110 protein-coding genes, 4 tRNA genes and 1 pseudogene (2 of these 115 only partly in view) are annotated in these 111,229 nt (G+C 59.8%); 79 read left to right on the top strand and 36 right to left on the bottom strand.

What is annotated here, in order from left to right; genetic code table 11:
- Positions 1 to 661 carry the 3' portion of a response regulator gene (locus tag ACSQ87_RS24480; protein ID WP_436274555.1) on the top strand. The gene continues 53 nt to the left of window position 1, outside the view, so the window shows 661 of its 714 coding nt (coding positions 54-714); its start codon lies beyond the left edge, outside the window; the stop codon is at positions 659 to 661.
- On the top strand, positions 658 to 2,268 hold the full coding sequence (locus tag ACSQ87_RS24475; protein ID WP_095132467.1) for an ATP-binding protein: 1,611 nt from the start codon (positions 658 to 660) through the stop codon (positions 2,266 to 2,268). Before ACSQ87_RS24480 ends, ACSQ87_RS24475 begins: the two co-directional genes overlap by 4 nt.
- 125 nt (positions 2,269 to 2,393) lie before the next feature.
- Here ACSQ87_RS24475 and ACSQ87_RS24470 read toward each other — a convergent pair whose 3' ends face one another.
- Positions 2,394 to 3,119 carry a 4'-phosphopantetheinyl transferase family protein gene (locus tag ACSQ87_RS24470; RefSeq protein WP_436274554.1) on the bottom strand — a complete coding sequence of 242 codons (726 nt, stop codon included), beginning with the start codon at positions 3,117 to 3,119 and terminating at the stop codon, positions 2,394 to 2,396.
- A gap of 162 nt (positions 3,120 to 3,281) precedes the next feature.
- Positions 3,282 to 4,073: a dienelactone hydrolase family protein gene (locus ACSQ87_RS24465; protein ID WP_436274553.1), complete on the bottom strand. Its 792-nt coding sequence runs from the start codon at positions 4,071 to 4,073 to the stop codon at positions 3,282 to 3,284.
- A gap of 145 nt (positions 4,074 to 4,218) precedes the next feature.
- Here ACSQ87_RS24465 and ACSQ87_RS24460 point away from each other — a divergent pair, with 145 nt between their 5' ends.
- From ACSQ87_RS24460 to ACSQ87_RS24445, 4 genes are all read left to right on the top strand, one after another.
- Positions 4,219 to 4,821: a porin family protein gene (locus tag ACSQ87_RS24460; protein WP_150657140.1), complete on the top strand. Its 603-nt coding sequence runs from the start codon at positions 4,219 to 4,221 to the stop codon at positions 4,819 to 4,821.
- A 116-nt stretch (positions 4,822 to 4,937) separates the two neighbouring features.
- Positions 4,938 to 5,615 (top strand): response regulator, encoded by a 678-nt coding sequence (locus tag ACSQ87_RS24455; RefSeq protein ID WP_046046505.1) that lies wholly within the window; start codon positions 4,938 to 4,940, stop codon positions 5,613 to 5,615.
- Positions 5,612 to 6,958, top strand: coding sequence for an ATP-binding protein (locus tag ACSQ87_RS24450; protein ID WP_223433648.1), 1,347 nt, complete (start codon positions 5,612 to 5,614; stop codon positions 6,956 to 6,958). Before ACSQ87_RS24455 ends, ACSQ87_RS24450 begins: the two co-directional genes overlap by 4 nt.
- Positions 6,959 to 7,400: 442 nt before the next feature.
- Positions 7,401 to 7,763: a DUF6124 family protein gene (locus ACSQ87_RS24445; RefSeq protein WP_436274552.1), complete on the top strand. Its 363-nt coding sequence runs from the start codon at positions 7,401 to 7,403 to the stop codon at positions 7,761 to 7,763.
- Between the two features lie 173 nt (positions 7,764 to 7,936).
- On the opposite strand, the gene ACSQ87_RS24440 is transcribed toward ACSQ87_RS24445, so the two are convergent.
- Complete coding sequence (locus ACSQ87_RS24440; protein ID WP_436274551.1) at positions 7,937 to 8,944, bottom strand: AraC family transcriptional regulator; 1,008 nt, start codon at positions 8,942 to 8,944, stop codon at positions 7,937 to 7,939.
- Positions 8,945 to 9,283: 339 nt separating this feature from the next.
- On the opposite strand from ACSQ87_RS24440, the gene ACSQ87_RS24435 reads away from it, so the two are divergent.
- Positions 9,284 to 10,618: a dicarboxylate/amino acid:cation symporter gene (locus ACSQ87_RS24435; RefSeq protein WP_436274550.1), complete on the top strand. Its 1,335-nt coding sequence runs from the start codon at positions 9,284 to 9,286 to the stop codon at positions 10,616 to 10,618.
- Positions 10,619 to 10,762: 144 nt separating this feature from the next.
- Complete coding sequence (locus ACSQ87_RS24430) at positions 10,763 to 11,944, top strand: CaiB/BaiF CoA transferase family protein (protein WP_436274549.1); 1,182 nt, start codon at positions 10,763 to 10,765, stop codon at positions 11,942 to 11,944.
- A gap of 135 nt (positions 11,945 to 12,079) precedes the next feature.
- On the opposite strand, the gene ACSQ87_RS24425 is transcribed toward ACSQ87_RS24430, so the two are convergent.
- Positions 12,080 to 12,574, bottom strand: a complete 495-nt coding sequence (locus ACSQ87_RS24425) for a SprT family zinc-dependent metalloprotease (RefSeq protein ID WP_033055255.1) — start codon at positions 12,572 to 12,574, stop codon at positions 12,080 to 12,082.
- Between the two features lie 158 nt (positions 12,575 to 12,732).
- Entirely contained in the window at positions 12,733 to 13,335 is a 603-nt protein-coding gene (locus tag ACSQ87_RS24420; protein ID WP_095132452.1) for a Yip1 family protein, read from the bottom strand.
- Positions 13,336 to 13,728: 393 nt separating this feature from the next.
- Here ACSQ87_RS24420 and ttcA point away from each other — a divergent pair, with 393 nt between their 5' ends.
- Positions 13,729 to 14,553 (top strand): tRNA 2-thiocytidine(32) synthetase TtcA, encoded by an 825-nt coding sequence (ttcA, locus tag ACSQ87_RS24415; RefSeq protein WP_150657134.1) that lies wholly within the window; start codon positions 13,729 to 13,731, stop codon positions 14,551 to 14,553.
- 129 nt (positions 14,554 to 14,682) lie between these two features.
- On the top strand, positions 14,683 to 15,357 hold the full coding sequence (locus ACSQ87_RS24410; protein ID WP_074879137.1) for a DNA-3-methyladenine glycosylase I: 675 nt from the start codon (positions 14,683 to 14,685) through the stop codon (positions 15,355 to 15,357).
- A 107-nt stretch (positions 15,358 to 15,464) separates the two neighbouring features.
- Here ACSQ87_RS24410 and ACSQ87_RS24405 read toward each other — a convergent pair whose 3' ends face one another.
- From ACSQ87_RS24405 to arsC, 3 genes are read right to left on the bottom strand one after another with little or no spacing between them, the layout of a single operon-like run.
- Entirely contained in the window at positions 15,465 to 15,890 is a 426-nt protein-coding gene (locus ACSQ87_RS24405; protein WP_436274548.1) for a DUF2069 domain-containing protein, read from the bottom strand.
- A gap of 1 nt (position 15,891) precedes the next feature.
- Positions 15,892 to 16,488, bottom strand: a complete 597-nt coding sequence (gene wrbA / locus ACSQ87_RS24400; protein ID WP_046046494.1) for an NAD(P)H:quinone oxidoreductase — start codon at positions 16,486 to 16,488, stop codon at positions 15,892 to 15,894.
- The gene (arsC, locus tag ACSQ87_RS24395; RefSeq protein ID WP_223433247.1) at positions 16,485 to 16,838 is read right to left on the bottom strand and encodes an arsenate reductase (glutaredoxin); all 354 of its coding nucleotides are present in this window, start codon (positions 16,836 to 16,838) and stop codon (positions 16,485 to 16,487) included. Before arsC ends, wrbA begins: the two co-directional genes overlap by 4 nt.
- 114 nt (positions 16,839 to 16,952) lie before the next feature.
- Here arsC and ACSQ87_RS24390 point away from each other — a divergent pair, with 114 nt between their 5' ends.
- A complete protein-coding gene (locus tag ACSQ87_RS24390; protein WP_436274547.1) occupies positions 16,953 to 17,420 on the top strand; it encodes a TlpA disulfide reductase family protein in 468 nt (155 codons plus the stop codon).
- Positions 17,421 to 17,552: 132 nt separating this feature from the next.
- On the opposite strand, the gene ACSQ87_RS24385 is transcribed toward ACSQ87_RS24390, so the two are convergent.
- Together ACSQ87_RS24385 and ACSQ87_RS24380 are read right to left on the bottom strand one after the other, a co-directional pair.
- Positions 17,553 to 17,957: an META domain-containing protein gene (locus ACSQ87_RS24385; RefSeq protein WP_046046491.1), complete on the bottom strand. Its 405-nt coding sequence runs from the start codon at positions 17,955 to 17,957 to the stop codon at positions 17,553 to 17,555.
- Positions 17,957 to 18,391, bottom strand: coding sequence for a hypothetical protein (locus ACSQ87_RS24380; RefSeq protein WP_223433249.1), 435 nt, complete (start codon positions 18,389 to 18,391; stop codon positions 17,957 to 17,959). Before ACSQ87_RS24380 ends, ACSQ87_RS24385 begins: the two co-directional genes overlap by 1 nt.
- A gap of 134 nt (positions 18,392 to 18,525) precedes the next feature.
- Between ACSQ87_RS24380 and ACSQ87_RS24375 the strand changes: the two genes are divergently transcribed.
- Positions 18,526 to 18,921: a hypothetical protein gene (locus ACSQ87_RS24375; RefSeq protein ID WP_095132438.1), complete on the top strand. Its 396-nt coding sequence runs from the start codon at positions 18,526 to 18,528 to the stop codon at positions 18,919 to 18,921.
- A gap of 5 nt (positions 18,922 to 18,926) precedes the next feature.
- Here ACSQ87_RS24375 and ACSQ87_RS24370 read toward each other — a convergent pair whose 3' ends face one another.
- Positions 18,927 to 19,916 (bottom strand): 2-hydroxyacid dehydrogenase, encoded by a 990-nt coding sequence (locus tag ACSQ87_RS24370; RefSeq protein ID WP_223433250.1) that lies wholly within the window; start codon positions 19,914 to 19,916, stop codon positions 18,927 to 18,929.
- Between the two features lie 198 nt (positions 19,917 to 20,114).
- Complete coding sequence (locus tag ACSQ87_RS24365) at positions 20,115 to 22,868, bottom strand: response regulator (protein WP_223433251.1); 2,754 nt, start codon at positions 22,866 to 22,868, stop codon at positions 20,115 to 20,117.
- A 214-nt stretch (positions 22,869 to 23,082) separates the two neighbouring features.
- On the opposite strand from ACSQ87_RS24365, the gene ACSQ87_RS24360 reads away from it, so the two are divergent.
- The 8 genes from ACSQ87_RS24360 to ACSQ87_RS24325 all read left to right on the top strand — a co-directional run bounded on the left by ACSQ87_RS24360 (position 23,083) and on the right by ACSQ87_RS24325 (position 32,586).
- Positions 23,083 to 23,805: a response regulator transcription factor gene (locus tag ACSQ87_RS24360; protein WP_436274546.1), complete on the top strand. Its 723-nt coding sequence runs from the start codon at positions 23,083 to 23,085 to the stop codon at positions 23,803 to 23,805.
- Positions 23,792 to 25,228 (top strand): histidine kinase sensor domain-containing protein, encoded by a 1,437-nt coding sequence (locus ACSQ87_RS24355; RefSeq protein ID WP_436274545.1) that lies wholly within the window; start codon positions 23,792 to 23,794, stop codon positions 25,226 to 25,228. Before ACSQ87_RS24360 ends, ACSQ87_RS24355 begins: the two co-directional genes overlap by 14 nt.
- Before the next feature lie 195 nt (positions 25,229 to 25,423).
- The gene (locus ACSQ87_RS24350; RefSeq protein WP_436274544.1) at positions 25,424 to 26,446 is read left to right on the top strand and encodes a PDDEXK nuclease domain-containing protein; all 1,023 of its coding nucleotides are present in this window, start codon (positions 25,424 to 25,426) and stop codon (positions 26,444 to 26,446) included.
- Between the two features lie 108 nt (positions 26,447 to 26,554).
- Positions 26,555 to 27,457, top strand: a complete 903-nt coding sequence (gene cysM, locus ACSQ87_RS24345; protein ID WP_008148007.1) for a cysteine synthase CysM — start codon at positions 26,555 to 26,557, stop codon at positions 27,455 to 27,457.
- Positions 27,457 to 28,809: a 23S rRNA (uracil(1939)-C(5))-methyltransferase RlmD gene (gene rlmD / locus ACSQ87_RS24340; RefSeq protein WP_150657116.1), complete on the top strand. Its 1,353-nt coding sequence runs from the start codon at positions 27,457 to 27,459 to the stop codon at positions 28,807 to 28,809. The genes cysM and rlmD overlap by 1 nt, the downstream gene beginning before the upstream one ends.
- A 123-nt stretch (positions 28,810 to 28,932) precedes the next feature.
- Positions 28,933 to 31,176: a GTP diphosphokinase gene (relA, locus tag ACSQ87_RS24335; RefSeq protein ID WP_150657115.1), complete on the top strand. Its 2,244-nt coding sequence runs from the start codon at positions 28,933 to 28,935 to the stop codon at positions 31,174 to 31,176.
- A 5-nt stretch (positions 31,177 to 31,181) separates the two neighbouring features.
- Positions 31,182 to 32,015, top strand: a complete 834-nt coding sequence (mazG, locus tag ACSQ87_RS24330; protein ID WP_436274543.1) for a nucleoside triphosphate pyrophosphohydrolase — start codon at positions 31,182 to 31,184, stop codon at positions 32,013 to 32,015.
- Between the two features lie 28 nt (positions 32,016 to 32,043).
- Positions 32,044 to 32,586, top strand: coding sequence for a DUF2058 domain-containing protein (locus ACSQ87_RS24325; protein ID WP_111451715.1), 543 nt, complete (start codon positions 32,044 to 32,046; stop codon positions 32,584 to 32,586).
- A gap of 70 nt (positions 32,587 to 32,656) precedes the next feature.
- Here ACSQ87_RS24325 and ACSQ87_RS24320 read toward each other — a convergent pair whose 3' ends face one another.
- The 6 genes from ACSQ87_RS24320 to ACSQ87_RS24295 form a co-directional block, all read right to left on the bottom strand.
- Positions 32,657 to 32,845 (bottom strand): hypothetical protein, encoded by a 189-nt coding sequence (locus tag ACSQ87_RS24320; RefSeq protein ID WP_150657113.1) that lies wholly within the window; start codon positions 32,843 to 32,845, stop codon positions 32,657 to 32,659.
- Positions 32,846 to 33,178: 333 nt separating this feature from the next.
- Positions 33,179 to 34,399 carry a beta-ketoacyl-ACP synthase I gene (gene fabB, locus ACSQ87_RS24315; protein WP_150657112.1) on the bottom strand — a complete coding sequence of 407 codons (1,221 nt, stop codon included), beginning with the start codon at positions 34,397 to 34,399 and terminating at the stop codon, positions 33,179 to 33,181.
- An 11-nt stretch (positions 34,400 to 34,410) separates the two neighbouring features.
- Positions 34,411 to 34,926, bottom strand: coding sequence for a 3-hydroxyacyl-[acyl-carrier-protein] dehydratase FabA (fabA, locus tag ACSQ87_RS24310; protein ID WP_008148022.1), 516 nt, complete (start codon positions 34,924 to 34,926; stop codon positions 34,411 to 34,413).
- A gap of 247 nt (positions 34,927 to 35,173) precedes the next feature.
- Positions 35,174 to 37,075 (bottom strand): ATP-binding protein, encoded by a 1,902-nt coding sequence (locus ACSQ87_RS24305; protein ID WP_436274542.1) that lies wholly within the window; start codon positions 37,073 to 37,075, stop codon positions 35,174 to 35,176.
- A complete protein-coding gene (locus ACSQ87_RS24300) occupies positions 37,072 to 38,004 on the bottom strand; it encodes an ABC transporter substrate-binding protein (protein ID WP_223433258.1) in 933 nt (310 codons plus the stop codon). Before ACSQ87_RS24300 ends, ACSQ87_RS24305 begins: the two co-directional genes overlap by 4 nt.
- A 1-nt stretch (position 38,005) precedes the next feature.
- Positions 38,006 to 40,129 carry a TonB-dependent receptor plug domain-containing protein gene (locus tag ACSQ87_RS24295; RefSeq protein ID WP_436274541.1) on the bottom strand — a complete coding sequence of 708 codons (2,124 nt, stop codon included), beginning with the start codon at positions 40,127 to 40,129 and terminating at the stop codon, positions 38,006 to 38,008.
- A 196-nt stretch (positions 40,130 to 40,325) separates the two neighbouring features.
- Between ACSQ87_RS24295 and ACSQ87_RS24290 the strand changes: the two genes are divergently transcribed.
- The 10 genes from ACSQ87_RS24290 to ACSQ87_RS24245 all read left to right on the top strand — a co-directional run bounded on the left by ACSQ87_RS24290 (position 40,326) and on the right by ACSQ87_RS24245 (position 49,192).
- On the top strand, positions 40,326 to 41,351 hold the full coding sequence (locus tag ACSQ87_RS24290) for an NAD(P)H-dependent glycerol-3-phosphate dehydrogenase (protein ID WP_150657108.1): 1,026 nt from the start codon (positions 40,326 to 40,328) through the stop codon (positions 41,349 to 41,351).
- A 31-nt stretch (positions 41,352 to 41,382) separates the two neighbouring features.
- Entirely contained in the window at positions 41,383 to 41,730 is a 348-nt protein-coding gene (locus ACSQ87_RS24285; protein WP_436274540.1) for a DUF4389 domain-containing protein, read from the top strand.
- The gene (sixA, locus tag ACSQ87_RS24280) at positions 41,727 to 42,179 is read left to right on the top strand and encodes a phosphohistidine phosphatase SixA (RefSeq protein ID WP_436274539.1); all 453 of its coding nucleotides are present in this window, start codon (positions 41,727 to 41,729) and stop codon (positions 42,177 to 42,179) included. The genes ACSQ87_RS24285 and sixA overlap by 4 nt, the downstream gene beginning before the upstream one ends.
- A gap of 246 nt (positions 42,180 to 42,425) precedes the next feature.
- Positions 42,426 to 44,093 carry an AMP-binding protein gene (locus ACSQ87_RS24275; RefSeq protein WP_436274538.1) on the top strand — a complete coding sequence of 556 codons (1,668 nt, stop codon included), beginning with the start codon at positions 42,426 to 42,428 and terminating at the stop codon, positions 44,091 to 44,093.
- A 32-nt stretch (positions 44,094 to 44,125) separates the two neighbouring features.
- On the top strand, positions 44,126 to 44,569 hold the full coding sequence (locus ACSQ87_RS24270) for a hotdog fold thioesterase (protein ID WP_223433261.1): 444 nt from the start codon (positions 44,126 to 44,128) through the stop codon (positions 44,567 to 44,569).
- Between the two features lie 315 nt (positions 44,570 to 44,884).
- The gene (locus ACSQ87_RS24265; RefSeq protein ID WP_436274537.1) at positions 44,885 to 45,691 is read left to right on the top strand and encodes an alpha/beta fold hydrolase; all 807 of its coding nucleotides are present in this window, start codon (positions 44,885 to 44,887) and stop codon (positions 45,689 to 45,691) included.
- The gene (locus ACSQ87_RS24260) at positions 45,688 to 46,542 is read left to right on the top strand and encodes an alpha/beta hydrolase (protein WP_223433262.1); all 855 of its coding nucleotides are present in this window, start codon (positions 45,688 to 45,690) and stop codon (positions 46,540 to 46,542) included. Before ACSQ87_RS24265 ends, ACSQ87_RS24260 begins: the two co-directional genes overlap by 4 nt.
- Before the next feature lie 50 nt (positions 46,543 to 46,592).
- Positions 46,593 to 47,252 (top strand): glutathione S-transferase family protein, encoded by a 660-nt coding sequence (locus tag ACSQ87_RS24255; RefSeq protein WP_150657102.1) that lies wholly within the window; start codon positions 46,593 to 46,595, stop codon positions 47,250 to 47,252.
- A gap of 8 nt (positions 47,253 to 47,260) precedes the next feature.
- The gene (locus tag ACSQ87_RS24250; protein ID WP_436274536.1) at positions 47,261 to 48,067 is read left to right on the top strand and encodes a DUF4892 domain-containing protein; all 807 of its coding nucleotides are present in this window, start codon (positions 47,261 to 47,263) and stop codon (positions 48,065 to 48,067) included.
- A gap of 69 nt (positions 48,068 to 48,136) precedes the next feature.
- Positions 48,137 to 49,192 (top strand): AI-2E family transporter, encoded by a 1,056-nt coding sequence (locus tag ACSQ87_RS24245; RefSeq protein ID WP_056745051.1) that lies wholly within the window; start codon positions 48,137 to 48,139, stop codon positions 49,190 to 49,192.
- Positions 49,193 to 49,333: 141 nt separating this feature from the next.
- Here the strand turns inward: ACSQ87_RS24245 and xopAW are convergent, their stop codons facing one another.
- The 3 genes from xopAW to ACSQ87_RS24230 form a co-directional block, all read right to left on the bottom strand.
- Entirely contained in the window at positions 49,334 to 50,182 is an 849-nt protein-coding gene (gene xopAW, locus ACSQ87_RS24240; protein ID WP_223433264.1) for an EF-hand domain-containing protein, read from the bottom strand.
- Between the two features lie 112 nt (positions 50,183 to 50,294).
- Entirely contained in the window at positions 50,295 to 51,344 is a 1,050-nt protein-coding gene (locus ACSQ87_RS24235) for a sensor histidine kinase (RefSeq protein ID WP_436274535.1), read from the bottom strand.
- Positions 51,344 to 52,102: a response regulator gene (locus ACSQ87_RS24230; protein WP_046046464.1), complete on the bottom strand. Its 759-nt coding sequence runs from the start codon at positions 52,100 to 52,102 to the stop codon at positions 51,344 to 51,346. The genes ACSQ87_RS24235 and ACSQ87_RS24230 overlap by 1 nt, the downstream gene beginning before the upstream one ends.
- 292 nt (positions 52,103 to 52,394) lie before the next feature.
- Here ACSQ87_RS24230 and pyrF point away from each other — a divergent pair, with 292 nt between their 5' ends.
- Complete coding sequence (gene pyrF, locus ACSQ87_RS24225; protein ID WP_161990885.1) at positions 52,395 to 53,093, top strand: orotidine-5'-phosphate decarboxylase; 699 nt, start codon at positions 52,395 to 52,397, stop codon at positions 53,091 to 53,093.
- Positions 53,094 to 53,194: 101 nt separating this feature from the next.
- On the opposite strand, the gene ACSQ87_RS24220 is transcribed toward pyrF, so the two are convergent.
- Positions 53,195 to 54,199 (bottom strand): NADP-dependent oxidoreductase, encoded by a 1,005-nt coding sequence (locus ACSQ87_RS24220; protein WP_223431940.1) that lies wholly within the window; start codon positions 54,197 to 54,199, stop codon positions 53,195 to 53,197.
- Complete coding sequence (locus ACSQ87_RS24215) at positions 54,196 to 54,333, bottom strand: hypothetical protein (RefSeq protein ID WP_191623574.1); 138 nt, start codon at positions 54,331 to 54,333, stop codon at positions 54,196 to 54,198. The genes ACSQ87_RS24220 and ACSQ87_RS24215 overlap by 4 nt, the downstream gene beginning before the upstream one ends.
- A 102-nt stretch (positions 54,334 to 54,435) precedes the next feature.
- On the opposite strand from ACSQ87_RS24215, the gene ACSQ87_RS24210 reads away from it, so the two are divergent.
- The 4 genes and pseudogenes from ACSQ87_RS24210 to ACSQ87_RS24195 all read left to right on the top strand — a co-directional run bounded on the left by ACSQ87_RS24210 (position 54,436) and on the right by ACSQ87_RS24195 (position 58,846).
- Positions 54,436 to 55,197: an SDR family oxidoreductase gene (locus ACSQ87_RS24210; RefSeq protein ID WP_223431939.1), complete on the top strand. Its 762-nt coding sequence runs from the start codon at positions 54,436 to 54,438 to the stop codon at positions 55,195 to 55,197.
- A 184-nt stretch (positions 55,198 to 55,381) separates the two neighbouring features.
- Complete coding sequence (locus tag ACSQ87_RS24205; RefSeq protein WP_436274534.1) at positions 55,382 to 56,773, top strand: PLP-dependent aminotransferase family protein; 1,392 nt, start codon at positions 55,382 to 55,384, stop codon at positions 56,771 to 56,773.
- 108 nt (positions 56,774 to 56,881) lie between these two features.
- A pseudogene (locus tag ACSQ87_RS24200) lies at positions 56,882 to 57,985 on the top strand (HAMP domain-containing protein); the annotation flags it as partial.
- Entirely contained in the window at positions 57,965 to 58,846 is an 882-nt protein-coding gene (locus ACSQ87_RS24195) for a methyl-accepting chemotaxis protein (protein ID WP_371317146.1), read from the top strand. The pseudogene ACSQ87_RS24200 and the gene ACSQ87_RS24195, both read left to right, overlap by 21 nt.
- A 483-nt stretch (positions 58,847 to 59,329) precedes the next feature.
- Here ACSQ87_RS24195 and ACSQ87_RS24190 read toward each other — a convergent pair whose 3' ends face one another.
- The gene (locus tag ACSQ87_RS24190) at positions 59,330 to 60,088 is read right to left on the bottom strand and encodes a hypothetical protein (protein ID WP_436274533.1); all 759 of its coding nucleotides are present in this window, start codon (positions 60,086 to 60,088) and stop codon (positions 59,330 to 59,332) included.
- A 393-nt stretch (positions 60,089 to 60,481) separates the two neighbouring features.
- Between ACSQ87_RS24190 and ACSQ87_RS24185 the strand changes: the two genes are divergently transcribed.
- The 4 genes from ACSQ87_RS24185 (at position 60,482) to ACSQ87_RS24170 (ending at position 60,896) form a co-directional block, all read left to right on the top strand.
- A tRNA-Glu gene (locus tag ACSQ87_RS24185) sits at positions 60,482 to 60,557 on the top strand.
- 3 nt (positions 60,558 to 60,560) lie between these two features.
- Positions 60,561 to 60,636, top strand: a tRNA-Gly gene (locus tag ACSQ87_RS24180).
- A 105-nt stretch (positions 60,637 to 60,741) separates the two neighbouring features.
- Positions 60,742 to 60,817, top strand: a tRNA-Glu gene (locus ACSQ87_RS24175).
- A 3-nt stretch (positions 60,818 to 60,820) separates the two neighbouring features.
- Positions 60,821 to 60,896, top strand: a tRNA-Gly gene (locus tag ACSQ87_RS24170).
- Between the two features lie 58 nt (positions 60,897 to 60,954).
- Here the strand turns inward: ACSQ87_RS24170 and ACSQ87_RS24165 are convergent.
- Entirely contained in the window at positions 60,955 to 61,824 is an 870-nt protein-coding gene (locus ACSQ87_RS24165) for a response regulator transcription factor (RefSeq protein WP_436274532.1), read from the bottom strand.
- 409 nt (positions 61,825 to 62,233) lie between these two features.
- On the opposite strand from ACSQ87_RS24165, the gene ACSQ87_RS24160 reads away from it, so the two are divergent.
- The 12 genes from ACSQ87_RS24160 to ACSQ87_RS24105 all read left to right on the top strand — a co-directional run bounded on the left by ACSQ87_RS24160 (position 62,234) and on the right by ACSQ87_RS24105 (position 72,522).
- A complete protein-coding gene (locus ACSQ87_RS24160) occupies positions 62,234 to 62,428 on the top strand; it encodes a Flp family type IVb pilin (RefSeq protein WP_223431935.1) in 195 nt (64 codons plus the stop codon).
- A gap of 155 nt (positions 62,429 to 62,583) precedes the next feature.
- Positions 62,584 to 62,778: a Flp family type IVb pilin gene (locus ACSQ87_RS24155; RefSeq protein ID WP_223431934.1), complete on the top strand. Its 195-nt coding sequence runs from the start codon at positions 62,584 to 62,586 to the stop codon at positions 62,776 to 62,778.
- A gap of 30 nt (positions 62,779 to 62,808) precedes the next feature.
- A complete protein-coding gene (locus tag ACSQ87_RS24150) occupies positions 62,809 to 63,339 on the top strand; it encodes an A24 family peptidase (protein WP_436274531.1) in 531 nt (176 codons plus the stop codon).
- Between the two features lie 2 nt (positions 63,340 to 63,341).
- Positions 63,342 to 64,670 carry an AAA family ATPase gene (locus ACSQ87_RS24145; protein ID WP_436274530.1) on the top strand — a complete coding sequence of 443 codons (1,329 nt, stop codon included), beginning with the start codon at positions 63,342 to 63,344 and terminating at the stop codon, positions 64,668 to 64,670.
- Positions 64,671 to 64,685: 15 nt separating this feature from the next.
- Entirely contained in the window at positions 64,686 to 65,492 is an 807-nt protein-coding gene (cpaB, locus tag ACSQ87_RS24140) for a Flp pilus assembly protein CpaB (RefSeq protein ID WP_223431931.1), read from the top strand.
- A gap of 75 nt (positions 65,493 to 65,567) precedes the next feature.
- The gene (locus ACSQ87_RS24135; RefSeq protein WP_436274529.1) at positions 65,568 to 66,914 is read left to right on the top strand and encodes a TadE/TadG family type IV pilus assembly protein; all 1,347 of its coding nucleotides are present in this window, start codon (positions 65,568 to 65,570) and stop codon (positions 66,912 to 66,914) included.
- A gap of 8 nt (positions 66,915 to 66,922) precedes the next feature.
- Positions 66,923 to 67,402: a TadE/TadG family type IV pilus assembly protein gene (locus ACSQ87_RS24130; RefSeq protein WP_223431929.1), complete on the top strand. Its 480-nt coding sequence runs from the start codon at positions 66,923 to 66,925 to the stop codon at positions 67,400 to 67,402.
- Positions 67,402 to 67,896 carry a TadE/TadG family type IV pilus assembly protein gene (locus tag ACSQ87_RS24125; RefSeq protein ID WP_223431928.1) on the top strand — a complete coding sequence of 165 codons (495 nt, stop codon included), beginning with the start codon at positions 67,402 to 67,404 and terminating at the stop codon, positions 67,894 to 67,896. Before ACSQ87_RS24130 ends, ACSQ87_RS24125 begins: the two co-directional genes overlap by 1 nt.
- Positions 67,890 to 69,110, top strand: a complete 1,221-nt coding sequence (locus ACSQ87_RS24120; protein WP_223431927.1) for an AAA family ATPase — start codon at positions 67,890 to 67,892, stop codon at positions 69,108 to 69,110. Before ACSQ87_RS24125 ends, ACSQ87_RS24120 begins: the two co-directional genes overlap by 7 nt.
- Before the next feature lie 3 nt (positions 69,111 to 69,113).
- Positions 69,114 to 70,547, top strand: coding sequence for a CpaF family protein (locus ACSQ87_RS24115; protein WP_436274528.1), 1,434 nt, complete (start codon positions 69,114 to 69,116; stop codon positions 70,545 to 70,547).
- Positions 70,544 to 71,530 carry a type II secretion system F family protein gene (locus ACSQ87_RS24110; protein ID WP_223431925.1) on the top strand — a complete coding sequence of 329 codons (987 nt, stop codon included), beginning with the start codon at positions 70,544 to 70,546 and terminating at the stop codon, positions 71,528 to 71,530. The genes ACSQ87_RS24115 and ACSQ87_RS24110 overlap by 4 nt, the downstream gene beginning before the upstream one ends.
- 29 nt (positions 71,531 to 71,559) lie before the next feature.
- Positions 71,560 to 72,522: a type II secretion system F family protein gene (locus tag ACSQ87_RS24105; protein ID WP_223431924.1), complete on the top strand. Its 963-nt coding sequence runs from the start codon at positions 71,560 to 71,562 to the stop codon at positions 72,520 to 72,522.
- Positions 72,523 to 72,827: 305 nt separating this feature from the next.
- On the opposite strand, the gene ACSQ87_RS24100 is transcribed toward ACSQ87_RS24105, so the two are convergent.
- The 6 genes from ACSQ87_RS24100 to ACSQ87_RS24075 all read right to left on the bottom strand — a co-directional run bounded on the left by ACSQ87_RS24100 (position 72,828) and on the right by ACSQ87_RS24075 (position 77,927).
- Entirely contained in the window at positions 72,828 to 73,097 is a 270-nt protein-coding gene (locus tag ACSQ87_RS24100; protein WP_150657081.1) for a DUF3613 domain-containing protein, read from the bottom strand.
- A gap of 18 nt (positions 73,098 to 73,115) precedes the next feature.
- On the bottom strand, positions 73,116 to 73,826 hold the full coding sequence (locus ACSQ87_RS24095) for a hypothetical protein (RefSeq protein WP_008152413.1): 711 nt from the start codon (positions 73,824 to 73,826) through the stop codon (positions 73,116 to 73,118).
- 119 nt (positions 73,827 to 73,945) lie between these two features.
- Positions 73,946 to 75,178: a type II and III secretion system protein family protein gene (locus ACSQ87_RS24090; RefSeq protein WP_223431923.1), complete on the bottom strand. Its 1,233-nt coding sequence runs from the start codon at positions 75,176 to 75,178 to the stop codon at positions 73,946 to 73,948.
- A gap of 622 nt (positions 75,179 to 75,800) precedes the next feature.
- Positions 75,801 to 76,436 (bottom strand): LysE family translocator, encoded by a 636-nt coding sequence (locus ACSQ87_RS24085; protein ID WP_436274527.1) that lies wholly within the window; start codon positions 76,434 to 76,436, stop codon positions 75,801 to 75,803.
- Between the two features lies 1 nt (position 76,437).
- Positions 76,438 to 77,208 carry a 2OG-Fe(II) oxygenase gene (locus ACSQ87_RS24080; protein ID WP_223431922.1) on the bottom strand — a complete coding sequence of 257 codons (771 nt, stop codon included), beginning with the start codon at positions 77,206 to 77,208 and terminating at the stop codon, positions 76,438 to 76,440.
- A gap of 92 nt (positions 77,209 to 77,300) precedes the next feature.
- Positions 77,301 to 77,927: an alanyl-tRNA editing protein gene (locus ACSQ87_RS24075; protein ID WP_223431921.1), complete on the bottom strand. Its 627-nt coding sequence runs from the start codon at positions 77,925 to 77,927 to the stop codon at positions 77,301 to 77,303.
- 91 nt (positions 77,928 to 78,018) lie between these two features.
- Here ACSQ87_RS24075 and ACSQ87_RS24070 point away from each other — a divergent pair, with 91 nt between their 5' ends.
- Positions 78,019 to 79,017 (top strand): LysR family transcriptional regulator, encoded by a 999-nt coding sequence (locus ACSQ87_RS24070; RefSeq protein ID WP_223431920.1) that lies wholly within the window; start codon positions 78,019 to 78,021, stop codon positions 79,015 to 79,017.
- Between the two features lie 63 nt (positions 79,018 to 79,080).
- Here ACSQ87_RS24070 and ACSQ87_RS24065 read toward each other — a convergent pair whose 3' ends face one another.
- The gene (locus ACSQ87_RS24065) at positions 79,081 to 79,488 is read right to left on the bottom strand and encodes a PA2817 family protein (RefSeq protein WP_008152400.1); all 408 of its coding nucleotides are present in this window, start codon (positions 79,486 to 79,488) and stop codon (positions 79,081 to 79,083) included.
- A gap of 83 nt (positions 79,489 to 79,571) precedes the next feature.
- Entirely contained in the window at positions 79,572 to 82,019 is a 2,448-nt protein-coding gene (locus ACSQ87_RS24060) for an acyl-CoA dehydrogenase (protein WP_436274526.1), read from the bottom strand.
- 249 nt (positions 82,020 to 82,268) lie between these two features.
- Between ACSQ87_RS24060 and ACSQ87_RS24055 the strand changes: the two genes are divergently transcribed.
- The 4 genes from ACSQ87_RS24055 to ACSQ87_RS24040 all read left to right on the top strand — a co-directional run bounded on the left by ACSQ87_RS24055 (position 82,269) and on the right by ACSQ87_RS24040 (position 85,437).
- Entirely contained in the window at positions 82,269 to 82,928 is a 660-nt protein-coding gene (locus tag ACSQ87_RS24055; RefSeq protein WP_223431918.1) for a transglutaminase-like domain-containing protein, read from the top strand.
- 43 nt (positions 82,929 to 82,971) lie between these two features.
- Complete coding sequence (locus ACSQ87_RS24050) at positions 82,972 to 83,595, top strand: glutathione S-transferase family protein (RefSeq protein WP_223431917.1); 624 nt, start codon at positions 82,972 to 82,974, stop codon at positions 83,593 to 83,595.
- Between the two features lie 133 nt (positions 83,596 to 83,728).
- Positions 83,729 to 84,661 carry an ABC transporter ATP-binding protein gene (locus ACSQ87_RS24045; protein WP_223431916.1) on the top strand — a complete coding sequence of 311 codons (933 nt, stop codon included), beginning with the start codon at positions 83,729 to 83,731 and terminating at the stop codon, positions 84,659 to 84,661.
- The gene (locus tag ACSQ87_RS24040) at positions 84,658 to 85,437 is read left to right on the top strand and encodes an ABC transporter permease (RefSeq protein WP_149631138.1); all 780 of its coding nucleotides are present in this window, start codon (positions 84,658 to 84,660) and stop codon (positions 85,435 to 85,437) included. The genes ACSQ87_RS24045 and ACSQ87_RS24040 overlap by 4 nt, the downstream gene beginning before the upstream one ends.
- A gap of 172 nt (positions 85,438 to 85,609) precedes the next feature.
- On the opposite strand, the gene ACSQ87_RS24035 is transcribed toward ACSQ87_RS24040, so the two are convergent.
- On the bottom strand, positions 85,610 to 86,128 hold the full coding sequence (locus tag ACSQ87_RS24035) for a DUF2062 domain-containing protein (RefSeq protein ID WP_223431915.1): 519 nt from the start codon (positions 86,126 to 86,128) through the stop codon (positions 85,610 to 85,612).
- Between the two features lie 135 nt (positions 86,129 to 86,263).
- Between ACSQ87_RS24035 and ACSQ87_RS24030 the strand changes: the two genes are divergently transcribed.
- From ACSQ87_RS24030 to ACSQ87_RS23975, 12 genes are all read left to right on the top strand, one after another.
- Positions 86,264 to 88,486, top strand: a complete 2,223-nt coding sequence (locus ACSQ87_RS24030; RefSeq protein ID WP_436274525.1) for a DNA internalization-related competence protein ComEC/Rec2 — start codon at positions 86,264 to 86,266, stop codon at positions 88,484 to 88,486.
- A 98-nt stretch (positions 88,487 to 88,584) separates the two neighbouring features.
- A complete protein-coding gene (locus ACSQ87_RS24025; protein ID WP_176471607.1) occupies positions 88,585 to 89,220 on the top strand; it encodes a MotA/TolQ/ExbB proton channel family protein in 636 nt (211 codons plus the stop codon).
- A complete protein-coding gene (locus tag ACSQ87_RS24020; protein WP_223431913.1) occupies positions 89,217 to 89,648 on the top strand; it encodes an ExbD/TolR family protein in 432 nt (143 codons plus the stop codon). The genes ACSQ87_RS24025 and ACSQ87_RS24020 overlap by 4 nt, the downstream gene beginning before the upstream one ends.
- The gene (lpxK, locus tag ACSQ87_RS24015; RefSeq protein ID WP_436274524.1) at positions 89,648 to 90,658 is read left to right on the top strand and encodes a tetraacyldisaccharide 4'-kinase; all 1,011 of its coding nucleotides are present in this window, start codon (positions 89,648 to 89,650) and stop codon (positions 90,656 to 90,658) included. Before ACSQ87_RS24020 ends, lpxK begins: the two co-directional genes overlap by 1 nt.
- Before the next feature lie 23 nt (positions 90,659 to 90,681).
- The gene (locus ACSQ87_RS24010) at positions 90,682 to 90,867 is read left to right on the top strand and encodes a Trm112 family protein (RefSeq protein ID WP_007945752.1); all 186 of its coding nucleotides are present in this window, start codon (positions 90,682 to 90,684) and stop codon (positions 90,865 to 90,867) included.
- Positions 90,864 to 91,628 carry a 3-deoxy-manno-octulosonate cytidylyltransferase gene (gene kdsB / locus ACSQ87_RS24005; protein WP_436274523.1) on the top strand — a complete coding sequence of 255 codons (765 nt, stop codon included), beginning with the start codon at positions 90,864 to 90,866 and terminating at the stop codon, positions 91,626 to 91,628. Before ACSQ87_RS24010 ends, kdsB begins: the two co-directional genes overlap by 4 nt.
- Entirely contained in the window at positions 91,628 to 92,092 is a 465-nt protein-coding gene (locus ACSQ87_RS24000) for a low molecular weight protein-tyrosine-phosphatase (protein WP_223431910.1), read from the top strand. The genes kdsB and ACSQ87_RS24000 overlap by 1 nt, the downstream gene beginning before the upstream one ends.
- Positions 92,089 to 93,108: a UDP-N-acetylmuramate dehydrogenase gene (gene murB / locus ACSQ87_RS23995; protein WP_436274522.1), complete on the top strand. Its 1,020-nt coding sequence runs from the start codon at positions 92,089 to 92,091 to the stop codon at positions 93,106 to 93,108. The genes ACSQ87_RS24000 and murB overlap by 4 nt, the downstream gene beginning before the upstream one ends.
- A 244-nt stretch (positions 93,109 to 93,352) precedes the next feature.
- On the top strand, positions 93,353 to 93,823 hold the full coding sequence (locus ACSQ87_RS23990) for a (2Fe-2S)-binding protein (RefSeq protein ID WP_223431908.1): 471 nt from the start codon (positions 93,353 to 93,355) through the stop codon (positions 93,821 to 93,823).
- On the top strand, positions 93,820 to 96,141 hold the full coding sequence (locus tag ACSQ87_RS23985) for a xanthine dehydrogenase family protein molybdopterin-binding subunit (protein WP_223431907.1): 2,322 nt from the start codon (positions 93,820 to 93,822) through the stop codon (positions 96,139 to 96,141). The genes ACSQ87_RS23990 and ACSQ87_RS23985 overlap by 4 nt, the downstream gene beginning before the upstream one ends.
- Positions 96,141 to 97,124, top strand: coding sequence for an XdhC family protein (locus ACSQ87_RS23980; RefSeq protein WP_436274521.1), 984 nt, complete (start codon positions 96,141 to 96,143; stop codon positions 97,122 to 97,124). Before ACSQ87_RS23985 ends, ACSQ87_RS23980 begins: the two co-directional genes overlap by 1 nt.
- A complete protein-coding gene (locus ACSQ87_RS23975) occupies positions 97,121 to 97,711 on the top strand; it encodes a nucleotidyltransferase family protein (RefSeq protein ID WP_436274520.1) in 591 nt (196 codons plus the stop codon). The genes ACSQ87_RS23980 and ACSQ87_RS23975 overlap by 4 nt, the downstream gene beginning before the upstream one ends.
- A 114-nt stretch (positions 97,712 to 97,825) precedes the next feature.
- On the opposite strand, the gene rne is transcribed toward ACSQ87_RS23975, so the two are convergent.
- Entirely contained in the window at positions 97,826 to 101,023 is a 3,198-nt protein-coding gene (rne, locus tag ACSQ87_RS23970) for a ribonuclease E (protein ID WP_436274519.1), read from the bottom strand.
- Between the two features lie 700 nt (positions 101,024 to 101,723).
- Here rne and rluC point away from each other — a divergent pair.
- The 3 genes from rluC to sppA are packed head-to-tail and all read left to right on the top strand — an operon-like array spanning position 101,724 to position 104,349.
- Complete coding sequence (gene rluC / locus ACSQ87_RS23965) at positions 101,724 to 102,686, top strand: 23S rRNA pseudouridine(955/2504/2580) synthase RluC (RefSeq protein ID WP_436274518.1); 963 nt, start codon at positions 101,724 to 101,726, stop codon at positions 102,684 to 102,686.
- Entirely contained in the window at positions 102,673 to 103,335 is a 663-nt protein-coding gene (locus tag ACSQ87_RS23960) for an HAD-IA family hydrolase (protein WP_150657058.1), read from the top strand. Before rluC ends, ACSQ87_RS23960 begins: the two co-directional genes overlap by 14 nt.
- 24 nt (positions 103,336 to 103,359) lie before the next feature.
- Entirely contained in the window at positions 103,360 to 104,349 is a 990-nt protein-coding gene (gene sppA, locus ACSQ87_RS23955) for a signal peptide peptidase SppA (protein WP_436274517.1), read from the top strand.
- Positions 104,350 to 104,494: 145 nt separating this feature from the next.
- Here the strand turns inward: sppA and ACSQ87_RS23950 are convergent, their stop codons facing one another.
- Complete coding sequence (locus tag ACSQ87_RS23950; protein WP_223431902.1) at positions 104,495 to 105,073, bottom strand: Maf family protein; 579 nt, start codon at positions 105,071 to 105,073, stop codon at positions 104,495 to 104,497.
- Positions 105,074 to 105,179: 106 nt separating this feature from the next.
- Here ACSQ87_RS23950 and ACSQ87_RS23945 point away from each other — a divergent pair, with 106 nt between their 5' ends.
- The 8 genes from ACSQ87_RS23945 to pabC all read left to right on the top strand — a co-directional run.
- On the top strand, positions 105,180 to 105,707 hold the full coding sequence (locus ACSQ87_RS23945) for a YceD family protein (protein WP_004371317.1): 528 nt from the start codon (positions 105,180 to 105,182) through the stop codon (positions 105,705 to 105,707).
- A gap of 13 nt (positions 105,708 to 105,720) precedes the next feature.
- Positions 105,721 to 105,903, top strand: a complete 183-nt coding sequence (gene rpmF / locus ACSQ87_RS23940; RefSeq protein ID WP_008152339.1) for a 50S ribosomal protein L32 — start codon at positions 105,721 to 105,723, stop codon at positions 105,901 to 105,903.
- A 4-nt stretch (positions 105,904 to 105,907) separates the two neighbouring features.
- Complete coding sequence (gene plsX / locus ACSQ87_RS23935; RefSeq protein ID WP_082459097.1) at positions 105,908 to 106,918, top strand: phosphate acyltransferase PlsX; 1,011 nt, start codon at positions 105,908 to 105,910, stop codon at positions 106,916 to 106,918.
- 125 nt (positions 106,919 to 107,043) lie between these two features.
- Positions 107,044 to 107,982 (top strand): ACP S-malonyltransferase, encoded by a 939-nt coding sequence (gene fabD, locus ACSQ87_RS23930; RefSeq protein ID WP_008152335.1) that lies wholly within the window; start codon positions 107,044 to 107,046, stop codon positions 107,980 to 107,982.
- Between the two features lie 16 nt (positions 107,983 to 107,998).
- Positions 107,999 to 108,742, top strand: a complete 744-nt coding sequence (gene fabG / locus ACSQ87_RS23925) for a 3-oxoacyl-ACP reductase FabG (protein WP_129437450.1) — start codon at positions 107,999 to 108,001, stop codon at positions 108,740 to 108,742.
- Positions 108,743 to 108,934: 192 nt separating this feature from the next.
- The gene (acpP, locus tag ACSQ87_RS23920; RefSeq protein ID WP_003442511.1) at positions 108,935 to 109,171 is read left to right on the top strand and encodes an acyl carrier protein; all 237 of its coding nucleotides are present in this window, start codon (positions 108,935 to 108,937) and stop codon (positions 109,169 to 109,171) included.
- A gap of 108 nt (positions 109,172 to 109,279) precedes the next feature.
- Positions 109,280 to 110,524, top strand: coding sequence for a beta-ketoacyl-ACP synthase II (fabF, locus tag ACSQ87_RS23915; protein WP_095132060.1), 1,245 nt, complete (start codon positions 109,280 to 109,282; stop codon positions 110,522 to 110,524).
- Positions 110,524 to 111,229, top strand: partial view of an aminodeoxychorismate lyase gene (pabC, locus tag ACSQ87_RS23910; RefSeq protein WP_223431900.1) — the 5' portion only. It continues 110 nt past the right edge of the window; only the first 706 of its 816 coding nucleotides appear in the window; it begins with the start codon at positions 110,524 to 110,526; its stop codon lies off the right edge, out of view. Before fabF ends, pabC begins: the two co-directional genes overlap by 1 nt.

Genomic DNA, 111,229 nt, shown 5'->3' with positions numbered 1-111,229 from the left:
CGAACTGACCCGCGACTACCTGGAAGCCAATGGTCTGCGCGTATCGATCGAGGGCAACGGCGCCTTTGCCGCGGCACGGATCATCAAGGAGAAACCGGACCTGGTGATCCTCGACCTGATGTTGCCGGGCGAAGATGGCCTGAGCATCTGCCGCAAGGTCCGCGACAAGTATGACGGACCGATCCTGATGCTCACCGCCCGCACCGACGACACCGATCAGATTCTTGGCCTGGACCTGGGCGCCGACGACTACGTGTGCAAACCGGTTCGCCCACGTCTGCTGCTGGCGCGCATCCAGGCCCTGTTGCGACGCAGTGAAGCCCCTGAAGTGGCGCCGGAAAAACAACGGCGTCTGCAGTTCGGTCCCTTGGTGGTCGACAACGCATTGCGCGAAGCCTGGCTGAACGACAACGGCATCGAGTTGACCAGCGCAGAGTTTGACTTGCTCTGGCTGCTGGTGGCCAACGCCGGACGCATCCTGTCCCGGGAAGAGATTTTCACCGCGCTGCGTGGCATTGGCTATGACGGCCAGGACCGTTCCATCGACGTGCGCATCTCGCGCATTCGCCCGAAAATCGGCGATGACCCGGAGCATCCGCGGCTGATCAAGACCATCCGCAGCAAAGGTTATCTGTTCGTTCCGGAAGCCTGCACGCTGTGAACTCTATCTTCCTGCGCATTTACGGTGGCATGTGCGCGGCGCTGATTCTGGTCGCCGTACTCGGCGTGCTGGCCTTGCACCTGCTCAACCAGGTGCGCGGCGAGCAATACCGCGAACGCCTCGCCCACGGCACGTTCTCGTTGATGGCCGACAATCTGAACCCGATGAACGAAACCGAGCGCCACCGTGCCTTGCTGGTGTGGGAGCGGTTGCTGGGGATTCCTCTGGCGCTGAAGACCTTTGCCCAAACCGACCTCGACCTCACCCAACGCACCCGCGTGCTGCGCGGTCAGGCGCTGGTGGAACAGACCGGTCCGCACGCGGCGAAGGTGTATCGACTGGTCAGTGACAAGGAACAGTTGGTGCTGACCGGCGAAGTCCAGCAGATCAGCGAACAACTGGCCCGGGCGACTATTTACCTGTTGGCCGACGAACTGGTGCGCTACCCGGTGGCCGAGCAACCCGAGCGCCTGGCGCAGTTGAAGCGCGACAAAGGGTTTGGTTTCGACTTGCGGTTGGTGACGATCGAACAGGCGGACATGGACGAGGACCAGAGTCGCCGGGTGTCCGAGGGCGACACGGTGATGGCGCTGGGCAAGGGCGGTGATTCGATCCGGGTGTTTGCCGGCATGGTCGGTACGCCGTGGGTGCTGGAAATCGGCCCGTTGTATCAGATGAATCCTTATCCGCCGGAATGGCTGGTGCTGATCGCCGCCCTGGGTTTGAGCCTGATCGGCTTGATCGTCTATTTGTTGGTGCGCCAACTTGAGCGCCGTTTGCGTGGCCTGGAAGCGGCCGCCACGCGCATCGCCAAGGGCAGCCTGGAAACCCGCGTGCCGGCACGCGGCGCGGACTCGGTGGGACGGCTGGCTTCGGCGTTCAACGGCATGGCCGAGCACTTGCAGCAGTTGCTGGCGATCCAGCGTGAGCTGGTGCGCGCCGTGTCTCATGAGCTGCGCACACCCGTGGCGCGGTTGCGTTTTGGTCTGGAAATGATCGGCTCGGCCACCACGCCGCAGGCGTTGGAAAAATACTGTGAAGGCATGGACCACGACATCGAGGATCTCGATCGATTGGTGGACGAGATGCTCACCTACGCACGACTGGAGCAGGGCTCACCGGCGCTGAATTTTCAGCGGATCGATCTGGATGCGTTGGTCAATCAAGTGATCGAAGAACTGGCGCCGTTACGCGCCGAGGTCACGGTGCAGCGCGGTTTGTGTTTGTCCGCCGCTGACAACGACGACGCCTGGGTCGAGGCCGAGCCGCGCTACCTGCACCGGGCATTGCAGAACCTGGTGAGCAACGCCATGCGCCACGCTCAATCACGGGTGACCGTCAGCTATCAGGTGGGGCAGCAGCGCTGTCGAGTGGATGTCGAAGATGACGGGCCGGGTGTGCCGGAAACGGCCTGGGAGAAGATTTTCACGCCGTTCCTGCGCCTCGATGACAGCCGCACCCGCGCCTCCGGTGGGCATGGGTTGGGGTTGTCCATCGTGCGGCGAATCATCCATTGGCATGATGGCCGGGCGTTGATCAGCAAGAGCAAAAGCCTGGGCGGGGCGTGTTTCAGCCTGAGCTGGCCGAGGAATCAGGAGAAGCGTTGAGGCTTGTGGTGAATGATGGACCGCCTTCGCGAGCAAGCCCGCTCCCACAGGGGATTTGCGTGAGACATAGATCCAATGTGGGAGCGGGCTTGCTCGCGAAGAGGCCGTCCCAGGCCCCACAAATGTCAGGCCTTGATGCTGACCAGACTCAACAACTGCCCATCCACCACCCCGAACTGCGCCTCCAGCTCAGTGCCATTGCGCCACTCGCTGGACAAATCAGTCAGCAACCGCAGCCGCACTTCACCGCTCTCGGTCCACTCCAGCACTTCGGCATGTTCAAAATAGAAGCGCTGCTGAACGATCGGATACAGCGCCTTGAACAGGCTTTCCTTCACCGAAAACGTCAGGGTCACCAGCATCGCCAGTTGATCGCGAGGGCCAGCGGTCATGCGTTGCAACTCGGGCGGTGTGAGGATTTCCCCGGCCAGTCGCTCGGCCCGTTCAGGGTTGAGCAGGTTTTCCAGGTCCATCCCCAGGCCGCGCCAGTGGGTTTTCTTCGCGACAATCGCCGAGGCCCGGCCGGTGCTGTGGGTGATCGAGCCCGTGATGTGCGTCGGCCACACCGGTGCCCGGTCTTCGCCGATGGCCGGGATAAAGTTCAGCCCTTCCAACTGTTGCAACGCCGCCCGAGCACAAACCCGCCCGGCGAGGAACTCGGCCTGACGCTTGGCGACCGAACGCTGGATGGTGGGCGGCGGCTCGATGCCGCTGCGCTGGAAATCATCGCTGGCCAGTTGCGAGGTATCGAAGTGAGTGCTCAACAGCACCGTACCGGGCAGCGCAAACGGCAGCGGCCAATGGGCATCGAGTGGAGTGCAGCAGACGGGGAGGGCGGGGGCGCGATTCATGTGGGGCATTTTGCCGGGTTGCTCTCAGGCTGGGTAGTCTTGACGTTAGACCGAGGTGTTGCCATTCGCGAGCAAGCCCGCTCCCACATTGGATCTTCGTCGTGACACAAATCCAATGTGGGAGCGGGCTTGCTCGCGAAGGCCGCGCCGCGGTCTACCTGATCAACCAAAAATTTTTTTGAAGAACGCCTGCATGTCCGCCCAGGATTTTTCATCCGCCGCTTTGTCGTAGCCAATATCCGGCCCGGCATGATCGCCATGGCTCAACCGATCCGCATCAGGGTTGCTGAACCCATGCTTGGCGCCTTCAAGGCTGACGAACTTATAGTCAGCCCCAGCCTTGTCCATCTCAGCCTTGAACGCTGCCACGTTATCCGGCGTGATCATGCTGTCCATCGCCCCATGTTCAACAAGGATTTTCGCTTTCACACTACCCGGTGTGGCAGGCGTCTTGGTCGCCAGCGCGCCGTGAAAACTCACCACGCCCGCCAGCGGCAAACCCTGACGTGCCGCATTCAGCACCACGCCACCGCCGAAGCAATAACCGATAGCGGCGATTTTGTCCGGATCGGTTTGCGGCTGTTTCTTCAGCAGATCGAGCCCGGCCTGAAAGCGCGCGCTCGCCGCGCCACTGTCTTTCAACGCTGCCTGCATGAAGGCCATGGCGTCCTTGGGATGCTCGGTGTTTTTGCCATCGCCATACATGTCGATGGCCAGCGCGCTGTAACCCAGGCCGGCGAGATCACGGGCGCGACGCTTGGTGTATTCGTTGAGCCCCCACCATTCGTGCACCACCACCACGCCAGGGCGTGCGCCTTTGATGGCGTCGTCATAGGCGAAGTAACCGATCATCTTGGTGCCGTCAGCACTTTGATAGGGGATTTCCTGAGTCTTGATCGCGGCTTGGCTGAGCCCGCTCAAGGCCAGTAATACGAGGGCGAGGAAAACACGCATGGTCGGATCTCCTGCAAAGGGTCATCAAAACAGCCGAGTCGATTTGATTCAGCTCAGGTTCAGAGTGCGTTCAGGGGGAGTTCAGGGCCGGGTGAGTAACCTTGCCCCGTACCCAAATAGCACATAGCGCATAAGGAACGCCCCTATGACTGGCTTCAAAAAACTGCTTCTGGCTTTCACTGTCCTGAGCGCGAGTACCGCGGCTTTCGCTTCCAACGACAATTTCGCCAGCCTTACTTTTGGACAGACCAGCGACAAGGTTAAAAAGTCCCACGCCCTGAACGACAACCTCAACAGCCCGAACGCCGACGGCGTGATCGGCAAGGACAACACCTGGGGTGTGCGTCTGGGCCAGCAAAACAGCCAGGGCCGCTACTACGCCACTTACGACAACGTGTCGGGCTCGCACAATGGCATTAAACTGCGTCAGGAAAACCTCCTGGGCAGCTACGATCTGTTCTACCCGGTGGGCGGCAGCACCAAGTTGTTCGGTGGCGCCACGGCCGGGTTGACCAAAATGACTCAGGATTCCCCAGGCTTCAGCCGCGACAGCGACATCGGTTACGCCATCGGCGGCCAATTGGGTGTGCTGCAACAGGTTTCGCAAAACACCTCGGTGGAACTGGGTTACCGTTACCTGCGCAGCAACGCCAGCACCGAGATGAGCGAACGCGGTGGCAGCAAACAGGGTTCGCTGGACCTGACCAGCAGCGCCCAGACCTACCTGTCGGCGAACTACGCTTTCTAAGAAGCGTTCCGTGAAAGGCCTGAGCCGGATCAACCCAAGCGGCTGATCCGGCGTCGCCATGTTAGCCATCGAGGTGCACGTGCCTCTGGAGATGATGATTTGCCTGGGAGAGCGTTATGAAACTGCTGGTCGTCGAAGATGAAGCGCTGTTGCGCCATCACCTGCAAACCCGCCTGACGGACAGCGGCCACGTGGTCGAGTCCGTGGCCAATGCCGAAGAGGCGCTGTACCAGACCGAGCAGTACAACCATGACCTGGCGGTGATCGACCTCGGCCTGCCGGGCATGGGCGGGCTCGACCTGATCCGCCAGCTGCGCTCGCGCGGCAAGACTTTCCCGATCCTGATCCTCACCGCGCGCGGCAATTGGCAGGACAAGGTCGAAGGCCTCGCCGCCGGCGCCGACGATTACGTGGTCAAGCCGTTCCAGTTCGAAGAACTCGACGCGCGCCTGAATGCCTTGCTGCGCCGCTCCAGCGGTTTCACCCAGTCGACCATCGTCGCCGGGCCGTTGCTGCTGGACCTCAATCGCAAACAGGCGTCCCTCGATGAACAACCGCTGGCGCTGACCGCTTACGAGTATCGGATCCTCGAGTACCTGATGCGGCATCACCAGCAAGTGGTGGCCAAGGACCGCTTGATGGAACAGCTCTACCCGGACGACGACGAGCGCGATCCGAACGTGATCGAAGTGTTGGTCGGCCGTCTGCGCCGCAAACTCGAAGGCCCGGCCGGCTTCAAACCGATCGATACCGTGCGTGGCCTCGGCTACCTGTTCAATGAGCGCTGCACTTGATTCGTTCCCTTCGCGTCCGTTTGATGCTCGCCGCCACGATCCTGGCGGTGTTGTTCATGCTGGCGTTGCTGCCGGCGATGCAGGGCGCGTTCAGCCTGGCGTTGCAGGACTCGATCGAACAGCGCCTGGCGTCGGACGTCACCACGCTGATTTCCGCCGCCCGGGTGGAAAATAACACCCTGCAAATGCCGGCGCAGTTGCCCGACGAGCGCTTCAACCTGACCGACAGCCGTTTGCTCGGCTACATCTACGACCGCGAAGCTCACTTGGTGTGGCGCTCGAAAGCCACCCGCGAAGAGAAGATCAACTACAAACCGCGTTATGACGGACGCGGCAACGAGTTCGCCCGAATTCGCGAGGCCGATGGTCAGGAATTCTTCGTCTACGACGTCGAAGTCAAACTGCTCGGCGGCAAGAGCGCGGCGTTCAGCATCGTCGCGCTGCAACCGGTGCGTGAGTACGAAGCCACCCTCGAAGGCCTGCGGGAAAACCTCTACCTCGGATTCGGTGCCGCATTGCTGGTGTTGCTTGCGTTGCTGTGGATCGGTTTGACCTGGGGTTTGCAAGCATTGCGCCGACTCAGTCAGGAGCTGGACGAGATCGAAAGCGGCACCCGCGAAAGCCTAAGCGAACAACACCCGCGCGAACTGCTGCGCCTGACCGGCTCCCTCAACCGCTTGCTGCACAGCGAGCGCGAACAACGCAGCCGCTATCGCGATTCCCTCGACGACCTGGCCCACAGCCTGAAAACCCCGCTGACCGTGCTGCAAGGCGTCAGCGAGGACATGGCCCTGCGCCCGGCCGATCGCGATCAGGCCTGGGTGCTGCAAACCCAGATCGAACGCATGAGCCAGCAGATCAGCTATCAACTGCAACGCGCCAGCCTGCGCAAAAGCGGTCTGGTACGCCATCAGGTACGCCTGCGCCCGGTGCTGCAAAGCCTGTGCGACACCCTGGACAAGGTCTACCGCGACAAGCGCGTGCGGGTCGCCTTCGATCTGCCGGAGCAGTGTTACGTGCCGATCGAGCAGGGCGCGTTGCTGGAAATGATGGGCAACCTGCTGGAAAACGCCTATCGCCTGTGCCTCGGCGAAGTACGCATCAGCGTGCGTGAAAGCCTGAGCGGGATTGAGTTGTGTGTCGAGGATGATGGGCCGGGCGTGCCACCTGATCAGCGGGCGCGGATTCTGCAAAGGGGAGAGCGGCTGGATCGGCAGCATCCGGGGCAGGGGATTGGGTTGGCAGTGGTGAAGGACATCATTGAGAGCTACAGCGCGAAGTTGACGCTGGGGGATTCGCCGATGGGCGGGGCGGCGTTCCGGATTCATTTCCCGGTGGTTTGAGATCGGTGCGTGACCGAAAAGATCGCAGCCTCGTTTCACTCGACAGCTCCTACAGGGTTCGGCGTGCGCCTGTAGGAGCTGTCGAGTGAAACGAGGCTGCGATCTCTTGATCTTGAACGACGGTGTTTAAAACACATCTCCAAACACTCACTCAGGCTACACATCCTTGCGCCGCTGCCTACGACTACGCCAGAATCCGCCGGCTTGTGCGCCTTGGGTCTGGGGCCCTATCGTTTCCCTGTCGCTGACCATCAGCGATCGGGTTTAGCAGCTCGGGTCATCTCTAGACGTACAGCGTCCGCCGTTGATGTTATGGCGGCTTTGCGTGGGGCACTTCGGTGCGCCGGGTTCTAGAGTCCTGGTCTGCTAACCCGCGTACAGCCGCCACCCCTTTTTCGTTTAGCAGCGATGCGTAGCGGCTCCGTCACTCTAGGAGCTTCAAATGTTCAAGATCACCCCAAATCCCCCGGAAACCGACACGGTTTCCCCGCACGAAACCCCTGAGTCCAAAAAACTCAACGAAGCCACCGACCGCACCCTCGATCATTACCTCAACCCGGCCGTCCACATCAAAGCCACCCCACGCACACCCGGCACCATGTTCATCGTCAACCCGGAACTCGATACCGAAACCCTGTTGGCCCATGCGTGCGAGTCGCTGGCCTCGGCCAATGTCATGACCATGGACCTGGCGGATCATATGGAGGGGGCGAGTCGCAATTCGCTGTTGGGTATTGCGCAGATCATCACGCTGGGGGAGCTAGCGGTGAATCGGGCGCTGGATAACATCGATCCACAGGGCTAGCGGATTCAGCCCTCACCCTAACCCTCTCCCGGAGGGAGAGGGGACTGATCGGGGGATGTTCGGCCTATCCTGCGACCTGAAAGTCCTGCACCGAATCCATAATCGACGGGGTCTTTCAGGTCGCAGAATTTCTTAAAACAACTCGGTCAGTCCCCTCTACCTCTGGGAGAGGGTTAGGGTGAGGGCTGCTCCTGGGCGCGGTAAGCGCCCGGCGTCAACCCGGTCCATTTCTTGAACGCCCGGTGAAACGCCGAAGGCTCGGAAAACCCCAGCTGCTCGGCAATCTGTTGCAACGACAAATCCGCCCGCCCCAGGTGATAAATCGCAATGTCCCGCCGCAGCTGATCCTTCAATTCCTGAAAACTCGACCCTTCCTCCCGCAAATGCCGACGCAAGGTCTGCGGGCTGATGTGCAGGTGCGCGGCCACCTCTTCCAGGTCCGGCCAGCGTGAACTGTCGCGGCTGAGCAATCGGCGCAGCTGGCTGCTCAAACTGTCGCCGTCGTCCGGGCGCGACAACAGGTCGGCGGGGGAGTGTTCGAGGAAATGTTTGAGTGTCCGTTCGTCCTGCAGCAGTGGCATGTTCAGGTAGCGACTGTGAAACAGCAGGCTGCTCTGATCCGTGGAAAACTCCATCGGGCACGGGAACAGCAAATCGTATTCGGCGCCGTGCTCGGGTTTCGGGTAGCTGAACGTCGCCTGTTCCAGCCGAATGCGCTGGCCGATCAGCCAGCTGCCGAGTCGATGCCACACCATCAGCTGGCTCTCGGTGAGGAAGTGGTCCGGGTCGCGGAATTGCGAATCGTCGAGGCTCAGGCGAATCATGTCGTCTTCGCGGGTCAGGGTCAGACGCGGGCTGTCGGGGAATAAGCTATAAAATAATAAGCCGCGGTGGAGTGCTTTCTCCAGAGTGCGGCAGTGGATCACCGCATGGCACATCATCGCGAAGCTGCCGGTTTTGCTCGGAACCGGCCCGAAACCCAGGTATTCGTCGTCCAGTGCCAACCACAGTCCCTGGATCAAACGGGTGAACTGCTCGGGCGCGATGCGTGCACGTGGCTCCTCAAGCAACTCGGGGCTGATCCCCAGTTGTTGCAACAGTTCTGAATAGTCATAACCCAGCCGGCGTGCGCCACCAAGGGCGGCACGGGCGAAATGACTGGCGATGGTGCGTTCGCGCATAGAAGGCAAGTCCGTCCATTGAACGGCGGATGGTAGCCGTGGTGCCTGATGATGAACAAGGCGGATATCCGCCAATTTGCAGGACGAGGTTTGGTCGATGGGCGGAAATCCGCCACTTTGCGGTAACCGTTTGGTGACAAAGAAAAACCTGCAACCCTTGAGGTCAAAAGGCTTGCTGGCGATTTGACGAAGGTGGCACGGGCCTTGCGATACAACCCGCAGATGCCTGCCGTTGCGCAGCTCGACAAAACAAATCCCTCCAGTGCAGGAGGGTTCGCAATTGAAGTGTCTTTGGCAACAGATGGATGTTGTCACCGGGCACTCTTGAGGAACTTTGCAATGACGACTCGTCAGCCACTGTACAAATCCCTGTATTTCCAGGTGATCGTTGCTATTGCCATCGGCATCCTGCTCGGTCACTTCTACCCGCAGACCGGTGTGGCCCTCAAGCCGCTGGGTGACGGGTTCATCAAACTGATCAAAATGATCATCGCCCCGATCATCTTCTGCACCGTCGTCAGCGGTATCGCGGGCATGCAGGACATGAAGTCGGTCGGCAAGACCGGCGGTTACGCGCTGCTGTACTTCGAAATCGTTTCGACCATCGCTTTGCTGGTGGGTCTGGTGGTGGTCAACATCGTGCAGCCGGGTGCCGGCATGCACATCGACGTCACTACGCTGGATGCCTCCAAAGTCGCTGCTTATGTAGCGGCCGGTGCTGATCAAAGCGTCGTTGGCTTCCTGCTGAACGTGATCCCGTCCACCATCGTCGGCGCGTTCGCCACGGGCGACATCCTGCAAGTGCTGATGTTCTCGGTGATCTTCGGTTTCGCCCTGCATCGCCTGGGTGCCTACGGCAAGCCGATCCTGGACTTCATCGATCGCTTCGCCCACGTGATGTTCAACATCATCAACATGATCATGAAGCTCGCGCCACTGGGTGCCTTCGGTGCCATGGCGTTCACCATCGGTGCCTACGGTGTGGGTTCGCTGGTGCAACTGGGTCAGTTGATGGCCTGCTTCTACATCACTTGCCTGTTGTTCATCCTGGTCGTACTGGGCGGTATCGCTCGCGCTCACGGCTTCAGCGTGCTGAAAGTGATCCGCTACATCCGTGAAGAGCTGCTGATCGTGCTGGGTACTTCTTCTTCGGAATCGGTGCTGCCACGCATGCTGATCAAGATGGAACGCCTGGGCGCGCAGAAATCCGTTGTGGGTCTGGTGATCCCGACCGGTTACTCGTTCAACCTCGACGGTACGGCGATCTACCTGACCATGGCGGCGGTGTTTATTGCTCAAGCAACCGACACCCACATGGACATCACTCACCAGATCACCCTGCTGGTGGTGTTGCTGCTGTCCTCGAAAGGCGCTGCGGGTGTGACCGGTAGTGGCTTCATCGTGTTGGCGGCCACCTTGTCCGCTGTTGGCCACCTGCCGGTTGCCGGCCTGGCGCTGATCCTCGGTATCGACCGCTTCATGTCCGAAGCCCGTGCCCTGACCAACCTGGTCGGTAACGCTGTTGCCACCCTGGTTGTCGCCAAGTGGGTCAAGGAACTGGACACCGACGTGATGCACGCGGAACTGGCTTCTGGCGGTCGCGGTATCTCCGACGAGCCTAAAGACGATGTTCTGGGCCACGTCGAAGGGGCAACCCCAACCAACGTCAAATAAGACGGCTGCACTGAAAAAACCCGCTTCGGCGGGTTTTTTCATGCCTGCGATTTGAGCGTAACGGTCAGCGCAACTGACGCATAAGGTGATTGCTGCAATGCCGTCGGCTGCCTAGTCTGGAGGCATCGTTTACGGAGAACGCCCATGCTCGGTCCACTGGCATCCCTCAAGGTTCTGGATTTCTCGACACTGCTGCCGGGGCCGCTCGCCTCGTTGTTGTTGGCAGACATGGGCGCCGAGGTGCTGCGCATCGAATCGCCAACGCGCATGGACCTGCTGCGGGTATTGCCGCCTCACGATCAGGGAGTTTCAGCCAGCCACGCCTACCTCAATCGCAACAAGCGCAGCCTGGCGCTGGACCTCAAGCAGCCCGAGGCGCTGGAGGTGATCAAGCAGTTGCTGCAGGACTACGACATCGTGCTGGAGCAGTTCCGCCCCGGTGTGATGGAGCGATTGGGCCTGGGTTATGAAGCCTTGAAGGCGATCAATCCGAAACTGATCTACGTGTCGATCACCGGTTACGGCCAGACCGGCCCCTACAAGGACCGCGCTGGCCACGACATCAATTACCTGGCGCTGGCGGGGCTGGCGAGCTACACCGGCCACGCCGACAGCGGACCGCTGCCGTTGGGCATGCAAGTGGCGGATATCGCCGGTGGCTCGTTGCACGGGGTGATCGGGCTACTGGCGGCGGTCATCGCCCGGCAGCAAACCGGGCAGGGGCAGCATCTGGATGTGAGCATGACCGACTGCGTGTTCAGCCTGAACGCCATGGCCGGCGCCGGGTATCTGGCCTGTGGCGAGGAGCCGGGAAGGGAGAATCAGCTGCTCAACGGTGGCAGTTTCTACGACTATTACCGTTCCCGCGATGGGCGCTGGTTCTCGGTGGGCAGTCTGGAGCCCGCGTTCATGAAACAACTGTGTGCGGCGCTGGGGCGGCCGGAACTGGCGGCCAAGGGCCTGTCGCCCAAACCCGCCGAGCAACAGGCGCTGAAGAATGAGTTGAAAGCCGAGTTCGAGAGGCATGACTTTGCGCAACTGTGCGAGTTGTTTGCCGGGGTCGATGCGTGTGTCGAGCCTGTGCTGAGTTTGGGCGAGGCGGTGCAGCATCCGCAGTTGCAGGCGCGGACACTGGTGACCGAAGTGCCACGTGGTGACGGGACGACTCAGGCGCAGATGGCGTGTCCGTTGAAGTTTTCGCAAGGATTGCCCGAGCCGAGGCATATCGGTGCGGCCATAGGGCAGCATACGGATCAGGTGCTAAAGGAGTTGGGGTACAGCGCTGAGCGTATCGAGGAATTGCGCCGTGCCAAGGTGGTTGTGTAGGGGATGTCAGGACGCCTTCGCGAGCAAGTCGAATCGTCGCACCGCCGCTCCCACACTGGATATATGTCAAACCGAAGATCCCCTGTGGGAGCGGGCTTGCTCGCGAAGAGGCCGGCACAAACACAGAAAATTTAACTACTCGACCCGCATTTCCCCACTGAACACCAACGTGCTCCGGCACCGCCGACACAAATACCGCCGCCCCTGTCTCACCAAACCATGGCGCTGGGCCGAAAACGGAAAGTCACTGTCCGCACACGGGCATTTGTAGATGTAGCGGGTCACGCTGCGGCGTTTGACGTCATAGGTGTGGCAGCGATTGGGCGGCAGTTCGTACACGCCGCGCATGATCAGTTGCCACTCTTCGCCATGCGGCTGGATGCGGTCGCCGAACAGTTGATGGGCGATCAGGTGTGCCACCTCGTGAGCCACGGTCTGCTTGAGGAAGTCTTCGGTGTTTTCCCGGTACAGCTGCGGATTGAAGCGCAGCAGGTTCTCGTGCAAATGCGCGACACCGGCTTTCTGCCCGCGCAGCTTGAGACTCACCACGGGGCGTTTGAAAGGTCGTTTGAAAAAGGATTCAGCTAGTTGGTAACAGTCTTCGACGCGGGTATTGAGTTGCTCGGGCATGCTTGATGGATCTCCAGAGACGTCGAGTATGCCGCAACCCTCGGGAGTTGCGAATCGCCGAGGCGCCGAATGGTCGTCACCGTTTTCTATCCTTGAGCATTAGAAGGCCGCCTTGCGGCGGCCTGTGTTGGCAGATCTTGTTTTTGGGTGATGTGTTGCTAATTCGTATAGACCGGCCCCACGCCGAGTCCCCAGACAATTACCGTGAACGCCATGATGGCGACCAGCACCACCAGGCCTACAGCAAGCACCGAACTCGAAAACAGGAATCCCTCGTCTGATGGAATGTTCATGAAAGTGGGTAGCCCCACATACAGCAGGTACACCGTGTAGCAGATGGCCGCGGTGCCGACGATCATCCCGAGCCACATGTGTGGGTACAGCGCCGCCAGACCGCCGATAAACAGCGGTGTCGCGGTATAGGTCGCAAACGCAACGCAGCGTGCCAGGCTTGGGTTGGCGTCATAGGTACGAGCCATCCAGTGGATGAACGCGCCCATTACCGCCACACCGCCGAGCATCGCCAGGTACGACATGACCGTCATCCATATCGCGCTTTCCACCGTCAGCATCACCGGTGCGCGACTGCCAATGACCCAGCCGACCTGAGTGGTGCCGATAAACGCGGATATCGCGGGGATCGCCGCCAGAATCAGGGTATGAGTGAGATACATGTGACTGATGCTTTCCTCCTGGTCGCCACGAATCTCTTTCCATTCTTGGTCAGGGTGGGTGAAGAGCCCCACTACGTGATGGATCATGCCAGTCACTCCTCTTGTTTTTACCGTCGCCCCCCAGTGGAGCGCCTACGGGCCAAAGTGGCCGAGTAAGGAAAGGTCTGGATATGTGTGCGACCTTATGTCGCAGTATAGAAAGGTCTTAACGGCGCAGGTTGCAGGGCTTTAGAGCAAATTGCGCTGTAAACACGCCTGTTAATCGCCGCTGGGTCTGTGCTTTTGTGAAAACTGTGGCGAGGGGGCTTGCCCCCGTTGGGCCACGAAGTGGCCCCGAACAGGCGACTAAGCTCTACAGGTAATCCGCAGCGTCTGTTTTACGACTGCTTCGCAGCCGAACGGGGGCAAGCCCCCTCGCCACAAGTGCAGTGTTTTTGCGTAAAATGCCGGCCTTTCGTCACACCTCACGGATTTCGCGTCATGGGCACTCTTACGGTCAACCAGAACAAACTGCAAAAGCGCCTTCGCCGCCAGGCCGGTGAGGCTGTTGCTGATTTCAACATGATTGAAGACGGCGACAAGGTCATGGTCTGCCTGTCCGGTGGCAAGGACAGCTACACCCTGCTCGATGTGCTGATGCACTTTCAGAAGGTCGCCCCGATCAAGTTCGAGATCGTGGCCGTGAACATGGACCAGAAGCAGCCGGGTTTTCCTGAGCACGTGCTGCCGGCCTACCTCAAAGCGCTGGGCATCGAGTATCACATCGTCGAGAAAGACACCTATTCGGTGGTCAAGGAGCTGATCCCGGAAGGCAAGACCACCTGTTCGCTGTGCTCGCGCCTGCGTCGCGGCACGCTCTACACCTTTGCCGACGAAATCGGCGCGACCAAAATGGCCCTCGGTCATCACCGCGACGACATCGTCGAGACCTTTTTCCTGAACATGTTCTTCAACGGTTCGCTCAAAGCCATGCCGCCGAAGCTGCGCGCCGACGATGGCCGCAACGTGGTGATCCGCCCGCTGGCCTACTGCAACGAAAAAGACATTCAGGCCTACTCGGACTTCAAGCAATTCCCGATCATCCCGTGCAACCTTTGTGGTTCCCAGGAAAACCTGCAACGTCAGGTGGTCAAGGACATGCTTCAGGAGTGGGAACGCAAGACGCCAGGCCGCACCGAAAGCATTTTCCGCAGCTTGCAGAACGTGATCCCGTCGCAACTGGCGGACCGCAACCTGTTCGACTTCACCAATCTCAAGATCGACGAAACCGCAGCTTCGCGCTTCGTCAACGTAGTAAACCTCTGACACAAATTGTGTGGGAGCGGGCTTGCTCGCGAATGCGTAGTGTCAGTCGACATCAATGTTGAATGACACTACGCATTCGCGAGCAAGCCCGCTCCCACAGGGTTTTCATTTCAATCCTCAGGAGAGGGCATGCGCGATTACAAGTGGCTGCACGAATACTGTCTGAACCGCTTCGGTTCAGCGGCTGAACTGGAAGCCCATCTGCCCGTTCCGAAAACCCCGGCGCAATTGCGCAAGATCAGCGACGACCGCTACCTCTCGACCATGGCGCTGCGCGTCTTCCGCGCCGGGCTCAAGCACAGTCTGGTGGACGCCAAATGGCCGGCGTTCGAAGAAGTGTTCTTCAAGTTCGACCCTGAGAAAGTCGTGCTGATGAGTGCCGAACACCTTGAGCGCTTGATGCAGGACGCGCGGATCATTCGTCACCTGGGCAAACTCAAGAGCGTGCCGCGCAACGCGCAGTTCATTCTGGATGTGGCGCATGAGAAGGGCAGCTTCGGCGCGTTGATCGCCGATTGGCCGGTCACGGATATCGTTGGGTTGTGGACCTACCTGAAAAAGCGCGGCCATCAATTGGGCGGGTTATCGGCACCGCGGTTCTTGCGCATGGTCGGCAAGGACACGTTTGTTCCGAGCTACGACGTGGTCGCGGCGTTGAATGCGCAGAAGATCGTCGACAAGGTGCCGACCAGTCTGCGGGATCTGGCCACGGTGCAGGGCGTGTTCAACCAGTGGCATGAAGAAAGTGGTGGGCGGCCGATGAGCCAGATATCGATGATGCTCGCCTACACAGTGAATCATTAACACCGAGTCGCGCCCTTCGCGAGCAAGCCCGCTCCCACGTTCGACCGAGTTCTTTCAGGAGGAATGCGATCAAATGTGGGAGCGGGCTTGCTCGCGAAGGCGTCAGATCAGGCGATGCGAATCTCGCCCTCGCCAGCCAACTTGCGATTGAGCTGAAACCGCCACCGCACATACAGCAGCGCCGAGCAGAACACCGCCAGGCTCGCGCCCATTTCCAGCAAGCCAAACAGCTGCCGGTTCGGGTCATACGCCGCTAATGCGCCCTTGATGAAATACAGGTTCACCACAAAACACATCCATGAATGCCCGCGCGCGCTGCCGATAATCATCCCCGGCGCCAGCAACAGCAGCGGCACCAGTTCGATCAGCAGAATCACCCACGGCCGGGCGCCGTGCAGGTCGGCGACCACCAGGTAGTAGACGCACAGCAAGCCCACCAAACCGAAGTAACACAGCAGGCTGATGACGCGCATCGCTCGGACTCGGGGTTCGAGCCATTCGATGGAGGGCAAAATCTTCGGCTTTTTGGCCACGTCAGTTCCCCAGTTTCTGTGCAGTCTTCGCCAAGCGCAGGCCCAAGGCCCGGCACAGCGCGACTTCATGTTCATTCAAGCCGCTTTTGCCATCGGCCCCGGCGTGATGACTGGCGCCGTAAGGCGTGCCGCCGCCACGGGTTTCCAGCAGGGCCGATTCGCTGTAAGGCAGGCCGGTGATCAGCATGCCGTGGTGCAGCAAGGGCAACATCATCGACAGCAGCGTGGTTTCCTGGCCGCCGTGCAGGCTCGCGGTGGAGGTGAAAACGCCAGCCGGCTTGCCCACCAGAGCGCCGGTCAGCCACAGGTTGCTGGTGCCGTCGAGGAAGTACTTGAGCGGCGCCGCCATGTTGCCGAACCGGGTCGGGCTGCCCATGGCCAGGCCTGCGCAGTTCTTCAAATCGTCGAGGCTGGCGTACAGCGCGCCTTCGTCCGGAATATCGGGCGACACGGCTTCGCACTCGGTGGAAATCGGCGGCACCGTGCGCAGGCGCGCTTCCATCCCGGACTGCTCGACGCCACGGGCAATCTGCCGGGCCATTTCATTGGTCGAGCCGCTGCGGCTGTAATACAGAACCAGAATGTACGGCGCACTCACGGCAGCAACTCCAGCACATTCTCCGGCGGACGGCCGATGATGGCTTTGTCGCCGACTTCGAGAATCGGTCGCTCCATGAGTTTCGGGTTGGCGGCGATGGCGGCGATCAATTGCGCCTCGCTCAAGCTGTTGTCGGCCAGGTTGAGGGTTTTGTACTCGTCCTCACCGGTGCGCAGCAGTTGTCGGGCGCTGATGCCGAGCTTTTTCAGCAGGCTCTGGATTTGCGCAGCGTCCAGCGGGGTGTCCAGGTAGCGGACCACCGTCGGGGTCAGGCCACGGGCTTCGAGCAGTTCGAGCGCACCGCGGGATTTCGAGCAGCGCGGGTTGTGATAAAGCGTCAGATCGGTCATGTGCGGTTCGCATCTTGCGTAAGGTGACGGCTATTCTAACTGTGCAGCGCGTAATCCAGAACCTTGGGAGGCGATGGGTCGCAGGCGCATTCAATTTTGAACAAGGAATACGACATGACTAGGCGACTGGCAGCGGCATTGGCGATCATCGGTACGTTATTGCTGGGGGGCTGTGGTAACGACTATGGCATCGACCAGAGCGGCCACAAAGTCGCCGCCGGACGTCTGGACAAACAATGGCTGGTACTCAATTACTGGGCTGAATGGTGCGGGCCGTGCCGGACCGAGATCCCGGAATTGAACACCTTGGCCGATCAGCTCAAGGACAAGAAGATTGGTGTGTTCGGGGTCAACTTCGACAATGTGCAGGGTGAAGAGCTGAAAAGCGCCAGCGAGAAGCTGGGGATCAAGTTCACCGTGCTGGCTCAGGATCCGGCGGAGCTGTTCGAACTGCCACGCAGCGAGGCGTTGCCGGTGACTTACATCATCGATAACAAGGGCAAGGTAAGGGAGCAACTGATGGGGGAGCAGACGGCGGCGGGGGTGATGGCGAAGCTTGAGGCGTTGCAGGCGAAGAATTGAGTGCGCTGATCGTTCCCACCTGTGGCGAGGGGATTTATCGGAATGCCGCACCACCCCGTTGGGTTGCGCAGCGACCCCAAAAAAGGGACTGCTGCGCAGTCCAACGGGGATAAATCCCCTCGCCACAACGGCTCAACCCTCTTCAAGCCACCAACGCAACGGCTTGCCTTCGGCCGGCCAGAAGCGCATCTGGTCGATCGGCGAGATGTCCCAGCGCTGAACGTTTTCCAACGCCTGGAGGAAACGTTTTTCTTGCTCCATCAATGCCGGCGCACACAGTTTGCGCGTGCTGCCAACCTTGCCGAAGCTCAGCTTGTCGCCTTCCAGGGTGTACGGCGCGAACCAGTGGTTGCAGCCGCCGTTGCCGTAGGCCCGACCGTCTTCACCGAGGGTGACGGTCAGGTGGCTGTAATCCATCAACGGACGTTCGCCAATCCACTCCAGAATGTAGCTGCGATTGTGTTCAAGTTGCACCGGCTCGGCGGCGCAGCCCAGCAGGCTGGCGCCAACCATAGCGGTCAGAGCGAGGCGTTTCATCACGCGGGCTCCTGGCATTTCGGGCACTGGTGCTTCTCGCCGACCGTGGTCCAGCCCAGCTCGGCAATCCGCGCGGTGGCAGCAGGCTTTTCAGCCTTGTTGCCCAGCTTGGCGTCGACCGCGAACTCGAAGTTCAGCTCTTTGGCGCAGCTGTCGCAGTTGACTTTCCAGGTGTGGATCGCCAGTTCGCCGAACACCGGACCACTGGCCACCGCGACCCATTGGCCGGGCGGATTGATCAAGTGGCGAACCGTTTCGACGGTCAGGCGCATGGACAAGTCCTTGGCGCCTTTGAGGGTCACTACCAGCACGTCGTTGTTACGAATCGAGCCGCCGTTGCCGGTGACTTGATAACGCCCCGGCACAAGGGCGCGGCATTCGGTGAGGGTGTGTTGCGGGTTCATCAGGCTATAGCGGAAATCGTGTTCGACCATGGGTCCTCCAAATATGCGCGATATGCTAGCACGGGCATGAACGCAGCATGGCGCGGGCATGTTACCTTCGATCTGGTTCAAATCACCTGCCGAGTCATGGCACACTGCCGCTTTTGCATCTCTAAGGAATAGAAATGGCGTTGATCGAATGTTTTGAGTGCAAGCAACGCATCAGCTCCACGGCGCCTGCTTGCATTCATTGCGGTGCACCTGCGGTGGCAGTGCAAGCGGATACGTCGACGGCAACGCAGGAGCAGGCGCCTCTTTCTTTCGGGCGTTTACCGACCAATGAGAGGGTGCCCAGGGTGACCCCGGCCGCTTTCGGGCGCAAACGTAAAGCCGAAGTCGAGGCAGAGATCCCGGCACCGGTACCCGGCGGGTCGCGTCCGGTGGAACTCTGGCTGAAACTGATGATTTTCTTTCTGCCGCCGTTTTTTGTCTGGTTCCTGTTGCGTCGCGGGCATTCGCTGGGGCAGCGCTTGCTGGGCTTCGGCTGGCTGGCCCTGATGATTCTTTTGTCCAAGGCCTGAGCCGATCAGCTCTCGACCTGATTCTGTGGCGAACCGGCCGCCCAGGTCGCGATGTTCTGCAGGGTGGTCGCGGCAATCGCGCCCAAGGCTTCGCGGGTCAGGAAGGCCTGGTGAGCGGTGATGATCACGTTTGGAAAGGTCAGCAGCCGCGCCAGCACATCGTCCTGCAGCGGCAGGTCGGAGCGGTCCTCGAAGAACAGCTGCGCCTCCTCTTCATAAACATCCAGCCCCAGATAGCCCAATTGGCCGTCCTTTAACGCGTCGATCAGCGCCGGCGTGTCCACCAGACCACCGCGTCCGGTGTTGATCAGCATCGCACCCGCTTGCATGTGCGCCAGTGACTCGCGATTGATCAAGTGTTTGCTTTGTTCGTTGAGCGGGCAGTGCAGGCTGATGATCTGCGACTCGGCCAGCAGTTCCGGCAGGCTCAGGTAACGGGCACCGAGGGCTTCGACTTGCGGGTTGGGGAAGGGGTCGTACGCCAGCAATTGGCAGCCAAAGCCGTTCATGATTTTCGCGAAGGTCGCGCCGATCTGCCCGGTGCCGACCACGCCGACGGTCTTGCCCACCAGGTCGAAGCCGGTCAGCCCGTGCAGGCTGAAATCCCCTTCGCGCGTGCGGTTGTAAGCGCGGTGCAGACGCCGGTTGAGCGCCAGGATCAGCGCCACCGCATGTTCTGCCACCGCGTGGGGCGAGTAGGCGGGGACGCGCACAATCGCCAGCCCCAGACGCTTTGCCACTGCCAGATCGACATGGTTGTAACCGGCCGAGCGCAGGGCGATCAGGCGTGTGCCGCCCGCGGCCAGGCGTTCGAGCACCGGCGCGCTGAGGTCATCATTAATGAAGGCACAGACCACTTCGTGATGCTCCGCCAGCGCCACCGTATCAAGGCTCAGTCGCGCTGATTGAAAGTGCAGTTCAATGCCGGCCGGTAGCTCGGCACTGAGAAAACTGTCGCGGTCGTAGGTCTGGCTGCTGAAAAGAATCGTGCGCATGCGGTCCTCCATTTGACTCGGTCACGCTTTATGTAGCAGCTGGCGAAGCCTGCGTTCGGCGACGCAGTCGTCGTAAAATCAGGCGCTGCGGTCTTTCAGGTAAACCGCGTTTGCCGGATTTACGACGACTGCGTCGCCGAACGCAGGCTTCGCCAGCTGCTACTTTAATGCTCGTCGCTGCCAGCTTTTTGCGTTACATCAAGCATTTATACGGGCATGGGCGGCCAGGCGATTGATGGCCCGGTCGAGGTCTTCCAGCGCGCTGGGGGCTTTGGGGTCCTGTTGCTTGAGCAGGGTTTCGCTGCGCTGGCAGGCGGCGCGCAGTTGCGGGACACCGCAATAACGGGTCGCGCCGTGCAGGCGATGGACGCGCTCGATCAGGGCGTTCTGGTCGTTGTTTTCCCGGGCGAAGCGAATCGCTTCACGGTCGGCTTCCAGCGATGCCAGCAGCATTGCCAGCATGTCCGCCGCGAGATCCGCCTTGCCGGCAGCCAGGCGCAAACCTTCTTCGTGATCGAGCACCTGTAATTCATGACCGCCACCGTGGCTGTCGCTGGAGCGCTCCGGCCCATGATTGCGCAGCGCCAGGCCGGTCCACTTCAGCACCACTTGGGCCAATTGCCGTTCGCTGATCGGTTTGGTCAGGTAGTCGTCCATGCCGCTTTGCAGCAGCGCGCGTTTTTCGTTGGCCATGGCGTGAGCGGTGAGGGCAACGATCGGCAGCGGCGTGCAATGCCGTTCACTTTCCCACTGGCGAATCGCTTCAGTGCTTTGACGCCCATCCATGCCGGGCATCTGAACGTCCATCAGCACCAGGTCGAAGGTTTCGGTCTGCACGGCCTTGACCGCTGCGTAACCGCTTTCCACCGCGAGGACTTTGGCGCCCATGTCTTCGAGCAGGGTTTGTACCAGCAGCAAGTTGGCCGGGTTGTCGTCGACACACAGCACTTTTGGCGCGCGGCTGGACACCGGTTCGCCGGGCTCGCTGCGGTGCTGACGCGGGTTGACCAGGTCGGACAAGGCCCGCCGCAGCTTGCGGGTGCAGGCCGGTTTGGCCTGGAGCTGGCTGTGCGGGTTGGGCACCGAGAGGTGGAACAGCGTCTGTTCGGTGGTCGGGCACAACACCAGCACCTTGCAGCCCAGGTGTTCAAGGTCCCAGATGTGCTGATTGAGGCGCTCTGGCGGCATGTCGTTGCTGGTGATGCCGAGCACTGCCAGGTCGATTGCCTGATCGGTCTGATGCGCGCCGGTCACGCCATTCGTCAGGCTTTCCAACGTATTGAACGGGGTAACTTCGAGGCCGCAGTCTTCCAGTTGATGCTGCAAGGCCTGGCGGGCCAGTTCGTGGTTTTCCAGCACAGCCACCCGGCGCCCGAGCAACGGTGGGCCGGGCAGGTCTTCGGCGTCGTCGCGGGTTTTGGGCAGGCTCAGGCTGATCCAGAATTCCGAGCCTTCGCCGGGGGTACTGTCGACACCGATCTCGCCGCCCATTTGCTCGATCAGACGTTTGGAAATTACCAACCCCAGACCGGTGCCGCCCGGTTGCCGCGACAGCGAATTGTCGGCCTGGCTGAAGGCCTGGAACAAGGCGCGCACGTCCTGGTTCGACAGCCCGATGCCGGTGTCCTGAATGCTGATACGCAGTTGCACGCTGTCTTCGTGCTCTTCCTCGAGCATGGCCCGGGCGACGATGGTGCCTTCGCGGGTGAACTTGATCGCGTTGCTGACCAGGTTGGTGAGGATCTGCTTGAGCCGCAGCGGATCTCCCACCAGCGACAGCGGCGTATCGCGATAAACCAGACTCACCAGCTCCAGTTGCTTGGCGTGGGCGGCCGGGGCGAGGATGGTCAGCGTGTCCTGGAGCAGGTCGCGCAAGTTGAACGGAATATGGTCGAGCACCAGTTTGCCGGCCTCGATTTTCGAGAAGTCGAGAATCTCGTTGATGATCCCCAGCAAGCTGTCGGCGGACTTTTCGATGGTGCCCAGATAGTCGAGCTGGCGTGGGGTCAGCTCGCTTTTTTGCAGCAGATGGGTGAAGCCGAGAATGCCGTTGAGCGGCGTGCGGATTTCATGGCTCATGTTGGCCAGGAACTCGGATTTGATCCGGCTGGCTTCAAGGGCTTCCTTGCGCGCCAGGTCCAGTTCGATGTTCTGGATCTCGATGGTTTCCAGGTTCTGGCGCACGTCTTCGGTGGCCTGGTCGATGCTGTGCTGCAATTCTTCCTGCGCGTTCTGCAGGGTGCCGGCCATGCGGTTGATGCCGGACGCCAGTGTGTCCAGCTCCTGGCTGCCGAGGGGCGGCAGGCGGGTTTCCAGATGTCCGTCCTTGAGTTGCGCCACCGCTTGCTTGATCTGGCTCAGCGGCCGATTGATGCTCCGACCCATGCGCAACGCCAGCAACGCCGCGCCGGCCAGGCCTGCGCCGATCAGCAGCAGGCTGGCGAACAGGCTGCGGTAACCGCGCAGCAGCATGCCGTTATGGGACAGTTCAAGTTCGACCCAGCCCAGCAGGCGGTCGGCTTCGTCGGGAATCAAGTCACCGGCCAGATTGCGGTGCTTGCCGAACACCGGCAGCAAATAACGCGTCGCGTCATTGCCGCTGCGGCGCAGCATCTGTGAACTGTTGCCGATCGGCGCCTGATTGAGCATGGTCGGGCCGGCATGGGCCAACAGGGCGCGGTCGGGCGCGAGGAACGATACGGCGCGCACGTCCGGTTGTTCGAGGGATTGGGTGGCAATGCGTTCCAAAAGCTCGGTGTTCTTGTGGCCCATGGCCGGGGCCACCAGGGGCGCCAGTTGTTCGGCGATCATTTCGCCACGCTGCATGAGCTGGGTTTGCAGGTCGGATTGCTGCATCCAGGTGAAATAGCCGCCCAGAACCAAGGCCATCAGGCTGGTCGGCAACAGGGTCAGCAATAACACGCGGCCTTTAATTCCCAGTTTCTTGAGCACGCATCTCTCCTGCATCCAGCTATTTAATGACCTGCACGTACGTCCAGCACGCGCCACCTGCGCAGTGTAGCGATTTGCAGGCGGGCAATCTTCGTAAAATTGATGTCGGCATTCGTCGGCTGGATCGCCACTTTTACCTCACGGGCAAACCTTGTGTTGCCCGCAGCGAGGCAATCTTGAATAATCGCCAACTGAGAATTATTTGCAGATACTCATGACTCCCATCACCGCTGACCATCCTCGTATCCTGTCTATAGAAGACGACCTCGTGCTCGGTGCTTATGTTCATGAGCACCTGGGACGTTGCGGTTTTCAGGTGACCTGGTGCCAGAACGGTCTGGAAGGCTTGACCATCGCCCGCCAGCAAGCCTTCGATGTGGTGCTGATGGATATTCTGCTGCCGGGCCTGGACGGGTTGAATGTACTGACGCAATTGCGCCAGAGCCATTCCACCCCGGTGGTGCTGATGTCGGCGCTCGGTGCCGAGGCGGATCGCATCAGTGGTTTTCGGCTGGGCGCCGATGATTACCTGCCCAAACCTTTCAGCATGGTCGAGTTGCGGGTGCGCATCGAAGCGATCCTGCGACGTGTCGCGCTCGACCGCCGGCCAGCGCCGGCACCGATTGCCCCTTCAGCGGACAGCCTGCGTTTCGACGATGAATGCTGTGATGTCTTTTATGGCGAACACGCTGCCGGCCTGACCCGCAGCGAGTACCGGTTGCTGGAAACGCTGAATCGCAATGGCGATGAAGTCCTGAGCAAAGCCTTCCTTTATCAGCATGTGCTGCAGCGCGGTTACGCACCTCATGACCGCAGCCTCGATATGCACATCAGCCAGATCCGTCGCAAGCTCAAGGCCGTCGGTTACCTCGAGCGCGAAGTGCGCACGGTGTGGGGCAAGGGTTACGTATTGAGTGCTGTCGATGAAGTGGACTGACCTGCCGGGCAGGCATTCGCTGTTCTGGAAACTGGCGTGTTTGTTGGTGGCGTTCTGTCTGCTGATGATCTGGCTCAGTTGGTCCTGGGGGCGCTACATGGAACAGAAAAACCTGTTCCTGTCCGACGAGGCACGGGGCACGCTGATGCGCTACGCCGCCGAGGCCGAGCAGGCGTGGAATCAGCGCCAGAGTGCAGGCGTCGATGCCTGGTTGCGGAGCGTCGGCCATCGCGAGTCGACATGGGTCGGTGTGATTGGCGGCGATTTGCAGTCATTGAGCAGTTACCCGCTGACGGAAAAAGAAACCCGGCGCCTGACCTTTTTACGCGGTCTGGATTGGCCGACGAGTCGCCATACCAAAGGTTTGCCGTGGTTGAGAGTGCCTTTTCCCAACGATCCGTCCGCTGGCAGTCTGGTGATCGAACTGCCCCGACGTTTCGTGCCCGGGCAATACCGGGTGTTCTGGCGGGTGATCACCAACGGGGTGATTCCCGGGCTGTTCACCTTACTGTTGTGCGTCGGTCTGTATCGGTTGCTGGTCGTGCCCTTGAACAGCCTGCGCGAACAGGCCAATGCCTGGCGTGCCGACCAGTTGAACGTGCGGTTGTCGAGCCGCATCACCAATCGCCCGGATGAGCTGGGCGAACTGGGCCGGGCCTTCGATCACATGTCCGAGCGCCTGCAAAGCACGGTGGCCCTGCAACAACAATTGCTGCGCGACCTGTCCCACGAATTGCGCACGCCACTGAGTCGCCTGCGGGTGGCCAGCGAAAGTGAGCAGGGGTTGACGCAATTGCGCGAGCGCATTGGCCGAGAGGTCGATGGCATGCAGCGTCTGGTGGAAGACACCCTGCAACTGGCCTGGCTCGACACCGAACGCACTCGATTGCCCGACGAATCGATCCAGATTCAGGCGTTGTGGGAAATGCTCACGGAAAATGCCTGCTATGAAAGTGGCTGGCCGGCGAGCCAGTTGCAATGTGCGGTGGATTCGTCCTGCTGGGTGCGCGGCCATCTCAATACCTTGGCTCAAGCGCTGGAAAACATCCTGCGCAATGCCATTCGTCATTCACCGCAGGGCGGCGTTGTGCGTTTTGGTGGGCAGCGTGATGGCGACTTCTGGCATGTGTGGCTGGAGGATGAGGGCGGCGGGGTGGCTGAGGCGGATCTTGAGCGGATCTTCTCGCCGTTCATTCGGCTCGACGGTTCGCGGCCGGGGGATGGTGGGTTCGGGTTCGGGTTGGGGTTGAGCATTGCGAGGAATGCGGTGCAGCGGCAGGGCGGGAGTCTTTGGGCTGAGAACACTGAGGCCGGGTTGCGGCTGAATATGCGGTTGGTGGCTGATATTGATGGTGTGAGTGATGACGCTATCGCGAGCAAGCTCGCTCCCACAGTGGAGGTGTGTCGGCCACAAATGGTGTGATCAGCCCCTAATTCTGTGGGAGCGAGCCGGCTCCGGGCGGCGTTCCGACGAAGAGGCCCTCCCTTACACCACCGTTCTGATTTTGCCGGAGCGTTCCCGTTATTTTGTACGACCTTTCCTAAAGGGTATTGCCGACACCTTAAGCCTGACTTGACGGAATAGACTCGCGTTTTTCTCGTCCTCCAGGAGTTCGGCATGAATGCATCCAGCGTCCCCGGCAACGCAGCCGACGACCGTTTCAATGAAGTGCTTGCGCTGATTCAAAGTGCCAAACAGCAGGCCATGCAGGCGGTGAATACCCAGTTGATCGAGCTGTATTGGCAGGTGGGTGCTTACATCAGTCGCAAGCTGGAAAAAGCCGAATGGGGCGATTCTGTGGTCAGCCAACTGGCTGAACATCTGGCTCAGACTCAACCAGGGTTGCGCGGCTTTACCCGGTCGAACTTGTTTCGCATGCGCCAGTTCTATGAGACTTATCACGCTGAAGAGAAAGTCGCACCACTGGTGCGACAATTGTCCTGGTCGCACAACCTGATCATTTTCAGCCAGAGTAAACGGCCGGAAGAGCGGGAGTTCTACGTCCGTTTAGCAGTTCAGGAGAAATGGTCGAAGCGCGAACTAGAGCGTCAGTTCAAGACCGCACTGTTCGAACGAAGCGTGACCCAACCAGCAAAAATCTCAGCAGTGCTGAGACAAGCCCACCCGGCAGCGCTTGAGATATTCCGCGATGCCTACATGCTCGAGTTTCTCGACCTGCCGGGTGGCCATGCCGAAACTGACCTGCATAAAGGGTTGATGGCGCGCCTCAAAGAATTCTTGAGCGAGCTCGGCCGCGATTTCTGCTTTGTCGGTTCCGAGTATCCGCTTCAAGTGGGTGGGTGTGATTTCGCCCTCGATCTGCTGTTCTTCCACCGTGGCCTTAATTGTCTTGTAGCCATTGAGCTTAAGGTCGGTCGTTTTAAACCGGAGTATTTGGGCAAGCTGAACTTCTATCTGGAAGCGCTGGATCGCAAAGAGCGCAAACCCCACGAAAACCCGGCCATTGGTGTATTGCTCTGTGCCAGCAAGGATGACGAGGTGGTCGAGTACGCCCTTAACCGCAGCCTGTCGCCAGCGCTGATCGCTGAATACCAGGTGCAACTACCGGACAAACAGTTGTTGCAGGCCAAGTTGCATGAGTTCTATGCATTGAATGTGGCGCAAGGTGAAGAGTACTGATCCAGCCCCTTATTCCTATAAACCATAAGCACCGTACTTTGCGTGATATGGCCTGCGAAGGTTTGCCGGTATGATAGGCGCCCCCGCAGTCTGGATTGCGAATACGCCATGACCTTGCAGTACCCAACCATCGCCGATTGCGTCGGCAACACTCCGCTGGTCCGTTTGCAGCGCCTGCCTGGCGCCACCAGCAATACCCTTTTGCTCAAGCTTGAAGGGAATAACCCGGCGGGTTCGGTCAAGGACCGTCCGGCGCTGTCGATGATCACTCGCGCTGAATTGCGCGGGCAGATCCACGTCGGCGATACGCTGATCGAAGCGACCTCGGGTAACACCGGGATCGCTCTGGCGATGGCCGCCGCGATCAAGGGTTACAAGATGATCCTGATCATGCCGGACAACTCCAGCGCCGAACGTAAAGCCGCCATGACGGCATATGGCGCCGAGCTGATTCTGGTCACTCAGGAAGAGGGCATGGAAGGTGCCCGCGACCTCGCTCAGCGAATGGAAGCCGAAGGCCGCGGCAAAGTGCTGGATCAGTTCGCCAATGGGGACAACCCGGAAGCGCACTACACCACCACCGGCCCGGAAATCTGGCGTCAGACCGAAGGCACCATCACCCATTTCGTCAGTTCCATGGGCACCACCGGTACCATCATGGGCGTCTCGCGCTACTTGAAAGAGCAGAACGAGAGCGTGCAGATCATCGGTCTGCAACCGATGGAAGGCTCGGCGATTCCCGGCATCCGTCGCTGGCCGCAGGAATACCTGCCGAAGATCTACCAGGCCGAGCGCGTGGACCGGATCGTCGATATGGCGCAAAGCGAAGCCGAAGACGTGACCCGTCGTCTGGCCCGCGAAGAAGGCATCTTCTGTGGCGTGTCCTCGGGCGGTGCGGTGGCAGCGATGCTGCGTCTGTCCAAAGAAGTTGAAAACGCGGTGATCGTCGCGATCATCTGCGACCGTGGCGACCGTTACTTGTCGACCGGCATTTTCGACGCGCCCAACTGATGGCCAAGCAAGAGAGAGGCCTGCGCTTCCAGCCCACCGGCGGCAGCAAGGCCCCGCAAATTCCGACCGGCAAAAAGCAGCGCTTGAGTATTGAGCGCCTGGCTAATGACGGTCGCGGTATCGCGTTTTTTGAAGGTCGCACCTGGTTCGTCATCGGCGCATTGGCCGGTGAAGAAGTCGAAGCGCGTGTGTTGGGCGCCCACGGCAAAGTGGTCGAGGCGCGCACCGAACGGGTGTTCCAGGCCAGCGAACTGCGCCGCCCGGCACCGTGTCCGCATGCCGGTCGCTGTGGCGGTTGCAGCGTGCAACATCTGCCGCACAACGAACAACTCGCCCTGAAACAGCGCATGCTCGCCGAGCAATTGTCGAAGGTCGCCGGTGTCGAACCCGAAGAGTGGGCCGCGCCGTTGAGCGGTCCGGAATTCGGTTACCGGCGTCGCGCCCGAGTGGCGGTGCGCTGGGACATGAAGGCGAAAAAACTCGAAGTCGGTTTCCGCGCCGCTGGCAGTCAGGACATCGTTGCGATCAACGAATGCACGGTGCTGGTACAACCCTTGCAGCCGATCATGACCCGCTTGCCGGAAATGCTTCGGCGCTTGAGCAAACCTCAGGCGCTGGGGCATGTGGAATTGTTCAGTGGTTCGTCGTTGGCGGTGTTGTTGCGGCACATGGCGCCGCTGTCCGACGCCGACATGACGATCCTCAAGGATTTCTGCGCGTTCCATGAAGCCCAATTGTGGCTGCACGGTGACGGCGAACCGCAACCGGTCGAGGCTGACCAGTCGTTGGGTTATCGGCTTGAGCAGTGGGATTTGAACCTGGCGTACCGTCCGGGGGATTTCATCCAGGTCAACGCCGGGGTCAACGAAGCGATGATCGCTCAAGCGCTGGAGTGGCTGAAGCCGACGGCGGATGAACGAGTTCTCGATCTATTCTGTGGTTTGGGTAACTTTGCCTTGCCGCTGGCCAAGGTCGTTCGCGAAGTGGTGGCGGTGGAAGGTGTGCAGGCGATGGTCGAGCGAGCAGCCGCAAACGCTGCTAGCAACAATCTTCATAATGCGAAGTTTTTTCAGGCCGATTTATCCCAGCCTTTGGCCGATGCCGAATGGGCGCGCGAAGGCTTTTGTGCGGTACTCTTGGACCCACCGCGTGACGGTGCTTTCGAGGCAGTGCGCAAGCTGGCGTCCCTGGGCGCCAAACGGTTGGTGTATGTGTCGTGCAATCCGGCAACGCTGGCGCGCGATACGGTCGAATTGATCAAGCAGGGCTACCGGTTAAAACGTGCCGGGATTCTCGATATGTTTCCTCAGACGGCACATGTCGAGGCCATGGCGTTATTTGAAGCGAGCTAGGACGGCTCGTCTGGTCCGACTGGCCCGCCCGTGCAGCCGCGTACCGGCCCTGATGTGGGCGCACGGGCAACGAAGGTCAGCGATTTGACGCATTGAATCTGCGTCGTAGGGAAGGTAAGCAAGATGGTACAGGTGAGAGCACACCAGCCGATCAACACCGACGGCAGTATCAATCTCGAGGCTTGGCTCGATCACGCGGTCAGTGTCGATCCGGCACTGGATCGCGAAGCCTTGAAGGAAGCCTGCGAGTTCGCTCGACAGGCCGAACAGCAAGCCAATGCGGCGAAAAACCTATGGTCTGAAGGGACCTCGAGTTTCCGCACGGGCCTTGAGATCGCCGAGATTCTCGCCGATCTCAAACTCGATCAGGATTCGTTGGTTGCCGCGATCCTGTATCGCGGCGTGCGCGAAGGCCAGATTGAATTGCCGGCGGTCAGCCAGCGCTTCGGTCCGGTGGTCGCCAAACTCATCGACGGCGTGTTGCGCATGGCGGCGATCAGCGCCAGCCTCAGCCCCCGTCAATCCCTGGTGCTGGGCACGCAGGGCCAGGTCGAAAACCTGCGCAAGATGCTGGTTGCCATGGTCGACGACGTTCGCGTTGCGCTGATCAAACTGGCCGAACGCACCTGTGCGATCCGTGCGGTGAAAACCGCCGATGACGAAAAACGCAACCGCGTTGCCCGTGAAGTCTTCGACATCTACGCGCCTTTGGCTCACCGTCTCGGTATCGGTCACATCAAGTGGGAACTGGAGGACTTGTCCTTCCGTTACCTTGAGCCCGATCAGTACAAACAGATTGCCAAGTTGCTGCATGAGCGGCGTCTGGATCGCGAGCGCTTTATCGCTGACGTGATGAGCCAACTGAAGAATGAGCTGACCGCGACCGGCGTCGATGCCGACATCAGCGGCCGGGCCAAACACATCTATTCGATCTGGCGCAAAATGCAGCGCAAGGGTCTGGAATTCAGCCAGATCTACGACGTGCGCGCGGTTCGCGTGCTGGTGCCGGAAATGCGCGACTGCTACACCGCGCTCGGTATCGTCCACACCCTGTGGCGGCACATCCCGAAAGAATTCGACGACTACATCGCCAACCCTAAAGAGAACGGCTACCGCTCACTGCACACCGCGGTGATTGGCCCCGAGGGCAAGGTGCTGGAAGTGCAGATCCGCACCCACGCCATGCACGAAGAAGCCGAGTTGGGCGTTTGCGCGCACTGGCGCTACAAGGGCACCGACGTCAAATCCGGCTCGAATCACTACGAAGAGAAAATTTCCTGGCTGCGTCAGGTCCTCGAGTGGCATGAAGAATTGGGCGACATCGGCGGCCTGGCTGAACAACTGCGGGTCGATATCGAACCGGACCGGGTCTACATCTTCACCCCGGACGGTCACGCCATCGACTTGCCGAAGGGCGCGACGCCGCTGGACTTCGCCTACCGCGTGCACACCGAAATCGGTCACAACTGTCGTGGCGCCAAGATCAACGGGCGCATCGTGCCGCTCAACTACAGCCTGCAAACCGGTGAACAGGTCGAGATCATCACCAGCAAGCACGGCACCCCGAGCCGCGACTGGCTGAACCCGAACCTGGGTTACATCACCACCTCGCGGGCACGGGCGAAGATCGTTCACTGGTTCAAATTGCAGGCGCGCGATCAGAACGTCGCGGCCGGTAAAACCTTGCTCGAGCGCGAACTCAACCGCCTCGGTCTGCCCGCCGTAGATTTCGACAAGCTGGCCGAAAAGGCCAACATGAAAACCGCCGAGGACATGTTCGCCGCGTTGGGCGCAGGCGATTTGCGTCTGGCACAACTGGTGAACCTGGCGCAGCAACTGGTTGAACCGGAGCGCGGCAACGAACAGCTGGAACTGATTCCACGCAAGGCCACCGGTTACAAACCGGGCAAGCGCGGCGACATCCAGATCCAGGGTGTCGGCAACCTGATGACCCAGATGGCCGGCTGCTGCCAGCCGTTGCCGGGGGATGCGATCGTCGGTTACATCACCGTGGGCCGCGGCGTGAGTATTCACCGTCAGGACTGCGCCTCGGTGCTGCAACTGGGCGGGCGCGAGCCCGAGCGGATCATCCAGGTCAGCTGGGGGCCGGTGCCGGTGCTCACCTATCCGGTGGACATCATCATCCGTGCCTACGATCGGTCCGGTCTGCTGCGTGACGTTTCGCAAGTGCTGCTCAACGAGCGGATCAACGTGCTGGCGGTCAACACCCGCTCGAACAAAGAGGACAACACCGCGTTGATGTCCCTGACTATCGAGATACCGGGGCTGGATGCACTGGGACGGTTGCTGGGGCGGATTTCCCAGTTGCCAAACATCATCGAAACCCGCCGTAACCGGACGCCGTGAAACCGATGTACAGCCTTGAAGACTTGCTTCACCTGATGAGCCGTCTGCGCGATCCGCAGTTCGGCTGCCCGTGGGACATCAAGCAAACCTACGAAACCATCGTCCCTCACACGCTGGAAGAAGCCTACGAAGTCGCCGACGCCATCGAGCGCGGTGACTTCGATCACTTGCAGGGTGAGTTGGGGGATTTGCTGTTCCAGGTGGTTTATTACAGCCAGCTGGCACGGGAAGAAGGGCGCTTCGAATTTGCCGGTGTCATCGACAGCATCACTCGCAAGCTGATCCGCCGTCATCCTCACGTTTTTCCTACCGGTGATCTGTATGCGCCGCTGGATGTTCCGCGTCTGAATGAAGATCAGGTCAAGCAGCGCTGGGAAGAGATCAAGGCTGAAGAACGGGCGGAGAAATCATCCACGCCAACGCAGCTGTCCTTGCTCGACGACGTGCCCGCAGCACTGCCGGCATTGTCCCGTTCGGCGAAGTTACAGAAGCGCGCGGGGCAGGTCGGTTTCGACTGGCCTGACGCCTTGCCGGTGCTCGACAAAGTGCGCGAAGAACTTGATGAAGTGCTCGAAGCCATGGCCGACAATGACTCGGTAGCGATTGCCGATGAAGTCGGTGATCTGTTGTTTTCCGTGGTCAATCTGGCGCGTCATCTCAAGGTCGATCCCGAAACTGCACTGCGTGGCGCCAACAGCAAGTTCGAAAGACGCTTCCGTTTTATCGAACAGGCATTGCGCGACACCCACCGTCCCATAGAAGATTGCACCCTCGAAGAGTTGGACGCCTTGTGGGGCGAAGCCAAACGTCAGGAAAAGAATTTGCCCAGCTGCGGTTGAGCAGTTGCCTAAGTGAGTAATAAGCACCATGAGCATTTCCCTTCGCGACCAGTTGCTCAAAGCAGGGCTGGTCAACCAGAAGCAGGCCAAACAGGTCGGCAAAGAGAAGCAGAAACAGCAGCGTCTGGCCCACAAAGGTCAGATTGAACTCGATGACTCGCAGCAGCGGGCGGCTCAGGAAGCCATGGCCGAGAAGGTCAAGCGCGATCAGGAGCTGAACCGTCAGCAACAGGAGAAGGCCGAAGCCAAGGCTCGCGCGGCTCAGGTCAAACAGTTGATCGAAGTCTCGCGTCTGCCGAAGCTGACGACCGAGGACTACTACAACTTCGTCGACGACAAGAAGGTCAAGCGCATCTGCGTCAACACGCTGATGCGCAACAAGCTCAGCAGCGGTTCGCTGGCGATCGTGCACCACGCCGGCGGTTATGAAGTGATCCCCCGTGAGGCGGCCCTGAAGATCCAGGAGCGCGATCCACAGCGTATCGTGCAGATGAACGTGAAGACCGAAGAAGTCGCTGTCGAAGACGATCCGTACGCGGCCTATCAGATCCCCGACGATCTGATGTGGTAAGCCGTTAAAGGCTGCAACAACGACAAACCCCGCTCATGGCGGGGTTTGTCGTTTTCAATGCTGTCATTGCTTATGCGGATTGGAGCTCTCGTTGCTGCTCCAGTTTTTCCAGTTCGACCTTGTAGCTGTGGGCATCGGTTTCGGAATGGAACATCCCCACCAGCATGTCTTGTTGGTGCACGTCCCAGATCCGGATACCGGCGGCTACGCCTTCGTGGGACTTATGTGAATCGTCGCGTTCAGTTACTTTTACAGTCATCTGCTAGCTCCAATCTCTGTTATCTGCAGCAAGGCGTGTGCAGGACTCCGTTATATGTTTGGTTAGCCTGCTAAGTAAACGACTGAGTTAGGTAACGGACTTTTGCGAGTTTGGTAAAAGTCCTGCAGCCCGCTAAACACGCGACATTCGGTCGCAGGCGCCTGAGTTTCATGACAAAAGCTTCATGTTTGCGACGACTAAAACCGCGGTTGGAACCTCGATGGATTGAACACCGCAGAACCTGTGGGAGCGGTGTTCCACATTTATTCAGCACAAAAAAAACGCCCCGAACCAGTCGGGGCGTTTTTATGTGCTGCGTAGCGGGGCCAGGTATTACTTACCGGCCCAGCGCTTCAGTACCAGCGTGGCGTTGGTGCCACCGAAGCCGAAGCTGTTGCTCATCACGGTGTTGATGGTGGCGTCTTCACGAGTCTTGGTCAGGATCGGCATGTCAGCCACTTCCGGGTCCAGTTCCTCGATGTTGGCGGAACCCGCCATGAAGTTGCCTTCCATCATCAGCAGGCAGTAGATCGCTTCGTGAACGCCAGCGGCGCCCAGGGAGTGACCCGACAGGCTCTTGGTGGAGCTGATGGCCGGTGCCTTGTCGCCGAACACTGCACGCACGCCTTCCATTTCCTTGGAGTCGCCGACCGGAGTCGAGGTGCCGTGGGTGTTCAGGTAGTCGATCGGAGTGTCGACGGTGGACATGGCCATCTGCATGCAGCGGATGGCGCCTTCGCCGCTTGGAGCGACCATGTCGTAGCCGTCGGAGGTCGCGCCGTAGCCAACGATTTCCGCGTAGATCTTCGCGCCGCGGGCCAGAGCGTGTTCCAGCTCTTCGACCACGACCATGCCGCCACCGCCAGCGATGACGAAACCATCACGGTTTTTGTCATAGGCACGCGAGGCTTTTTCCGGGGTTTCGTTGTACTGGCTGGACAGGGCGCCCATGGCGTCGAACAGGAACGATTGGCTCCAATGCTCTTCTTCACCACCACCGGCGAAGACGATGTCCTGCTTGCCCAACTGGATCTGCTCCACAGCGGTACCGATGCAGTGAGCACTGGTGGCGCAGGCGGAAGAGATCGAGTAGTTCACACCCTTGATCTTGAACGGCGTGGCCAGGCAGGCCGAAACGGTGCTGCCCATGGTCCGCGTGACGCGGTACGGACCGACGCGCTTGACGCCTTTCTCGCGCAGGATGTCCAGCGCTTCCATCTGGTTCAAGGTCGACGCGCCACCGGAGCCGGCGATCAGGCCGGTACGCACGTTGGAGACTTGCTCATCGGTCAGGCCGGAGTCGGCGATGGCATCTTTCATGGCCAGGTAGGCGTAAGCCGCCGCGTGGCCGACGAAGCGAAAGATCTTGCGATCGATCAGCTCTTCGAGGGGAAGGTCAATGGAGCCGGAAACCTGGCTACGCAGACCCATTTCGGCATATTCCGGGTTGAACCGGATGCCAGGGCGGCTTGCACGCAGGTTAGCGGAGACGGTCTCTTTGTCATTGCCCAGGCACGAAACGATGCCCAGACCAGTGATAACGACGCGGCGCATGCGGATAACCCTTAGAAGTTGTCAGTGGAGGTGAAAACGCCGACCCGAAGGCCTTCGGCGGTGTAGATCTCGCGGCCGTCGACGCTGACCGAACCATCGGCGATGGCCAGGTTCAGCTTGCCTTTCAGTACGCGCTTGATCTGAATGTTATAGGTTACTTTCTTGGCGGTAGGCAGAACCTGACCAAAGAATTTCACTTCGCCCGAACCCAGGGCGCGACCGCGGCCCGGCAGACCTTGCCAGCCGAGGAAGAAGCCGACCAGTTGCCACATGGCGTCGAGGCCCAGGCAGCCTGGCATCACCGGATCACCTTCGAAGTGGCAGGCGAAGAACCACAGGTCCGGAGTGATATCCAGCTCGGCGACCAATTCACCCTTGCCGTACTTGCCACCCTCGGCGCTGATATGGGTGATGCGATCCACCATCAACATGTTCGGGGCGGGTAGTTGTGCGTTACCTGGGCCGAACAGCTCACCGCGACTGCAGCGCAGCAGGTCTTCCCGAGTAAAGGCGTTTTGTTGGGTCATGCGAGCTCCTCAATAGTCCCATGCGGCAGGTGGGGCAAATCTTCCCGGCCGATCGAAGCGTTCATGCCTCGAATCAGCAGCCTACTCATAGACTATTGCGTTGTGGTGAAAGTCACAGCACCAAGGACATGAATGTACACTTGTGCACTGAAATTATTATTCAAGCCCCTTTTCGGGCCTGTTCGGGTGCCTAAGACTGCCGCACTTTCGCCTTTCACGCCAGTCGCAGATAGCCGAAAGGCCTGCACTACTGCACCCAGCGCTGCAGAATTTGCTGCAAGTCTGTGCGTTTGAAGGGCTTGGCCAGGTAATCGTTCATTCCCGCCGATAAACAGGCTTCGCGGTCTCCCTGCAAGGCGTTGGCGGTCAGCGCGATGATTGGCAAGTCTGTGCAGCCGGGTAATTGGCGAATCTGTCGGGTGGCCTCGTAGCCGTCGATGATCGGTAGCCTGCAGTCCATCAGAATCGCTTCGAAAATCAGACTCTCGGCACTGCGTACTGCCTGGGCACCATCGGTGGCGACGCTGACAGTAAAGCCCAGACTGCGCAACATTGCTTCGATGACCGTCTGATTGACCGGATTGTCTTCCACCAGCAACACGTTGCGCCCTTCGCCATCACCGGTGCGGGTCGGTGCGCGCGCCGCCCGCACCGGCAGCGTCTGTTTATAGAGCGCCAACGGGATTTCCAGGGTGAACACCGAGCCGCGACCTTCCTCGCTCTGGGCGCGCAACGTGCCGCCCATGCGTTCAGCCAGCGTGCGAGCAATCGGCAGGCCCAGCCCGGTGCCACCGTATCGCCTCGAAATAGAACTGTCGGCCTGCTGGAAGGCGTTGAACATCAGTTCCAGGCTTTCAGCCGAGATACCAATCCCGCTGTCGCGCACAGTGCAGGTGAACCACAGCAGTTCGTGATCCAGCGACTGCCATTGCGGTTCGATGCTGACGCGGCCCTGTTCGGTGAATTTCAGCGCATTGCCGATCAGGTTGACCAGGATCTGCCGGATCCGCGTCGGGTCGCCCTGCACCTGCAACGCGCGCATGTCGTCCGGAATCGACAGCGCCAGGTCGAGCCCGCGTTGCACGGCGCTGTGCGAGAACGACTGGGCGCAACTGCCGATCAGGTCCGCGAGGTTGAACGGAATGTGCTCCAGCTCCAGTTCCGAACGCTCGATGCGCGAGAAATCGAGAATGTCGTTGATGACTTTGAGCAGGTGTTCGGTGGACTCCGAGGCGAGCGCCGCGTATTCGACCTGCTCCTCGGTCATATCAGTGGTTTCCAGCAGTTGCAGCATGCCCAGCACGCCATTCATCGGCGTGCGCAGTTCGTGGCTCATCATCGCGAGGAAATCGGATTTGGCGTTGTTGGCCTTTTCCGCTTCCTCGCGAGTCTGAATCAACTGCGCCATCGCTTGATGCTGTTCGCGACTGGCTTGTTCGAGCCCGTTGGCGAGGTTGTTGATGTGTTGCGACAGCGCACCCAGTTCGGTGTCGTCGACGATCGGCAGCGGCGTTTTGTAGTCGCCGTCCTGAATCGCCTTGACCGCGTTGCCGATGTCGCGGATCGGTTGCGACAGGCTGCCGGCCAGTCGCCGGGCGACCAGAAAAGTAAACAACAGGGCGAACAGCGCCAGGATCCCGGCCTTCAGCAGGATTTCCTGCTGACGCTGGCTGAAGGCGTCATTGGACAGGCCGACGATCACCCGACCCAGATAATCCTCGCCGGGTGCCGTGTTGGCGACGCGGCTGCCCTGCAGGAAATCATTGTGCAACTGGATTCGTTGCAGCCGCACCGGGGCCTGGAACACTTCGACCTGGTGCGAGCGGTTGTGGGTTTCCGACGGTTGCTCGACGTACACCAGAATCCGGTTGGCGCTGTCCTGGACTTCCAGAAAGCGCACATTGGGCGTGGCCAGGGTGGCCTTGAGCAAACTGTCGAGCACCTCGTTGTTGCCCGAGATCACCCCGTATTCGGTGGCTGGCGCCAGTTGGTTAGCGATCAGTTGCCCAGTGTGATTGAGCTCCTGACGCAGGTCCTGGATCCGCACGAAGGTGAAGAAGCTGATCAACAGCAACGTCAGCAACAGGGCAGGGCCGAGGCTGATAATTTGTGTGCGGGTGTTGATGTCCCAACGGCGACGGAAGGTCATGGGCGATTTTCTCCTTCGGCCAACTGTGTTGCGACAGACGCTTCGTTCATCTGTTCAATACCTAATGAACGAGCCACTTGCGGGTTGCTTAAGACTTTGAAGCGTTGCGGGTAGTGCGTGCGTGGCCACGTGGCCGGTGGCCGGTCGAGCAGTTCGTCGAGTATCGCCAGCCAGTCGCTCTGATCGCTGTAGGTGCTGGCCAGGCTCCCGGCCCTGACGAACCCGGCGTTAGGGCCGATCAGCGCCAATTGCCGTGCATAGCTGCTGAGCAACAGGTTTTTCGCGGTTTTCGGGTTGTACAGATCGGGGTCGTCGAGGCCCAGCAACACGTCGCTGTTTTTCAGCAAGGTCTGCAGTGGTCGGCTGTCGTTCGTGTTGTCCCAGCGCTCGGTCACCACCTCAAGGCCCAGGGCGTGGGCGGCCTGATGCAATTCTTTCAAGAGGAATTCGCTGTGGCTGTCGAAGAGCACGCCGACCCGTTTGGCCTGAGGCAGCAGCAGTCGGGTCAGGCGCAATTGTCGGTCCAGGGGCGGATCGCTCCAGAGCAGGCTGAGGTGCGGGGGCAGGGTGGCCCCCAGATGCTGACGGGCTTGCAGGCGACTGATGCGCAGCACGAGCGTCGCCGGGCCCTGGGCGTCTTGCAGGCGCCAGTCGAGGCTCGGCAGGTCGAGCAGAATCAAACGGGTGCCGGCGGGCAGTTTGCCTGGTGCCGGCAGGCTGGCCAGCGGCTGGAAGCGCACGTTATCGGCAGGCCGCAAAGCGCTCAGGGCCTGAGTGAAGGATTGCATGCCCGGGCTGTCCTCGGCGCCGGTCAGCAAAATGTCCGCGGCGCTGACCTCCAGGCTGCTCAGCAGCCCGGCAAACACCAGGCACAACCCGGACAGCAGGCGGCCAAGGATCGGCGTCTTGCGTGACGGGCGATACAGCATCTTAAAACGTCAGCTCCGCGCTGAAGTAAAGCACCCGGCGCTCGTCGTAGTTGTTGTCGACGAAGGTCGTGGGCTGGCTGTCGAGGCGTTGCTGGAGCACACCGGCCAGTTCCAGGCTGGCCTTGCCCAGGCCGATGCGTTTGGCGATGCGCGTGTCGACCCGTTCGAAGCGGTAGCCGTTCAGGGCATCGTCACCATAGTAGAAGAGCGCGCTGTTCCAGCCGTGGCCCCAGTTGCGCAGCCAACCGGCGGAACCGCTGTTTCTGGCAGTTTGTTGTGCATCCAGCGGGTTGCTCGCCTCGGCATCGACGTAGGCATAGGTCAGGCGCAGGCGATCGGCGCTGCTGATTCGCCAGTCGAGCTGGGTTTCTGCCCCGGAGAAGCGCGCGCTGTTTGAGTTGCTGGCGATGTACTGATTGTTGCGCAGCGGTTCGCTGATCATCCCGGTGATTTCGTCGTAGAACAGCTTCACATCAACCGCCAGCCCGACTTCGGCAAAGTAGCCGTTGTAGCCCAGCTCCCGGGAGCGCATGTGTTCCTGTTCGAGGTCGCCAGGGCCACGGGTCTTGACGAAATAACGGGCACTGGACTGGCCATAGGCGCTGGGTCGCAGGTTCTTTACCTGATAGCTCCAGTTGACGTTGTTCTCGAACATGTCCGGCGAGCGGATGGCTTCCGAGTACACCGCCCGCAGGCCATGGCGCGGGTTGATCAGGTAGTTGACCGCCACCCGCGGGGTGAGCGAACTGCCGATCAATTGCGTGTCTTCGAACATTGCGCCGCCCTGCAGCAACCAATGCTCTGTGGCGCGCCACTCGAGCTGGCCGAACGCCCGCCAGGTGGTGTCGTCGAGGGTGCCATTGAAGTAGGTCTCGGAATCTGCCCGGTCGTAACGATAGTTCATGCCGCTGACCAGTCGCAGACTGTCGGACAGGCTGAGCGTGTCTTGCAATTCAAGGTCGTAGCGCGATTCCCGGGTGCTCTGGTCAATATCGCCACAGAGGGTTTGCCGGGCGCCGTTTCGCCATTGGTCCAGCACTTGATTGGCCAGTGCGCGTTGGGCCGGGTCACCTGCGGGTGCGCCGGGGCCGGTGTAGCGCTCCATGTTGCGCGCCAGGCGTTCGGTGTAATTCGGGTTGAGCTGCCAGAGTTCGGTCAACTGCGGGCTGAACGAGACCTCGGCATCGCAGGCACGCCAGGTCTGCTGACGATCCCAGTGCTGCGCCGAACCCTGAATGTAAAGGCTGTGATCGGGATTGATGTCGAGGTTCCAGCGCAGCGAGCCGGCGTAGTCCTTGGCGATGACGTCGGAATTGTTCCCGGCATCGGTAATCCCCGAGAAGACCGGGCGGTAGGTATACGGACGCTGGTTGCTCCCGTCCTTGGCATTCAATTGCCAGTCGATACTCTGGTTTTCACTGAGCGTCTGGCTGACGGCGAGGTTGAAGCGGTTCAAGCGGCGACTGTCGCGGTAGTCGGCGCCATTACGGTCCGAGTCGAAGCCGTCGTCCTGCTGGCCGGACAGTGACAGGCGCAGGTCGCCGCCGTCCCAGCCCACGCCCTGGCTGGCGTAAAAGTCGTCGATACCGCGCTGCCCACGGGTGACTTTCATCCGCGTGCCATGGCTGTCGGCCGGGTTGCGCGTGATGATGTTGACCACCGCCATCAGCGCATTGGCGCCATAGCTGACGGTGTTCGGGCCGCGAAAAACCTCGATGTGTTCGATGTCTTCCAGGGCCACCGGAATGTCACTCCAGTCCACCGTGGCCAGGCCTGCGCGGTACACCGAGCGGCCATCGATCAAGACTTGCATGCGTCGCGCTTCGGTCGCATTGGTGCCGTGATAGTTCACCGCCGCCTGGTTGCCGTTGATGTTGCCGACCATCATTCCCGGCACCAATCGCAGCAACTCACTGATGTCCCTGGCGCCACTGGCGTTGATCAGTTCGCTGTCGATCACCGTCATGCTCCCCGGTACTGCGGCCGGCGACTGCTTGAGTCGCGTCGCGGTCAATACTTGCGGCAGCGGCTCGCTGTCGAGGAACAAGTCGTCGGCAAGCAATGGCGAGCTGAAAATCAGCGCCAGTACCAGCGGCGAGCGAGGTGAAGGGGAGCCAAACGACACAACACATCCTTGATAGCGAACAATTGGCGCGCATGTTAACCGAGCGCAATGACTTTTCCAGTCACGTTGTGGGCATTTTCCTCGGTTTTCTTGGTCTTCTTCCTACAAGTACCGGTAATTGATGCGGGGGCTGGCCGCCACTGGGCCGCTCCGTATAATGCCGTCATCGCCACTGGTATGGATTAACGGATTGCATATGACTGAACAGCGCCCAATTGCGGTCCTGGGAGGCGGAAGTTTTGGTACCGCCGTGGCTAATCTGCTGGCCGAGAACGGGCATCAGGTCCGGCTGTGGATGCGTGACCCCGAGCAGGCCGAGGCCATTCGGGTCAATCGCGAGAACCCGCGTTACCTCAAAGGCATCAAGATTCTGCCGGCCGTGGAAGCGGTCACCGACCTGCTGGCCACTCTGCAAGCCTGCGACTTGTGCTTCGTCGCACTGCCGTCCAGCGCGCTGCGCTCGGTATTGATGCCGCACGCCGAACGTTTGAGCGGCAAGTTGCTGGTGAGCCTGACCAAAGGCATCGAGGCCCACACCTTCAAACTGATGAGCGAAATCCTCGAAGAGATCGCCCCACAAGCGCGCATCGGCGTGCTGTCCGGGCCGAATCTGGCCCGTGAAATCGCCGAACACGCGCTGACCGCCACGGTGGTCGCCAGCGAAGACGAAGAACTCTGCCAACGGGTCCAGGAGGCGTTGCACGGCCGGACCTTTCGCGTGTACGCCAGCGCCGACCGCTTCGGCGTGGAGTTGGGCGGCGCGTTGAAAAACGTTTATGCGATCATCGCCGGCATGGCGGTGGCGTTGGGCATGGGTGAAAACACCAAGAGCATGTTGATCACCCGGGCGCTGGCGGAAATGACCCGCTTTGCGGTGAATCAGGGCGCCAACCCGATGACCTTCCTCGGTTTGGCGGGCGTCGGCGATTTGATCGTCACCTGCTCGTCGCCGAAAAGCCGTAACTACCAGGTCGGATTCGCCCTCGGCCAGGGCTTGAACCTGGAAGATGCAGTGACGCGCCTGGGCGAAGTCGCCGAAGGGGTGAACACCCTCAAGGTACTCAAGACCAAGGCTCAGGAGGTGGGCGTGTACATGCCGCTGGTCGCCGGCCTGCATGCCATCCTGTTCGAAGGGCGCACGCTGGAGCAGGTAATCGGTCTATTGATGCGTGCCGAGCCGAAAACCGACGTCGACTTTATTTCCACCAGCGGTTTCAACTGAGCACTCAATTGACAGGGGCAGGGAGCGAGACATGAACGATCCGAAAACAGAAGCCAAGTACGAATCCATCCTGCTGCGCGTGTTGTGGATGATCGTCTACGTGCTGGTCTGGCAAGTGGCGCAATTCATCCTCGGCGCCGTGGTGTTGGTTCAACTGATCTATCGTTTGATATATGGCGCCCCGAGCGCCAGCCTGATGAACTTCGGCGACAGCCTGAGCCAGTTTCTGGCGCAGATCGGTCGTTTCGGCAGCTTCCACAGCGACCAGAAGCCCTGGCCGTTCGCCGACTGGCCGAAGCCGCGTACACCGGAAGGTGAAGCACCGCACGCTGTGGCGCCGGCACCACACCCGGCCCGAGATGAGGAGCCCAAGCTATGAAACTCTGGATACTGCGTCATGGTGAAGCCGAGCCACACGGCAAGCGTCCTGATTCGGAACGGGCACTGACGGCCCATGGTCGTGAAGAAGTGCTGCGCACTGCCGCCGAGTTGGCCGGCAAGCCGCTGACCGCGATCTACGCCAGTCCTTACCTGCGAGCGCAGGAGACCGCAGAAATTGTGCGTACAGCGCTGAATTTCGGGCCGGAGATTCGCACCGTCGACTGGCTGACCCCCGACAACCGCCCGCAAGCGGTGGCGGAGCAGTTGGTGTCTGTGGATCACGCGTTGCTGATCAGTCATAACCCGCTGGTGGGCAATCTGTTGGGTTACTTGCAGCACGGCCATGTGCAAGACCCGGAAGCGGTGAAAACCGCCGGCCTTGCAGAGCTTGAAGGTGATTTGCCGCTGGCCGGCGCAATGAAGCTCAAAGGCATCAAGCACCCATAATCCTGTTTTTACAGGGGGAATGGTTTGCCCGAAACTTGATAGCGACACCGATCAAATGTGGGAGCGGGCTTGCTCGCGAAGAGGGTGTGTCAGTCGATATCAATGTTACCTGACACACCGCTTTCGCGAGCAAGCCCGCTCCCACAGGTTCTACTTCGTGCCGGATTTTTATGTTTGAAATAGTCAACCAAGCAGTTGCTTGGTTGGCTACGCTTGCTCCAGACCCAAAACAAAGGAGCGAGTCGCATGCCTGCTGCTTTTCGTTTGCCGCTGGACGTCTTCTACGAGCGTGAGGCCCGCCATCCGCGCCAGCGCTTTCTGGTCCAGCCCGTGGGCGGCGGGCAAGTCGAGACCCTGAGCTGGGCCGACGTCGGTCATCAGGCGCGCTGCGCCGCGCATTGGTTGCGCGCACGCGAACTGCCCCAAGGCAGCCACATCGCCCTGATCTCGAAAAACTGCGCGCACTGGATCATCGCCGACCTGGCAATCTGGATGGCGGGTCATGTGTCGGTGCCGCTCTACCCGAACCTCACCGCCGAGACCGTGGCCCAAGTCCTTGAACACTCCGAAGCGGCGCTGGCGTTCATCGGCAAACTCGATGACTGGCCAGGCATGTCTCGCGGGGTCAGCGCTGATCTGCCGACGATCAGCCTGCCGTTGCATCCACCCGGCACGTTCGATTTCAGCTGGGCCGACCTGCAAAAGAGCTCACCGATCCAGGACGATCCCAAGCCGTCCGCCGACCAGTTGGCGACCATCATTTACACCTCCGGCACCACCGGCATGCCCAAAGGCGTGATGCACAGCTTCGCCAATCTGGGGTTTGCCACCACTCGCGGCACGCAGTTGTTTGACTTGAATGAGTCGGATCGGCTGCTGTCCTACCTGCCGTTGTGTCATGTCGCCGAGCGGATGTTCGTCGAGCTGGCGTCGATCTACACTGGGCAAACGGTGTTTTTTGCCGAGAGCCTCGACACTTTCCTGACCGATTTGCGCCGTGCACGTCCGACCGCGCTGTTCGGCGTGCCGAGGATCTGGACCAAATTCCAGATGGGCGTGTACAGCAAGATCCCGGCAAAGCGCCTCGACTTCCTGCTCGGTCTGCCGATCATCGGCAAGCGGGTCGGCCATAAAGTCCTGGCCGGGCTCGGGCTGGATGCCTTGCGCATCGCCTTGTCCGGCGCCGCGCCAGTGCCGCAGACCTTGCTGCTGTGGTACCGCAAACTGGGGCTGGATGTGCTGGAGGTCTACGGCATGACCGAAAGCTGCGGCTATTCGCACATTGGCCTGCCGGGCCAGAACAAACCCGGCTGGATCGGCAAGCCCTGCCCGGAAGTCGAGGTGCGGATCGCTGAGTCGGGCGAGGTCATGGTGCGCAGCGGCGCGACCATGCTCGGGTATTTCAAAGAGCCTGAGAAAACCGCCGAAACCATCACCGGGGACGGCTTTCTGCGCACCGGCGACAAGGGCGAGGAAGACGCCGAAGGCAACCTGCGCCTGACCGGGCGACTGAAGGAAATCTTCAAGACCAGCAAAGGTAAATACGTCGCCCCGGCACCCATCGAGAATCGTCTGGCGGAGCATTCGCGGATCGAGCAGGTTTGTGTGGTGGGCGATGGCCTGAGTGCGCCGCTGGGGTTGTGCGTGCTCTCGGCGGTCGGTCAGCAGGACGCCAGCGGAACGGCGAGGGCGGGCCTGCATTCAAGCCTGGAAAAACTCCTGGAGGAGGTCAACGGCGTCCTCGACAAACACGAACGCTTGCGTCGATTGGTGGTGGTCAAGGACAGTTGGGCGGTGGAAAACGGCTTCCTGACGCCGACCCTGAAGATCAAGCGCAACGTGATCGAAGCCGCCTACGGTGCCCGTTTCGAAGAATGGAGCGAGCGCAGCGAAGCGGTGCTGTGGCAGGATTGAGTCAAGAATAAAACCAACCAAGGAAAGCAACGATGAGCTTGTGGCGTACCATTCCCAACATCGAGCATCTGAACGAAATCCAGAAAAACACCATCGGCGAAGTGCTGGATATTCGCTTCGAAGCCGTCGACGAAGCGTCCCTGACCGCGAGCATGGTCATCGACCATCGCACTCACCAGCCATTCGGCTTGCTGCACGGCGGCGCCTCGGTGGTGCTGGCCGAAACGGTCGGCTCGATGGCCAGTTACCTGTGCATCGACGCCAGCAAGTTTTACTGCGTGGGTCTGGAAATCAACGCCAACCATTTGCGCGGCTTGCGCAGTGGGCGGGTCACGGCGGTGGCCAAGCCGATTCACATTGGTCGCACGACGCATGTTTGGGATATCCGTTTGACCAGCGATGAGGGGAAGGCGAGTTGTGTGTCGCGGTTGACCATGGCGGTGGTGCCATTGGGTGAGAATCCGCCGGCGCGGTGAGAGTGTGTTTCTTCAATTAGATCCACCCCTCACCCTAACCCTAACCCTCTCCCTACGGGGGCGAGGGGACTGACCGAGTTGTTCTTGGAGCTACATCGATCTGAAATATTGAGTCGAACTCAGGTCTGGAAGCCAACGCAGATCTGCTCCCTTTCCCCCTCTCCCCCGTGGGGAGAGGGCTGGGGTGAGGGGGTGGATTCATCTGACACGCCATTCCCATGACCGGACTGTCATCATTCCTGGCACTTACGGTCATTGCTGTAGGGCGTCGTCTTACGGACAATCAACCCTTGTTTTCGTTGATGGATCATCGGTATGTCGCAACAGATATTTTTCGCCCACGCCAACGGTTTCCCCTCGGGCACCTATGGCAAGTTGTTCGCGGCGCTGGCGCCCGAGTATCAGGTGACGCATCTGCAGCAGCACGCCCACGACCCGCGTTTTCCGGCGGACGACAACTGGTACAACCTGGTCGACGAGCTGATTCATCACCTCAAGCAACAACCGGAACCGGTGTGGGGCGTCGGCCATTCCTTCGGTGGCGTGCTGCACCTGCACGCGGCGTTGCGGTGCCCCGAGCTCTATCGTGGCGTGGTGATGCTTGATTCGCCGGTGCTGACCCGCGCCGATCAATGGGTGATCCGTGCCGCCAAACGTTTCGGTTTCATCGATCGCCTGACCCCGGCCGGCCGTACGTTGGGACGTCGGGAAGAGTTCGCCGATCTGGAAGCGGCCCGACTCTATTTCGCGGGCAAGACCCTGTTTCGCAGTTTCGACCCGGAATGCTTCGACGCATACCTGCAACACGGCTTGCACAAGGTGGGCGACAAGCTGCGCCTGCGCTTCGACCCGGCCACGGAAATCAGTATCTACCGTGGCGTGCCGCACACCAGTCCCGGCCGCACACGGCAACTGAAAGTGCCGCTGGCGGTGGTGCGCGGGCACAAGAGCCGGGTGGTGATGCGTCATCACGCAAGCCTCGTGGGGCGCTTGCCGCAAGGGGAGTCCCTGACCATGCCCGGCGGCCACATGTTTCCCCTCGAACGTCCCCAGGACACCGCCACGCTGCTGAAGAACCTGTTCAGCCGTTGGGACGGTCGCCGCCAACAGGATTGCGCATGAACAACGTCGTTGAAGAAGTTCGCCTGAGCCTGCCGCACATCGAGCTGGCAGCGCACTTGTTCGGCCCCGAAGACGGCATGCCGGTGATTGCCTTGCATGGCTGGCTGGACAACGCCAACAGCTTCGCCCGGCTGGCGCCGAAGCTCAAAGGCTTGCGCATCATCGCGCTGGACATGGCCGGTCATGGTCATTCCGGGCATCGGCCGACCGGCGCCGGTTACGCACTGTGGGACTACGCCCATGACGTGCTGCAAGTGGCCGAGCAATTGGGCTGGAAGCGCTTTGGCCTGCTCGGGCATTCCATGGGCGCGATTGTTTCGTTGGTGCTGGCCGGTTCGTTACCGGAACGCGTGACCCATCTGGCATTGATCGACGGCGTCATTCCTCCTACAGACAAAGGCGAAAACGCTGCCGAACGGATGGGCATGGCCCTGCAAGCGCAGCTGGATTTGCGGGAGAAGCGCAAACCGGTCTACAACACCCTCGACCGGGCCATCGAGGCGCGCATGAAAGGCTTGGTTGCTGTCAGTCGCGAGGCCGCAGAACTGCTGGCCCAACGTGGATTGATGCCGGTGCCGGGTGGTTATACCTGGCGCACCGATAACCGCCTGACGTTACCGTCGCCGCTGCGTCTGACCACCGAGCAGGCGATGGCCTTCGTCCAGCGAGTCAGTTGTCCTGCAAAACTGGTGGTGGCTGCCGACGGCATCCTCGCCAAACATCCCGAGTTGCTGGAGCGTCTACCCTTTAGCCGTGAACAGCTGCCTGGCGGTCATCATTTGCACCTGAATGACGAACCCGGTGCCGACCTTGTCGCAGACTGTTTCAATCGGTTTTTCGCCGTTCCTTGACTTGCGCCGGGCAACTGTCGAGGCTGGGCGGGTTGAAATGGGAGACAACCATGATAGATCTCTACACCGCTGCGACCCCGAATGGCCACAAGGTCTCTATCGTGCTCGAGGAACTCGGCCTGCCCTACACGGTGCACGCCTTGAGTTTCGACAAAAAGGAACAGAAGTCCGAGGGCTTCCTCAAGATCAATCCCAATGGCCGGATTCCGGCGATTGTCGACCGCGCCAATGGCGATTTCGCCGTGTTTGAATCCGGCGCGATCCTGATTTACCTGGCTGAACTGAGCGGCAAACTGCTGCCAAAAGACCCCAAGGGGCGTTCAGTGGTCCTGCAATGGCTGATGTTCCAGATGGGTGGAATCGGCCCGATGCAGGGGCAGGCCAACGTGTTTTTCCGTTATTTTCCGGAGAAACTCCAGGGCGCCATCGACCGCTATCAACATGAAACCCGCCGCCTCTATGAAGTGCTCGACACGCGCCTGCAAGCCGTGGAGTTTCTGGCCGGTGAGTACAGCATTGCCGACATCGCCACTTTTCCGTGGGTCCGTGGCCATGAGTGGTCGGGTGTCGAGGTCGACGGTTTGCCGGCCTTGCAGCGCTGGATGGCAACCATGGAGGCGCGTCCGGCGGTACAGCGTGGTTTGCTGGTGCCTGAGCGCATCGATGACGCCAGTATCATCAAGGGTGCCCAGGCCATGCTGATCCGATGAGTCTCTCCATGCGTTCATTCAGTCTGCTGGCGCTGTGTTGTTTCAGTCCGCTGTTATTTGCCGCCGATGTCCCGGGCAGCCAGGACCTGCCGATCGTGCCGCGTATGGCCGATGCGCAGATCGTTGACTATCGTCCGGTCGCCGAACTTGAGCGGATCTATCCACTGGGCTCGATCCGCAAAATCAGCGGCCAGTTGCGCTTTGACGGCCAGGTCGCTGCCCGAGGGCAAACCACGTCGGTGACCTACGAGTTGCCACCGGAGCATTCCTCCATCGAGGCCTTCACCGCCGCTCGTGAAGCCTTGCAGAAGCAGGACGCGCAGTTGCTGTTCTGGTGCCAGGCCCGTGATTGCGGCGAAAGCAGCCTGTGGGCCAATGATGTCTTCGGCAATGCCAAGCTCTATGGCGCTGATGATCAGCAAGCGTTCTTGCTGTTGCGCCTGGCGGCCCCACAGGACAACACGCTGGTGGCGCTTTACAGCATCACACGCGGCAATCGCAAAGCTTATCTGCACGTCGAACAGTTTGACGCCGCTGCGCCGCTGGGCGATTTGCTGCCGACCTCTGCAACCTTGCTTCGGGAGCTCAAAAGCACCGGTGAGCTCGATTTTCCCAAACTGACCGGCGATCCTGACGATACCTGGCTGCGCCTGATCTCTCGTGGGCTGAATCTGGACACCACGTTGCGGGTCAGTGTTTCGGGGCCGAAGGCCGAAGCCTGGCGTCAGGCACTGATCGGGCAGGGTGTGCGTACCGCCAGGATGGAAGCCGGCAGCGTCGACGGCGCTGGCTTGCACATCGAACTGTTGCGATAAGCTTTATCAGGCGAACGTGCACGCTGCGTTCGCCTACTCTTTTGCGAACTGACTTTTTTCGAGATTTAGATGATCAATAACGATCGGCTGTTGGTGCAGATCCTGCTCCTGGTGCTGTTTGGCGCGAGCTTCTGGGTGATGGCGCCGTTCTGGTCGGCGCTGTTCTGGGGCGCGGTGCTGGCGTTTGCCAGTTGGCCGCTGATGCGTTTGCTGACGCGTTTGCTCAATGGTCGCGAATCTCTGGCGGCCGCAGTGCTGACGCTGGGCTGGATGTTGCTGGTGGCGTTGCCGTTGGTCTGGCTGGGATTCAACCTCGCGGACCATGTGCGCGATGCCACGGCGTTCATCAAGGATGTGCAGGTCGACGGGCTGCCGGAAGCGCCGATCTGGCTGGGCAGTATTCCCTTGGTGGGCGAGCGGTTGGTCGGGGTCTGGAACAGCATCGATCAGCAGGGCGCGGCGATGATGCTGGCGGTCAAACCTTACCTGGGCCAGGTCGGCAATTGGTTGCTGGCGCGCAGCGCGCAGATTGGCGGCGGGATTCTTGAACTGACGTTGAGTATCGTCTTCGTGTTCTTTTTCTACCGAGACGGGCCGCGTCTGGCGGCATTTGTTCACGGGTTGCTGGAACGTCTGATTGGTGACCGTGCCGGGTATTACATTGAATTGGTGGCGGGCACGGTGCAGCGGGTGGTGAACGGCGTGATCGGGACGGCGGCGGCCCAGGCGGTTCTGGCGTTGATCGGGTTTTTGATTGCCGGGGTGCCCGGGGCGCTTGTGCTGGGGATCGTCACGTTTTTGTTGAGCCTGATTCCGATGGGGCCCCCGCTGGTGTGGATTCCGGCCACGGCCTGGCTGGCCTGGAAGGGTGAGTACGGGATGGCGGTGTTTCTCGGGATTTGGGGGATGTTCATCATCAGTGGCGTCGACAACGTGCTCAAACCGTACCTGATCAGCCGGGGCGGGAATTTGCCGTTGGTGATTGTTCTGCTCGGGGTGTTTGGCGGGTTGATTGCCTTCGGGTTTATTGGCTTGTTCATCGGCCCGACGCTGTTGGCGGTGGCCTACAGCCTGCTGAACGACTGGAGCAAGAGTCAGGCTCGGGTTGAGGATCGCCGGCCCTGAGATTTTTGTTGGGGCTTGGGGCCTCTTCGTCGGAACGCCGCCCGGAGCCGGCTCGCTCCCACATTGATTTTGTATCGATAACAAATTATGTGATCAATGCAGATCAACTGTGGGTGCGAGCCTGCTCGCGATGCTTTTGACTCAGGTCGCGACGTTCAGGTATTTGCCCACGGTCGCCACGTTGTCGAGCGAGTACTGCTTGCTCAGGTTGGCGATCATTTTGTTCAGGGCTTCGGTCACGTTCGACTGATCGGTGGAGCTGTCGGTGTTTCGCTCGCGGCCGGCTTGCAACGCCGCGTTCAACTCGTCGCTGCTGACGCCGCCACTGCTGTCGCTATCCAGCACTTTGAGCAACGCGGCGCTGGTGTCGGTGCTGGTCGACGAGGTGCTGCTGGTCTGCAACGCACTGGTCAGTTCGGTGGCGCTGACACTGCCGTCGCTGTCCGTGTCGAGCTGGCTGAACAGTTCTTCGCTGGACATTTGTTGAGGGGGGGGCGGAGGCGGGGCGAGGCTGGCGGCGAGTTCGTCCTGGCTGACGGAGCCGTCTTCGTTCTTGTCCAGGGCCGAGAAGATTTCTGTGCTGTCGGCGCTGCTGCCAGCGTTGGCCAGGCCGTTGCTCAGTTCATCGCTGCTGATGGCCCCGTCACCGTCGGCGTCCAGGGCGCTGATCAGCGCGTCAGCCAGTTCGGTGTTCGGTGCCTGGTCCCGTGGCGGTGGCGGCGGAGGGGCCATCGCGGCCATTTCTTCACCGCTCAGGCTGCCGCTGTCGTCGCTGTCCAGGTCAGCGAAATTCTTGCTCAGGCTGACCAGCAGACCGTCGTCGGTTTTCTGCGACAGGGCGCTCTTGAGTTCATCCTGATCGACTGCGCCGTCACTGTTGCTGTCGAGTTTTGCGAGCAATTCTTTCTGAAATTGCTGGCTGCGGGCGGTGCTGGTCGTGGTGCTGCTGGTGCTGGTATAGCTCGTGTAACTGCTGACGCTACCGATCATTGCGCTCACTCCTTGGAATGGATAGCCGGTGGGTGCACCGGCTTATGCAGCCTCAAGGGGCAAGTTGTCGTGGGTATGTGAGGTTTGTACCGAACGGTACACAGAGCAGCGATCAGGATCGAGGCAGACGAATTACTGCTGTCAGGCCACCACCGGGCGTTTCTTCCAGACTCAACTGCCCACCCAGGCGTTCGGCCGCTTCGCGGGCAATGGTCATGCCCAGCCCGACCCCGCCGGAGTTGCGGTTGCGCGATCCTTCCAGGCGAAAGAATGGCTCGAACACGGCTTCACGTTTATCCGCCGCAATACCCGGCCCATGGTCGATGACCCGGATCACCAGGGTTTCGCGCGTGTCTTCAAGCGTAATCATTGCCTGCCCGGCATAACGCAGGGCATTGTCCAGCAGGTTGTTGATGCACGAACGCAAGGCCATCGGTTGCACTTGCAGCGGCGCGCAGTGGCCGCTGGTGAGTACATCGGCGCCCTGGTCCTGGGCGTTTTCACTCAGGGATTCGACCAGCGCCTGCACGTCCATCCACTGCAGGGCCTCACTGGTGCGCTGCTCGTGCAGGTAGGTGAGCGTGGCGTCGAGCATGCCGATCATGTCGTCCAGATCCTGACGCATCTGGCCTTGCAGTTTGTTGTCGTCGATCTGCTCCAGTCGCAGCTTGAGCCGCGACAGCGGCGTGCGCAGGTCGTGGGAGACGGCGCCAAGCATCCGCGAGCGTTGCTGCACTTGTTCACGAATGCGTTGCTGCATCTTGTTGAAGGTGTGTGCCGCTTGCCGTGCTTCCCGTGGGCCGGACTCATCCAGAGGCGGGCTGTCGAGGTTTTCGCTCAGGCGCTCGGCGGCATCGCTCAGGCGCTGGATCGGCCGGCTCAGCAGTTTGGCACCGTACCAGGCGGCGATGATCAGCGAGACCAGTTGAAAGGTCAGCGGCACCAAGGGGCCGCCGAACCACGGCCGCGGTGGCCGATTTCCGAAGCGCGGGTCCATTGGCGGGCGCTGTCCGTCGAAGTTTTCGGAAAACCCCGGCGGCGGCGGGGGCGGCGGCGGGCCGTAATAGTGAAACCAGAAAAATGCCAACACGTGCGCCAGGATGATCGCCACCAGCAGCATGCCAAACAGGCGGCCGAAGAGCGTATCGAAGCGCACGCGCATCAGCCGATGTCTCGGGCGTCGAACAAGTAGCCCTCACCGCGAACGGTTTTGATCAGCTGCGGCGCTTTCGGGTCATCACCGAGTTTCTGGCGCAGGCGCGAGACCAGCAAGTCGATGCTGCGATCAAAGGCTTCGATCGAGCGACCGCGAGCGGCATCCAGCAGTTGTTCGCGGCTGAGTACCCGGCGCGGGCGTTCGATGAACACCCAGAGCAAACGGAACTCGGCGTTGGACAGCGGGACCACCAGGCCATCGGCGGCGATCAATTGGCGCAGCACGCTGTTCAGGCGCCAATTGTCGAAACGGATGTTGGCCCGCTGTTCAGTGCGATCGTCGCGCACCCGGCGCAGGATCGTCTGGATGCGCGCCACCAATTCTCGCGGTTCGAACGGCTTGGCCATGTAGTCGTCGGCGCCCAGTTCCAGGCCGATGATCCGGTCGGTGGGTTCGCAGCGGGCAGTGAGCATCAGAATCGGGATGTCCGATTCGGCGCGTAGCCAGCGGCACAGTGACAAACCGTCTTCGCCGGGCAGCATCAGGTCGAGCACCACCACGTCGAAATGCTCCGCTTGCAGCGCCAGGCGCATCGCGGCGCCATCGGTGACGCCGCTGGCGTGAATGTTGAACCGGGCCAGATAGTCGATCATCAGTTCGCGGATCGGGACGTCATCGTCGACGATCAGGGCGCGAATGCTCCAGCGTTTGTCATCACCGGGCGCTTTTTGATCGTCATTCACAGGTGCGAGGAGGTTGTGCATGCGTGCGTTCATCTGCCAGGTAGGCTGCCAACCACAAAGATGGGCTGCGAGGTTGTGGTTTCAGCATAGGCGTCCGGCCCGGAGGCGGGAAGTGCTGTAGGACGTGTTGCGGCTGCCGAAGGTAACGTTGAAGGGTGTTGCAGGCGTGTCATGTGTGTATCTGACTCGACACAATGGGTGCAAGGTCTAGTCTTGCTTGAGCCGCCTCGACGAATTACCGATCATCGGGTCCCTCAGAGGCGCTGGTTCCGCTACAATGCGCGCCGATTTCGACCTGCCTGAGAGCCCACTCATGTCCGCCTGCCAGACTCCTATCATCGTCGCCCTGGATTTCCCCACCCGTGACGCCGCACTGAAGCTGGCCGATCAGTTGGACCCGAAGCTGTGCCGGGTCAAAGTCGGTAAAGAACTGTTCACCAGCTGCGCTTCGGAAATCGTTGGCACCCTGCGTGACAAGGGTTTCGAAGTGTTCCTGGACCTCAAGTTCCATGACATCCCGAATACCACCGCCATGGCCGTCAAGGCGGCTGCTGAGATGGGCGTGTGGATGGTCAATGTGCACTGCTCCGGTGGTTTGCGCATGATGGCCGCGTGCCGCGAAGTGCTTGACCAGCGCACCGGTCCGAAACCGCTGCTGATCGGCGTGACCGTGCTGACCAGCATGGAGCGTGAAGATCTGGCGGGTATCGGCCTGGATATCGAGCCGCAGGAGCAAGTGTTGCGCCTGGCCGCGTTGGCGGAAAAAGCCGGGATGGACGGTCTGGTGTGCTCGGCCCTCGAAGCCCATGCCCTGAAATCGGCGCACCCGTCGCTGCAACTGGTGACCCCGGGGATTCGTCCGGCGGGCAGCGCCCAGGACGATCAGCGCCGCATTCTGACCCCGCGTCAGGCGCTGGATGCCGGTTCCGATTATCTGGTGATCGGCCGTCCGATCAGCCAGGCAGCGGATCCGGCCAAGGCGTTGGCAGCCGTAGTCGCTGAACTGGCGTAAAAAGATCGTCCGAACGCGGCCCGAGCCTTCGGCAGCTCCTGCATGGGATCGCGTTCCCCCTGTAGGAGCTGGCGCAGCCTGCGATCTTTTGATCTACCGCTTTAAATCTTCAACACCAACTTCCCGAAATTCTCGCCGCTGAACAATTTCATCAGCGTCTCCGGGAACGTCTCCAGTCCTTCAACAATGTCTTCCTTGCTCTTGAGCTGCCCTTTGGCCATCCAGCCAGCCATTTCCTGTCCGGCGGCCGCGAACTGTGCGGCATAGTCCATCACTACAAAACCTTCCATCCGCGCGCGGTTGACCAGCAGCGACAGGTAGTTGGCCGGGCCTTTGACCGCTTCTTTGTTGTTGTACTGGCTGATGGCGCCACAGATCACCACCCGCGCCTTCATGTTCAGACGGCTCAACACCGCGTCGAGAATATCGCCGCCGACGTTATCGAAATACACATCGACGCCTTTTGGACATTCGCGCTTGAGGCCGGCGTGGACGTCTTCGTTTTTGTAATCGATGGCACCGTCAAAACCCAGTTCGTCGATCAGGAACTGGCACTTGTCCGCGCCCCCGGCAATGCCGATGACGCGGCAGCCTTTGATCTTGGCGATCTGCCCGGCAATGCTGCCCACCGCACCGGCCGCGCCCGACAGCACCACAGTGTCGCCAGCCTTCGGCGCGCCGACATCGAGCAGCGCGAAATAAGCGGTCATCCCGGTCATGCCCAGCGCCGACAGATAGCGCGGCAGAGGCGCCAGTTTCGGATCGACCTTGTAGAAACCTCGTGGCTCGCCGAGGAAGTAATCCTGCACACCCAGGGCACCGTTGACGTAGTCCCCGATCGCGAATCCCGGATTATTCGAGGCAACGACTTTGCCTACGCCCAATGCGCGCATCACTTCGCCGATACCGACCGGCGGGATGTAGGACTTGCCCTCGTTCATCCAGCCACGCATGGCCGGGTCCAGGGACAGGTACTCGTTTTTGACCAGGATCTGACCCGCAGCCGGTTCGCCGACCGGTACTTCTTGATAGGTGAAGGTCTCGCGGGTCGCCGCGCCCACCGGACGTTTGGCGAGCAGGAACTGGCGATTGGTCTGGGTAGTCATGACAGGCACTCAAGATGAATGAAGACTTGTTGATAGACCTTCATGAACGATGCCGCAAGTTTGGCTGATGCGGCGAATGCACATCGATCCAGTGCAGTGATAGTCGAACCGGCGGTTTTATCACTGTCACTCATGGGCACCCAACCGGCCTTCTGATAGTGCTGCCGCGCCGCAGGCCCTTGTGGCTAGATTGCGAACACGCGATTCCCCCGCATCTTCTCTTCGAGGACATAACAATGAGCATGACGTTTTCTGGCCAGGTCGCCGTTGTAACGGGCGCCGCCAATGGCATTGGCCGCGCGACCGCCCAGGCGTTCGCCGCTGAAGGCTTGAAAGTGGTCGTGGCCGACCTGGACGTGGCGGGTGGTGAGGGCACGGTGGCGCTGATTCGTACGGGTGGCGGCGAAGCCACCTTCGTGCGCTGCAACGTCACGCTGGAAAGCGATGTAAAAAATCTGATGGACGAAGTGGTCAACACCTACGGCCGTCTCGATTATGCCTTCAACAACGCGGGCATCGAGATCGAGAAAGGCAAGTTGGCCGAAGGCACGGTCGATGAGTTCGACGCGATCATGGGCGTCAACGTCAAAGGCGTCTGGTTGTGCATGAAGTACCAGTTGCCGTTGCTGCTGGCCCAGGGCGGCGGTGCAATCGTCAACACCGCATCGGTAGCCGGCCTCGGGGCTGCGCCGAAGATGAGTATTTACGCGGCGTCGAAACATGCGGTGATCGGCCTGACCAAATCAGCGGCCATCGAATATGCCAAGAAAAAGATTCGGGTGAACGCGGTGTGTCCGGCGGTGATCGACACCGACATGTTCCGCCGTGCCTATGAGGCCGACCCGAAGAAGGGCGAGTTCGCCAATGCCATGCACCCGGTCGGGCGCATCGGCAAGGTTGAGGAAATCGCCAGTGCGGTGCTGTACCTGTGCAGCGACGGCGCAGCGTTCACCACGGGGCATTCACTGGCAGTGGACGGTGGCGTTACGGCGTTCTGAATCCAGGCAGTGAAACGTAGGAAAAAACCCGCATTTGTGCGGGTTTTTTTTCGGTTCCTTAAAGGTGCCGGACAATGTGTTTCAAATGGTTAGAACCGACGGTTTTAGCGGCGTTGTCGCACAGCTGATCGAGCGCTCCTGTGATTAACTGTTTCCCGCAAAACGGACAGGAGTTTGCTTGCTCATGGAGTTGAGAATCGATCGACAGGCAATGGTGCCGGTCGTACAGCAAGTCGTCGACGCACTAGCCTGCTGGCTTCGCCATGGCGAGGTGCCGCCGGGGACGCGTTTGCCTTCCGTGCGGCAAATCGCCCGGATCAATTTACTCAGTCAGTCCAGCGTCGTTGAGGCCTGTGAGCGTCTGGTGGCTCAAGGGGTGCTGGCGTCGCGTCATGGCGCCGGTTTCATTGTCGCCGTGCCAGCGCTGGCCGCTCAGGGGCAACAGGATTGCCCCATGTTCGAGGGGGCAGAAGTGAAGCAGGGCCGCACCTCGGGCGAACTCAAATTGGGGTGTGTCGGACTGCCCGAGAGCTGGCGCGAAACTGACGACCTGAGCTACGCGATCCGTCAGGTCAGTCGCACCGACATGGCCGGCCTGTTCAACTACAGCACGCCGCTGGGCCTGCCAGCCTTGCGCCAACAGATCAACAAACGGCTGAAACAGCTGGATATCGTGGTGGAGGAAAGCCGGATCCTGACAACGGCGGGGGCCAGTCAGGGGCTGGACCTGATCGTGCGGACCTTGTTCAAGCCGGGTGATTGCGTGGTGGTGGAGAATCCCGGTTATTCCTTGCTGTTCGACCTGCTCAGGCTGCACGGTGTCAGCATGATCGAGGTGCCGAGAACCCCGCACGGACCGGACATTGAAGCGCTTGAGGCACTGCTGGTTAAGTACAGGCCCTGCGGGATCTTTATCAATAGCTTCTATCACAATCCCACTGGCAGCAGCCTGGCGCCGGCGGTGGCGCAGCGGGTTGTGCAACTGGCCAAAACCTATGGCCTTCTGGTCATCGAGGATGACGTCTATGCGGATTTGCACAGCGGCCCCGGTACGCGCCTCGCTGCGTTGGGTATCGATGACAACGTGATCTACGTCGGCAGCTACTCCAAAACCCTCAGCAGTTCTTTGCGGGTCGGTTTTGTAGTGGCCGGCGCCGGGGTTATTTCGCGGCTGGCCGAGGTCAAGATGATCAGCAGCATGGGCGCTTCACGGTTTTGCGAGTCGGTGCTGGCAAGCCTTTTAGCCAGCGGTGCCTACCGAAAATTGGTCCAGCGCCAGCGCCAGCGTTTGAGCAATGACAGAGAGGCTGCGTTGCAAGTGCTTGAAGACGCCGAATGGGAGGTGTTTGGCAAGCCCGTCGGTGGCTTGTTCATCTGGGCGCGATCGCGGATGTCCGACTACGCTCAGGTGCGCAAACAAGCCCAGCGCTTCGGTGTCCTGTTGTCTTCTGCGACGGCATTCAGTCCCACCGCAGAGGCCAGTGACTGGCAGCGTATCAATGTGGCCTATGCCTGTGATCCACGAGCCCGGGCGTTTTTTCAGGCCACCGCTCTGGATCGACCTAAAGCGTTCTGAAAACGACGCGGGCGTAGCTTTTTGCCATTATTCAGACGCCAGAGACTTGTGTTGATACAGGCCCGTTGCGAATCTGCGTCAACAGACTATGTCAGGGGACTAAGTGCAATGATTTCGGCCGTGCAAGGACGTTTTGCCAACCTCGGTATGGCGAAAAAACTGGGTGTCGGGTTTGTACTGGTGCTGCTGTTGACCGCCTTGGTGGCGGCCATCGGCGTATGGTCCCTGCAAACCATCAGCCAGCGCTTCGAGGGGCTCAAGCAGATGTCGTCGCTCAACAGCAGTTTGCTCAAGGTGAGACTGCTCGAGCAGGAATACGCCTTGCACGGCAACCCGAAAACCGCAGACGCGCTGCGCGAGGGTGTTGACGGCCTGCTCGCTCTGGCAACCCAACTGAAAGCGGCGTCTGCGGCCAACGTGCCGGTGATGAATGACGTCGAGCAGTCCTTGGGGGCTTACCGCAAGGCCTTCGACGAGTTCGTCTCGCTCAGCCAGGCCAAGGACCTGGCACTGGAGATGGCCAGTTGGTCGGTGTCCAGCGTGGCCAATAACCTCGACGTGCTGCAGGCCGGGCTGGCCGATGACGGCGCTTATACCTTGAAGGAATCCGAAGGCAAGGACGGTGGTCAGTTTATCGAACAGGCCAGTCAGGTCAGCCAGGTGTCGCGGTTGATGTTGCAAGCCATGAACGAAGCGCGTGTGCGCCTGGACCTGAGCCGCAAGGGCGACGACAGCGCAGGGCAGGGCAAGATTGAGCAGGCCGACCAGGCACTGACCCAGGCCGAGCAGCTGAAAACCACGGTCAAGGATGAGGGGTACCAGACGGTCCTCAATGAAGTGGTCGGGCACATTGGCGGATTCAGCGAAAAACTCGCCGAATACACCGGCCTGCTGGCGCAGGAAAAAACCGTCTATGAGCAACTCCATCAGCGCGCCTCTCAGGTGGTGGAGCGGGTGGATCAGGCCTATGTCGCCGAAGACCAGTCGATGCAGGTGGAGCTGAAAAAGAACTCGCTGCTGATCATCGGTTCCTCGGCGCTGGCGTTGCTGGTCGGGCTGATTGCGGCCTGGGTGATTACCCGGTTGATCGTGGCACCGCTGCGCAGTGTGATCCGTGTTGCTCAACAGATTGCCTCTGGCGATTTGAGTGCGACGGTTGAAGTGACCCGACGTGACGAGATCGGGCAACTGATGCAGGCCATGCAGCAGATGGGCGCAGGGCTTAGCAGTATTGTCAGTGGTTTGCAGGCGGGTATCGAACAGTTGGCCAGTTCAGCGCAGTCGCTGTCGGCGGTGACCGAGCAGACCAATCTTGAAGTCAGCAGCCAGAAGGAAGAGACCGAACAGGTTGCTACCGCGATGAATCAGATGACCGCCACCGTGCACGACGTTGCGCGTAACGCGGAGGAGGCCGCTCAGGCGGCGCAGACGGCGGATGGCAAGGTTGAAAGTGGTCAGCAGGTGGTGCGCCAGAGCATGGCGCGGATCGAACAGTTGGCGGATTCAGCCACCTCGGCCAGTTCGAGCATCGAAAGTTTGAGTGCGGAAATCCAGAACATCGGCACGGTGCTGAGCGTCATCAAGAGTGTGGCTGAGCAGACCAATCTGTTGGCCCTCAACGCCGCGATCGAGGCGGCTCGAGCCGGCGAGCAGGGCAGGGGCTTTGCGGTGGTGGCCGATGAAGTGCGGGCCCTGGCCAAGCGCACTCAGCAATCGACCGAGGAGATTGAACGACTGGTGAGCGCCTTGCGTTCGGCGGCTCAGTCTTCTGTTCAGCAGATTCAGAACAGTGGCGAGCTGGTGAAGCTGGCGGTGAGTGATGCGTTGCAGACTGAGAGTGCGCTGGGGAGTATTGCGGCGGCAGTGTCATTGATTCAGCAGATGAACCAGCAGATTGCAGCGGCAGCCGAGGAGCAGAGTTCGGTGGCTGAGGAGATTAATCGCAGTGTTACGAGTATTCGGGCCAGTGCGGATCAGTCTTCGTTGGCGATGCAGGGGAATGCGGCTTCCAGTATTGAGTTGGCGCAGTTGGGGGTTGAGTTGAAGGGGATGGTGGGGCACTTTCGGCTTTGATTCTTTTCTGTGTACATATCCGTTGCTGCGGTAACGGCTGCTAATGGTTTCGCCCTTACGGCGACTCCCTTTGGCAAACGCCCCAAAGGAAGCAAAGGTCTCGCCCCGAGCGTCCGGCCCCTCGCTTAGGCTCGGCGTTCCTTCGCTCCGGCATTCATCTGGGGGCATCGCCTCCGGTCGGCTTCGCTTCGACCTCCTCTCGATGTGTTCGACTTCGTCGAACGGTGCTGCGCGCCTTCCCCCCAGATGAACACCTCCACTCAGCCTCCCGAAGGGGCGGGTGGATCAAGATCACAAGCTGCAGGCGAGCTAACGCTCGGCCTGTTGAGTGGTGAGGGGCGAAAGGCGTATGCCGATCCCCTGTGAGAGCTGGGCTTGCTCGCGATGGCGACTTGACGGCCGACCTATCTTTCCAAGGTGTACACACCAAACTCAACGCAAAAAAAAAGCCACCTGTTCAGGTGGCTTCTCTGTTTTTTGTGATCAGTCGTAGATCACTTTTTTCTTCCAGTCCGCATCGGCCTCGACGTCTTTGAGGCCTTCGGTCAGTTGGTTCACTTCGCCTTCTACCGGGGCGATGTTGTCCATGACTTGTGCGTTGGCGCGAGCCAGGAGTTTTTCCAGGTATTCCAGTTGTTCGGCGTAGACCTGGGGTTCCTGTTGTTTGCGCAGGTATTGCACGCCGCGTTCGAACGCCAGGCGGGCCTGGCCGGGCTGGTTCTGTTGCAGGGCGTGCTGGCCGAGGTTGTTGAAGAATTCGATGTGCAGCAGGACCAGGATGTGGCGAACTTCGCGGATCCAGCGTTTGGCTTCGTTGGTTGGCAGGAAGCCGTCCTGTGCAGCGCGTGTGATTTGGCCGTGCAGGGCTTCGAGCAGGAAGCGCACGTCTTTGGCTTTGGCTTCGGTCTGGATCGGTGCTGGCGGGTTGTTGACCGGGATCGATTCGCCCTGGCCGACCAAGGTGCTCAGTTCGCCAATCCGTGCCTTGAGGTTGGAGCTGGTTTTTTCCAGATTGAGCAGGCGTTGGCAGACGTTCAATTCCAGACGGGTCAATAGCAGCTTGAGGCCCGGTGTCATCAATTGGCCGGGAAAGGTCTCGGTGATTTCGCCGCAACGACGCAGACGATCGTTGAGCTCAACCTTGGTGCGGGCCTTTTCCAGCTTATTGTTTTCCACCACATGGTTCATGTAGCCAATGGCGATCAATAGTGCGATCCCGGCTACGACTAGCAGGGTGATCATGAGTGGTGTCACCGGTAAGACCTCTTTATGGGGTTCGCGTGCGAGTGTAGTGGCTTGGCTTTGGGACGCATAGCGCCACTCAGCGAGTTGAATCGGCTACTGCACTGCCTGTATCGGCCGCGTTCCTGCTTATATAAGTAATAGCGTGCGAGGTGCACATTGCCATCATCTTTGGCGTGGGTGGACTATAACGTCTTGGCGGGTGTCAGAATATAGGCGTCAAACCCCGGGCGACGGAAAGGCCGGATTAGTGTCTCAAAGCAGGGCGAAGTTATTGATTTAAATAAATTTATATCTGGGGGTTGACGACCCCTCAATCCATCCATAGAATGCGCGCCACTTACAGCGTAAAGCACACAGCGAAACGCGGTAGGGAGTGAATGTTGTACGTGTGTCCCCTTCGTCTAGTGGCCTAGGACACCGCCCTTTCACGGCGGTAACAGGGGTTCGAGTCCCCTAGGGGACGCCATTTGCGGGAATAGCTCAGTTGGTAGAGCACGACCTTGCCAAGGTCGGGGTCGCGAGTTCGAGTCTCGTTTCCCGCTCCAATTTTAAACAGCGTTGCTTTCGGGCAGCGCTGAGTGAAACCAGAACCGGTATCTTCGGATACGGATTTGGGCACTGAAATACACACCATGTGTTTCAGTTAGCGTGTCCCCTTCGTCTAGTGGCCTAGGACACCGCCCTTTCACGGCGGTAACAGGGGTTCGAGTCCCCTAGGGGACGCCATTTGCGGGAATAGCTCAGTTGGTAGAGCACGACCTTGCCAAGGTCGGGGTCGCGAGTTCGAGTCTCGTTTCCCGCTCCATATTTAACAAAAACGCCGCTCAATGAGCGGCGTTTTTGTGTGCGCGTATAAAACCGCATCAACCGCTGAGGCTTTGTACCAGGCTTTCGAGCGCTTCAGTGGTTTTTTCATCTTGCACCATTTGCGCAGCTGCAGTCGCTCTGAGTTGGCGTGCCAAGCGGTATTCGCTGGGCGTGCAGTTTGCGAACTGCTTGAAGGCTCGAGCGAAGTAGGAAGGATCCTTGAAGCCGGCCTCATAGCCGATGCTGGTAATAGGCATCTGGCTGTTGTCGAGCAGTTCTTTGGCGAAGTTCATGCGCTTGTCCAAGATGTAATCCGTGAAGCCAAATCCATTGGCTTCCTTGAACAGGCGGCTGAAGCGAAATGTCGTCATGCCGCAGCGCTGCGCCAAATCCCTCTGATCAATGCTGTCCCGAAAGTGCTGCTCGATGTACAGCATGATGCTGCTCAGCGCCTGATGTTTTTGGTGCCCGGAGGTCAGCCGGATGCTGTCCGGCAGGGTAGGGGAGTGGTCGATCTGCTGTGTCTTGCGGTGGTCGATAACATTCCGGCGCAGCTCGCAGAGCTGAACTACAGCAGTCAGGTAGCGACTCCTCTCGGTGACCGAGAGGGGGAGCACTATGTATTCCCAGACGCTGGAACGCATGGCCCAAACGGCCAGTTCCTCTGAGTGCTGCACGGTGAACATGGTGATTGGGATGGCCGGTGCGCTGCGTTTGATCTCCAGCAACAGCCTCAAGCCTGGTGTGTCGGGGCGATCGAAATGGATGCAGATCATGTCTGCGTGTTCCCCGATGGGCAGCACGGAGTTTTTCGCCAGTTTGCAGTCGCAGGTACCCTCGAACTGCGCGATGAGTTCTTTCGTGGATCGATCATGAGTCAGATCGAACCATAGGAGCGTTGGCCTTCTGGTCAAGTTGGACGTCATGTCTCTACTCTTGGATTCTTAGTGACTCTTGTCGCTAAGGAGTATCGTCAATGTGCCATCACCTTGCAGATTTAATCTCGATAGGAAAGACGATTTTTAGTTCTTTTCGCTCTATGGGTTGCCTGGAAAGCAGCCGCGGGCGACTGTTTGCTCGTGTGTTTTAGATGAGCCGGGTTGAACCGCTTATCGCTTGTGAATTAATGACAATCGCATTTGCCCTGCCATGCCTTGTTTACCCCTCCCGTTACTTCTGCAAAGGCCAATGACCCCTATTTGGCCGCTCCGCAAAAAAGTCCTAGCGATGTGCAAAATCCTCCTAACGCCTATGCCTTCACACTGACTAGGGTTGCATCAGGCAGCGCAAAACGTACTGCCTCAGAAAAAACAACATTCGAGTGAGGTGGGCAAAATGAACATGCAAACAATCAAGGCTTCGGTAGTGAAATTCGCCAAAGACGAAAATGGTCTGACCATTGTGGAATACGCGGTGGCGGGTGGGCTGATTACGGTGGCTGTCGCCGCAACGTTTGTATTGCTTGGAACCGCGGTGAATACCCAAATCAAGGGACTGTGCAACGCGGTCAAAGCCGGCAGCTGCCCATAACGATAATTCCCGTTAGGTGGCAGGTCGATGCCCATGGAGCCGGCGGTTGCTTCTGTTTCGCGGATGAGGCTGCCGGACAACCTTCTTTATGGGCTTCGCGTTGTGTCTATCACAGTACGTTTTGAGCGAATTGGTCGCTGCAATGGGAGAGCAAAATGAATATGCAAACAATCAAGGCTTCGGTGCTGAAGTTCATCAAAGACGAGGATGGCCTGACCATTGTGGAGTACGCGGTGGCGGGTGGTTTGATTACGGTGGCTGTCGCCGCAACGTTTGTGCTGCTTGGAGGCGCGGTGAATACCCAAATCACAGCGTTGTGCAAAGCCGTCAATGGCAACGTTGCCTGCTGATAACGATAATCCCCAGTCGGGAGACACGCCATGTCCACGGAACTGATGGTATCGACTGTTTTACTGATAGGACTTTTGGGCGTGGCGGTGGTGAGCGATCTGCTTCGCCACCGTATTTCCAACATGCTGGTCCTGTTGGGCCTTGCCCTGGGAATGGCTGGTCAAGTCTATTCAGGCGGTGTCAGCGGATTGGGTGACAGCCTGTTGGGTATGCTGATCTGTTTTGGGCTGTTTCTACCGATGTACGCCGTGGGTGGCATGGCCGCCGGTGACGTCAAGTTAATGGCCATGGTCGGCAGTTTTTTACCGGTTCATTACGCATTGTGGGCTGCCATGTTTAGCCTGATTGCCGGTGGCGTGTGCGGTTTCCTGATCGTGCTGTTCCGCGGTCAATTACTTCAAACCCTGGGGCGTTATTGGCTGATTGTGACGGCGCAGGCTTATCTGGCGCCGAATTCCGATGAAGTAGCCGGCAAGCCTTTCCCTTATTCGATTGCAATATTGGTCGGCACTTTGAACAGCGTCTACTGGCAACTGGTTGCCGGCGGATTGGGAGCTTAGTCATGCACGTCATCGTCGAAAGTGATGCCTACCCCTGCGATCGGGGCGCGGTGCAACGACTGGCTCCTCAGCCATGCACAATCCGCGAGACTGGTCTGACCGACAGTTTTCTCGGTGAGTTGGTGTGCAAGCATTTGTTTGATGCCGGTGTGCTGGACATGTCGCGGCTGGTGGAACGCCTGGCGCTGACTGGCGCGGTACTTGAAGAGGTCCTGGCGTTTCTGCGCAAGGATGGTCGTGTCGAAGTGCTTGGCCAGGTGAGTCAAACGGGCGGGCAGATGCTGCGTTATGGCCTGACCGAACGTGGACGCAGTGCCGCCCGTGATGCCCTGTCGCGCAGCGGTTATATAGGAGCGGCACCCTTCCCGGTGAGTGCCTACCGGTCCTTGATCAAACTGCAGACCATTCACCATGGTCGCATCAACGCCAACGATATGCGCAATGCCCTTGCTGGCGTAGTGCTCACGGAGGGGATGCTTGATCAGTTGGGTGTAGCGATGAACTCCGGGCGGGCGATCATGATTTATGGCCCCGCGGGTACCGGCAAGACCTATGTCAGCAGTCGGCTGATCCGTCTGTTCGCCGAGGCCATCTGGGTTCCTCATGCCATTGTCATCAACGAGGCGGTGATCGAGATCTATGACCCGCAGGTGCATCAGCGGCTCGATGACAACGCTCAGCAGAACAGTCTGATGCTCAACGAAGGGATCGACCGTCGACTGCTGTGCTGCAAGCGCCCGATCGTCATTACCGGCGGTGAATTGAGCATGGAGCAGCTGGACGTTCGCTATGACCCTTTCACCCGTCAGTACCAGGCCGCCTTGCAACTCAAGGCCAGCAATGGCCTGTTCATCATCGACGACATGGGGCGCCAGCGCATGGCACCCGCCGAGCTGTTGAATCGCTGGATCGTCCCGATGGAAGAGAAACGCGATTTCCTCAACCTGGGCGGCGGTCGGCATTGCGAACTGCCGTTCGATCTGATTCTGGTGTTTTCTACCAACCTCAATCCTCTGGAACTGGCCGATGAGGCCTTCCTTCGCCGGATTGGCTACAAGCTGCAGTTCGGTTACCTGAAGCCCGAGGAGTACGAAAAGATCTGGCGCCAGGAAAGCGAGCGTCTGGGCATGCCTTATGACCAGTTGCTGGTGCGTTATGTGCTGCAAAGGCTCTATGCAAGTGAAGGCATGCCCCTGGTGCCTTGCCATCCCCGCGATCTCCTGAACATGGCGCTCGATCGTCAGCGTTATATGGGCGGTTCCGGACCACTGTCACCGCAAGATTTGGAATGGGCCTGGCACAACTACTTCGTCCAGCTCAACTTTCTTTGATACGGAGATACTGACATGAGCTCTCGTACTCTTTCCCTGATAGGCGTCTCCCTGGTCATGGGCCTTGGAGCTGCATGGATGGCCGACACCTGGTTGAGCGCACGTCTCAACGCCAGTCCGGATGACCACCTTCGAAGCGTGGTGGTCGCCACGGTAGAGATTCCATTCGGGCAGATGGTCGAGGCCCAGCAGGTCACGACCGTACGCATGCCCATGGACACGATCCCGGACGATGCCTTCGATTCCAGCGAAAAAGCAGTGGGCAAGATCGCTACGTTCGACATTTTGCGGGGCGACATTGTGCGCGGGGCGCGTCTGAGTGAGCACTTGGGTGGCAGCACCCTGGCCTCTTTGATTGCCCCCGACAAACGCGCCATATCGGTACGTGTGGACGATGTGGTCGGTGTCGGCGGATTCCTGTTGCCGGGTAATCGGGTCGATGTACTGGCGACCAAAACCACCGGTGCCGGCAGTAACAGTGCCGTGTCCAGGACCATCCTCGAGAACTTGCGGGTGTTGGCGGTGGATCAGACGGCGGGTACCGACAAGACCCAACCAGTGGTGGTGCGCGCAGTGACGCTGGAGATGTCGGCCTCTGAAGCGGAAGCACTGGTCACGGCGCAGACGGAAGGCAAGTTGCAACTGGCGCTGCGTAACCCACTGAACCTCGAGAAGAAAACCGCAGCCGTTGCGCCTGTTGTGCCGGCCCTGGCTGTGGCCGCCGTCGCGGCGCCAAAACGCGTGGTACAGCGCAGCAGTGGCGAGGGTGGCGGGGCTATTACCGTTATCCGCGGGACCGAAGCCAGTGTAGTCAAGCGTTGACAGGGCGGTAGGGGTGCCCGGGCACCAAAGTATTGGCGGAGCCGATCCGGATCAGTATTGGCAAACGAGGGCTTGATGATGAGTATTCGTAATCAGCGGCCGTTCACTGCGACGCCAAGGCGCCAGGAAGGATCGGTGAGTGTTTTGATGGTGATTGCGTTGGCGGTGATTGGCATGGTGGCGGCGCTGGCTTTGGACGGCGGGCATATGATGCTGAACAAAACGCGCCTGCAGAATGCGGTGGACGCCGCCGCCCTGAGTGGCGCCAAAACCCTGAGTCAGGTGGAAGGTGGTACCAACATTTACGCCGTGACGCAGGCTGCCGCGCTCAATACGCTGATGCAAAATGCCAATGCCACGGGCAACAACGAATTGGCCACGGCTATTGGCGGCAACGCAGGCACATTTGCGGTGGTAGAACTGGCGAAAACCGTCTATGGACCTTTCTCCTTTCCTGGGCCTTCGGATGCCAAGTACGTTCGGGTGTCGGTACCGAACTATAGCCTGACGGGATTTTTCTGGAACTTCGCTCAGGTATTCGGCTCTGGCGGCCTGGGGGCCAAAGCAGTGGCGGCGATCGCCACCGCTGGACCCAGCCCTACCAGTCCTTGTGATCTCGCACCTTTGATGGTCTGTGGCGACTCGACTCAATACAACCCGGGCGCTGGCATGTTCTGGGGCTTCCAGTTTGGTGATTTGCAAGTATTGAAGACGGCGGCCGGCAATTCGTCGCCCATTGGTCCAGGCAACTTTCAGTTGCTCGATTTTGGCTCGGGCGGCAGTAGCGTCAGGGATGAATTGGCCGGAGGCGGCAAGGTTTGCCGCTCTGTGGGGGACAATGTCCAGACCTCACCCGGCAACATGGTCGGTCCTGCGTCTCAAGGCCTGAATACGCGCTTCGGCATCTATAACGGCCCGGTCAGCGCCTCGGACTATCCGCCGGACCTTGTGACCACGTCCAGCACCCCCGCAATCACTTACGACGACTCAGTCTCCCCGCCACAAGCGAAGTACAAAGGGCAAGCCGTCACCTCGAGCAACGGCAATCTCACCGCGGGCAGCAACGCGATATTTGACTACAACGACTGGCATGCGAGCACTGCCGCGTGTGTGGCAGGGGGCAGTGGCTGTCAGAGCAATGGGGTGTTCGAGCGCCGGATGATGAAAATCGTGGTGGGCAACTGCACCGGGAAGCAGGGCGGTTCAACCTCGATCCCCGTCCTGGGTTTCGGCTGCTATTACGTGGTGCAGCCAATGGATGGCGGTGGTGGGGACGCGCAGATCTTCGGACAGTTCGTGAAGGAGTGCGAAGGCGACAATGTGGCAGGCCCCTCGCCGTCAACCGATTCCGGGCCGCAGATCATTCAGCTCTACAAAACCTATATCGGCAGCGGCACTGGCATTCCGAGCACTGACTCGTAGGAGGCGTCATGAGACTTCACGGGTTTAAACATCCGCAGCGCCAGCAAGGCCTGGCCATGGTGGAATTCACCCTCGTCCTGCCGGTGTTGCTGTTGCTGTTGCTGGCCTTCGGTGAGTTCGGCCGCATGCTCTATCAGTACAACGTGCTGCTGCAGGCCAGCCGCGATGCCGACCGTTTCGTCGCTAGCCAGGCCTGGGACTCGACGCTTGGTCAGGTCGCTCTGAGCAGTACGCTACTGACCCAGACGAAAAACGTTGCGGTCTATGGTGTGCCTGCCAACACCGGGACCGCTGTGGTGTCAGGGCTGACGACTGGCAACGTGGTCGTCGCCGCAGTGGGTAGCGACCATGTGCGGGTCACCATCACTTACACGTTCTGCCCGGTGATTGGTGCTGGCAATTGTGGCGGCTCGATTCCGGGTTTCTTTGGTAATCAGATTGCGCTGAGCATTCCGCTGGTTGCCACTACCGTGATGAGGGCACTGTGATGAATAGAAAACACATGCGCGGCGTCTATACGGTGGAGTTCGCCTTCATTGGTCTACTGGTGTTCACGCTGTTGTTCGGCGTGTTGGAAATGGGCCGCCTGTACTTCACGGTCAATGCACTGGATGAAGCCGTACGGCGTGGTACGCGCCTGGCTTCGGTGTGCAATATCAGCGATCCGGTGGTTCTGCGGCGGGCGATATTCAATGCCGCGACCGACGCAGGTACGAGCCAGCTGATCGGCAATCTGGCTACCACTAACCTGACGTTGACCTATCTGGACGTCAATGGTGCTCTGGTGGCCAACCCCGCTGACACTGTCAGTGCCAACGGTTTTCGTGCCATCCGCTATGTCCAGTTGAGTCTGCAAAACTTCGTATTCAATCTGTTTATTCCCGGGCTCCGCGTGCCCATTACCTTGCCTGCATTCAGGGCAACGTTGCCACGCGAAAGCCTCGGGCGTCATTCCGATTCCGGGGAGATCACGCCATGCTGAATACCAAGGAAACACCAGTCTCCAGTTCGACCGGCAAAGCCGGGCTCAGGTTGCTGATCAGCAGCCGTGACGCCAGCTCTTTGCGCGACCTGCAGAGCGTCTGCCAACGCATGCCCAGCCTGGAGGTGAGTACTCGCCTGGTGAGCAATGGGCATGTCGACCCGCTCTACGGTCTGGATCGGATGCCCGATCTGTTGCTGTTGCGCGTTAGCCACCTGTGGCGTGAAGAACTGTCGGCACTGTTGCAGCGCCCGGCCCATGAGCGTCCGCCGATGTTGGTGTGCGGACTGCTGAGCGAACAGGAAGCCATGCGCCTGGCGATGCAGGCCGGTGCCCGGGACGTGCTGCCGGAGCCCATCGCCGAGACCGAACTGGTCGCCGCCTTGAATCGTCTGGTCACGGAAGTTCGGACCGGCAGTGGGGCAGAAGGAAAATTGATCGCCGTGATGAGCGCCAAGGGCGGCTCTGGCGGAACCCTGCTGGCCTGCAACCTGGCTCAGCAACTCAGCATCAAGGGTGGCAGCACCCTGTTGCTGGATATGGACCTGCAATTTGGCAGCGTGACGCATTATCTGGATGTGGCGCAGACACACAGCCATCTGGAGGTGTTGCACCAGATCGACGGCATGGACAGCGTCGCGTTACGCGGTTTTTGCAGTCACTTCAGCCCGACCCTGCATGTGCTGGGCGGTCGGGCCGGTGAGCTGTGTTTGCCGCAGGATACCCAACCCGAGCAACTTGACACCCTGTTGCAGTTGGCCCGCGCCAGCTATGGCTGGGTGGTGATCGACCTGCCGCGGCAAATCGATCACCTCACCGGCTCTGTGCTGGAGCAGGTGGATCGGGTGTACGTGGTGGTGCAACAGAGCGTCAGCCATCTGCGCGATGCCAGCTCCCTGGTGCGGATTCTTCGCGAAGACCTGGGCGTGCGTGGGGATCAATTGCAGATAGTGGTCAACCGCTATGACAAGTCGGCAGCGGTCAGCCTCAAAGATATCGGCGAGGCGCTGCGCTGCACCAATCTGTCGAAGTTACCCAACGACTTCAATCTGGTCAGCCAGAGTCAGAACACTGGCGTGCCGTTGGGGCTGCATGCGCCGAGGGCAGCGATCACCGCTGCACTGCGCAACATGACCGAGGACCTGGTCGGTCAACAGCTGGCCGGCAACAAAGGCTTGCTCAAACGTGCCTTCAACCGTTTTTTCGGGGGATGACCCATGATCAGCGACTTTCGTAACCGCTTGCGCAAACAGTCCGGTAAACCCGCCGCTGCCCAACCGGGCGACGACCTGTTGGATCCGGCAGAGGAATTAATGGCGTGGGAGCGTACAGCGCCGGACGTTCTTTACGAAACCAGAAGCCAGGTCACCCCGGTGGAGGCCGAGTGGCGGGAAAAGATCTACCAGCAGTTGCTCAAGGTCATGGACCTGTCCTTGCTGGACTCCCTTGAGCAGGCCGAGGCTGCTCGGCAGATTCGCGATATTTGCCAGCGCCTGCTCGATGAGCATATGGCACCGGTGAGTACCGTCAGCCGCCAGTTAATCATCAAGCAGATCACCGACGAGGTACTCGGCCTGGGTCCTCTGGAACCGTTGCTGGCCGATCACACTGTGTCCGACATTTTGGTCAACCGGCATGACTCAGTGTATGTCGAGCGCTTCGGCAAGCTGCAACGCACCGATGTGCGTTTTCGCGATGATCAGCATTTGCTGAACATCATTGACCGCATCGTCTCCAGCCTGGGTCGGCGTATCGACGAGTCTTCGCCGTTGGTGGATGCGCGGCTCAAGGACGGTTCGCGGGTCAACGCGATTATTCCGCCGCTGGCCATCGACGGTCCGAGCATGTCGATCCGGCGTTTTTCCGTGGACCTGCTCAATACCGACAGCCTGATCCAGGTGGGGGCGTTGACCCCGGCCATTGCCCTGCTGCTCAAGGCGATTGTCCGTGGGCGCTTGAACGTGCTGATTTCCGGCGGTACCGGCAGCGGCAAGACCACCATGCTCAATGTGCTGTCCAGTTTCATCCCGCACAACGAGCGGATCGTTACCATCGAAGACTCAGCCGAACTGCAGTTGCAACAGCCTCACGTGGTACGCCTGGAAACCCGGCCTTCGAATATCGAGGGGCGTGGCGAGGTGAGCCAGCGGGAGTTGGTGCGCAACAGCTTGCGGATGCGTCCGGACCGCATTGTGATCGGCGAAGTGCGCGGCGCCGAGGCGCTGGACATGCTGACAGCGATGAACACCGGTCACGACGGCTCGTTGACCACGATCCACGCCAACACCGCACGCGATGCCCTGGGGCGGATCGAGAACATGGTGTCGATGACCGGGGCGACCTTCCCGATCAAGGCCATGCGCCAACAGATCGCTTCGGCCATCGGAGTGGTCATCCAGCTGGAACGCCAGGAGGACGGCAAGCGTCGCCTGGTCAGTGTGCAGGAGATCAACGGCATGGAGGGCGAGATCATCACCATGACCGAAATCTTCTCCTTCGTGCGCCACGGCATAGGCGAAAACGGCGAAGTACTGGGTGATTTTCGGCCCAGCGGCATGATCCCCGCCTTCCGCGATGTGCTGGCCAAGCGCGGTATCGAGTTGCCGCTTACGATGTTCAGGCCTGAGTGGATGGAGGCACGGCAGTCATGAGCCATATTTCTGGTGAATTCATTCTGATTTTCCTCGGCATGGTGTTTATCGCTGTGTTCCTCCTGTCCCAGGGGGTGGTGGTGCCGGTGTTCGGCGAGGCCGGCAAGATGCGCAAGCGCATCCGCGGCCGTTTGCATGTTCTGGAGAAAGCCAACAATCAGCCCAACATGCAGACGGTGTTGCGACAGAAATACCTGACGCGCTTATCGCCACTGGAGGCCATGCTCGAGCAGTTGCCCTTAATGGCGAGCCTGACCCAGGTGATCGAGCAGTCCGGTCATGAATATCGTGCTTATCGGGTGCTGTTGCTCGGGCTGTTCCTGGGCGCCTGTGCAGGCATCTCGATCTGGATGATCTCGTCAGTCTGGTGGATGGCACTGTTGGCGGGCTTCGGAGTGTTCTGGGTACCACTGCTGAAAATTTCTCGTGACCGTGGCAAACGCTTCGCTACGTTTGAGGAAGGCCTGCCGGATGCACTGGATGCCATGTGCCGTGCCCTGCGCGCTGGACACCCGTTCAACGAAACCCTGCGCCTGGTCGCCGAGGAGCATAAGGGGCCGGTCGCTCAGGAGTTCGGTCTGACCTTCGCCGATATCAACTATGGCAACGATGTACGTCGGGCCATGCTCGGCCTGCTTGAGAGGATGCCGAGCATGACGGTGATGATGCTGGTGACCTCGATCCTCATCCATCGCGAGACCGGCGGCAATCTGACGGAAGTGCTGGAGCGTCTGAGTCGTCTGATTCGCGGGCGCTTCCGCTTTCAGCGCAAGATCAAAACCCTGTCGGCGGAAGGGCGGATGTCGGCCTGGGTGCTGGTGGCGATTCCCTTCTTGCTGGCGATCGCGATCGTACTCACCAGCCCCAGTTACCTGCCTGTGCTGATCAATGATCCCATAGGCCATAAGCTGATCATCGGGGCGTTCTGCGCCATGTTGCTCGGGATTTTCTGGATACGCAAAATCATCCGGATTCAGGTTTAAGCGGTATTCGCTACCGGGAGGTACAGGTCATGGACTTTTTACTCGGGTTGTTCAGTCGGGTCACGGGGAACGAGGAGCTGGCGCGTCTGTTGTTCATCGCCTCGATCGGTTTGAGTACGGTGCTTGCGGTCGTCGCCGTGATCTTGCTGATGATGGGGCTTCAGGATCCGGTACAGCGTCGTCTGGCGCTGATCAAGCGTGGTCATTTAGGCAACACCGCAGGGCAGGAGGCTCCGGGTAATCTGCAACTATTGCTGGAGCGGGTCGGACAGCGCTTTGGCTCGGCCGAATCGGCTCAGACGTCCGTCACCCAGACCCTGTTGATACATGCGGGGTACCGTTCCTCGTCGGCGGTGCAGATGTACTGGGCAGTGCGCTTGATGTTGCCGCTGTTATTGATCGGTATTGCGGTGCTGCTGTTGCCGATGATTCCCAAGGTTTCCCTGATTATGGGGCTGCTGTTGGTGGTCATGGTGGCCGGTATCGGATGGTTGGTGCCAGGGCTATATGTCGCCAAGCGTAAGCAGTTGCGACAAGGTCGGTTGCGTGCCGCGTTTCCGGATGCGCTGGATCTGATGGTGGTGTGCGTGGAGTCGGGCCTGGCCCTGCCCGCGACCATCGAACGGGTGGCTGAGGAGATGTCGGTCAGTCAGGTCGAACTGGCTGAAGAACTGGCCCTGGTCAATGCGCAAATCCGCGCGGGCATTTCCAGTACCGAGGCGCTCAAACAACTGGCCCTGCGCACTGGTCTGGATGATGTACAAGGGCTGGTCAGCCTTTTGGCGCAAAGTATCCGCTTTGGTACAAGCGTGGCCGAAACCCTGCGCATCTATTCCGACGAATTCCGTGACCGGCGTACGCAGGCCGCCGAAGAGATGGGGGCGAAAATCGGCACCAAGCTGATATTTCCACTGATTTTCTGTCTGTGGCCGAGCTTCTTTCTGGTCGCTATCGGCCCTGCCATGATCGGGGTGTTGAGAGCATTCGGGTGAGGTAAACGGCCGGAGGCTGTCGAGCGCGATGGCCTTGCCACCCGAACCTGATCTGCACGTTCCTTCCATAGCTTTACAAATCCTTTGTAGGCGCTGCCGCAGGCTGCGATCTTTTGATTTTTCTGGCTGGCAATTTGTTGCCCAGGCCTGAATCAAAAGATCGCAGCCTGCGGCAGCTCCAGGGTAATCCGGCCTGGCTTGGATGATGTGTAGAGACCACTGCTTTCCTGCACACGACATTAAGCCCGGCTTTGCAGCCAGGCTACTCTGGACTACGCCAGAGGCTGATCACCCATCGACATGCCTCAGTTGCCGCTAGTGATCTCTCCCGCTGTATCCTGGTCAAAAAATTCCGGAATCGGGTGGTTGAAGCTATTCAGCCAGCGCTGCATGGCCAGGTCACGTTCAGTGGCCGAAGCGGTTTGCAGGTGAGGGGAGGCAACCACACCGCGAATCTGCAGTTGCAACCACTGCTCGGTGCCTTGTTGATACGGCGAAGAGGGGCCCGGCTCAATGGCCCAGGCAGTGGTGGACAGGCACGCCATGCACACGATCAAAAGTCTTTTGGTCTTCATCTCGACTCCTCGTACGTTCTACTTGATTGCACTGGAAGAGGCATCGGCTACCTCAGTCCGGCGATTCCCCTCGGAAGCCACCACCTTGTTGGCGGAGGCCTTGAGTTTTTCCGCGCGGGCCTGAGCCTCCGCAACTTGCTTGGGGCTCAAGTCGGCGCGGGTCACGAGTTCGGAAGCCGCCTTCCAGTTATCCTGGTAGATCAGCAACGTCACCATATTGAGTGCCGCCAGTGTGTTTGCCTGCTTGAGTTCCATGGCGGTCATGAACTCAAAACGCGCTTCCGGGATCCGTCGCTGATTGAGGTAGACGACCCCCAGGTCATTGCGCATCTTGTCGTCGGTGGGGGCCATCTTCACCGCACGCTCAAGGTGAAGGGTCGCGGCGGCGTTATCATTTTTGGCTGCGGCCAACTGGCCCAGACCATGTTCCCCATCAGCCGCCAGGCAGGTGCGAAGCAAGCTTTCGTACAACGGCGCCGCCTCGCTACGCCCCATCAAGCGCAACACCCGGGCCTTGCGCAGGCGAACCTGGACCAGACTGTCAGGCAAACCTTCAAGATTCGCCAGACTGGCATACAAACGGCCTTCGTTGGCCATGTTGTCGGCCAGGTTCAGGGCCAGCTCTTGCTCCGAAGCGGGCTTGGCGCATTCAGGCGGTCGCGAAGACACGCCGTTGGACGCACAGCCCGCGAGCATCAATGTCGCTGTTATTGCAATGACTGCTTTCATCGAATGTCCTCTGGCTACAACACGTTGAACGCCTGGCCAGTGGCAATAAATCTGGCCCGACAAGCGTTCAAGGTCGCCGTTACGAGTGATGGCGAGACTCATCTGGTTCAGGTCATGGCTCATTGCGAGAGCCCGCTGAGACTGTCGAAGTCACCATTTTCGAGGAAGAACATGCGGTAGAAGTTCGGGTCGTAATTACGCAGTTTCTCGCCAGGCAACGATGGCAGTTGTGCATTGGCAGCCAGCGGCTGGACCAGGTGTGGGGTGACGATCATCAACAGTTCACGCTCTTCACGGTTGATGGAGTTGTCGCGAAAGAACGCCCCCAGAATCGGGATATCACCCAACCCCGGAAACTTGTTTACCTGGGAACTGTTGCGGGAGCTGATCAGGCCGCTGATGACGAAGCTTTCGCCGTCGGCCAGGGAGATGCTGGTGTCGGTACGACGTATGCTCAGCGCCGGAACGATGGTGCCGGCGATGCTCACAGCGTTGCTGAAGTCCAGTTCACTGACTTCCGGCGCCACCTTCAGCACGATACGGTTTTTCCCGACGATGGTCGGTGTCAGGGTCAGGCGGATACCGAACTCCTTGTACTCGATGGACACGTTATCGCTGCCTGAACTGGGCACCGGAATCGGCACTTCACCACCCGCCAGGAAGCTCGCACTCTGCCCACTGAGGGCTACCAGGCTTGGCCGTGCCAGGGTGGAGGCGAAACCGGTGCCTTCCAGTGCTTGGAGAGACACTAGAGTATCGCTGGACGCAAAAGCGAAGTTGAACATGCCGTTGTTCACCGGCAACGCCGACCTGACAACGCCGTCGATGGTGGGCAAGGTTCTCGGCGAGCCGAACAGGAAGTTACCTTGGCGACCAAAAATCGAGGCATTGGCTTCCTTGAGTTTGGTCCGGCTGACTTCAACGAAGCGGATGTCGGTTTGCACCTGGATCGGCAACAGCGGGTCTTCGGAAGGTATTGTCGAGACGCTGGTCAGCGCTGCGGTGGCCTTACCCTTGACGAACACCATGCTTTGGCGCGGCGTTTTCGAACAGGCGGTCCAGACCATCAGGCTGGTGGTCCCCGGTGCAACGCCCGTGAGTATGAAGGCGTTGGTGCCACTGTTGGCACTGGATTGCACGTCGGCAATTTTCGGGTCACCCACCGCCAGTTGTGTTATCGGAACGGGGCTGCGCAGTTCACTTTGCAGCCCCTGGCCGACCTCATACGTTGTCGGCCAACTGTCCAGTTGCGAACAATTGTTCGGCGCGGCCTGAGCCGCATTCACGCTGAGGCCTGTCCAGAACAGGCCATGGATGATTCGCTTGAAAGCGGGCACGGGACGAAGGCTCATATAATACATCCTCACTGGATAGGCCATCTTTTGGCTGACTGATTTGTCACGGATCACTTCACGGGGACCGGACTATCCCCCCCAATGCGTCAGACCACTTGTCCATGGCCTTGGTGTTATTCCTTACGTGCTACACACGAGCGGGCGCAATTCGCTGATCTGGCTGGACAGCGAACGACTTTTGCTAAAAGGGTTTTTAGTGATCCGGTTACCTGGACTGCCCGCCAGAGCGAAACTTGCGGCTATGGACGGTACCGTCCGCCGACCTGGCTCCCCCGGAAAGTAATCGGCAATGAAGGTACAGAGCCGGAAAACGCCTGACAGGATCATAGAGAGGTAACTCCTTTTGCCTATTCACCATCTGATCACTGAAGCTAACGTGAAAACTTGAGCCGTTATGACTTCTTATTGCTAGACGGTAGTTCAATCAAGCCAAAGTGCCATGATTTTTAAAAAAAACCACGGGTGCAAAGGCTGGAGAAAGGCGGGCGGGCGAGCGGTGCGGGCAAGGTCGTAGCGCAGTGCGGTTGCCTGATATTGACGGGTTATGCTGAATATCTAGTCCGTAGAACCGTACGAGGACGGCGGCTGTGAAGCCGCCTCCTACTCGATTCACGCGTATTTACATCGACAAAATCAACCGACCAGCAAACAGGATCAGAATCACCCCCATGCTCCGCTCGAACCAGTGCCCCATGCGCATAAACAGCAGCCGTACCCGGGCACTGGAAAAGAACAGCGCGACGATCACAAACCACAGCGCATTCACAAAACACATCCAGATTCCGTAAAGCGCCTGGATCTTCAATGGCGTTGTGGCGCTGATGATGGTGGTGAAGATCGCCAGGAAAAACAGTGTGGCTTTCGGGTTGGTCGCGTTGGTCAGGAAACCGGTGGTAAATGCCTTCAGCAACGTTTGTTCTACGACCGGTTCGTCAGACTTGTCGCCTTCCAGTACGGTCTTGGGTTTGCTGCGCAACAGGCTGACACCGAGGTACAAAATGTAAGCACCACCCACAACCTTGGCCACCGTCAGCAACCAAGGCGTCGTGTGCATCAGCGCGCCGACGCCGAGCAAGGTGTAAAGCACATGTACGGAAATACCCGCACCGATGCCCAGCGCCGTGCAAATCCCGACCAGTCGACCAAAGCGCACACTTTGACGGATGGTCACAGCGAAGTCCGGTCCGGGGGCGACGACGGCCAGAAAGTGGATAGTTGCCAGCGCCAGAAACTCGCCCAGGTAATTCGAAAGCATCTCAACTCCAGAAAGTAAGGGGTGAAGCATTGCCGCGATAGCCGACAAAGAACGAAAGGCTCAAGCGCGGATCGGCCATACCCGGTGTCACCGAGTGCATGCAGCGCGAATTGAACATGATGAAATCACCCGGCTCGGGAAGAATCTCCAGGGTTGGAGTCCCGAGCAGCGCCGGATCGATGCCGTAACTGTCGCCACGCATTTCGTCGAACTGGTCCGGGGAGATGTCGTGGTTCCACATCTGCAGTGCACCGCCCTCGGCGGGCATGTTCAGGTAAACGTTGCAGGCGAACTGCGCTTCCAGGCTTTTGGCCTGGTAACTGTCCGGGGCGTCCTTGGCGAAAATGTCGTGGTGGGCCAGAAAACAGACCCCGGGTTTCACTACCCGGGACAGCCCGACATACATCTTGCGACCGTAGAGATTTTCCAGGTGCGCACCCGCCGGCCAGGACTCGTCGAGCATGCAGCGCAGGGTGTCGACGGGGGACGAGTAGGGCGCACACCGATTGCGCAATTCCGCAATGTTGCGGGTGGCGCGTTCGAAATAATCTTCGATCAGCAGCGGTTGGTTTTCCGCTTCATAAAACGCCATACCGATGCGACCGATGCTCGGCGCATTTATATAGCCTTCAAAACCCGGGGCGAGGATCTTGTCGCCAATCTGAATCGCCAGCGGCTTGGGCAACAAGCCTTTGACGCGGATGGCGAGGACTTCTTCGTTGGCCAGTTTTTTTATGCACGTCTCATCGAGACGCTCGACGTCAAGCATCATGTCTTAGGTCCATCTATCAGATAGTCAACAGAACCCACGACCGCAGGTTCCCCCGGCGTCAGGCGATGACAGGAACGGCATCGCCCAAATGCTCAATCCACGCTGTAGTGGACTGACAGCGTTCCCTTCTTCAGTGAAAGGGAAGCGATCGTGACCGTGCCCAAATCCTTCAGGCTGCGTACATGGGTGCCGCCGCAGCCGTAGGCGGGCAGTTCACCGAAACCGATTTCCCGGGCGCCTTCACGCATCGACGTCAGGCGCGGCAGATCATGGGCGATCCATTGCTCGATGCCGTGCTGAATCATCCCGGCATCAACCTCTTTTGCCGACTCTGCCGGTTTGAATTGCACGCGTCCTTCGCCCGGCCAGTGATGAGCCTTGATCGGCATCCAGCCCATGGCCTGGACGAAGTGGCCGATCAGGTGGCCGGCGGAATGCATGCGTGAATTGAACTGGCGGCGTTGTTCGTCGACCTGAATCTGAGTCATGCCCGGTTTTACCGGATGGTCGACGAAATGAATGATCCGGTCCGGATCCTGAACCACCCGCAGTACTTGGCTTTCGCCGATCCAGCCGGTGTCAAAGGGCTGTCCACCGCCCTGAGGGTGAAACAGCGTGGCGCGCAGCACCACAGCAAATTCGTTCTCGTGGGGCGTGCAATCCAGGACTTCCACATTGGCCTTGAGATCATCACTATGGAAAAAGAGGCGAAGCGTCATATTCCATGCCCTTATTAACAATTCTATTTTTTATTATATGAAGCGTGGAATTGCGTGATAATCCGTTCAAACATCAAAGGACTGTTGCGCTGTGAGCATAAATCTTCCACTGCCGCTGCTCGGTGAAATGGCGATCTTCGTCAAGGTTGTCGAGACGGGCAGCTTCTCCGAGGCTGCTCGCCAGTTAGGTTCTTCACCCTCGGCGGTCAGTCGCAGCATTTCGCGTCTGGAGAAGGCGCTCGCTACCCGTTTGCTGCAGCGAACCACGCGCAAGTTGCGTTTGAGTGATGGTGGCGAAGAGGTGTTCAAGCGTTGCCAGGAGATGGTCAGCGCAGCCAAGTCGGTGATGGAAATCAGCGGTCAGTTCACCCATGAAGCGGAAGGACTGGTGCGCGTCAGTGTGCCGAAAGCGGTGGGGCGTTTCGTGATTCATCCGCATATGCCGGAATTTCTGCGGCGTTATCCCAAAGTGGATGTGGAGCTGTTGCTTGAGGACCGCCAGGTGGATTTGATCGACGACAACGTTGATCTGGCGATTCGTATTACAGATCGGCCACCTGCTGGGCTGGTCGGGCGGCAATTGCTCACCATCGATCATTTGCTCTGTGCAACGCCGCAATACCTGGCCGAACACGGCACACCGACCCACCCTCACGACTTGCTCAACCACAGTTGCATCTACCTGGGCGAAACGCCGAGCGATGCACGCTGGAAATTCAAGAAAGGCACCAAGGCCGTAACCGTTGGCGTGCGCGGACGGTATGCGGCCAATCACACCGGCGTGCGGTTGGGCGCGGTGTTGCAGCACATCGGGATTGGCAGCCTGCCGTACTTCACCGCACGTTATGCGCTGGAGCAGGGGCTGATCGTGCAGGTGCTGCCGGACTGGACCTTCCTGGCGTCATACCACGGCGGTGCCTGGTTGCTGCATTCGCCAACCCGTTATCTGCCACCGAAGTTACGGGTGCTGATCGACTATCTGGTGGAGTGCCTGGAAAAGGAGCCAACGCTGAGCAAACCGGGCAAGTTGAGTGGCTCGGTTCGGGTCGCGGCGGAGTATGAGTTGCCGGAGAGTGATGGATTGCTCTGAAGCGAAGATCAAAAAAAGGCCCGCATGTTCACCATGCGGGCCTTTTGTATTTCTGGCCGGGGATCAGTGCTTGCTGTCGTCTTTCGACATCGCCAGCAGCTGTTTTTCCTGGTTCCAGTCGAACGGTTCGTCGTTTTGTTCGGCTTCGAAACGACGTTCTTCCAGCGCCTGATACAAGTCGATTTCATCGTCGGGCATGTAATGCAGACAGTCACCGGCGAAGTACCACAGCAGGTCGCGCGGGACCAGGTGGGCGATTTGCGGATAGCGGGTGATCACCTGGCACAGAATGTCCTGGCCCAGGTATTGGCTTTCGATCGGGTCGACCGGCAGCAACGCCCGCAGTTCGTCGAAGCGCTCCAGGAACAAGGCATGGCTTTCTTCGGGAACCTGTTCGGCCTCACCTACGGCGACCAGGATGCTGCGCAGGTGGTCGAGCAAGACAAGATGATCGGCAACGACATTGGACACGAGATAAGTCCTCAAGAGCAAAACGGGCGCGGGAGTATAAAGCGCCCGCGCCCTTTTTTACATGGTGGAGGACGCAGGATGGATCAGCGGACCTTTCCTTTGCCCAGCGCCAGCTCCTTTTTGTCGAAATCATCGACATCAATCACCTTGCGCCGCGCCGCTTCGGCGTCACGCAGGGTCTGCGCTTCCCTGGGCTGCAACACGCCAGCTTCAAGCGCTGCATCGATGACGTGTTCCCCGGCGACCGGTTTGACCTGGCCGCTTTTGAGCGCGACATGCAGCTTTTTGCGCAGTGGCTGCGCGGCACTCAGCAGGTTACACGCATGTTGCAGGGCGCCGACCGGGTCATCAGTGGATTGCGGCCGGTAGCAACCGCCGAGCAACTCTTCCAGGGTCGGATCGCCCTTGGCACGGCCGATCACCGCCGCCACTTCGGCGCCGAGTTTGTCCGATGGCCCTTTGTGACGACGACCGAACGGAAACACGATCACCCGCAACAGGCAACCCAACACCTTGTTCGGGAAGTTGGTCAGCAGTTCATCCAGCGCTCGTTCCGACTGACCCAGGCTTTCTTCCATGGCCCAGGTAAACAGCGGTGCCATGTGCTCCGGTGAATCGAGGTCGTGGTAACGCTTGAGTGCGGCGGAGGCGAGGTACATGTTGCTGAGCACATCCCCAAGACGCGCCGACAGACGTTCGCGTCGTTTCAATTCGCCGCCCAGCAGCATCATGCTCAGGTCGGCGAGCATGGCGAACGCAGCAGCCTGGCGGTTGAGGGCGCGGAAGTAACCCTGGCTGAGCTTGTCGCCTGGCGCGTGTTCGAAGTGACCGAAACCAAGGTTCAGCACCAGCGTGCTGGCGGCGTTACCCACGGCGAAACCGATGTGTTTGAGCAGCAGGCCATCAAACTCGGTGAGGGCCTGATCCTTGTCTTCACGACCGGCGAGGGCCATTTCCTTAAGCACGAAGGGATGGCAGCGAATCGCACCCTGACCGAAGATCATCAGGTTGCGCGAGAGAATGTTCGCGCCTTCCACGGTGATGAAGATCGGCGCGCCATTCCATTTGCGACCGAGATAGTTGTTCGGCCCCATGATGATTGCCTTGCCGCCATGAACATCCATGGCGTGGCTGATGCATTCGCGGCCGCGTTCGGTGAGGTGGTATTTGAGAATCGCCGACAGCACCGACGGTTTCTCGCCGAGATCCACAGCGTTGGCGGTCAGCATCCGCGCGGCATCCATCATCCAGGCGTTGCCGCCGATGCGCGCCATGGCTTCCTGAATGCCTTCGAAAGCCGCAATCGGCACATTGAACTGCTCGCGAATCTGGGCGTACTGGCCTGTCACCAGGCTGGTGAACTTGGCCATGCCGGTGCCCACCGCTGGCAGGGAAATGGAACGCCCGACCGACAGGCAATTCATCAGCATCATCCAGCCCTTGCCGAGCATTTCCTGGCCGCCGATGAGGAACTCCAACGGCACGAACACATCCTTGCCGGAGTTCGGACCATTCATGAACGCCGCACCCAAGGGCAGGTGGCGACGACCGATTTCCACACCGGGGATATCGGTCGGGATCAACGCCAGACTGATGCCCAGGTCTTCCTCCTCTCCCAGTAAGTGATCCGGGTCGTAGGCCTTGAACGCGAGGCCGAGCAGGGTGGCGACAGGGCCAAGTGTGATGTAACGCTTTTCCCAGTTCAGACGCAGGCCCAAGGTTTCCTTGCCTTCCCATTCACCTTTGCAGATGACCCCGGTGTCGGGCATGCCTCCAGCGTCGGAACCGGCCAGTGGCCCGGTTAATGCGAAGCACGGGATGTCGTCACCGCGCGCCAGTCGTGGCAGGTAATGGTTGCGTTGTTCGTCAGTGCCGTAATGCAGCAACAGTTCGGCCGGGCCTAGGGAGTTGGGGACCATCACGGTGGACGCGAGGTCGCCGCTGTGGCTCGCCAGTTTCATCGCCACTTGAGAGTGGGCATAGGCCGAGAAACCCTTGCCGCCAAACTCTTTCGGAATGATCAGGGCGAAGAAGCCTTGTTCCTTGATGTAAGTCCAGGCTTCGGCTGGCAAGTCCATGGTTTGACCGAGCTGCCAGTCGCTGACCATGGTGCAGAGTACGTCGGTCGGGCCGTCGATGAAGGCCTGTTCTTCTTCGCTCAACTGCGCTTTTGGATAGGACAGCAGTTTGTTCCAGTCCGGGCGACCGCTGAACAGTTCGCCGTCCCACCACACGGTGCCGGCTTCAATGGCGTCTCGTTCGGTTTGCGACATCGGCGGCAGGGTTTTCTGGAACCAGCTGAATAGTGGCGCGCTGAAAAATTTGCGGCGCAGGTCGGGCAACAACAATGGCGCAGCCACAGCCGCGATCAACACCCAGAAAATCAGCAACAGCCAGCCTGGCGCGCGGCTGAAAACACTCATCGCCACCAGGTAGACTGCAACGATACCCAAGGCCGGCAGTGGAGCGATGCGTCGGTGGGCTAAAAAAGCAATCCCGACAACCAGAACCAGTATCCACAACAGCAGCATATTTAATCCTCCGTGAAACCAGGGCAAAACCAACTTTCAGAGCTTAGACGGCATCCGCAAAACAGGTTGGTCAGAGCGATGTGATTGAATTCGTGGGAAACCACGGATGAGTTTTGTAGGCCCGGTGGGCAACAGGCCGCGGAAATCGTTCGTTGGGCGGGCGGCAAAGCGCCCATGTTTGGCCGAAACGTCGTTATCTCTGTGCTTAACGTGTCGCTAGACTCGTGGCTTCCCCAGGAGATTGTTCTCATGCACGAGTATCTGAGTCCCGGCCGCTTCATCGATAGTGACCACCCGTCGGTGGTGGAGTTCGCCGAAAAACATCGCGGCAGTCGTCGCGATCCGCTCGAACAGGCGATCAATCTCTATTACGCCGTGCGCGAAGCCGTGCGTTACAACCCTTACACCTTCAGTCGCGACCCGAATACCTTGCGCGGCAGTTATGCGTTGGCGGCGGGGGAGAGTTATTGCGTACCCAAAGCCACGCTGCTGGCAGGTGCAGCCCGGCATTGCGGGCTTCCCGCGCGGATCGGTCTGGCGGACGTGCGTAATCATTTGTCGACGCCACGGTTGCTTGAATTGCTCAAGAGCGATGTGTTCGCCATGCACGGCTATACGGAGCTGTACCTGAACGGCCGCTGGGTCAAAGCCACGCCAGCGTTCAACCAAGGCTTGTGCGAACTGTTCAATGTCGCACCACTGGAATTCGACGGCATCAACGACAGCGTTTTCCATCCGTTCAATCGCGACGGCGAGCCATTGATGGAATACCTGATCGACCACGGCCAGTTCACCGACGTGCCTGAAGCGTTCTTTTTCGAGCACCTTGAGAAGTGCTATCCGCATCTGTTCAGCGACACACTGCCCGCGCTGCTGGGTGACATGCAGAGCGATTTGAGTCGCGCCTGATCCGGCGTATGCTGCCTGCGCATTCATCCATAAAGAGGCGGTCATGCTGAAGATCTGGGGTCGGAAAAACTCGTCGAATGTCAGAAAACCGTTGTGGGCCGCCGAGGAGCTGGGCCTGGCTTATGAAGCCATCGACGCCGGCGGCGCCTTTGGTGTAGTCGATACGCCGCAGTACCGCGCGATGAACCCCAATGGCCGCGTGCCGGTGATTGAAGACGATGGTTTCGTGCTGTGGGAATCCAACACCATCGTGCGTTACCTGATGTCTCGCCACGCCAACGGCACCGCCTGGTATCCAGAGGATCTGCAGGCCCGGGCCTCTGCCGAAAAGTGGATGGACTGGACCACTTCAAGTTTTGCCGGGCCGTTCCGCACAGTGTTCTGGGGCGTATTGCGTACGCCGGAAGGTCAACAGGACTGGCCGGCCATCAACGCCGCGATCAAGGAGTGCGATGGCCTGCTGTCCATGGCCGATCAGGCGCTGGCGACCCAACCGTACCTGTCCGGCGATGAGATCGGCATGGGCGACATTCCTCTGGGCAGTTTCATTTATGCCTGGTTCGAGATGCCGATCGAGCGCGCGCCGCAGCCTCATTTGCAAGCCTGGTATGCACGCCTGAAACAGCGTCCGGCGTATCAGAAAGCGGTTATGACCGCGTTGACTTAATACTCACTATCGACACACTTGACTGTACTTGTGTGGCGGCGACAAGCACCATTGCGCTCGTGCGCCGCGGTTGTATCAGTCGCCGCCCGCCCTTATTTGTCCCTTTCTTCCCTTCTTGGTGCGTAAATCCGATATGAGTTCCGCTCTGTCCATCCGGCAGCTAACCAAAACCTACGGCAACGGTTTCCAGGCCCTGAGTGGTATCGATCTGGACGTCGCCGAAGGTGACTTTTTCGCCTTGCTCGGCCCTAACGGCGCCGGCAAATCTACCACCATCGGCATTCTCTCGACCCTGGTGAACAAGACCAGCGGGACGGTGAATATCTTCGGTCACGACCTGGACAAGAATCCTGCGCAGCTCAAGCGCTCCATCGGCGTGGTGCCTCAGGAATTCAACTTCAACCAGTTCGAGAAAACCTTCGATATCGTCGTGACCCAGGCCGGTTATTACGGCATCCCGCCGAAAATCGCCAAGGAACGCGCCGAGCAGTATCTGACCCAACTGGGCCTGTGGGACAAGCGCGATACGCCGTCGCGTTCACTGTCTGGCGGCATGAAGCGTCGACTGATGATCGCCCGTGCGCTGGTTCACGAACCGCGCCTGTTGATCCTCGACGAACCGACAGCGGGGGTGGACATCGAACTTCGTCGCTCGATGTGGACGTTCCTCACCGAGCTGAACAAGAAAGGCATTACCATCATCCTCACCACCCACTACCTGGAAGAGGCTGAGCAGTTGTGCCGCAACATCGGCATCATCGACCACGGCACCATCGTCGAGAACACCAGCATGAAACAGTTGCTCGGCCAACTGCATGTGGAAACGTTCCTGCTCGACCTCAAAAATACTGTGCAAACGGCACCGCAGTTGCTCGGTTACCCGACCAGGCTGCTCGACAGCCACACCCTTGAAGTTCAGGTCGACAAGGCCATGGGCATCACCGCGCTATTCACCCAATTGGCGCAGCAGAACATCGAAGTGTTGAGCCTGCGTAACAAAACCAATCGCCTCGAGGAGTTGTTCGTGTCCCTGGTGGAGAAAAATCTGTCGAAGGTGGCGGTATGAGTTCTGAGCTGCAACCCAATCTCGTTGCCCTCAACACCATCGTTTACCGAGAGGTCAAACGCTTTACCCGGATCTGGCCGCAGACGCTGCTGCCGCCGGCCATCACCATGGTTCTGTACTTCGTGATCTTCGGCAACCTGATCGGCCGGCAGATCGGTGACATGGGTGGCTTCACCTACATGGAGTACATCGTGCCGGGGCTGATCATGATGTCGGTGATCACCAACTCCTACGGCAACGTGGTCTCGAGTTTCTTCGGCAGCAAGTTCCAGCGTTCCATCGAAGAATTGATGGTGTCGCCGGTGTCGCCGCATACGATTCTGATCGGCTACACCCTGGGCGGCGTGCTGCGCGGCTTGATGGTCGGGATCATCGTGACCCTGCTGTCGCTGTTCTTCACCCAATTGCAGGTGCATCACCTGGGCGTGACCATTCTGGTGGTGGTACTGACGGCGACGATCTTCTCGCTGCTGGGCTTCATCAACGCCGTGTTTGCGCGCAACTTCGATGACATCTCGATCATCCCGACGTTTGTGCTGACACCGCTGACCTACTTGGGCGGGGTGTTCTACTCGATTTCCTTGCTGCCGCCGTTCTGGCAGACCGTGTCCCTGGCCAACCCGGTGCTGCACATGGTCAACGCCTTCCGTTACGGCATTCTTGGCGTTTCGGACATCAGGATCAGCGTGGCGATCACCTTCATGCTGGTGGCGACCGTGGTGTTGTACATCGGTTGCGCACGGCTGCTGGTCAGTGGTCGCGGGATGCGTACCTAAAAGGTTGACCGCGTCGCCTGCTTCGCGAGCAAGCCCGCTCCCACATTAGATCTTCAGTAAACACAGATTTTGCGTTCGACAACGATCAAATGTGGGAGCGGGCTTGCTCGCGAAGGCGCCAGCCCCGACACCACAAAATGAACGGCCTCCCACTGTGGAGGCCGTTTTGCGTTTACTGCATCCGTCTTTTCTGGCGCCGCCGCCACTGCCGCCCGACCCACCAACGCCAGTACATCATGGTCAGGCAATAGGCGAGCACACCGAGCACCAGTCCCGTCACCACCGAGCCGAGTAAAAACGGCTGCCAAAGCGTCGAGAGTTCGCCGCTGATCCATTCCCAGGTCAGCTCGTCCGGCAAATGGCGGGTGGGAACGTCCATCAGCCAGGCACCGGTCTGGTAAGTGCAGAAGAACACCGCCGGCATGGTGATCGGGTTGGTCAGCCAGACCAGGCTGACCGCAATCGGCATGTTGCCGCGCACCATGATGGCGAGAATGGCGGCGAGCAGCATCTGCAACGGAATCGGCAGGAACGCCGCGAACAGACCCACCGCCATGGCCCGTGCGACGGAATGGCGGTTGAGGTGCCAGAGGTTCGGGTCATGCAGCAGGGTGCCGAGAAAGCGTAAGGACTTGTGTTCCCTGATGCTGATCGGGTCTGGCATGTAACGTTTGAATAAGCGCCGGGGCATAAGGCTTCTCGGTCGGTTAAGGCGGCAAGTATGTCTGGATTCTATGAACCGCCCATTCAGACTTTGTGACAATTAATAACGATGCCTGTGCGATTAGCCGGCTATGCCTAGGAGGGGACTCTCAAGGACGGGCGTATGCGCACAGGGATGATGGCGCTGGCGTTGGGTCTGTTGATCCTGCGTTTTTTACCGGTATTACCGCCGGTCTGGTTATGGATGTTGCTGCCGGTAATCGGTTTGATGTTGCTGCCGTTTCGCAGCTATCCACTGGCATTTTTCCTGTTCGGCTTCAGTTGGGCAGGCGCGAATGCGCAGTGGGCGCTGGATGATCGGCTGCCGATCAGCCTCGATGGCGAAACCCGTTGGGTCGAAGGTCGGGTGACGGGATTGCCCCAGAACAATGAGGGCGTCGTGCGTTTCGAGTTGGCGGACGCCCGGTCGCGACATGGCAAGGTGCCGCAACTGCTGCGCCTGGCCTGGTATGACGGGCCGCCGGTCAACAGTGGCGAACATTGGCGACTGGCGGTCAAGTTGAAGCGTCCTGCGGGGCTGCTCAATCCCCATGCCTTCGATTACGACGCCTGGCTGCTGGCGCAACGCATCGGCGCGACCGGGACGGTCAAGGCTGGCGAGCGGCTCAAGGAAGCCCAATGGGCCTGGCGCGACGGCATCCGTCAGCGCTTGCAGGCCGTCGATGCCCAGGGGCGAACGGGAGCGCTGACGGCGTTGGTGTTGGGGGATGGCGCCGGACTGAGTCGCGAAGACTGGCAGGTGCTGCAAGACACCGGCACCGTTCATCTATTGGTGATTTCCGGACAACACATCGGGTTGTTGGCAGGGCTGGTGTATCTGCTGATCGCCGGTCTGGCCCGTTATGGCCTGTGGCCGAAACGCTTGCCTTGGTTGCCGTGGGCCTGTGGACTGGCGTTCGCGGCCGCTCTCGGTTATGGACTGCTGGCCGGTTTCGAGGTGCCGGTGCGGCGGGCCTGCGTGATGATCGGTCTGGTGCTGTTGTGGCGCCTGCGATTTCGTCACCTCGGCGCCTGGTGGCCGCTGTTACTGGCGCTCGACGGTGTTTTGCTGCTGGATCCGCTGGCGAGTCTGCAGCCGGGTTTCTGGCTGTCGTTCGCGGCGGTGGCGGTATTGATCTTCACCTTCGGTGGTCGGCTGGGCCCATGGCGTTGGTGGCAAACCTGGACCCGCGCCCAATGGCTGATCGCGATTGGTCTGTGCCCGTTGCTGCTGGTGCTTGGGTTGCCGATCAGTCTCAGCGGGCCGGTGGCCAATTTGCTGGCGGTACCGTGGATCAGTCTGGTCGTGCTGCCTCCGGCATTGCTGGGTACGTTGTTTTTACCCCTTCCTTACGTGGGCGAAGGGTTGCTGTGGTTGGCAGGAGGTTTGATCGACCTTTTGTTCAAGGGCCTGGCTCTGATGGCCGGGTACTTGCCCGCGTGGGTACCGGTGGCCATCCCGTTGTGGATATGGGCGCTGGGCACACTCGGTGCCTTTCTACTATTAATGCCTCGGGGTGTGCCGTTTCGCTCGTTGGGTTGGCCGATGCTGCTGTTGCTGGTTTTACCGCCCCGGCAAATCTTGCCTGAAGGCATGGCCGAAATCTGGCAACTGGATGTCGGCCAGGGTTTGGCCATCCTGGTGCGCACCCGTCATCACGCACTGTTGTATGACACCGGACCTCGCTTCGGCGATTTCGACCTGGGCGAGCGGGTGGTGCTGCCGACATTACGCAAACTGGGCGTGGAGGGGCTCGATTTGATGCTGATCAGCCATGCTGACGCCGATCATGCGGGTGGCGCCCGAGCTGTTGCCAATGGCCTACCGGTGAAACGGGTGGTCAGTGGCGATCCCCTGGCGCTGCCGGCCGAGTTGCAGGCAGAAGGCTGCGAGAGCGGCAAGCAATGGGTCTGGGATGATGTGAGGTTCCAGCTCTGGCAATGGTCTTCGGCCAGCGACAGCAATCAAAAATCCTGCGTCCTGCAGATCGAAGCCAACGGTGAGCGTCTGTTATTGACCGGCGATATAGACGCCGCAGCCGAGCGGGCGCTACTCGACAGTCCTCTGGCCGTCACCACTGATTGGTTGCAGGCGCCGCACCACGGCAGTCGCAGTTCGTCATCGATGGTGTTGCTGGCCGGGTTGCAGCCTCAAGCGGTGTTGATCTCCCGCGGCCAGGGCAATTCATTCGGTCATCCCCATCCAACGGTCATGGCGCGCTATCGAAAGCGCGGCATATCGATCCATGACAGCGCCGAGCAGGGTGCCATCCGTCTGCAACTGGGACGCTTCAAGCCGCCATGGACGATGCGTCAAGAACGGCGTTTCTGGCGCTCTGCGCAGTAATCCGGAGGGATTAAACACCGACTGGATGCGACATCACGGTCTTCGGTGCGCTCACCCCCTATGTTAGAGTGGCGCACTTTTTCGAGGGGACTGTCACTGTGTGGGAATTGGTCAAATCCGGCGGATGGATGATGATACCGATCATTCTGAGTTCCATCGCAGCCATGGCGATCGTCGCCGAACGTCTCTGGACCCTGCGAGCCAGCCGTGTGACCCCGGAGCATTTGCTCGGGCAGGTCTGGGTCTGGATTAAGGACAAACAACTCAATAAAGACAAACTCAAGGAACTGCGCGCCAACTCGCCGTTGGGCGAGATCCTGGCTGCTGGCCTGGCCAACTCCAGGCATGGTCGCGAGATCATGAAAGAGTGCATCGAAGAGGCCGCCGCGCGCGTCATCCACGAGCTCGAACGCTACATCAACGCGTTGGGCACCATCGCTGCCATGGCCCCGTTACTGGGTCTGTTGGGTACGGTGCTCGGCATGATCGACATTTTCAGCGCGTTCATGGGCACGGGCATGGGCACTAACGCTGCGGTGCTGGCCGGTGGTATTTCCAAGGCCCTGATCACCACGGCCGCGGGCCTGATGGTCGGTATTCCGGCGGTATTCTTCCACCGGTTCCTGCAACGCCGCATCGATGAACTGGTGGTGGGCATGGAGCAGGAAGCGATCAAGCTGGTCGAGGTGGTACAGGGTGACCGTGATGTTGACCTGAATGGGGGCAAAGCGTGAAATTCCGCCGCAAACCGCGGGAAACGGTAGACATCAACCTCGCGTCGCTGATCGACGTGGTGTTTATCCTGCTGCTGTTTTTCGTCGTGACCACCACCTTTACCCGTGAAACCCAATTGCGTGTCGATCTGCCGGAAGCGGTCAGCGGTTCACCTGCCGAAGACCAGCAGGTCAAACACGTGGATGTTGCAATCAGTGCCGAAGGCTCCTTCTCGGTGAATAATCAGGTATTGCCAAAGAACGACCTGGCGACCCTGATGGACGCGCTGCAGAAAGAATCCAGTGGCGACACCAACCTGCCGCTGTCCATCAGCGCCGACGGCAAGACTCAGCATCAGTCCGTCATCACCGCCATGGACGCCGCCGGTAAACTCGGTTTCAGCCACCTGCGCATGACCACTGTCGAGGCGGCGCCGCCCGCGCCCTGATGGCCATGTCCGAACGCTTGCTCGCCGCGTGGTACCAAGGTCATCCGGCCTTGAAGCTGTTACAGCCGCTGGAGTGGCTGTATCGGCGCGTGGTCATGAACAAGCGCAAGCGTTTTCTGGCGGGTGAGGGCGAGATCTATCAACCGCCGGTGCCGCTGATCGTGGTCGGTAACATCACCGTCGGCGGCACCGGCAAGACGCCGCTGATTCTGTGGATGATCCAGCACTGCCAACGCAGCGGGTTGCGGGTCGGCGTGGTTAGCCGGGGTTACGGCGCCAAACCGCCGCAACTGCCGTGGCGGGTTGAGGCGGATCAAAGCGCCGATATCGCAGGCGACGAACCGCTGTTGATCGTCCAGCGTACCGGCGTTCCGTTGATGATCGACCCTGACCGCAGTCGTGCCGTCAAAGCACTGCTGGCCAGTGAACCACTGGACCTGATCCTGTCCGACGACGGCATGCAGCATTACCGTCTGGCCCGGGACCTGGAGCTGGTACTGATCGACGCCGCCCGAGGTTTGGGCAACCAGCGCTGCCTGCCCGCCGGGCCATTGCGTGAGCCGGCCGAGCGCCTGCAAAGCGTCGACGCGGTGCTGTACAACGGTGCCGATTCCGATCGCGACGGCGGTTTTGCCTTCCAGCTTCAACCCACCGAACTGATCAATCTGCACAGTGGCGAGCGGCGTCCCCTCGACTACTTTCCCGCTGGCCAGGCGTTGCACGCCGTGGCCGGGATCGGCAATCCGCAGCGTTTCTTCACAACCCTCGAAACGCTACACTGGCAGCCAGTTCCGCATGCGTTTGCCGACCACGCCGAATACAGCGTGCAGGCCTTGAATTTCACACCGTCATTGCCGTTGGTGATGACCGAAAAGGACGCGGTGAAGTGCCGTGCCTTCGCCGCTGCCGATTGGTGGTACCTGGCGGTCGATGCTGCGCCATCGCCGGCCTTCGTGGCCTGGTTCGATACGCAGTTGATGCGCCTGTTGCCGGCTCGTCTTTTGCCTTAAATCCATTTATCCAGGGAATGCTCATGGACACCAAATTGCTCGATATCCTCGCTTGCCCGGTCTGCAAAGGCCCGCTCAAGCTCAGCGCCGACAAAACCGAGCTGATCAGCAAGGGCGCAGGCCTGGCTTACCCGATTCGCGACGGCATCCCGGTGATGCTCGAAACCGAAGCCCGCACCCTGACCACCGACGAGCGTCTGGATAAATGACCACAGCCTTTACCGTTGTCATTCCATCGCGTTACGCCTCCACCCGCTTGCCGGGCAAGCCGCTGCTGCTGATCGCCGGCAAGCCGATGATCCAGCACGTATGGGAACAGGCGAGCAAAAGCAGTGCTCAGCGCGTGGTGGTTGCCACTGACGATGCACGCATCGTCGAGGCCTGTAACGGGTTTGGCGCTGAAGTGGTGCTGACCCGCGAAGATCACAATTCCGGCACCGACCGTTTGGCCGAAGTCGCCGAGAAACTGGGCCTGGCGCCCGACGCCATTGTGGTCAACGTTCAGGGTGACGAACCGTTGATCCCGCCAAGCGTGATCGATCAGGTTGCCGCCAACCTGGCCGCCCACACCGAAGCGCGCATGGCCACGCTGGCCGAGCCGATCGAAGACGTGGAAACCCTGTTCAATCCCAACGTGGTCAAGGTCGTCAGCGACCTTAATGGCTTGGCACTGACTTTCAGTCGTGCCACGTTGCCGTGGGCACGCGACGCGTTCGCCAAAAGCCGCGAGCAATTGCCGGAAGGCGTGCCCTATCGTCGGCACATTGGCATCTATGCCTACCGCGCCGGTTTCCTGGATGACTTCGTTAGCTGGGGCCCGTGCTGGCTGGAAAATACCGAATCGCTGGAACAGCTGCGTGCCTTGTGGCACGGCGTGCGGATTCACGTCGCCGACGCGCTGATTGCACCGCCGACGGGCGTCGATACCGTCGAAGACCTTGAGCGCGTTCGTCGCCTGCTGGAGGCCTGATGCGGGTTTTGTTTGTCTGCCTGGGCAACATCTGCCGTTCGCCCACGGCTGAAGGCGTGTTGCGACACAAACTGCGCGAAGCGGGGCTGGTCGATCAAATCGAAGTGGCCTCCGCCGGCACCGGTGACTGGCACGTCGGCAAGGCGCCGGATAAGCGCAGTCAGGCGGCGGCCAAGCTGCGCGGTTATGACCTGTCCGCTCAACGCGCCCAGCAAGTGTCCCGCGCCGATTTCGCCACCTACGACCTGATTCTGGCGATGGACCACAGCAACTTGCGCAACCTCAAGGCCTTGCAACCGGCCAAGGGCAAGGCCGAGCTGGACCTGTTCCTGCGTCGCTACCAGTCGGAAATCGATGAAGTGCCGGATCCGTACTACGACGGCGACCAAGGCTTCGAGCAGGTGCTGGACCTGATCGAGCGCGCCAGTGATTTGCTGGTGATCGAATTGAAGGGACGGTTATGAGTTTGCAGGTTCAACCCCGGGTTTCGCTCAAACCGTTCAACACCTTTGGCGTCGATGTTCAGGCCCGGCTGTTTGCCGAAGCCCACAGCGATGCCGACGTGCGTGAAGCCCTGGCTTATGCGGTGGAGCATGACGTGCCGCTGCTGGTGATTGGTGGTGGCAGCAATTTGCTGCTGACGGCCGATATCCAATCGCTGGTGCTGCGCATGGCCACGCGCGGGATTCGCATCCTCAGTGATGACGGCAGCAAAGTCGTGATCGAAGCCGAAGCCGGCGAGCCTTGGCATCCGTTCGTGCAGCACACTCTGGCGCAGGGTTTGTCGGGCCTGGAAAACCTCAGTCTGATTCCCGGCACCGTCGGTGCGGCACCGATGCAGAACATCGGCGCCTATGGTGTGGAGATCAAAGACGTATTTGCCGGCCTGACCGCTCTGGATCGCCAGAGCGGCGACCTGCGGGACTTCACCCTGGAAGAATGCAACTTCGCCTACCGCGACAGCCTGTTCAAGCAGGAACCGGGGCGTTGGTTGATCCTGCGGGTACGTTTCATCCTGGACCGCGCCGCGCACCTGCATCTGGAATACGGCCCGGTGCGCCAGCGCCTGACCGAGCAAGGTATCGATCACCCGACCGCCACCGATGTCAGCCAGGCGATTTGCAGCATCCGCAATGAAAAGCTTCCAGACCCGGCAGTGCTCGGCAATGCCGGCAGCTTCTTCAAGAATCCGTTGGTGCCAGCGGCGCTCGTCGCGCAACTCAAAGGTGAATACCCGGATCTGGTGGCCTACGCGCAACCCGACGGGCAGATGAAACTGGCGGCGGGGTGGCTGATCGAGCGGGCCGGCTGGAAAGGTTTCCGTGACGCCGACGCCGGTGTGCATAAATTGCAGGCGTTGGTGCTGGTCAACTACGGCAACGCGACTGGTCTGCAATTGCTGAGCCTGGCGCAACGCATCCAGAAAGACATTTCAGAACGTTTCCATGTTGACCTGGAAATGGAGCCCAATCGGTATTGAGGCTACGCTTTCAAGACTGATCTCAAAGCCCTGCACACGTTTAACGGTGCAGGGCTTTTTTGTTAATGCTGGGTTAACTTAGCCACCTAACGATGCAAACGTTTGCTCCATCAAAGGCCCGATGCAGACGCTACCGTCCGCATAAGAGAGCCTCATTAGCCTGAGCCGATCTGCGTGATACCAACCGCCAACCCCAGGCGGCAGATTGCTCGACCCCATAACCAATAACTATGCGGGCGTGCCCATGATTACCCTGAAGCTCAATGGTCAAGACCATCAACTCGATGTTACCGAGGACATGCCGCTGCTCTGGGCGATCCGCGACGTGGCCGGTTACAACGGCACCAAATTCGGCTGCGGCATGGGCCTGTGCGGCGCCTGCACCATTCATATCGAAGGCGCTCCGGCGCGCAGTTGCATCACTCCGATCGGTTCGGTGGTCGGCCAGAACGTCACCACCGTCGATAACCTTCACGCCGACCCGGTCGGGCAAGTCGTCCAGCAAGCCTGGCTCGACACCGCCGTGGCCCAGTGCGGTTTCTGTCAGGGCGGGCAGATCATGTCGGCGACAGCGCTGCTCAAGACCAACCCGAACCCCAGCGACGAACAGATCGAAGAGGCGATGGTCGGCAACATTTGCCGCTGCGGCACTTACAACCGCATCAAGACCGCCATCCGCCAGGCGTCCACTCACCTGAAGGAGGCCAAGGCATGAGCCAGTTACCGAATGATTTCGCGCTGAGCAACCTCAGTCGCCGCGGTTTCCTCAAAGGCGTTGGCGCCACCAGTGCGTTGGTTTTGGTGGCGAGTTGGGGCTGGCAAGACGCTTTCGCTGCGGAGAAAGAGAAGAAATTCGGCGCCGATGGCATGCCCAACGGCTGGATCGACGATCCGAAGGTTTACGTCAGCATGGCCGCTGACGGCACGGTGACCGTGGTCTGCAACCGTTCGGAAATGGGCCAGGGTGTGCGCACCAGCCTGACGATGGTGGTGGCCGATGAGCTGGAAGCCGACTGGGCGATGATGAAGGTGCAACAGGCGCCGGGCGACGAAGTGCGCTTCGGTAACCAGGACACCGATGGCTCGCGCAGCATGCGCCACTGGTACGAGCCGATGCGTCGCTGCGGTGCTGCCGCGCGGACCATGCTTGAACAAGCCGCTGCAAATCAGTGGAAAGTGCCGGTCAGCGAATGCCATGCACAGCTGCATAAAGTCTTCCATAAACCGTCCGGCCGTGAATTGGGTTACGGCGCTTTGGCCGCTGCAGCCGGTGCGCTGGCGGTACCGGCGCGTGACAGCCTGCGGCTCAAGCAACCGTCGGAATTCCGCTATATCGGCAAGGAAGGCACCAAGGCTATCGACGGTGCCGATATCGTCAATGGCCGCGCCATTTACGGTGCAGACGTGCATTTCGACGGCATGCTCTACGCCACCATTGCGCGCCCTGCGGTGTACGGCGGCAAGGTTAAGTCCGTCGACTCCAGCGCTGCGATGAAAGTCCCGGGCGTGATCAAGGTTGTGCAGATCGAAGGTCATCCGCTGCCGTCGGAGTTTCAGCCGTTGGGCGGCGTGGCCGTGGTGGCCAGTAATACCTGGGCGGCGATCAAGGGCCGCGAAGCGCTGAAAATCGAGTGGGACGATGGCCCCAACGCCAGCTACGACTCGATCGCTTACCGCAAGGAAATTGAGGCTGCATCCCTCAAACCCGGCAAAGTGGTGCGCAATACCGGCAACATCGACGAAGCCATGGGCAGTGCCAACAGCACGCTCGAAGCGTCCTATTACCTGCCGCACCTCACGCAGGCGCCCATGGAACCGATGGTCGCCATCGCCCGCTTCAAGGACGGTGTGTGCGAAGCCTGGGCCCCAAGCCAGGCGCCACAAGTCTCCCGTGAACGAATTGGCGAACGTCTCGGCATTCCGTTCGATAACGTCACCTTTAACGTCACTTTGCTGGGCGGCGGTTTCGGTCGTAAATCCAAACCGGACTTCATCATTGAAGCTGCGATCCTTGCCAAGGAGTTCCCTGGCAAGGCCGTGCGGGTGCAATGGACCCGTGAAGACGACATCCACTGCTCCTATTTTCACACGGTGTCGGCCGAGTACCTGAAGGCCAGCCTGAACAAGGACGGCCTGCCGTCCGGCTGGTTGCACCGCACCGTGGCGCCGAGCATCACCGCGTTGTTTGCGCCGGGCATGAACCACGAGGCGGCCTTCGAGCTGGGCATGGGCTTTACCAACATGGCTTACGCGATCCCCAACGTGCGCCTGGAAAACCCGGAAGCGGCGATTCACACACGCGTCGGCTGGTATCGCTCGGTGTCGAACATTCCTCACGGTTTTGCGATTCAGAGCTTTGTCGATGAACTGGCGCACAAGGCCGGTCAGGATCCTCTCAAGTACCAGATCAAATTGCTCGGCCCGGACCGGCAGATCGATCCGCGCACCTTGAGTGAAGAGTGGAACTACGGCGAATCGCCCGAGCGTTATCCGATCGACACCGCACGTCTGCGTACGGTGCTGGAAACCGCCGCCAAAGCCGCCGGTTGGGGCCGCGAGTTGCCCAAGGGCCGAGGCCTGGGGCTGGCGGTGCATTACAGTTTCGTGACCTATGTGGCGGCGGTGATCGAGGTCGAAGTCAAAGACGACGGCACGCTGATCGTGCACAAGGCCGACATTGCGGTGGATTGCGGTCCGCAGATCAACCCCGAGCGTATTCGTGCGCAGTTCGAAGGCGCCTGTGTCATGGGTCTGGGCAACGCGGTGCTGGGGGAAATCAGCTTCAAGGACGGCAAGGTCCAGCAGGACAACTTCCATATGTACGAAGTGGCGCGCATGTCCCTGGCACCGAAGGAGGTCGCGGTTCATCTGGTCACGCCGCCAGGCAACGTGCCATTGGGCGGGGTTGGTGAACCGGGCGTGCCACCGATTGCGCCTGCGCTGTGCAACGCAATCTTTGCCGCCACCGGCAAGCGCATCCGTGACCTGCCGGTTCGCTATCAGCTGCAAGGTTGGCAGAAGGCGCAAGCCTGATGGACAGCGTCGATCTGAATGTCCTGCGCAGCGTGCTGGAATGGCGCCGCGCCGGTCAACGGGTGGTGTTGTACAGCGTGGTCCAGACCTGGGGCACCGCGCCTCGGGCCCCTGGCGCCATGCTGGCCTTGCGTGAAGATGGTGTGGTGATTGGCTCGGTGTCCGGTGGTTGTGTCGAAGACGATTTGATTGCCCGGCTGCACGACGGTCGTATTCCCGCCGATGGGCCGCCGGTGCAATTGATCACTTACGGCGTCACCCGTGAGGAGGCGGCACGCTTCGGTTTGCCGTGCGGCGGCACCTTGCGCCTGACCGAGGAGCGGGTCGGCGATCCGGCTTGGGTCGCCGAGTTGCTGGCGCGCTGCGAGGCGCATGAGATTGTTGCTCGCTCGCTCAGTGTCGAGACGGGTGAAGTCATTCTGCAGCCGGCCGACAAGACGGATGTCCTGACGTTCGATGGCAAGACGTTGCGGGCCATTTACGGTCCGCGTTGGCGGCTGTTGCTGATCGGTGCGGGGCAGTTGTCCCGTTATGTCGCCGAGATGGCGCGGCTGCTGGATTTCGAAGTGCTGATCTGCGATCCGCGCACCGAGTTCGTTTACGGCTGGGAAGAGCAGCACGGGCGATTTGTTTCGGGCATGCCCGATGAAGCGGTGCTGAGCATTCAGACTGACGAGCGTACGGCCATCGTCGCGCTGACCCACGATCCTCGGCTCGATGACATGGCGCTGCTCACGGCGCTGGATTCCAGGGCGTTTTATGTCGGTGCGCTGGGTTCCCGGGTCAACAGCCTTAAGCGCCGGGATAACCTCGCTCAGCTAGGCTTGTCACATGAGGCAATCGAGCGGCTGCATGGTCCGATCGGTTTGCACATCGGCAGCCACACACCGGCGGAAATCGCCTTGTCGCTGCTGGCTGAAATCGTGGCGATCAAGAACGGCGTCGAGCTCAAGCAGAAGAAGCCGTTGCAGGAGGTGGTATGAGTGAACCGATCGGCGTCATCGTTTTGGCTGCGGGGCAGGGCAGTCGGTTTCGACAGGAGGCCGGTGCCGAGAGGGACAAGCTGGTGGCGGATTGCACGGGGCGCGAGGGTGCTGTTCATTCGATGATCGAGCAAGTGCTGGTGAATTTGCCGGCCTCCCTTGAGAAGCGCGTCCTGGTGACCACTGTGGATCGACCACAAGTGATCCGCATGGCCAAGGCTTATGGTTGCGAGATTGTGCTGATCGAATCGACCGGCATGGGCGACAGCATCGCGGTCGGGGTGGCGGCGTGTCCGCAGCTCAGTGGCTGGCTGATTGTGCTGGGGGATATGCCGTTTGTCCTTCCCGCGAGTATTGAACGTGTGGTGGCGGGGATTGCCGATGACGCCGTCAGTGTTCCGGTGCATCAAGGCGAGTATGGGCATCCAGTGGGATTTGGGCGCAGCTTTGGTCCGGCGTTGATGGCGTTGTCCGGTGATCGAGGGGCCAAGGCGTTGTTTGCGCAGGCGAGAGTGGTCGAGGTGGCGGTAGACGATCCCGGGGTGTTGTGGGATGTGGACGTTCCAGAGAAATTAGTGTTTGTGTGATCCCCAAAAGATCGTCCGAACGCGGCCCGAGCCTTCGGACGATCTTTTGATTTTTTGGACATAAAAAAAGCCCCGCCTGGATCACCAGGCGGGGCTTTTTAGTGGCCGATGGAATCAGACGAGAGGTTTAGGCTCGTGTTCTTTTTCCAGGGCTTGCTCGTGTTGCTCTACCGCTTCCTGAACGGAGCGCGGTGCTTCTTCGATCACCGATTCAGCGGGTTCGGCAGCAGCGACTTCAGCAGCCGGGGCAGGTGTTGCCTCGACGACTTCAGCGACAACCGGTGCTGGTTCGACAGCCGCCGGAGCAGCAGCGGCAGCCAGTTCGGCTTCCTTCTGCAGACGCTCTTCTTCACGCTTGCGACGACGCACTTCACGTGGATCGTTCGGCGCACGGCCACTCGGCGTCAGGGCGCTGACAGGGGCGGCTTCGACTTCCGGTGCGGCCACTTCGGCAACAACCGGCGCTTCAACCATCGGAGCAGGCTCGGCAGCAGCAACCACTGGCTCGGACACCATGGCCTCGGCTTCTGGCGCTTCGGCGGCGGCTGGCTCGGCAACCCAGTTGAACGCGGTTTGCTCTTCGCGAACTTCACGGACAGCTTCGGTCACTGTTTCGCTGGCTGTTTCGACAACCGGTTCTGCGGCAACCACTGGCTCAGCGGCAGCTTCAACGACAGGCTGTGCTTCACGAACCGGGGCTACTTCGATTTCCGGAGCGGTGGTGGCTTCGACCGGAGTCGTTGCTTCAACCACTGGCGCTTCCACTGGAGCAGTTTCCAGGGTGGCGGCAGTCGCGCGTTCGGCTTGCTCGTTAGCCTGTGCTTCGGCTGGAGCGCTGATCACGGTGCTGGCAACGGCTGCGGTAACAGCCAGGCCGGCGGCCAGATCGGCAGCGCTTGGCGCTTCGTTGGTTTCGGCAGCTTCGTTACCTTCGGCGGACTCGGATTCTTCCGAACCTTCGATCACATTACCGTTGGCATCGCGTTGACGCTCGCGACGGTTGCTGCGACGACGCTGGCCACGGGAGCGGCGGCGTGGACGATCGCCTTCGGCGCCGTCCTGACCATCTTCCTGCAGTTGCTCTTCGTTGGTAACCAGCTCTTCTTCAGCTACTGCGGCAGCAGCTTGCTCGGCACGTGGCTGACGTTCTTCACGCGGTGGGCGTGGAGCACGTTCTTCACGTGGCTGGCGAGCTGGACGTTCTTCAGCAACAGCAGCTGCGGCCGGAGCAGCATCCAGAGGCTCGCGCAGTTCACGAACCGGACGCTCTTCACGATCGCCACGTGGCTTGCGATCTTCGCGAGGAGCGCGCGGTGCACGTTCTTCACGAGGGGCACGTGGTGCGCGCTCTTCACGTGGAGCGCGTTCTTCGCGGGCGACTGCTACTGCCGGAGTTTCCTCGCGGGCTTCGCGTGGCTCACGTGGTGCGCGCTCTTCACGCGGTGCACGTTCCTCGCGAGGCTTGCGCTCTTCATCGCGGCGAACGTTACGGTTGCGGCTCTGCTGACGACCGTTGCGACGCTCTTCGTTGCGGGCCGGACGCTCGGTGGTCGCCGGTTTTTCAACCACAACCGGAGCAGCAGGCTCTTCCTTGGTTGCGAACAGGCTGACCAGCGACTTCACCAGGCCTTTGAACAGGCTTGGCTCTGGCGCGGCGGCCGGTGCGGCAACAGGTGCGGCAGCGACGACTTCGGTCGGAACCGGAGCATTGGCGCGGGCCGGAGCGGTCTTGACCGCGGCTTCCTGGCGAACCAGGGTGCGGGTCGCAGCGGCTGGCTGGACTTCTTCGACTTCGGCAGCGGCAGCAGCGATTTCGTAGCTGGACTGGCCGACTGCAGCTTCCGGGCTGTCATCGCGCAGACGCTGCACTTCGAAGTGCGGCGTTTCGAGGTGATCGTTCGGCAGAATGACGATGCGGGCACGGGTGCGCAGTTCGATCTTGGTGATCGAGTTGCGTTTTTCGTTGAGCAGGAACGCGGCGACCGGGATCGGCACTTGGGCGCGAACTTCGGCAGTGCGGTCTTTCAGGGCTTCTTCTTCGATCAGGCGCAGGATCGCCAGCGACAGCGATTCAACGTCACGGATGATGCCGGTGCCGTTGCAACGCGGGCAAACGATGCCGCTGCTTTCGCCCAGCGATGGACGCAGGCGCTGACGGGACATTTCCAGCAGGCCGAAGCGCGAGATGCGACCGACTTGCACGCGAGCGCGGTCGGCTTCCAGGCATTCGCGGACTTTCTCTTCCACGGCGCGCTGGTTCTTGGCAGGGGTCATGTCGATGAAGTCGATGACGATCAGGCCGCCGATGTCGCGCAAGCGCAACTGACGGGCGATTTCTTCGGCGGCTTCAAGGTTGGTCTGCAGAGCGGTTTCTTCGATGTCGCTGCCTTTGGTGGCGCGCGCCGAGTTGATGTCGATGGACACCAGGGCTTCGGTCGGATCGATAACGATGGAGCCGCCGGAAGGCAGTTCAACGACGCGCTGGAAAGCGGTCTCGATCTGGCTTTCGATCTGGAAACGGTTGAACAGCGGAACGCTGTCTTCGTACAGTTTGATCTTGCTGGCGTACTGCGGCATCACCTGGCGGATGAAGGTCAGGGCTTCGTCCTGGGCTTCAACGCTGTCGATCAGCACTTCGCCGATGTCCTGGCGCAGGTAATCGCGGATGGCGCGGATGATCACGTTGCTTTCCTGGTAGATCAGGAAAGGCGCGGAGCGATCCAGCGAGGCTTCTTTGATGGCGGTCCAGAGTTGCAGCAGGTAGTCGAGGTCCCACTGCATTTCTTCGCTGCTGCGGCCCAGGCCGGCAGTGCGAACGATCAGACCCATGTCGGCTGGTGCAACCAGGCCGTTCAGGGCTTCACGCAGTTCGTTGCGCTCTTCACCTTCGATGCGACGGGAGATACCGCCGGCACGCGGGTTGTTTGGCATCAGAACCAGGTAACGACCGGCCAGGCTGATGAAGGTGGTCAGGGCTGCGCCCTTGTTGCCACGTTCTTCTTTTTCGACCTGAACGATGACTTCCTGGCCTTCGCTCAGGACGTCCTTGATGTTGACGCGGCCTTCGGGGGCTTTCTTGAAGTATTCGCGGGAGATTTCTTTGAGGGGCAGGAAGCCGTGGCGCTCAGAGCCGAAATCGACAAAGGCAGCCTCAAGGCTTGGTTCGATGCGAGTAATCCGGCCTTTATAGATGTTGGCCTTTTTCTGCTCGCGTGCACCGGATTCGATGTCCAGGTCGTAGAGGCGTTGGCCATCTACCAGTGCAACACGCAACTCTTCGGGTTGAGTTGCGTTAATCAGCATTCTTTTCATGTAGTACCGTCGGTTTCCGGGCTGCCGGAAACGGCGTTCGGCACACACGACTTCTCATGGTCGGTGTCAGGTGCGTCAGGAGTGGTTGGACACTCCAGTGTCTAGCGAACCCCGACCAATTGGGCCGGCGTCGCGACGTACGCGTCCTGCTTGCTGTGGCTACTTAAGCACTCAGTCAGGAGGAGGAATCAACCAGCGGCTGTGGACGAGATGAAGCGTCTTGATAAAGCCTATTGCTACACAGTCCAGCGGTTGTGCATCTCCACCCTACACGTATCCCTGATAATTCGGGTGCTGCCGCGCGCAGAATCCGCAGCGGGTTGGCATTTACCGTGAGCTCCGAAAGGGGAGGTCACGCATCATGGCTAATTTAGGCGTTGTTTCCGAAGCGTTCGCTCGGGGTTGTTCGTAGCTGACTGCACTTTGTGAACTGGCCGTGAATATTTGCTCGCAAGGCGAGTGAAAACTCTGCTTTGCGGCATGCTTCAGGCCTCATGTCACCTGCGCTCGTTACAACTGCAAACTCTACCGTTTCGTAGCGAAAGCCCCGTAGGACGGCCTCTCGTCCTCGTGAATTGCGTTGGTCAGGGCCGGTTTTTGACCGTTAGTCCGCTGTCCAGGCCACTTTTGGCGGCGTTCGCGACTATAGCAGCAATGATTAAGTGCTTCAATTCCATAAAAAATTGTTATCATCCGCGCCATGACGACTACTGCCCCTTCGACCCCAGCCGTACAACTGCTGGAGGTCTCGCCGGAATATGCCGGCCAACGTATTGATAACTTCCTTCTCGCTCGGCTCAAAGGCGTGCCCAAGACCTTGATTTACCGCATTTTGCGCAAAGGCGAAGTGCGAGTGAACAAAGGTCGGATCAAGCCCGAATACAAGCTGCAGGCGGGCGATATCGTGCGCGTGCCGCCGGTTCGCGTGCCCGAGCGCGACGAACCCGTGCCGCTGGCCCAAGGCCTGCTGCAGCGCCTCGAAGCCTCGATTGTCTTCGAAGACAAGGCGTTGATCGTGATCAACAAGCCTTGCGGCATCGCGGTTCACGGTGGCAGCGGCCTGACTTACGGGGTGATCGAAGCCTTTCGTCAGTTGCGTCCCGATTGCAAAGAGCTCGAACTGGTTCACCGTCTCGACCGTGATACCTCCGGCCTGTTGATGATCGCCAAGAAGCGCAGCATGCTGCGTCACTTGCACGCGGCACTGCGCGGTGATGGCGTCGATAAGCGCTACATGGCGCTGGTTCGCGGCAACTGGGCGGCCTCGATCAAGCAAGTCCGAGCGTCGCTCGGCAAGAGCAACCTGCGCTCCGGCGAGCGTATGGTCGAGGTCGATGAGGAGGAGGGCAAGGAGTCCGTGACCGTGTTCAAGGTCCTGCGTCGTTTTGGCGACTTTGCCACCCTGATCGAAGCCAAGCCGATCACCGGCCGGACTCACCAGATCCGCGTCCACACCTTGCACGCCGGGCATTGCATCGCCGGCGATACCAAGTACGGCGATGAAGGCTTCAGCAAAGAGATTCGTGACCTGGGCGGCAAGCGCCTGTTCCTGCACGCCTACATGCTGACCGTGCCGCTGCCGGATGGTGGTGAGCTGAAGTTGCAGGCGCCGGTCGACGAGATGTGGGCCAAAACCGTGGAGCGATTGAGTGCGCCCATCTGATTACAAGCTGCTGATTTTCGATTGGGACGGCACTCTCGCCGACTCCATTGGTCGGATTGTCGAGTCGATGCATGTTGCGTCCGAGCGATCCGGATTTCAGTTGCGTGATGATTTTGCCGTCAAGGGCATCATCGGTCTGGGCTTGCCGGAAGCGATTCGCACGTTGTATCCGGAAATCGGCGACGACGAATTGGTAGCCTTCCGTCAGCACTATGCTGATCACTACATCGCCTCAGAAGCTGTTCCTTCGCCGTTGTTCGAGGGTGTGGTCGAGTCGATGGAAGCGTTTCGTGCTGAGGGTTATCACTTGGCGGTCGCGACCGGCAAGGCTCGTCGCGGGCTGGATCGGGTGCTGAAATCGCACGGCTGGGAAGATTATTTCGATATCACCCGCGCGGCCGACGAAACCGCCAGCAAACCCCATCCGCTAATGCTCGAGCAGATCCTCGCTCACTGCGAGGTTCGCCCGGAGCAGGCGCTGATGGTGGGCGATTCGTCCTTTGACTTGCAGATGGCGCGCAACGCGGGCATGGATTCGGTGGCCGTCAGCTATGGTGCGCAATCGATCGAAGCGTTGAAATTATTCGAGCCGGCACTGGCCATTGATCGTTTTTCAGAATTGCATGCCTGGCTGAGTCAGCGGGCTTAATGGATTTTTGCTGGGGTAGATGTCATGACCGACGAATGGAAGGCGCCCGCCAAGGCGAGCGCAGAGAGCGGTGACGAGAAAAGCTGGAAGCTGCTGGAAAAAACCCTGCTGGCCAGCGTGCAGGAGCAGCGCCGGTCCCGTCGCTGGGGGATTTTCTTCAAGCTGCTGACCTTTGTGTACCTGCTTGGCGCGTTGATCCTGTTCACGCCGCTGATGGACATGGAAAAAGCTGCCACCCTCAGTGGTAACTACACCGCGCTGATCGACGTGACCGGCATGATCGCCGACAAGGAGCCAGCCAGCGCTGACAATATCGTCGGCAGCCTGCGTGCAGCGTTCGAGGACAAGAAGGTCAAAGGTGTCGTCCTGCGAATCAATAGTCCGGGCGGCAGTCCGGTGCAGTCGGGTTACGTCTATGACGAGATCCGCCGTTTGCGTGGCCTGCATCCGGACACCAAGCTTTACGCGGTGATCTCTGATTTGGGCGCTTCCGGTGCTTATTACATCGCCAGTGCGGCGGATCAGATCTACGCCGACAAGGCGAGCCTGGTGGGTTCCATTGGTGTGACGGCGGCTGGTTATGGCTTTGTCGGGACAATGGAGAAGCTGGGTGTCGAGCGTCGCACTTACACTTCTGGCGAGCACAAATCGTTCCTTGACCCGTTCCAGCCGCAAAAGCCTGAAGAAACTCAGTTCTGGCAGGGCGTGCTCGATACCACTCATCAGCAATTCATCAGCAGCGTCAAGAAAGGTCGTGGCGACCGTCTCAAGGACAAGGAACATCCGGAGTTGTTCTCCGGGTTGGTCTGGTCGGGCGAGCAGGCACTGCCGTTGGGCCTGATCGATGGCCTGGGGAATGCCAGTTCGGTGGCGCGTGACGTGATCGGCGAGAAAGAGTTGGTGGACTTCACTGTTCAAGAATCGCCATTCGATCGCTTCTCGAAAAAACTCGGTGCCAGCGTGGCTGAGCATCTGGCGATGTGGATGGGCTTCCAGGGGTCTTCGTTGCGCTGATTCTCCTGTCACATAAAAAAACCGGCTTTTGCCGGTTTTTTTTGAGTCAAAAGATCGCAGCCTCGTTTCACTCGACAGCTCCTACATTGAAATGCGTATCCCTTGTAGGAGCTGTCGAGTGAAACGAGGCGCGATCTTTTGACCTTTAAGGTATCTGCACGCCTTCGGCCAGCAACATGTCCACCAGGCGAATCAATGGCAGGCCGATCAGGCTGGTGGCGTCAGGGCCTTCGGTGCTTTGAAACAGGCTCACCCCCAAACCTTCGGCTTTGAAGCTGCCAGCGCAGTCGTAGGGCTGTTCGGTGCGCAGGTAGCGTTCGATGCGCGCCTGATCGAGCGAGCGCATGTGTACAGTGAACGGCACGCAGTCGACCTGGCATTCACCAGTCTGGCTGTTGAGCAGGGCGAGGCCGGTGAGGAAGGTCACGCTGGCACCGCTCGAAGCCAGCAATTGTTCGCGGGCCTTTTCGAAGGTGTGTGGTTTGCCGATAATCCGTTCGCCAAGCACCGCAACCTGATCGGAGCCGATGATCAGATGAGCGGAATGACTGCTGGCCAGTGCACGTGCTTTTTCCTCGGCGAGGCGCTTGACCAGCTCGATGGCGGACTCGCCCGGACGATGGCTTTCGTCGATATCCGGCGAGCTGCAGGTAAACGGCAGCTGCAAGCGGGCCAGCAATTCCCGGCGATAAACCGAGCTTGAAGCGAGTAATAAAGGCAGCATGCGCATCTCCAGAAGACAGGCGCGAATTCTAGCGGAGGCTTGCAAGTGACGGACAGGGCTGAATTTCCTTTGACATGGCTGGGGGCATCCCTATAATGCTGCGCCTATGTTGAATGACCCGATTCCACCTCACGTTGACCCGCGCAAATTGGCTGATCGTGGCACCACCCTTCAAGGTGAACTGCTGCTGGCCGATTTGGAGAGACTCTGCGACCCGCTTTCCGACACTGTCGGTACGGTGCAGGCTAAATTCGTTTTTGAACGAGATGAACGTAAATCTGTGGTAATTCACAGCTTTATTGACACCGAAGTCAAAATGGTTTGCCAGCGTTGTCTTGAGCTGGTCACCCTGCCGATCCATAGCGAATGCAGTTATGCTGTGGTGAAGGAGGGTGCGAATACCCAGTCGTTGCCGAAAGGTTATGACGTGCTGGAACTGGGCGAAGATCCTTTGGATCTGCAGTCACTGATCGAGGAGGAGCTTCTGCTCGCCTTGCCCATTGTGCCTGCTCATCATCCGGAAGAATGCCAGCAGCCGGCGGGTCTCGATGAGCCCGAACCGAGCGAGGACGAGGTAACGCGGTCCAACCCGTTCAGTGTATTGGCGCAGTTAAAGCGTGACCCAAACGTTTAGGAGTTAATCAATTATGGCTGTTCAGCAGAACAAAAAATCCCGCTCTGCCCGTGACATGCGTCGTTCGCACGACGCCCTGACGGCAAGCACTCTGTCTGTAGAAAAAACCACCGGTGAAATTCACCTGCGTCACCACGTATCGCCAGAAGGCGTATACCGTGGCCGTAAAGTGATCGACAAGGGCGCTGACGAGTAATCACTTGTCTGCTCAAGTCATCGCGATTGACGCAATGGGCGGGGACTTCGGTCCCCGCAGCATTGTTCAGGCCAGCCTTGCTTGCCTGTCTGCTACGCCCTCGCTGCACCTGACTCTCGTCGGTCAACCCTCCCTTCTTGAAGAACTGCTCTCTGGCCAATCGGCTGTGGATCGCTCGCGCCTGTCGATTGCTCCGGCGTCCGAAGTCATCACCATGGACGAAAAGCCTGCACAGGCCCTGCGCGGAAAGCCCGACTCGTCGATGCGCGTGGCGCTGGAGTTGCTGCGCGATGGCAAGGTCCAGGCTTGTGTCAGCGCCGGCAATACCGGTGCGCTGATGGCGTTGTCGCGCTTCGTGCTCAAGACCTTGCCGGGCATTGATCGGCCGGCGATGGTGGCGGCGATTCCGACGCAGAAGGGTTATTGCCAGTTGCTCGACCTGGGCGCCAATGTCGATTGCAGCGCCGAGCACTTGTTGCAGTTCGCCGTGATGGGGTCGGTGGCGGCGGAAACGCTGGGCATCGTTCGTCCGCGAGTGGCGCTGCTGAACATTGGTACTGAGGACATCAAGGGCAATCAGCAGGTCAAGCTGGCGGCCACCTTGTTGCAGAGTGCTCGCGGCATCAATTACATCGGTTTTGTCGAAGGTGACGGTGTGTACCGTGGCGAGGCGGATGTGGTGGTGTGTGACGGTTTTGTCGGCAATATCCTGCTCAAATCCAGCGAAGGCCTGGCGACCATGATTGCCGGGCGCATCGAAGCCTTGTTCAAGAAAAACCTCGCATCGAAAGTGGTCGGTGCTTTGGCATTGCCGCTGATGAAGCGCTTGCAAGCCGATCTGGCGCCTGCGCGACATAACGGCGCAAGTTTCCTTGGTTTGCAGGGAATTGTGGTGAAAAGCCATGGTTCGGCGGGGGTTCAGGGCTTCCAGAGTGCGATTCAGCGCGCCTTGATCGAGATCCAGGAAAATCTGCCGGAACGCATTCACGGTCGCCTGGAAGATTTGTTGCTTTAGGCGTTTTCGTCGGACAATGCTTAAATGTGACCGCTCAGTTCAATTTGCCATCCAACTGTCAGTTTCTTGCGTCCCCCAAGCGGGACGTCAATTCTCCGACGACAAGATCATTAGGGGCTTGTTACATGTCTGCTTCCCTCGCATTCGTCTTTCCGGGACAGGGTTCGCAGTCCCTCGGCATGCTGGCCGAGTTGGGCGCGCAACATCCGGTTGTCCTCGAAACATTCAAAGAAGCTTCCGATGCTCTGGGTTACGACCTGTGGGCACTGACCCAGCAAGGGCCGGAAGAACAACTCAATCAAACCGATAAAACCCAGCCGGCCATTCTGACCGCCTCGATTGCCTTGTGGCGTCTGTGGCTGGCTGAAGGCGGCGCGCGTCCGGCGTATGTTGCCGGTCACAGCCTGGGCGAATACAGCGCTCTGGTTGCCGCGGGCAGTCTGAGCCTGGGTGACGCGGTGAAGCTGGTTGAGCGCCGTGGTCAGTTGATGCAGGAAGCCGTTCCGGCCGGGCAAGGTGGCATGGCCGCCATTCTCGGTCTGGACGATGCTGATGTGCTGGCAGCCTGTGCCGAAGCGGCGCAAGGCGAAGTGGTCAGTGCGGTCAACTTCAACTCCCCTGGCCAGGTGGTCATCGCCGGTGCCAAGGCAGCGGTCGAGCGCGCCATTGAAGGCTGCAAGGCCCGTGGTGCCAAGCGCGCCATGCCGTTGCCGGTCAGCGTGCCGTCCCATTGCGAGCTGATGCGTCCGGCGGCCGAGCGTTTCGCCGAGTCGATCGCAGCGATCGACTGGCAGGCGCCGCAGATCCCGGTGGTTCAGAACGTCAGCGCCACTGTGCCGGCCGATCTGGAAACCCTCAAGCGCGATCTGCTTGAGCAGCTCTACAAGCCTGTGCGCTGGGTCGAATCGGTTCAGGCGCTGGCCGCCAAAGGTGCTACCCAGTTGGTCGAATGCGGCCCGGGTAAAGTGCTGGCTGGCCTGAACAAGCGTTGCGCCGAAGGCGTGTCGACATCCAACCTCAATACCCCCGACGCCTTCGCTGCCGCTCGCGCAGCGTTGGCCTGAATCAGGAGAAGCCTGCATGAGTCTGCAAGGTAAAGTTGCACTGGTCACTGGCGCGAGCCGCGGTATCGGCCAGGCTATCGCCCTGGAACTGGGTCGTCAGGGCGCCATCGTTATCGGCACCGCGACATCTGCCTCGGGTGCCGAGCGCATTGCCGCTACTCTGAAGGAAAGCGGGATTCAAGGCACTGGCCTGGAACTCAATGTCACCAGCGACGAATCCGTTGCTGCAGTACTGGCGAGCATTACATCGCAGTTCGGTGCGCCGGCGATCCTGGTCAATAATGCCGGCATCACCCGCGATAATCTGATGATGCGCATGAAAAATGACGAATGGCATGACGTCGTCGATACCAACCTGAACAGTCTGTTCCGCCTGTCCAAGGGCGTTTTGCGCGGTATGACCAAAGCTCGTTGGGGACGAATTATCAGTATTGGCTCGGTTGTGGGTGCCATGGGCAACGCAGGCCAAGTAAACTACGCAGCCGCCAAGGCCGGTCTGGAAGGTTTCAGCCGTTCACTGGCGCGTGAAGTCGGTTCGCGTTCGATTACGGTAAACTCGGTGGCCCCTGGGTTCATCGACACCGATATGACCCGCGAACTGCCCGAGGCACAGCGTGAAGCCTTGCAGACGCAGATTCCGCTGGGCCGTCTGGGACAAGCTCAAGAGATCGCGTCTGTGGTCGCTTTTCTTGCATCCGACGGTGCGGCTTACGTTACTGGGGCTACAATCCCGGTGAACGGCGGGATGTACATGAGTTAAATGTGACGGATCGCTTCAAAAAAATGTCATACGAGCTGTCTAAAATCCGTTATAAAGCTGCAATCTATTTAATAGGCAGAGGGTCGTCGGGTTTGAGGAGTGAAGCTTTCAGTTGAAAAACTGAAAAGTCTTTCTATACACTTACCCACTGGCCAGCTGCCTGAATTTGTCCATTAGGAGTGAAAACAAGGTATGAGCACCATCGAAGAGCGCGTCAAGAAAATCGTTGCTGAGCAACTGGGCGTTAAAGAAGAAGAAGTGGTCAACACTGCTTCCTTCGTTGAAGACCTGGGTGCCGACTCCCTTGACACCGTTGAGCTGGTGATGGCTCTGGAAGAGGAATTCGAGACCGAAATCCCTGACGAAGAAGCTGAGAAGATCACTACTGTACAAGCCGCAATCGATTACGTTACTAACCACCAGGCTTAATAGCTTGTAATCGTTGCTTGCTGTCATGGAAAAACCGCACTGCCATCACGGCGTGCGGTTTTTTCTTTAGGCCTGATGCAAAGTCGTCATTTGAAAAAGGAGAGTGCTGTGTCGCGTAGACGCGTCGTAGTCACCGGTATGGGTATGTTGTCGCCACTGGGCACGGATGTGCCGAGCAGTTGGCAGGGCATTCTGGCTGGCCGCAGTGGCATTGGTCTGATCGAACACACCGACCTTTCTGCCTATTCCACCCGTTTTGGCGGCTCGGTAAAGGGCTTCAATGTCGAGGAATACCTGTCGGTCAAGGAAGCTCGCAAGCTCGACCTGTTTATTCAGTACGGTCTGGCCGCAGGTTTTCAGGCAGTTCGTAACGCCGGTCTGGAAGTCACCGACGCCAACCGTGAGCGCATCGGCGTGGCCATGGGTTCGGGTATTGGCGGACTGACCAATATCGAAGAAACCAGCCGCACGCTGCATGATTCTGGCCCACGACGGATTTCTCCGTTTTTCGTGCCTGGCTCGATCATCAATATGATTTCCGGTTTCCTGTCCATCCATCTGGGCGCACAGGGACCTAACTATGCCATCGCCACCGCGTGTACCACCGGTACGCACTGCATTGGCATGGCGGCACGCAACATCATGTACGACGAAGCCGACGTGATGATTGCCGGCGGTGCTGAAATGGCGGCTTGCGGTCTGGGCATGGGTGGCTTCGGTGCCTCCCGCGCACTGTCGACCCGCAACGACGAACCGACCCGCGCCAGCCGTCCATGGGACAAGGGCCGGGATGGCTTCGTGCTGTCCGACGGCGCCGGCGCTCTGGTTCTGGAAGAACTGGAGCACGCCAAGGCTCGTGGTGCGACGATCTACGCCGAGCTGATCGGCTTTGGCACCAGTGGCGATGCCTACCACATGACGTCGCCACCGGCTGATGGTGCGGGTGCTGCACGTTGCATCACCAATGCGCTGCGCGATGCCAAAATCAATGGCGATCAGGTTCAGTACGTCAATGCCCATGGCACCTCGACGTCGGCCGGCGACCTTGCCGAAGCCTGTGCGATCAAGTCGGTGTTCGGCGATCACGCTTACAAGCTGGCGGTCAGTTCGACCAAGTCCATGACCGGTCACCTGCTGGGTGCGGCGGGCGCGGTCGAGGCGATCTTCAGTGTGCTGGCGATCAACAGCCAGGTAGCGCCGCCGACCATCAACCTTGATGAGCCGGACGAAGGTTGCGACCTCGATTTCGTACCGCATACCGCGCGCAATATGGATATCGATGTGGTGTTGTCCAACTCCTTCGGGTTTGGCGGCACCAACGGCTCGCTGGTGTTCCGCCGGTTCGCTGACTGATGGACAGCTGGGTCGACGGTCAGCCGGCTGACGCTTTGTCGCTGAAGGATCGCGGCCTGGCTTACGGTGATGGTCTGTTCGAGACCATTGCCGTGCGCAACGGCGCTCCGGTTTTGCTGGATCGGCATCTGGTGCGTTTGGTCAAAGGTTGCCAGCGGTTGGCAATTAACCTCGACCATGCGGCTGTGTGCACTGAGTTACTGACCTATGCCCAAGCGTTGGGCGAAGGTGTGCTCAAACTCGTCGTCACGCGTGGCGAAAGCGGGCGCGGTTATGCGCCCGATCCTTCGGCTCAGGCGCGTCGCATCATGCTGGGCAACCCTCCTGCGGTTTATCCTGCTGCCAATGCGGAGCAGGGCGTTCGCCTGTTCCCCTGTGCAACGCGGCTTTCCAAGCAGCCTCTGCTCGCCGGACTCAAACACCTCAACCGTCTTGAACAGGTTATCGCCCGCTCCGAATGGCAAGATACCGATCATGCCGAAGGCTTGATGCTCGATCAGGCCGGGCGCGTCATTGAAGGCGTGTTCAGCAATCTGTTCCTGATCCGCGATGGTGTGCTGATCACGGCTGATTTGAAGCGCTGCGGCGTGGCCGGCGTGATGCGTGCCGAATTATTGTTTCAAGCCGAGTCATTGGGGATCCCCACGCAAATCATCGACATCACCCTCGATCAGCTGCAATGGGCTGATGAAGTCTTTGTCTGCA

The sequence above is a fragment of the Pseudomonas sp. LjRoot277 genome, assembly GCF_964253845.1.
Classification (GTDB): Bacteria; Pseudomonadota; Gammaproteobacteria; order Pseudomonadales; family Pseudomonadaceae; genus Aquipseudomonas.
This window is presented reverse-complemented; position numbering and strand designations above follow the sequence as displayed.

Bases quoted from the DNA above. Each gene is read 5' to 3' on its own strand.
- ACSQ87_RS24375 (WP_095132438.1), top strand. From the start codon at position 18,526: ATGGCGTTGATCGAATGTTTTGAGTGCAAGCAACGCATCAGCTCCACG.
- ACSQ87_RS24260 (WP_223433262.1), top strand. From the start codon at position 45,688: ATGAACAACGTCGTTGAAGAAGTTCGCCTGAGCCTGCCGCACATCGAG.
- ACSQ87_RS24445 (WP_436274552.1), top strand. From the start codon at position 7,401: ATGTTCAAGATCACCCCAAATCCCCCGGAAACCGACACGGTTTCCCCG.
- ACSQ87_RS23980 (WP_436274521.1), top strand. From the start codon at position 96,141: ATGGACAGCGTCGATCTGAATGTCCTGCGCAGCGTGCTGGAATGGCGC.
- ACSQ87_RS24095 (WP_008152413.1), bottom strand. From the start codon at position 73,826: ATGAAAGCAGTCATTGCAATAACAGCGACATTGATGCTCGCGGGCTGT.
- rne (WP_436274519.1), bottom strand. From the start codon at position 101,023: ATGAAAAGAATGCTGATTAACGCAACTCAACCCGAAGAGTTGCGTGTT.
- ACSQ87_RS24115 (WP_436274528.1), top strand. From the start codon at position 69,114: ATGATCAGCGACTTTCGTAACCGCTTGCGCAAACAGTCCGGTAAACCC.
- ACSQ87_RS24195 (WP_371317146.1), top strand. From the start codon at position 57,965: ATGCAGGCCATGCAGCAGATGGGCGCAGGGCTTAGCAGTATTGTCAGT.
- ACSQ87_RS24420 (WP_095132452.1), bottom strand. From the start codon at position 13,335: ATGATCCATCACGTAGTGGGGCTCTTCACCCACCCTGACCAAGAATGG.
- ACSQ87_RS23990 (WP_223431908.1), top strand. From the start codon at position 93,353: ATGATTACCCTGAAGCTCAATGGTCAAGACCATCAACTCGATGTTACC.
- ACSQ87_RS24320 (WP_150657113.1), bottom strand. From the start codon at position 32,845: ATGACTGTAAAAGTAACTGAACGCGACGATTCACATAAGTCCCACGAA.
- ACSQ87_RS24145 (WP_436274530.1), top strand. From the start codon at position 63,342: ATGCACGTCATCGTCGAAAGTGATGCCTACCCCTGCGATCGGGGCGCG.
- ACSQ87_RS24325 (WP_111451715.1), top strand. From the start codon at position 32,044: ATGAGCATTTCCCTTCGCGACCAGTTGCTCAAAGCAGGGCTGGTCAAC.
- ACSQ87_RS24060 (WP_436274526.1), bottom strand. From the start codon at position 82,019: ATGCTGCTGTTGTGGATACTGGTTCTGGTTGTCGGGATTGCTTTTTTA.
- ACSQ87_RS24410 (WP_074879137.1), top strand. From the start codon at position 14,683: ATGCGCGATTACAAGTGGCTGCACGAATACTGTCTGAACCGCTTCGGT.
- ACSQ87_RS24370 (WP_223433250.1), bottom strand. From the start codon at position 19,916: ATGCGCACGATTCTTTTCAGCAGCCAGACCTACGACCGCGACAGTTTT.
- ACSQ87_RS24430 (WP_436274549.1), top strand. From the start codon at position 10,763: ATGCTCGGTCCACTGGCATCCCTCAAGGTTCTGGATTTCTCGACACTG.
- ACSQ87_RS24090 (WP_223431923.1), bottom strand. From the start codon at position 75,178: ATGAGCCTTCGTCCCGTGCCCGCTTTCAAGCGAATCATCCATGGCCTG.
- ACSQ87_RS24105 (WP_223431924.1), top strand. From the start codon at position 71,560: ATGGACTTTTTACTCGGGTTGTTCAGTCGGGTCACGGGGAACGAGGAG.
- ACSQ87_RS24245 (WP_056745051.1), top strand. From the start codon at position 48,137: ATGATCAATAACGATCGGCTGTTGGTGCAGATCCTGCTCCTGGTGCTG.
- ACSQ87_RS23975 (WP_436274520.1), top strand. From the start codon at position 97,121: ATGAGTGAACCGATCGGCGTCATCGTTTTGGCTGCGGGGCAGGGCAGT.
- ACSQ87_RS24220 (WP_223431940.1), bottom strand. From the start codon at position 54,199: ATGACTACCCAGACCAATCGCCAGTTCCTGCTCGCCAAACGTCCGGTG.
- ACSQ87_RS24270 (WP_223433261.1), top strand. From the start codon at position 44,126: ATGAGCTTGTGGCGTACCATTCCCAACATCGAGCATCTGAACGAAATC.
- cysM (WP_008148007.1), top strand. From the start codon at position 26,555: ATGACCTTGCAGTACCCAACCATCGCCGATTGCGTCGGCAACACTCCG.
- relA (WP_150657115.1), top strand. From the start codon at position 28,933: ATGGTACAGGTGAGAGCACACCAGCCGATCAACACCGACGGCAGTATC.
- ACSQ87_RS24165 (WP_436274532.1), bottom strand. From the start codon at position 61,824: ATGACGTCCAACTTGACCAGAAGGCCAACGCTCCTATGGTTCGATCTG.
- ACSQ87_RS24130 (WP_223431929.1), top strand. From the start codon at position 66,923: ATGAGACTTCACGGGTTTAAACATCCGCAGCGCCAGCAAGGCCTGGCC.
- ACSQ87_RS24160 (WP_223431935.1), top strand. From the start codon at position 62,234: ATGAACATGCAAACAATCAAGGCTTCGGTAGTGAAATTCGCCAAAGAC.
- ACSQ87_RS24150 (WP_436274531.1), top strand. From the start codon at position 62,809: ATGTCCACGGAACTGATGGTATCGACTGTTTTACTGATAGGACTTTTG.
- ACSQ87_RS24210 (WP_223431939.1), top strand. From the start codon at position 54,436: ATGAGCATGACGTTTTCTGGCCAGGTCGCCGTTGTAACGGGCGCCGCC.
- arsC (WP_223433247.1), bottom strand. From the start codon at position 16,838: ATGACCGATCTGACGCTTTATCACAACCCGCGCTGCTCGAAATCCCGC.
- ACSQ87_RS24455 (WP_046046505.1), top strand. From the start codon at position 4,938: ATGAAACTGCTGGTCGTCGAAGATGAAGCGCTGTTGCGCCATCACCTG.
- ACSQ87_RS24235 (WP_436274535.1), bottom strand. From the start codon at position 51,344: ATGCGCGTGCGCTTCGATACGCTCTTCGGCCGCCTGTTTGGCATGCTG.
- ttcA (WP_150657134.1), top strand. From the start codon at position 13,729: ATGGGCACTCTTACGGTCAACCAGAACAAACTGCAAAAGCGCCTTCGC.
- ACSQ87_RS24440 (WP_436274551.1), bottom strand. From the start codon at position 8,944: ATGCGCGAACGCACCATCGCCAGTCATTTCGCCCGTGCCGCCCTTGGT.
- ACSQ87_RS24035 (WP_223431915.1), bottom strand. From the start codon at position 86,128: ATGCCCCGGCGCTTATTCAAACGTTACATGCCAGACCCGATCAGCATC.
- ACSQ87_RS24250 (WP_436274536.1), top strand. From the start codon at position 47,261: ATGCGTTCATTCAGTCTGCTGGCGCTGTGTTGTTTCAGTCCGCTGTTA.
- ACSQ87_RS24215 (WP_191623574.1), bottom strand. From the start codon at position 54,333: ATGAGTGACAGTGATAAAACCGCCGGTTCGACTATCACTGCACTGGAT.
- rlmD (WP_150657116.1), top strand. From the start codon at position 27,457: ATGGCCAAGCAAGAGAGAGGCCTGCGCTTCCAGCCCACCGGCGGCAGC.
- rpmF (WP_008152339.1), top strand. From the start codon at position 105,721: ATGGCTGTTCAGCAGAACAAAAAATCCCGCTCTGCCCGTGACATGCGT.
- ACSQ87_RS24000 (WP_223431910.1), top strand. From the start codon at position 91,628: ATGCGGGTTTTGTTTGTCTGCCTGGGCAACATCTGCCGTTCGCCCACG.
- ACSQ87_RS24190 (WP_436274533.1), bottom strand. From the start codon at position 60,088: ATGATCACCCTGCTAGTCGTAGCCGGGATCGCACTATTGATCGCCATT.
- ACSQ87_RS24030 (WP_436274525.1), top strand. From the start codon at position 86,264: ATGCGCACAGGGATGATGGCGCTGGCGTTGGGTCTGTTGATCCTGCGT.
- rluC (WP_436274518.1), top strand. From the start codon at position 101,724: ATGACGACTACTGCCCCTTCGACCCCAGCCGTACAACTGCTGGAGGTC.
- ACSQ87_RS23985 (WP_223431907.1), top strand. From the start codon at position 93,820: ATGAGCCAGTTACCGAATGATTTCGCGCTGAGCAACCTCAGTCGCCGC.
- ACSQ87_RS24305 (WP_436274542.1), bottom strand. From the start codon at position 37,075: ATGACCTTCCGTCGCCGTTGGGACATCAACACCCGCACACAAATTATC.
- kdsB (WP_436274523.1), top strand. From the start codon at position 90,864: ATGACCACAGCCTTTACCGTTGTCATTCCATCGCGTTACGCCTCCACC.
- ACSQ87_RS24285 (WP_436274540.1), top strand. From the start codon at position 41,383: ATGAACGATCCGAAAACAGAAGCCAAGTACGAATCCATCCTGCTGCGC.
- ACSQ87_RS24255 (WP_150657102.1), top strand. From the start codon at position 46,593: ATGATAGATCTCTACACCGCTGCGACCCCGAATGGCCACAAGGTCTCT.
- murB (WP_436274522.1), top strand. From the start codon at position 92,089: ATGAGTTTGCAGGTTCAACCCCGGGTTTCGCTCAAACCGTTCAACACC.
- ACSQ87_RS24380 (WP_223433249.1), bottom strand. From the start codon at position 18,391: ATGGTCGAACACGATTTCCGCTATAGCCTGATGAACCCGCAACACACC.
- sixA (WP_436274539.1), top strand. From the start codon at position 41,727: ATGAAACTCTGGATACTGCGTCATGGTGAAGCCGAGCCACACGGCAAG.
- ACSQ87_RS24460 (WP_150657140.1), top strand. From the start codon at position 4,219: ATGACTGGCTTCAAAAAACTGCTTCTGGCTTTCACTGTCCTGAGCGCG.
- mazG (WP_436274543.1), top strand. From the start codon at position 31,182: ATGTACAGCCTTGAAGACTTGCTTCACCTGATGAGCCGTCTGCGCGAT.
- ACSQ87_RS24120 (WP_223431927.1), top strand. From the start codon at position 67,890: ATGCTGAATACCAAGGAAACACCAGTCTCCAGTTCGACCGGCAAAGCC.
- ACSQ87_RS24425 (WP_033055255.1), bottom strand. From the start codon at position 12,574: ATGCCCGAGCAACTCAATACCCGCGTCGAAGACTGTTACCAACTAGCT.
- ACSQ87_RS24110 (WP_223431925.1), top strand. From the start codon at position 70,544: ATGAGCCATATTTCTGGTGAATTCATTCTGATTTTCCTCGGCATGGTG.
- fabG (WP_129437450.1), top strand. From the start codon at position 107,999: ATGAGTCTGCAAGGTAAAGTTGCACTGGTCACTGGCGCGAGCCGCGGT.
- ACSQ87_RS24135 (WP_436274529.1), top strand. From the start codon at position 65,568: ATGATGAGTATTCGTAATCAGCGGCCGTTCACTGCGACGCCAAGGCGC.
- ACSQ87_RS24205 (WP_436274534.1), top strand. From the start codon at position 55,382: ATGGAGTTGAGAATCGATCGACAGGCAATGGTGCCGGTCGTACAGCAA.
- fabD (WP_008152335.1), top strand. From the start codon at position 107,044: ATGTCTGCTTCCCTCGCATTCGTCTTTCCGGGACAGGGTTCGCAGTCC.
- ACSQ87_RS24055 (WP_223431918.1), top strand. From the start codon at position 82,269: ATGCACGAGTATCTGAGTCCCGGCCGCTTCATCGATAGTGACCACCCG.
- ACSQ87_RS24050 (WP_223431917.1), top strand. From the start codon at position 82,972: ATGCTGAAGATCTGGGGTCGGAAAAACTCGTCGAATGTCAGAAAACCG.
- ACSQ87_RS24360 (WP_436274546.1), top strand. From the start codon at position 23,083: ATGACTCCCATCACCGCTGACCATCCTCGTATCCTGTCTATAGAAGAC.
- ACSQ87_RS24100 (WP_150657081.1), bottom strand. From the start codon at position 73,097: ATGAAGACCAAAAGACTTTTGATCGTGTGCATGGCGTGCCTGTCCACC.
- ACSQ87_RS24355 (WP_436274545.1), top strand. From the start codon at position 23,792: ATGAAGTGGACTGACCTGCCGGGCAGGCATTCGCTGTTCTGGAAACTG.
- ACSQ87_RS24390 (WP_436274547.1), top strand. From the start codon at position 16,953: ATGACTAGGCGACTGGCAGCGGCATTGGCGATCATCGGTACGTTATTG.
- cpaB (WP_223431931.1), top strand. From the start codon at position 64,686: ATGAGCTCTCGTACTCTTTCCCTGATAGGCGTCTCCCTGGTCATGGGC.
- ACSQ87_RS23950 (WP_223431902.1), bottom strand. From the start codon at position 105,073: ATGCTGCCTTTATTACTCGCTTCAAGCTCGGTTTATCGCCGGGAATTG.
- ACSQ87_RS24385 (WP_046046491.1), bottom strand. From the start codon at position 17,957: ATGAAACGCCTCGCTCTGACCGCTATGGTTGGCGCCAGCCTGCTGGGC.
- ACSQ87_RS24040 (WP_149631138.1), top strand. From the start codon at position 84,658: ATGAGTTCTGAGCTGCAACCCAATCTCGTTGCCCTCAACACCATCGTT.
- ACSQ87_RS24465 (WP_436274553.1), bottom strand. From the start codon at position 4,073: ATGCGTGTTTTCCTCGCCCTCGTATTACTGGCCTTGAGCGGGCTCAGC.
- ACSQ87_RS24350 (WP_436274544.1), top strand. From the start codon at position 25,424: ATGAATGCATCCAGCGTCCCCGGCAACGCAGCCGACGACCGTTTCAAT.
- ACSQ87_RS24265 (WP_436274537.1), top strand. From the start codon at position 44,885: ATGTCGCAACAGATATTTTTCGCCCACGCCAACGGTTTCCCCTCGGGC.
- ACSQ87_RS24045 (WP_223431916.1), top strand. From the start codon at position 83,729: ATGAGTTCCGCTCTGTCCATCCGGCAGCTAACCAAAACCTACGGCAAC.
- ACSQ87_RS23945 (WP_004371317.1), top strand. From the start codon at position 105,180: ATGTTGAATGACCCGATTCCACCTCACGTTGACCCGCGCAAATTGGCT.
- ACSQ87_RS24230 (WP_046046464.1), bottom strand. From the start codon at position 52,102: ATGCACAACCTCCTCGCACCTGTGAATGACGATCAAAAAGCGCCCGGT.
- ACSQ87_RS24300 (WP_223433258.1), bottom strand. From the start codon at position 38,004: ATGCTGTATCGCCCGTCACGCAAGACGCCGATCCTTGGCCGCCTGCTG.
- ACSQ87_RS24435 (WP_436274550.1), top strand. From the start codon at position 9,284: ATGACGACTCGTCAGCCACTGTACAAATCCCTGTATTTCCAGGTGATC.
- ACSQ87_RS24085 (WP_436274527.1), bottom strand. From the start codon at position 76,436: ATGCTTTCGAATTACCTGGGCGAGTTTCTGGCGCTGGCAACTATCCAC.
- ACSQ87_RS24075 (WP_223431921.1), bottom strand. From the start codon at position 77,927: ATGACGCTTCGCCTCTTTTTCCATAGTGATGATCTCAAGGCCAATGTG.
- sppA (WP_436274517.1), top strand. From the start codon at position 103,360: ATGACCGACGAATGGAAGGCGCCCGCCAAGGCGAGCGCAGAGAGCGGT.
- xopAW (WP_223433264.1), bottom strand. From the start codon at position 50,182: ATGATCGGTAGCGTCAGCAGTTACACGAGCTATACCAGCACCAGCAGC.
- ACSQ87_RS24290 (WP_150657108.1), top strand. From the start codon at position 40,326: ATGACTGAACAGCGCCCAATTGCGGTCCTGGGAGGCGGAAGTTTTGGT.
- fabB (WP_150657112.1), bottom strand. From the start codon at position 34,399: ATGCGCCGCGTCGTTATCACTGGTCTGGGCATCGTTTCGTGCCTGGGC.
- acpP (WP_003442511.1), top strand. From the start codon at position 108,935: ATGAGCACCATCGAAGAGCGCGTCAAGAAAATCGTTGCTGAGCAACTG.
- ACSQ87_RS24125 (WP_223431928.1), top strand. From the start codon at position 67,402: ATGAATAGAAAACACATGCGCGGCGTCTATACGGTGGAGTTCGCCTTC.
- ACSQ87_RS24470 (WP_436274554.1), bottom strand. From the start codon at position 3,119: ATGAATCGCGCCCCCGCCCTCCCCGTCTGCTGCACTCCACTCGATGCC.
- pyrF (WP_161990885.1), top strand. From the start codon at position 52,395: ATGTCCGCCTGCCAGACTCCTATCATCGTCGCCCTGGATTTCCCCACC.
- ACSQ87_RS24275 (WP_436274538.1), top strand. From the start codon at position 42,426: ATGCCTGCTGCTTTTCGTTTGCCGCTGGACGTCTTCTACGAGCGTGAG.
- ACSQ87_RS24155 (WP_223431934.1), top strand. From the start codon at position 62,584: ATGAATATGCAAACAATCAAGGCTTCGGTGCTGAAGTTCATCAAAGAC.
- ACSQ87_RS24010 (WP_007945752.1), top strand. From the start codon at position 90,682: ATGGACACCAAATTGCTCGATATCCTCGCTTGCCCGGTCTGCAAAGGC.
- fabA (WP_008148022.1), bottom strand. From the start codon at position 34,926: ATGACCCAACAAAACGCCTTTACTCGGGAAGACCTGCTGCGCTGCAGT.
- ACSQ87_RS24080 (WP_223431922.1), bottom strand. From the start codon at position 77,208: ATGATGCTTGACGTCGAGCGTCTCGATGAGACGTGCATAAAAAAACTG.
- lpxK (WP_436274524.1), top strand. From the start codon at position 89,648: ATGGCCATGTCCGAACGCTTGCTCGCCGCGTGGTACCAAGGTCATCCG.